Origin of the sequence: Streptomyces triculaminicus (assembly GCF_017349075.1) — a bacterium.
GTDB classification, from domain to species: Bacteria; Actinomycetota; Actinomycetes; order Streptomycetales; family Streptomycetaceae; genus Streptomyces; species Streptomyces triculaminicus.
On the sequence record NZ_JAFMOF010000002.1, the window covers coordinates 1,372,929 to 1,486,879 of the forward strand.

The following is a 113,951-nucleotide window of genomic DNA, read 5'->3' on the forward strand; positions in this document are numbered from 1 at the left end:
CACACAACCGACGAGGTGGAGGACGGCAGGGGCGGGCAGCGGGCCGAAGTCGTCGAGCGCGGTGTTCAGCGGCAGCCCGGGAATGTAGGTGCCGGCGAGCCAGGGTCTGGCGCCGGTGGTGTCGTGGTCGACGACGGGCACGACGTGATAGCCGCGCACCTGCCGTGCGGCGCGGGCCTCCTGCTGGAAGCGCAGACGGTACTCCTCCTCGTCCGCGAGCTCTCTTCGGATCAGCTTGAGCGCCACCGGCTGGTTCCCCCGGGTACGGGAGAGGAACACCGACCCCATGCCCCCCTCGCCGATCCTGGCCAGCAGCTGGTAACCCGCCACCTCTCGCGGGTCTTCCGTTCGCAGTGGCCTCAAGTGGCCCTGCTTCCACGAGATTTCGATGAGAATCCCTCCCCGGTCGTTCTGAGGGGTGCGATGCTAGCGGCGGCACCGCGCCACGGTGGCCGAAAACCGGATGACCGACGGGCTGTGGCACGTCCGGCACGCCTGCCTCGTACAGGCCCGCCCGCCACACGAACCCGTCAACACCTCAACACGTCAACACGCCGACATACCCGCACTCCGACGTGGCGGCACGAAGGGCCGGAGGGCCGATGGAGCACAACCTGCCAGGCGCGGCGGACCTGGCCGACTACCTGGTCGACCTGTCCAACGTGGTACGCGACCGGTCGCTCGGCGCCCCGGGGGTCCGCTCCCTGCACCGGTTCCGGCTCGTCGTACAGGCCTTGGTGCGCCTCACCGGCGATCCCGACGTCCCCGTCTACCCCGTGGCCGACGCGAGCCTGCTCGGCGGGGCCCGCGAGTTCACCGACCCGGGCGACGTGGCGACGCTCCGGCGCTGGGTCGAGGAGGGGCTGGTCGAGGAGGTCGGCGACGCCGACCGGCGCATCCTGGAACTGATGGAGATGACCAGCGCCGCACATACCCGGACCGTCACCGGCGACCTCCTGGTCGGCCACCGCCGCGAACACCCCTGGATCCAGGGGAACACCGACCGGTTCCTCAAGCCGGTGGCGGGACCGTCCGGCTCGGTACGGCTCGTCCCGCTGGACATGGGCGTCCGTACACAGGCGGAGATCTCCCGGAACGACGAGCTCGCGGCGTTCAAGAAGCAGGGTCTGCTGCTCAAGAGCTCACAGCAGCCGATCTCCGCCGTGATCAAACGGTTCTGGCGCTGCCCGGAGCGGCGCTGCTCCCTCTACGATCCCCGCAGCGGCCGCGTGCTGCTGCCCCGCATGCGGGGCGGGGTCCCCACCTGCGAGGTGCACAGCCTGCCTCTGGCCGACGCCGGGCCCCGCCCGGCCATGGCCCAGCTCAAGGCCATGGTGAACGGCGGCTGCGCGGCCCGCTACACCGTGGAGGAGGGCTCGCGCACCGCCGTCGGCCGCAACCCCGAGGGCGGCATCGCCCTGTACGCCCTGCTGTCCCCGCAGGTGGCGGCGCGCGTCAGCCGTGAGCACGTGGTCGTCTCCACCACCGACGGTATCCTCCGGGTCCGGGACGTCAGCACGTACGGCACCCGCATGCGCGCCGCCGACCGCCGTGGCCGCCTGGGCCCCTGGGAGCGGCTGACCCGGGACAAGGACCGGCGCTTCGGTCCCGGCGACGAGGTGGAGCTCGCGCCCGGCGTGGTGCTCACCCGCAGCGGCCGGCGCTTCCCGGCGGAGCTGGCGACGGCCTGGCGGACCGGCCCCAAGGGCCCGTCGGCTCCGCCGGAAGCGTCCATGCCGACGTCGTTTCGCTGAACCCCCGGGCTGAATGCCCAGGCTGAATGCCCGCGCTGAATCCCCGTGCTTGGTCGCTGTCGCGCTGCTCAGCGGCTTCCGGCGGCGAACGGGCCGGCGTCGCCGAAGGCCAGTTCGGCGAAGCGCTCGCCGATGCGGCGGTGGCCGGCGGGGTCCGGGTGGAGCTCGTCGGGCAGGGGCAGCTCGGCGAAGTCGGGCTCGCCGTACAGCGAACGACCGTCGAGGTAGTGCAGGTTGGGGTCGTCGGCCGCTCGTAGCCCGGTGATGCGCGAGAGCTCGTCCCGGATGATGTTGAGCGTCAGCCGGGTGCGGTCCGACGGGTCGCCCGTGGCCCGGAACCGCGGCTTCTGGCCGTCGAATTCCATTGCGGCGGGGCCCGGGGTGTCCTCGTGGATGGGGCAGAAGACGGGGGAGACGACCAGCAGGGGCGCGGTGGGGTGCCCCTCGCGGAGGGTGTCGAGGAACCCGTGCACGGCCGGGGCGAAGGCGCGCAGGCGCATCAGGTCGGTGTTGACCAGGTTGATGCCGATCTTGACGCTGATCAGGTCCGCGGGGGTGTCGCGCATGGCGCGTGCGGTGAACGGGTCGAGCAGGGCGTTGCCGCCGAATCCCAGGTTGATCAGCTCCACACCGCCCCGGAGGGCGGCGAGCGCCGGCCAGGTCGCCGTCGGACGGTCGGCGTTGGAGCCGTGACTGAGGGAGCTGCCGTGGTGCAGCCACACCCTGCGGCCGGAGTCCGGTACGGCCTCGACCGGCGCGTCGGTGCGCAGGGCGACCAGCTCGGTGGTCTCGTTGTGCGGCAGCCAGATCTCGACGTCCTTCGCGTCGGCGGACAGCCCGGTGAAGCGTACGGTGCCGGGCGGGCCGGGACGGGTTTCCATGGACCCGGTGGTCAGGTCGATGACCCGCACGTTGCCGCCGGTCACGCTGGCCCGTCCGCTGGGGCGGCCGTCGACGAGCAGCTCGTACACGCCGTCCAGGGGGGCGGGGGCGCCCTGGTAGAGCCTCTTGGTGGGGAGTACGTCCAGCTCGAGGGCGGTGGCCCGGGTGCGGAAGGCCAGCCGCACGCCGGAGGGCTGGGCCTCCATCATGGCGAGGAACGGGTCGGGGAACTGCTTCCGCGCCCGGGCGGGCAGCCGGTGCGGCAGCAGGCCGTGCGCGGTGCGTTCCACATCGAGGGCGCCACGCAGGATGCGGGGTTCGATCGGCGTCGTGATCCAGTCGGTCGCCGTGCCTGCTCGCTCCGGCTCGGGGACGTCGTCGAGCTGGGTGTTCATGGGCCCACCCTGCCAAGCGGATTCCCGGTTCGCACATGATTTTCCCCGGGCACCCGCTCTCCCCGGCGGCCGGTGGCGCCCCGTCACGCGCGACCGACGTCCGCCGATATGCGCGTGGCAGGTACCGGACGGGGCGATTCGCGGGACACTCTGCACGTCCACGTGTCCATGGCGGTGCGGCCGGAGCCACGCGCGCCGTGTGAGTGGGACGAAGCCATACGACGGGGGTGGTGATGGTGGAGTTACCGGTGGGTGATCCCCGATGGGTCGGCCGCTACCGCATCGTGGGGCGGCTCGGATCCGGGGGCATGGGCTGGGTGTACCTGGCCCGTTCGCCGGGCGGGCGGCTGATGGCGGTGAAGGTGGTACGCCCGGAACTGGCCGCCGACCGGACGTTCCGGAAGCGGTTCGCACGCGAGGTCGAGGCCGCTCGAGCCGTGGGCGGCGCCTTCACCGCATCCGTCGTCGACGCCGACGCCGAGGCCGATCCGCCGTGGCTGGCGACCGTGTACGTGCCCGGCCCCTCCCTCACGGAGGCCGTGCGCGCCGACGGGCCGCTCCCGGAGGAGCAGGTGTGGCAGCTGGGCGCGGGCCTGGTGGAGGCGCTGCAGGCCATCCACGGTGCGCATGTGGTGCACCGGGACCTCAAGCCGTCGAACGTCCTGCTGGCGGAGGACGGCCCCCGGGTCATCGACTTCGGGATCTCGCTGGTCGAGGGCCGGAACGGTCTCACGCTGCCGGGCGTGGTCATGGGCACACCGCCGTTCATGTCGCCGGAGCAGGTGATGGGCGAGCGGGTCGGGCCGCCCAGCGATGTCTTCTCGCTCGGGGGCGTGCTGGTGTTCGCGGCGACCGGCCGGGCGCCCTTCGGCCACGGGGAGGGGCTGTTCTACCGCGTCGCGCACCAGGAGCCGCGCCTGGACGCGGTGCCGGCCGGGCTGCGGAGTCTCGTCGCACGGTGCATGGCGAAGCCGCCGGGGGCCCGGCCCACGACCGAGGCCCTGCTGGAGGAGTTCGCGGCCCGGTCCGCCGAGGTGGCGGAGGAGTGCTGGCCGCCGCCCGGGGTCGCCGAGACCATTCGCGAGCGTGCCGGCGAGGTGGAGGCACGGGGGTCGACCGGTACGCCCGGTGCTTCCGTGCCCTCCCGTTTGTTGTCGCATGCCGAGGCCCTGCTCGATGCCGGGCTGACCGACGGCATGGTCGTCGAGGCGTCGTGGAGGCGGTGAGTCGTGGCGGACGGTGAGACGGCGAATCCGGGATGGGACGAGAGGGAAGTGGGCGCCCACTGGCGCTGGTTGGTGAGCGACTGGGCGACGCACAGCAATTTCCATTCCGTCCCGGACGCCACCTCCATATCGCTGGAATTCGACCTTCCAGAGGTGGGACGTGTGATGACCGTGAGATTCATGGCGACGGCGAGACTTCTCGTCGCCTTTATGACCGATGGCCGGTTCCTGTCGAAGGACCAGTTGGCGCTGGGGGCGGCCGCCGCGAACGCCTGGAACGTCGAACGGCTGATCCCCGTACTGTCCGTCTGGGACGTACGCGGGCCGCACCCCTGTCTCGCCGGATCATGCGTTCTGCCGTTGACCTGCCGGATCGCGGCTTCGGACTTCCATGTGCTCGCCGGCGAATGGGTGGAGGCGGCCGTCCAGATGTTCACCCGGTGCCATCAGGTGTTCAGACTTTAATAAGTATGCGCGGAAACTGTGCATGCCCTGACGGTGGCCGGTAACGGTCCCTAGAATTACCGCACTTCGCCCGGGGCTGAGGGGGTGCCATGGGCCGGTCGCTGCTTGCGATGCTTTTCGTGGGGCTGCTGATGGCGGTGCCGCGTACGAACGCTTCCGCCGCCGACTCCACGTCGTGCACGGATGCCAATCTGACATGCTGGGCCAAGGCGCTCCAGGCGGGAAAGTCCGTCATGGTCAGACTCGAGGGGCCCGTGGATCCGAGCGGCATCTCGAAGGACGGGAAGCCGCCTTCCGACGATGACCTCAAGACGTTCAAGGAGGCCCGCGACCGCGGCGGAAAGCTGATCGTGTGGGTGACCGGACAGGCCCGCACGGGCGCCGGAGGGACACTGCTCCTCGTGCTCACCGCGGACACGGACCGGTTCGTGGGCCCGGACGTCGAACTCACCCGCCTGGACGACACCACCCACACCCTCCTCGAACGGTTCGGCGCCTGCGACCCCCTGTGCAAGAAGAACCGGGAGTCCAAAGAGGGCGTCCAGGGAAGGCAGCTGATCGAGGCGAAACTCGCCCGAGCGATCGACAGCGACATCACCATCGGCACCAAGAACGGTGGCGGGGACAGGGCAGACGGCCCCGGCGTGAGCGCCCCCGCCGCGAGCGGCCCCGGTGGCACGAAGAAGGCCGACGACACGGACGACTCACGGTGGCTCCTCACCGTGACCGGCGGGGGACTCCTGGCGCTGCTGGCGATCCTCGGCGTCCTCATCGTCCGCTCCGGCAAGCGCTGGGAGCCCGCCACCGGACTGCCCGGCACCGGCCCGCCCCGCCCAAGCCCCGCCCCCGCCCGGAGATCCCCCGGGCCGCCCCGCCATGGCCGCCCGGCGCCGCAAACCCGTGTCCGTACCGTCCGGCCCGCCGCGCTCGGCCACCGTCCGCACGGGTCTCCACCCGCAGGGCTATGTGGAGCTCGGGCGCTGCCTGTACCGGGCCACCTGGGCGGATCCTCGTGAGCCGACCCCCGCCCTCGGCGAGGTCGTCGACGTCTTCGAGGCCGACGCACGAACGGGGACCGAACCCGGCGTCCTCCTCGCCTTCCCGCACGACGCGGGACGGTAGGCGACGGCATCCGGACCACGTACACCTCACCTCGCGCCCTTCACCGCCCGTTGTCCCGCCATCCCGCCATCCCGTCAGGAGTTCCGGAGCAGCCATGCGCCACAACCGTGCCCGCAACAGGACCGTGCGGACCGAATACGCCGACATCGAGTTCGAGAACAACGCCCAGCGCCTGCCCCTGGTGCTCTGCCTGGACACCTCCAGTTCCATGTCCGGCCCCCCGATACAGACGCTCAACGAGGCACTGCGCGAATGGGCGAGGGAGCTGCACGACGACGTGAGCCTCAGCCACAGCGTCGACGTCGCCGTCGTCACGTTCGGGCAGCAGGGGGTGAGCACCTGGCAGGGATCGCGGCAGCTGCCCCCGCAGTCACCGGACAGCCCCTTCGTGCCGGCCCACGCCTTCCGGCCCCCGCTGCTCTTCGCGGAGGGCGTCACGCTGATGACCGAGGCCCTGGAGCTGGCCATGTGGATCGTCTCGGCACGCAAGACCGAGCTGAGGCGGTCCGGGCTGCAGTACTACCGCCCCCAGATCTGCCTGGTGACCGACGGCCTGCCCACCGACGGCACCGGACACCCCACCGACAACTGGAAGCGGGTGGTTCCCGTGCTGGCCGCCGAGCAACAGGCGAGGCACTTCCGGCTGTACGCGATCGGCGTGGGCGGTATCACGCCGCGCGGTGAGGAAGTGCTGCAGGCCTTCGCCCCGAAGTTCAACGCCCGGCTGAACGGCTTCCCGTTCCGCCAGCTGCTCCAGATGATGTCGGCCAGTGCCACCGCCGAGCAGAAGGGCGCCGGGGACGAGGTGTTCGAGAAGATATTCAGCCAGTTCAAGACCCAGCGCCCGGCCTGGGAATCCTGACCGGGGCCCGGGCATCGTGGACAGGCAGGACAGGCAGGACAGGCAGGACAGGCAGGACAGGCAGGACAGGCAGGGCTGGTACGACGGGCTGGACCGGCACGACGGACCGGCGCGGCCGGGATGGCGGATCCACGGAATGAGCGTCGAGGGGTACCGCCACCGGCGGGAGAACATCCCCTGCCAGGACGCCTGGCACTCCGCGGTGGTGGGTCCGCCCGACGCCGCCGTGGTCGTGCTGGCGGTCGCGGACGGCGCCGGCAGCCGCCCCCACTCCGGACAGGGCGCCAGATTCGCGGTCCAACTGGCGACCACGCACTTCGGGCAGCGCGCCGAGGCACGGCCGCAGACCGCCCAGGAGGTGCACGAGCTGCTGCTGGACGCCTTCGTGGATGTACGGGAGGAGTTCGTGAGCCGTACGGAGGGAGACCCGGACGACTTCGCGGCCACCCTCACCGTGGTGGTGCTCGCTCCCACCTGGCTGGGCCATCTCAGCGTCGGCGACGGCTTCGTCGTGGTCCGGTCGGGGGCCGAGGGCGGGGAGCGGCACTTCCATCTGCTGCCTCAGCCGGACGCCGTCAGCGAGTACAGCAACGAGACCGTCTTCCTCACCTCGACCGACGCCGAGCACTGGGTCCACACCGAGTGCGTCCGCGACGACGGGATCGACGGCGTGCTGCTCTCCACGGACGGGCTGACGCAGGCCGCGCTGTCCCGGCCGCCCGGACGGCCGCGCGGCGCCAACGCCTCCTTCGCCTCGGCCGTCCTGCGTTCCCTCGACAGCCCCGGACCCGATCCGCACGCGGACGACCGGGCGCTGGCCGAACTGCTCCGCTCCGACCGGCTGACGGCCTTCAACGCCGACGACAAGACGCTGCTGAGGGCGGTGCGGGCATGAGCGGTCGTGTCGTGTTCATCGGCGGCGAGCGCGTCGTGCTCGCCGAGAACCCCCTCAAGAGCGGAGGACAGGCCGCCGTGTTCGAGGTCGAGGGACAGCCCGGATCCGTCGTCAAGATCTACCACGAGCCGCCCGGGCCCGAGCAGGAACGACGGCTGTGCCGCATGCTGACGATGGCGCCGCTGGGCGGCCGGCCCGTGGACTTCACCCAGCAGCCGGAGCTCGCCTGGCCCACCGCGCCGGCGCGCGACCCCGGCGGAGAGTTCGTCGGCTACGCCATGCGCAAGTTCGGCGAACCCGAGCACGTACAGCTCGTGGCCCTGTTCTCCCGCGCCCAGCGGCTGCGCATGTTCCCCGATCGCGCCGACTGGAAGTTCCTGCTCGGGGTGAGCTGGAACCTGGCCTTCATGACGGCCCGGATGCACGACGAGGACCTCGTCATCGGCGACTTCTCCAGCAACAACGTCGTCGTCGACCGGAACGGGTTCATCACCTTCCTCGACTGCGACTCCATCGCCTTCACCGACCCGGTGTCGGGGGAGGCCTTCCCCTGCGAGATGCACACCGCCGACTACTCCGCGCCCGAACGGCAGGCGGGCGGCCCGGCCACCCGCGCGAGCGACGACTTCGCGCTGGCGGTGCTGATCTACCAGATCCTCACGGCGGGCAACCACCCCTTCGGCGGCGTGCTCCACGACAGCGACTCGCAGGCCACGGTCAAGGACAACATCGCCGCCAGCTGCTCCTACGTCGTACGGCCCGAACGCGTGGTCATCCCGCGCGGCGTCATCGACCCGAGCGTCCTGCCGCCCGCGCTGCTCGCCCTCGCCCACCGCGCCTTCGGGCTGGGGGTGACCAACCCGCCGGCCCGGCCCTCCGCGCGGGAATGGCTGGTGGCCCTGACGCAGGAACGGCCGAGCGTACGCACCTGCACGGCCCGCCCGCTCCACAGCTACGGGTCCCACCTGGACGCCTGCCCCTGGTGCGCGCGCCTCGCCGCCACCGGCGTGGACACCTTCGGGGCGACACCCCTTCCGGACGGGACACCCGTTCCGGAGCAGGAGTGGGGGCTGCGAGCGGTGCTGATCGCTGCGGCCGTGATCGTACTGATCCTGGTGGTGGTCGTGCTGACGTACGCCTGAGCCGACGACCGCTAAGCCGACCGCTCGACGAGAAGCATCGCCACGTCGTCCGCCAGGTGGCCGTGGGTGTGCCGGACCAGCTCCTCGTGCAGTTGTTCCAGGTAGTCCTGCGGGGTGTGGGCGCTCACCCTCTCCATGGCCTCGGCCAGCGGGAAGAAGCCGTTGTCCTGGCCTCGGGCCTCGATCACGCCGTCGGTGTACAGCAGCAGACGGTCACCGGCCGCGAACGGGTATCTCTCGGCCGTGTCGGGAAGGCCGGTGACGAGGTCCTCCAGGCCCAGGGGCGGCATCGCGGAGGTGGGCGCCAAGGCCAGGACCTTGCCCTGGCGCAGCACCAGTGGAGGTGGATGCCCCCGGTTGACCACTTCGACGACGGGTCCGTCCGGTACCTGGGCCACCAGGGCGGTGACGAATCCTTCCGTCAGGGATTCATGATCGACCGCACCCGGTACGGCGCACTCCCGTCGCAGCGCGGCCACGCAGTGGTGGATCACTTCCACGAGGTCGTCCTCGTAGTGCACGGCCTCCCGGAACGCGCCCAGCACGGCGGCGGCCGAGCGCACGGCGGGCAGTCCGTTGCCCCGGACGTCCCCCACGATCATGCGGACTCCGTACCGGGTCTGCACGGCCTCGTACAGATCGCCCCCGATCTGCGCGCCCGTCTCGGCCGCGAGGTACATGCTGGCGGCCTGGACCGGCCCCAGGCGCCGGGGTACGGGCCGCAGGATGACGTCCTGCGCGGCGGCGGCGATCCGGCGGATCTGCTCGAGCTCGCTGGACCGGCGCGACTGCACGGCGCTGCTGGTCGTGACGCTGGCGACGGAGACCAGAAAGAGCGCTATCAGGTTGGTATAGACCTGCTGGCCGCCCCAGGCGTGGTTGTGGGTCGCGGTGATGACGCTGACCAGCAGGGCGACGGCCGCCGCCGACAGGGTGCCCTTGGGGCCCATCGTCACCGCGGCCAGCGCGGGCGTCGCCGTGAGGAGCGGGCCCGTGTACAGAAAGTGCGCGGGCGAGAGCTCGATGCCCACCACCAGCAAGGCGATCACGAACGGTATGCACTCTGCCGCTGTGAAGAGGCGCCGGCTGAGGACGCCCGTTCCCGGCCGAGGAGGTGAGCGGAGGGGCCACCGCATGCTTACAGGTTCCCCCGAACAGCCTCGATGTTCCACTCGTCGCTCCCGGACCCCGGGGTGCGTCGGTCACCAGGGCGGTACGGACGTCCTCACCGCTGCCCGGCCCGGGTACGGGCGGCCTCCGCCAGGCGCCGGGTCGCCGCCACGTCGTTGCGGGAATCGGTCGCGCAGTGCACCACCACCCCCGCATCCGCCGGGGCGGCGTCGAGGCCCGTGCCGTCGGCGAGCGCGGGTGCTTCCGGCCGGACGCGGGGTCGGTCGCCCGGCCCCGACAATGAGGCGCCTTTTCGGCTGCGATCACGCCAACTCCATTGGTATAATCGTGAATTACCGCGCGATCACGTTCAGAGACGGCGGCTTGCGGGCGCCCCTTCGGCGATGGTGCGGCAATCGACGCTGCTGTCCGGGGGAATCGCATGCGTTCTCAGACATCCTGTGCCCGATTCGTCTCCAGTTCGATAGTGGGCCTGCTCCTGCTGATGGGTTCGAGCGCCTGTGGATCCGGAGACTCGAAAGCGAGCGGTTCCGCGGACGTGTCACGTTCCTCAGCCGCCAAGGGTTCTGTCGGCACATCAGCTCCCGACGGCACCTCGGGCTCTGTCGGCACGTCCGGCTCCGTGGCCGCAACGGTTTCCGGTGGCGTCCCGGGATTTTCCGGTGCGTCGGGTTCTCGTGGTTCGTCGGGCTCCGGCAGCGCCGCGGACCCCTCGGTGCCCCCACAGGTGGTGGGAGTCTGGTGCGGCGGGCGTAATGACGCCCCCGAAGGGCACTGGACCTACGCCTTCACCAGGGACGGCAGGTTCGCCATGCAGAACGCGCGGATCGGCAGCCTTTCCGGTTATGTCGTCGCCTCGGGGCACGTCATGGAATTCCATTCCACCGGTCTCAAGGCTCCCGTCGCCTCGACGTGGGAGGTGAGGGCGGACCCTGTCGTCGGGGACATGCTGTTCCTCGACGGATTCAGCTACGTCCGTGGCAGCTGCACTTCGTGAACCGCCTTTCCCCGCCCCGTCGCCCGGCGCCGCATCGAGTCCGCCCCGCCGTCCGCGTCAGCCGCCCAGTGTCCTGCGCAGCAGTTCCTTGTCGGGCTTGCCCGCCGAGGTGAGAGGGATGTCGGGCAGGAGGTGGAGGGCCTCGGGTGCGTACATGGGGCCCTTGTGGGTGGTGACGAAGGAGCGGATCTGCTCGAGGCCGGGGGCGTGGCCGTCCCGGGGGACGACGGCGGCGTGGACGTGCTCGCCGGCGTCGGCGTCCCGGGTGCCGAAGACCGCGCACCGGGCGACGGCGGGGTGGGAGAGGAGAAGCTCCTCGAGCTCGGTGGGGTGGACGTGGCCGCCCACCACGATGATCAGGTCCTTGAGGCGGTCGACGACGAAGAGGTAGCCGTCGTCGTCGAGGTAGCCGATGTCCCCGGTGCGCAGCCATCCGTCCCGCAGGACCTCGGCGGTGAGGTCGGGGCGCTTCCAGTAGCCGGGCATGACGCCGGGGGAGCGCACCTGGATCTCGCCTTCCGCGCCGGGCGGCAGGGTCCGGCCGCCGACGTCGCGGATGGCGACCTCGACCCAGGGCAGTGGGCGGCCGGTGGTGACCCGGCCTCCGCGCCCGGTCACCGTGTGCTCGTGCGGGCGTGCTTCGGCGATGGCGGGGACCTCCGTCTGGCCGTACCAGCCGTAGAGGATCGGGCCGAAGACGTCGACGGCCTGGCGCAGGCGGGTGGCGGAGGCGGGGGAGCCGCCGTAGGTGATCCGGGTGAGGCTCGACAAGTCGGTGCCGGCCAGCGCGGGGTGGTCGAGCAGCCGGTGGAGCAGAGGCGGCAGGAGCCACATGTGGGTGATCCGTTCCTGTTCGATCGTCGCGAGGACGTCGCCGGGGTCGAAGCCGTGCCTCAGGACGGCGGAGCCGCCCTGGCACAGGGTCTTGTCGGTGAGGGGGCCGGAGAGCCGGGCGAGCGGTGTGCAGGCGAGGTAGCGGGGCGGGTCGCCCGCGTCGGGGAGCGGGTGGTCCAGGCCCCGGCTGTAGGGGCCATGGGTCGTACGGATCCCCTTGGGGATACCCGTGGTGCCGCCGGTGAACGCGATGGACAGGTCGTCCTCGGGGCGGACCCCGGACGTGAACGAGAGCGCCTCGTGCCGGGAGGAGACCGCCAGGGCGTCCTCGCCGAACGGGCCGGGCCCCAGGCCCAGTACGACGGGAGGCTCGACCAGGGACAGCAGCTCCTTCGCGGCCGCGTGCCGGGTGGAGTCGACGAGCAGCATCGTGGTCTCGACGGTCCGCACGATGCGCGCGAGCACCGCAGGGGCCATCCCCTCGTAGAGGTGGACCACGCGGGCGCCGGCGACGTGGGCCGCGTAGCGTCCGACGAGGGCTTCGGGGGTGTTGCCGGTGAGCAGGGCGACGGTCGCGCCGCGGCCGGCTCCCCGTCCGGCCAGTTCCCTGGCCATCCGGTACGTGCTGTCGCGCAGCTCGCCCGCCGTGACCCGCCGCCCGTCGGCGGCGGTCAGCACGGGCCGGCCGGGGTCGCGCGAGAGCGCGTCGAGGATCGCCGTGGGGTAGCTGACGAAAGGGGCGGAGTGGTCTTGGCTCATGTTCGGCTCTCCTTGGAGGAGTTGGCGGAACGGATCCGGCGCGCCTAGGCGGGGATGTGGGGGCGGGCGCCGATGAGGGTGACGGCTCGGGCGCCGGCGCGGCAGCCGTGGCGCGCGGCCGCGGCCGGGTCGTGTCCTGCCAGGCGGGCCGCGAGGAAGGCCCCGGTGAAGGCGTCGCCCGCGCCGGTGGTGTCCACGGCGGTGGCGGGCTCGGCCGGAACCCTGGCGGTGACCGCGCCGGACGCGGCGACCAGAGCCCCTCGCGGGCCCTGTGTGCAGACCACCAGCGGGAAGTGGCGGCTGAGCTTGGCCGCGGCGTCCGCCGGGTCCGGCAGACCGGTCAGGAGCGCGGCTTCGTCGTGGTTGGGCAGCAGGACGTCCGCCCCCGCCAGGGCCGTGAGGAAACGGTCCACCCCGTAACGGGCGATGAAGCCGGCGGAGGCCGGGTCGACGCTCACCGGCACGGAACGGGCGCGGGCAGCCTCCATCGCCAGCCGGGCGGCCGTGCGGCTCGCGTCGGCGAAGAAGAGGTAGCCGGAGACGTGTAGATGGCCGACGCCGGTGAGGAGGTCGTCACTGCAGTCGGCGGCCGACAGGCGCAGCACCGCTCCGCTGTCGGTGAGGAACGTCCGTTCGCCGTCCGCGCCGACCAGGCAGATGACCGTGCCCGTGGGGGCGTCGGGGTCGGTCACCAGGTGGGGCCGGACGCCGGCCGCGCGCAGGGCGCGGTCGTGCCGGTCCGCCGCGTCCACGCCGACCCGGGCCAGGAGGCGTACGTCCTGGACGCCTGAGTACGCGGCCCAGCAGGCCACGTTGGCGCCGGCGCCGCCCGGGAGGGTGACGATCCGGGCCGCCGTGTCGGTCGCGGGGGCGAGCGGGGTGCGGTGACGGGCGAGGACGTCGGTGACCACGTCGCCGACGACGAGCAGCGCCGTACCGCCGGCGCCGGTCATGAGGCGTACGCCACGGCGATCTCGGCCGCCAGCCGTACGTTGCCCCGCACCGCGGCCACGTTGGCCTCCAGGGAAGCGCCGTCGGTGTGCCGGACGAGGTAGTCCAGGAGGAAGGGCGTGACCGCCTGGCCCGTCACGCCGTCCCGCGCACACGCCTCCAGCGCCTGGGCCAGCACCCGGTCGTGCAGCACCGGGTCCAGTTGCTGCGCCGGGGGCACGGGGTTCGCGACGATCAGAGCCGAGGGCGGACCGTCGAGCGCGTCCTGGGCGCGCAGGACGCCGGCCACCTCCGCCGCCGTCCCGGCCGTCCAGTCGACCGGCTCGCCGGAACCGCTGAGATAGAAGCCGGGGAACTCCGTGGTCCGGAAGCCCAGCACGCCGATGCCGAGCGTCTCCAGACGCTGCAGGGTCGCGGGTACGTCCAGGACCGACTTCACCCCCGCGCAGACCACCGCGATCCGCACCTTCGCCAGCAGGTGCAGGTCCGCCGACTCGTCCTGGCACTGTTCCCACTGACGGTGGACGCCGCCCAGGCCGCCCGTCGCGAAGACGCGGATACCGGCCCGCGCGGCGAGGAGGGCGGTGGCGGACACCGTCGTCGCCCCGCTCGCTTTCGCCGCCACCGCCGGGGCCAGGTCCCGGTGCCCCAGCTTGCGGAAGCCGTCCTCGCCGGCCACGCGCGCCAACCGCGCCGCGTCCAGGCCGACGTGGGGGCGCCCGTCCAGCACCGCGATGGTCGCGGGAACGGCGCCGCCGGCCCGTACGAGGCCCTCCAGCTCCTCCGCCACCCGCAGATTCCGGGGCCGGGGCAGGCCGTGGGCGATGATCGTCGACTCCAGGGCGACCACCGGTCGGCCACGGTCCAGTGCCTGCCGCACCTCGTCCGACACGACCAGCAGCCGATCTTCTGACGCCTCCGACACCACAGGCCCCTCCCATCACGCCCAGCACGACGCCGCTCACCGGATCCCCGATGCCCAGAGCCGTTCCCCGAACCATGACATCGGAAGCCTTCGCACGACGACGAGTGGCCGTGAGGCCGCCGCTTCCCCCCGAAGCGGCGGCCTGTTCGGCGTGGTGGTCCCGACTCCGGGGCGGGCGGTGGCTCGCCCTACCGCACCCGGTACACCTGCCCCGTCTGCGCGCCCTCGATCGAGCGGACGTACGCCGTGGCCACGCGGGACGCCGGAACCGGCTCCATGCCGGCGAAGAACGGCCCGTAGGCGGGCAGGGACTCCTCGGCCACCGTCGGGCTCACCGCGTTGATCCGCCGCGGCGGGAGCTCGATCGCGGCGGCCCGTACGAACGCCTCGACCGCGCCGTTCGCCGCCGACGCGGCCGAGCCGGCGACGATCGGCTCCTCCGTCAGGATGCCGCTGACCAGGGTGAACGAGCCGGTCTCGGCCACGTGACGGGCGCCCTGGCGGACGAGCTCCAGCTGGCTCAGGGCCTTGCCGCGGAACGTCGCCGCGAAGTCGTCCGCTGACAGTTCCGCCAGCGGCCTGAACACGGCGTCGCCCGCGGCGACCGCCACCGCGTCCAGCGGGCCGGCCTGCCCGTACATCCGCGCGACCGCCTCCGGGTCGGTGACGTCGCAGACCAGATCGCCGCCCGAGCGGCCCACCCCGATCACCTCGTGACCCCGCTCCACGAGCGCCCTGTTCACCGCGCCGCCCAGCGTGCCGCCCGCGCCGACCAGAAGAATCCTCACAACACACGTCCAATACCTGGGAAGGAAACCCGGGGGAACCGCCCGGGCAGAACAGACGCTACGGATCGCGCTCCGTCCCCGGAAATGCCGTCCGGGCAGTGACTATGCTTGGCGCGCATGGATGTGGAACTGCGTCACCTCAAGGCCCTGGCCGCGATAGCCGAGGCGGGCACCGTCACCGCCGCGGCGGCCCGGCTGCACATGACGCAACCCGCCCTCTCCCGCACGCTTGCCCAGCTCGAGACGCGCGTCGGGGTACGGCTGGTCGACCGGTCCTCCCGGCATCTCGCCCTCACGCCGGCCGGGACGACCCTCCTCGGGCACGGGCAGGCCATCCTCGCCCACCTCGACGCGGCGCTCGCCGACACCCGGGCCGTCTCCCGCCCCCTCCGCCTCGGTTACACCTGCGCGGTCCTCGGGCAGCAGACCGTGCCGCTGCTGCGCTCCTGGCGCCGCGCGCACCCGCACGCGCCGCTCGAGGTGGTCCGCCAGGACAACCGCACCGCGGGCCTCGCCACCGGCGACACCGATGTGGCGGTGCTCCGTACCGTGCCCGACGACCCACGCATCCGTACCGAGGCCCTCTACACAGAGGACCGCGTCGCCGCCCTGCCCGACGACCACCCGCTCGCGGACCGCGACCGCGTGCGCCTCGCCGACCTCACCGCCGGCCCGGACCTGCCGCTCGCCCTGTGGCCGGACACGGGCACCGCCTCGGTGGACCTGTGGCCCCCGGCTCGGCGCCCCGCCCGGACGGTCGACGTGCGCAACGTGGACGAGTGGCTGAATCTCATCGCCACGGGCGGCGCCTTCGGCGTCGGCGCGGCGGGTACGGCGGAGAGCCACGGCCACCCCGGCGTCCGCTTCGTCCCGGTCGCCGACGCCCCCGCCGCCACGGTCTACCTCGCCCGCCCCGCCCATCCCACGCACCCGCACACGGACGCGTTCCTCGCGGCGGTACGGGACGTGGTCAGCGGCTGACGAAAACCGCCGGCGCCGCCGCGCCCCCGGCTCACGACTGGAAGATCCCGGTGAGGTGGGTGACGACTCCGGTCTTCTCGTCCAGCGTGGCGTAGAAGAGGTTGCCGCCGCACGTGTACGGCTTGGCGGGGGTCGCTCCCGCCGCGCAGGACTTGACGACGTCCGCGAGCGTGGTGATGCCGGCCGACCGCAGTTCCATGCGCTGTGTCGCGCCGTCGTACGTCAGCAGACGCACCGTGACGTTGTCGGCGACGTAGTAGGGGCCGAGCGGCACATCCGTGTCGAAGTAGCCGTCGTTGTCGACCCCGGGGCCACAGTTGAGCTTCGGTTCGGCGGCACCCATCGTGCGCATCGTGCCGTTCTTCTCGCCCGCGTTGGCGATGCTGAGGACGATCCGCTTCGCCGGTTCGAGCAGCTTGTCCTTGTTCTTGCAGAAGTCCGCCGGGGTGTAGACCTTCGCTTCCTTCTCGGGGGTCAGGTCGGGGGTCGGCTCGTGGGCCTCGGGGGTCCGTGGGGCGGCCGGTGCGGCAGGCGTGGCGGGCGTGACGCGCGTGGCGGTCGCCGACGGTGCCGGGGACTTCGAGCGGGGTGCGGAGTCCGAGGAGGAGCATGCCGTCGCCGGCAGGGTGACCAGCGCGAGGAGCGCGCCGAGCGCGGCGGCCCGCCGCCGTGGTCCGATCGACGCCGTTCGTATCGCGTGCCGGAGTTTACGACCGTGCCGGTGCCGGTGCCCGTACATGATGTGCCGCCCCCACTGTGTGATCTTGTCGGGGTGACGCTAGCAAACGGGCCTTCGCGGGCGGGGACTTGACGGGTCGGGGCCCCATGGCCCGGGGCACGAGTGGCCGTTGCGGCACCCTTGCGCCCGAGGCGCGCATGTAGTGCGCTGCTCCCCATGGGGAAGAGGAGTACTGCCGCAATGACCGTCGCCCTCGTGGCGGCGTCCCTGGCGACCGGCGCGCCGGGCCCGAGCGCGCAAGCCGACGTGCCCGGCACCGGCGGTCCGCCGCCGGCCGGATCGCTGCGGACGCTGGGAGTCGATCTCGACAGGGTGACGATCCCGGAGCTGCAGCGTCGCATGGCGGACGGTTCGTTGACCTCGTCGGCGCTGACCACCGCCTACCTGCAGCGCATCGAGGCCGTCAACCCCAGGATCCACGCGGTCCTGCGCACGGACCCGACCGCCCTGCGCCAGGCGGCCGCCAGCGATGCCCGGCATCGGCGCGGCGAGACCCGTGGCCCGCTCGACGGCATCCCCGTACTGCTGAAGGACAACGTCAACACTCGCGACATGCCGACCACCGCCGGGTCGCTGGCGCTGGCCGGACGCCCGCCGGGCGCCGACGCCGCCCTGGTGACCCGGCTGCGGGACGCGGGAGCGGTGATCCTGGGCAAGACCAACCTGTCCGAGTGGGCGAACTTCCGCGCGGCCAAGCCGACATCGGGCTGGTCGGCGGTGGGCGGGCAGACCAACAACCCGTACGTACTGGACCGCAATCCGTGCGGCTCCTCCTCCGGCTCGGCCGCCGCGCTCGCCGCGTCGCTGTCGCAGGTGGCGATCGGCACCGAGACGGACGGCTCGATCGTGTGCCCGGCCGGTATGAACGGAGTGGTCGGGCACAAGCCGAGTCTCGGACTCGTCAGCCAGGCCGGCGTGGTGCCGATCTCCGCCGAGCAGGACACCGCGGGGCCCATGGCGCGCAACGTGACCGACGCCGCGCTCACCCTCGCGGTCCTCAGTGGCGGCCGGGCAACGGGCCCCGGCGGCTCCGTCGGCCCCACGGACCGGCCGGCGAACGCCGACGGCCTGCGCGGCCGGCGGATCGGCCTGTGGCGCCTGCCCTCGCTCGGGCCGCGGGTGGACGCCGTGATGACCCGTACGGCGGAGAAGCTGCGCGCCGCCGGAGCCGAGGTCGTCGAGGTGACGCCACCGCACCAGGAACGACTCGCCGCACTCGAGTTCCCGGCGCTGCTGAGCGAGTTCCACCGGGAGATCGACGCCTATCTCGCCACCCGCGAGGGGCCCCGTGACCTCGCCGCACTCATCGAGTTCAACCGCGCCCACCCGGCGGAGCGGACCTGCTTCGCCGGCCAGGAGCTCTTCGAGCAGGCCCTGGCCGCGCCGCCCACCACGAGCCCGGAGTACCGCGCGATGCGTGCCGAGCTGAAGGACCTGTCCCGGCGTTCCATCGACGAGACCATGGCCGCCCACCACCTGGACGCCATCGCCTCGCCGGCCAACCCGCCCGCCTGGACGACCGACTGCGCGCGGGGCGACAACGACGTGATCCCCTCGTCCACCCCCGCGGCCGTGGCCGGCTACCCGTCGCTGTCCGTCCCCGCCGGATTCGTCGGCGAGCTTCCCGTGGGTCTGCTCCTCATCGGCGGTGACCACCAGGACGCCCGGCTGCTGACGCTGGGGGCCGCCGTGGAGCACCGGCTGGACGCCTGGCGGGCGCCGCGCTACCTGCCGTCGGTGGGGCCGGACATGTGACGGCCCCGGCCACGGTCCGACGCCTCGGTCGTCACGCCACTACGGGCGTGACGACCGGCACGGCGCCGGGAAAGCCGCTTCACGCGGCGGCGAACGGCACCGTGCGCCACGGGCTCTCGGGGTCGACGGCCAGGGCGTGGTGGGCGTCGAGGACGTCGGTGTACCAGGTGCCGAAATGCTCCTCGTCGAAGTGCAGGCACCGTCCGAGCACATAGCCCGCGGAGAACTCCTCCCACGAGCCGTACGCCTCCCGCGCGGCCCCGGACGCGCGCTCGAGGGCGGCGAGCATCTCGGCCTCCGTGGCGTACCGGGCGCCCCGGCCCCAGCGGGCCATCTTGGAGCCACGGCCGATGTCCCAGGCGGCGACCGTACGGACGAAGCCGTCCGGCGGCAGGAGCCCGTCGGCGCGGAACCGCGCCTCGTACCGCAGGACTTCGCCCACCAGCGCGCACAGGTGCTCCACGAACCCGGTGAACTCCGGGTCGTCGACGGCGTCGCCGCTCTCCCGGGCCCGCTCCCGCAGCTCCGACCGGACGAGGTCGCGCCACTCCCGCGGATCCACGCGGCCGCCGCGGACACCGGCGAGCGCGGCACGGGCTCCGAGGACGAAGTCCCAGTACCAGGGGCTCACGTCGCGGGTGAGCAGCCGCTCCTGCATCGTGAGCCAGTCGTCGCGCCCGTGGACGCCCCAGGCGTCGGCGATCCGCTCGACCTCGCCGCGGTAGCCCATGCCGTGCCAGTGCGGGGTGTTCCAGGCGTCGCCGTTCTGGAAGCACAGGTGGGCGCCGCAGGCCAGGCCGTGCAGCAGCGGGCCCGCCGGCGGGGCGCCCGTCCGGCGGGTGACCACGCGGTCACCCAGCCCGTCCGGCTCGAACAGCTCGTGGTGCAGGTCGAGCCAGGTCTCGCGTTCGTCGTCGGTGGTGGAGAAGTACTCCTCGCAGGGCGTGGCGGCGTTGACCGCGAGGATGTCCACGCCGTCGGGCAGGATCCCCGCGAGGGCGCCGAGGGACGCGTACTCGTAGACCAGGTGCGGATGCGGCCGCGGCAGCAGACCCGAGGTGTACACCTGCGCCGCGGTGCGCCCGTCGGGCAGCGGGACGGTGAGCATGGGGTGCTCGTCCTCGCCCGCCTCCTGGGCCTCGTCGAGCCGCACGGGGTAGTACACGCCCTCGACGGCGAGGGTGCGCAGGTAGCCGTACGCGTTGTCGGTGCGGCTCATCCGGTACAGGTACTGCTCCAGGTCGGTGGGCGCCAGCCAGCGGCTGCCGTCCTCCGGCGCCGGGACGACGGGAAAGAACTCGTCGTGGGCCTCGTCGGCGGACGCCGTCTGCATGGGGTTCCTTCCGTGCCACCGCCGTTGTCGTCCCCATGACGACAACAAGATCGTCCAGGTACGGTACCGGGGGTCTTCCGCCACGTCGTCGGGCCCCTCTCCGTCCGGCCCGGACCGGACGGAGAGGGGCCGCTTCCGTCTCCCGGCAGCCCCTGCCCGGGCCCGCGGAGGCAGGGCGCACAATAAGTGATCACGGCGCGCCGATTCCGGCGCGCTCCCCACCCCGCCGCTACGTCCTCGTCGGCATGCCTGATTCAGCTGTTGGAGCTCACCGATGCCCTCGTCCTCGTACCCCGCCCGGTCGCCACGCCGGGGATTCCGGTTCCGCCGCGCCAGACGCTGGTGGATAACGGCGGCCGTCCTCCTCGTCCTGGGCCTCATATCCTGGGCGGTCCTGCAGTACACCGGCGTGCTCTCCGGCAAGGGCGATCCGGTCACCTTCGGTGACGACGCGGCCGGCTCCACCCGTCAGGCCGGTGCCGCGCCGCATCGCAGCGATCCGGTCGACGAGGCGCCGGAGACCCGGATGCCGACGGGGCCGGCCGCCGACCTGAGGGAGGAGAGCAGGCTGGCGGACGGCACGGTCATCGCGAAGACCACGCTGCAGGGCGCGAAGTCGGGTTTCACCGGCAAGGTGTGGGTGTGGGCCCCCAAGCAGTACAAGGAGCCGCAGTACCGCAAGAGCGGGTTCCCGGTGCTGGTCGCGCTGCCGGGCGGCCCGGGGGCCAGCGGGAACTACTGGATCGGGACCAACCTCAAGCTGCAGTCGTCCATCGCGAAGTGGTCCCAGGAGGGCAAGGCCCAGCCGTTCATCGTGGTGATGCCGGTGCTCAACCCGGGCACCGACAAGAAGGAGGACTACCACGACGGCAGTGACATCCCCGGCCGCCCGAAGATGGGCACCTGGCTGGCCGAGGACGTCCCCGACTTCGTGCGCGCCAACTTCCGCACCCTGAAGTCGCGTGACGGGTGGGCGTTCATGGGCTCCTCCAGCGGCGGCTTCGCGGGGCTGAAGACCGTCCTGCAGTACCCGGACAGGTTCAAGGCCGTGATCGCCTCCGGCCCCGACATCGTCCCCGACTCGCCCCACTGGAAGGGCCACGAGGCCGAGCGGCAGGCCAACAACCCGCAGAAGCTCGCCCAGCAGCTCATCGACACCAAGGGCCCCGACGTCTACCTCGCCTTCCAGTACGGCACCGCCGAGCACCCGATTACCATCAACGGCGTCAACGGGTTCATCAAGACGTACGGCGACAAGGGCCCCGTCCACACCCATCTGACCCAGATACCCGGCGGCCTCCACAACGCCGAGACATACGTCCGCGGCATGGGCATGGGCCCCATGGAGTGGATCAGCCAGCACCTGCAGGGCCCCACGCCCCGGCCCTGACCCCCGGAAACCCGCCTGAGGCGGGGGAGACGCCACCCCCGCCCGGCGCGGCCGGCTCAACCGTCTTGACCTCAACCAAACTTCAGGTGTGAGGCTTGGCGCATGGAAAACACCTCCACCGCTGTTCAGGCCCCCTTCCGCTCGCCCGTGGCTCCGTCCGGCCCGCGGCACGCCGACGCCCGACCCCTGTCCGACGCCGCGCTCGACACGATCGCCCAGAAGATCTCCGAGGCGGCGCTGGTCGTCGGCATCGGGGAGTCCACGCGCTTCTCCCGGGAGACCTTCGGCGTGCAGGACCGGCTCCTGCACCGGCTGGTGCACCACCACGGATTCCGGGCGCTGGCCATCCAGGACACCGTCGCCGTCGGCGACGCCCTCGACCGGTACGTGCGCTCCGGCGGCGGTTCGGCCGCGTCCGCCCTCGACGGCGCCTGGCGTCCCTGGCGCACCGTCGAGATGGCCACGACGCTGGAGTGGATCCGGGAGTTCAACCGGGACCACCCGAACGACCCCGTCCGGATCCTCGGAGTGAAGCCCGTGCAGACACGCCTCGAGGACTACGACGCCGTCCTCGACCACGTCCGCCGGTCGGCCCCGGAACTGACGGAGGAGCTGGCCTCCCACCTGGACCCGATCCGGACCGCCCACCACACCGACGAACACGTGCAGCGCCACCAGGGAACCCACCCGGGGCGCCCCTTCGCCGAGCACGCCCGCGACGCGCTCGCGCTGGTCCGGTCACTGCCCGGCCTCGGCCACGACGACGACGTCCTGGCCCGGATGCGGGGGATCGTCGACTACCACGAACGCAGCGTGGCCGGGCGAAACGACTACGCCGGCGACGCCGCGGCATGGGCCGGGGCCATCGGCGACCACCAGCGACGGACCGGCACGCGCGTCGTCTACTGGGACGGCATCGCTCACACCTCCGCGACCGCGACGACCCTGGGCATGGCTGCCGAGAACGGTCCGCGGCCCAGCGTCGGCGGCATGCTGCGCGAGGCCTACGGCGACGCGTACGTCTCCGTGGCCATCGGCTTCCACCACGGCGACCTCGGCGTCACCGTCGTCCCGGAGCCGGGCGCGGACCTGATCGACGCGACGCTCGGACAGGTGGACCTGCCCGCCCACTGGCTGGACCTGCGCCAGGACGACGTCCGCCGCCGCTGGGACGGACCGGCGAAGCTCCGCGTCATCGGCGGTGTCTACGACCCTTCCCGCGACGCCACCGCGCACACGACCGTCGCCTCCCTCGCCGACGCGTTCGACATGCTCATCCACTTCCGCGAGGCGTCCGCGGTGCGATGGCTGCCGTGAGCGGCGGCCCGGCCGTGCGGCCGAACACGACGGGGCGACCGGCCGCCGCCCCCGCGTTGTCAGACCCGCCGTTGTCAGACCCACCCAGCACACTGGCGGGGACAGGACCCCCGAGCATCAGTGAGACCTATGATCACCACCCTCGCCATCGAGAACTACCGCTCCCTCCGCCGCCTGGTCGTGCCGCTGGACAGACTCAACGTGGTCACGGGCGCGAACGGCACCGGCAAGTCCAGCCTCTACCGCGCGCTGCGACTGCTCGCCGAGGCGGCCCGGGGCGGCGCCGTCGCCGCGCTGGCCCGTGAAGGCGGGCTGCCCTCCACCCTGTGGGCGGGACACGAGAAACCGGTCCACGGCACGGGCGGCGGCGAGCCCGCCGGCCTGCGGCTGGGCTTCGCCGGCACCGACTTCGGCTACGCCGTCGACTTCGGGCACCCCATCCCCGACCGCTCGCTCTTCGACCTGGACCCGGAGGTCAAGCGCGAGTGCACATGGACCGGCCCCGTGCTGCGGCCGGCCACGCTGCTCTGCGACCGGTCGGGACCGGCCGTACGCACCCGCACCGCGGACGGCGGCTGGCACCGCACCGTCAACGCCCTCCGCCCCTACGACAGCATGCTCAGCGAACTCGCCGACCCCCAGCTCGCCCCCGACCTGCTGCGGCTGCGCGAACTCATCAGGTCCTGGCGGTTCTACGACCACGTGCGCACCGACGCGCACGCACCCGCCCGCAGCGCACAGGTCGGCACCCGCACTCCCGTGCTCAGCCACGACGGCTCCGACCTGGCGGCCGCTCTGGAGACCATCCGGGAGATCGGCGACGGCCAGGCGCTGGACGACGCCGTGGACGCGGCGTTCCCCGGCAGCCGCGTGGAGACCGACAGCCACGGCGGCCGGTTCGAGCTGAGGCTGCGCCAGCGGGGCCTGCTGCGCCCGCTGGGTGCCGGTGAGCTCTCCGACGGCACCCTGCGCTATCTGCTGTGGGCGGCGGCACTGCTGACCCCCCGCCCGCCCGCGCTCCTGGTCCTCAACGAGCCGGAGGCCAGCCTCCATCCGGACCTGCTGCCCCCGCTCGCCGATCTGATCCTCACCGCGGCCGGGCACACCCAGATCGTGGTGGTCACCCACGCCCCGGAGCTGGCCGCGGAACTCGCCCGGAACTCGGCACGCCACCGGCTCGACCTCAACTCCATCACCCTCGTCAAGGACGCGAGCGCCCAGACGGTGGTGGCGGGCCGCGAAGGACTGCTGGACGAGCCGTTGTGGTACTGGCCCAAGCGGTGAGCCGGGGCGCCGGTTCCTCGCGCCGGCACCACCGCGTCGTTTTTCCGGCGGTCGCCTGTCACATTCGTGCGCCGTGATCCGTCAGGGCAGTGAAAGCGATGTGAAAGCGCGAAAGGAAGACGGCGATGGAAGCACGTTCGATCACTGCTGAGGTACCCATGGCTTCGCGGATGTCCGACCCTCAGGAGGCCGTTCCCGAGCTGGCGGAGGTGTCCGCGGCGCTGTTCAAGGCCACGGGCAACCGCTCGGTGCCGCGGAGCACGATCGGTCTGATCCAGCTGCGCGCCGGCCAGATCGTCGGCAACACCTACCTGACCGTCCTGCACACGGGCTTCCTGCGCAAGGCGGGGGAGTCGGAGGAGCGGATCACCGCGGTGGCGTCCTGGCAGGACGCCCCGTATTTCACCGCCGCCGAGCGTGCCGCGCTGGCTCTGGTGGAGGCCGTCCTCCAGCCGTCCGCGCACGGCGAGCGGGTCTCGGACGAGCTGTACGCCCAGGTGTCCGAGCACTACGACACCAAGGCGCTGGTCACTCTGACCATCGCGATCGGGCAGGTCAACTTCTTCGTCCCCATCGCCCTCATCGTCAAGCCGGTGCCCGGCCGGACGTTCGCCGACCAGTGGGCGTGAGGCCGGCCGGTGAGGACGGCCGGGTGAGGACGGCAGGCTGACGACGGCCCGTCCTGGTCCCCTGCGGAACCAGGACGGGTTCGCCCACGGTCCATACGGGCGCGGGCTCCGGTGAAGGGCCCGAGAGTGCGGGCTGGTTCATGCGCAGACCTCCGTTAACGCAGTTTCATTGCTTTAGCGGACGGTAGGCCGTTAGAGTCCACTAACGCAAACTCTTCGCTTTTGCGTGGCCGGAGAGCGTGCTGCCACGCACGCACACTGAAGGCCCGTACGCCCCCACGCCCGAAAGGACGTCCCGTGGACGCATCCCCGCCCGCACCCGCCGGCCCGCCCGTTCCCGACGAGGTCGCCGCCACGGCCCGCCATATCCGCGCGGTCATCAGCGCCTTGCACGCACTCGACCTGGGGGACACCCCTCCGGCCCCGACCTACGACGCGGCAGGAGGCGACCGATGAAGCCCTGCGAACTGACCCTCGCCGACGCCTCCGAGGCGATCGCCGCCGGCGAACTGTCACCCCTGGAACTGACCGCCTCCGTCCTCGAACGCGCCGACGCGGTCGACGGACACCTCAACGCCTACGCCACGCTCGCCGCGGACGCCGCACTCCACGCCGCCGCGCGGGCGCAGGAGGACATCGCGGCAGGCAGGTACCGCGGGCCGCTGCACGGCATCCCGGTGGCGCTCAAGGACCTCGTCGACGCCGCCGGCCTGCCGACCACGGCCAGTTCCCGCGTCCGCGCGCACCACATGGCCGCCACCGACGCGACGGTCACCGCACGGCTCCGCGAGGCCGGCGCCATCGTGCTGGGCAAGACCCACACGCACGAGTTCGCCTACGGGCTGATCACCCCTCAGACCCGCAACGCCTGGGCCCCGGACCGGGTGGCCGGCGGCTCCAGCGGGGGCTCGGCGGTGGCGGTCGCCTCCGGCGGCGCGACCTTCGCCCTGGGCACCGACACCGGCGGGTCGATCCGCGTCCCGGCGGCGCTCAACGGCGTCGTGGGCCTCAAACCCACCTACGACCTCGTGCCCCGGCACGGCGTCGTCCCGCTGTCGTGGTCCCTGGACCACGTCGGACCGATCACCCGCACCGTCCGCGACGCCCAGCCCGTACTCGCGGCCCTCACCGACTGTCAACAGGGCCCCGGCGCACTGCAGACGACGACGGCGGGCCTGACCGGCATACGCGTCGGCGTCCCCCGCACCTACTACTTCGACCACGTCACGCCCGAGGTGGAGGCGGCGGTACGAACAGCCCTCACCCACCTGCGCGAACTCGGCGCCGACCTCGTCGACGTCGACATCCCGATGACCGAGTACATCCATGCCGTCCACTGGGGACTGATGGTCCCCGAAGCCACCGCGTACCACGAGCCGACGCTGCGCTCGTCCTCCCACCTCTACGGTCCGGACGTGCGCGTCCTGCTGGAAGCCGGGAGGGAGGTGCCGGCCGGCGACTACCTGCGCGCCCAGCGCGCCCGTACGCTCATGCGGGCCTCGTGGGGACGGCTCTTCGACGAGGTCGACGCCATCGCGGCCCCGACCGTGCCCACCACCGCCACCCGCGCCGGGCAGGACAGGATCGAATGGCCCGACGGCACCACGGAAACGGTCTCCGACGCCTACGTCAGGCTCTCCGTACCGGCGAACATCACCGGGATGCCGTCGCTGTCCTTCCCCGTCGGCCTCGACACGGCGGGGCTGCCCATCGGCATGCAGCTCATCGGCCCACCGTCGGCCGAGGCGACACTGCTGCGCATGGGCCGCGCCTACGAGGACGCCCGGGGCGTCCTCCCGCTCCCCGCGGTGCACGCGTCATGATCGCGCTCAACCGCTTTCGGTGGTCGTTCCACGACACGCAATTCCTTTGCGTTAAGGTGGCGGCATGAGCCCCAGACCAGCGGTCCGCCCCGGAGGACGAAGCGCCCGCGTGCAGCGATCGGTGCACGCGGCCGTCCAGGAGCTCCAGGCCGAGCACGGCCGGACCGGCCTCACCGTCCCCCTCATCGCCGCCCGGGCCGGCGTGACCCCCTCCACCGTCTACCGCCGCTGGGGAGACCTCCAGGAACTCCTCGCCGACGTCGCGGTGGAACACCTGCGCCCCGACGAACCACCCGCCGACCTCGGCAGCCTGCGCGAGGACCTGGAGCACTGGGCGGCGGCCTTCCTCGAGGAGATGTCCTCCCCGGCCGGCCGTGCCTACATCCGGGACGCCCTCGCCGGCGACCCCGACGGAAGCAACGCCGGGCAGTGCTCCGCCTACGCCGTCGAACAGGTCGAGACCATCCTCGCGCGCGCCGCACAGCGCGGCGAGCACGTGCCCGGCACCGACGTCGTCATGGACCACGTCGTCGCCCCCATGATGTACCGCGTCCTCTTCCGTCCCGGACTCCTGGACGCCCAGTACGCACGCGACCTCGTCGCCACGGTCTTCTACCGCCTGATGCCCCTGCCGTGACCGGCCTTCGGCACCGGGTCAGAGGTGGACGCTCGGACCGGTGATGGCGGTGGTGCCCCCGCAGGAGTGGAGACCTGAGGGTGCGTCAGGCGGGCGGGAACGAGCGGCGGTAGGCGGTGGGCGTCACTCCGAAGTGCTGGGTGAAGTGGCGGCGCAGATTGGTGCCGGTGCCGAGGCCGCTGAGGTGGCTGATGCGTTCGACGGGCAGGGTGGTGGTTTCCAGCAGGGCCTGGGCGCGGGCGAGGCGCTGGGTCAGGAGCCACTGGAGGGGCGTGGAGCCGGTGACGGCGTTCAGGCGGCGGAAGAACGTGCGTGGGCTCATGTCGGCGCGGGCGGCGAGTTCGTCGACGGTGAGCGGGGTGTCGAGGTGTTCGCGGGCCCACTGCAGGACGGGGGCGAGGCCGTCGTCGTCGGTTTCGGGCACGGACACCTCGACGTACTGGGTCTGGCCGCCGGGGCGGTGGGCGGGGACGACGAGGCGGCGGGCGAGCTGGTTGGCGACGTGCGCGCCGAGGTCCCGGCGGACGATGTGCAGGCACAGGTCGAGGCCGGCGGTGACGCCCGCGCTGGTGAGCACGTCGCCGTCGTCCACGTAGAGGACGGAGTCGTCGACCTGGACGCGCGGGTGACGGCGGGCGAGGTCCCGGGTGTGCATCCAGTGGGCGGTGGCGCGGCGGCCGTCGAGGATCCCGGCGGCGGCGAGCGCGAAGGCGCCGGCGCACAGGGAGACCATGCGGGCGCCGGAGTCGGCGGCTCGGCGCAGGGCCGTGAGGAGTTCCGCGGGCAGTTCCCGTTCGCCGGTGACGCAGGCCTCGGGCACGGAGGGGACGATCACGGTGTCCGCGCCGCGCAGGGCGTCGAGGCCGTGGGCGGTGTGCAGGGTGAGGCCGAAGGGGCCGGGCTGCTTCTCGCCGCCGCCGGCGGAGCACAGGCGCAGGTCGTACCAGGGGTCGGCGAGGTCGCGGTGGGGGATGCCGAAGACGGTGCAGACGACCCCCAGTTCGTACAGGTCCCACATGGGGACGTCGTCGTCGATGACCACCACTGCCACGCTTCCGGCCTTCATGATCGTCAGCGTAGGCGAGGGGTGGCAGGAATTTTTCGTCAGGTGTCACTTCGGCCACTGTCCGGGCGCCCGCCCCGGTGCGAGGGTGGTCGTACGTGATCATCATTCATGACGAAACGGGGAAAAACCCATGAACGTAACCGTTCTCGGCCTGGGCTCGATGGGGACGGCTCTGGCCGGCGCGTTCCTGGACGCGGGCCACACGGCCACCGTCTGGAACCGCTCGGCGGGCAAGGACGAGGCCCTCGTCGCCCGGGGTGCCGAGCGGGCGGCGACCGCCGCCGACGCCGTCGGGGCGAGCCCGCTCGTGGTCGTCTGCCTCTCCGATGACGACGCCGTGCACCACCTCCTCGGCCCGCTCACGGACGAACTGCGCGGGCGCACCCTGGTGAACCTGACCTCCGGCACGCCCGAGCAGGCCCGCGAGAGCGCGGCCTGGGCGGCCTCCCACGGCATCGGCTACCTCGACGGCGCGATCATGTCGACCCCGCCCGGCATCGGAAGCTCCGCGATCATGCTGCTCTACAGCGGCTCGTCGGAGGCCTTCGCCGAGCACCGCGAGGTCCTGGCGTGCCTGGGCGACCCGGTCGACCTCGGCGACGACGCGGGCGTGGCCTCCCTCTACGACACCGCGCTCCTGGGCATGATGTGGGCCACCCTCGCCGGCTGGCTGCAGGGCGTGGCCCTCACCGGCGCCGACGGCGTCGACGCGAGGACCTTCACCCCCGTCGCCCTCCGCTGGACGGCCGCCGTCAACACCTTCATGTCCACCTACGCCCCGCAGATCGACGCCGGCGTCTACCCCGGCGACGACGCGACCCTCGCCGTCCACCTCGGCGCCCTCGAGCACCTCCTCCACGCCAGTGCCGCACGCGGCCTGGACGCCCGGCTGCCCCAGCTGCTCAAGGCCCCCTTCGAAGCGGCGGTCGCGGCCGGGCACGGCGCCGACAGCTACGCCCGCCTGATCGAGGGGGTCCGCGCACCGCACCCCGCGTGATCATCCTCGCGCGGGGTGCGGCCGCCAGGGCGTACGGCCGGGGGAGGCCCGCCTACGCCGCGGGGGCGCGGAGCCGGCGGGGTACGACACCGGACCGGCGTTCCGGTTTCCGGGCGCCGGCCGGCAGCCGGTCGCGCGCTCAGGCGGTGGCGGCGCCGAACCACTTGGGCAGCCGCTCGAGCAGATCCTGCTGGTCGTCACCGACCCACACGATGTGGCCGTCCGGCCGCATCAGCATCGCGGGCACGTCCAGTTCCTCGCTGACGTCGACGACGTGGTCGACCCGGTCCGCCCAGCCCTCCACCGACAGCCGGCCGGTCTGGTCGAGCAGCAGTCCGCGGCCGCCGTGCATCAGCCCGTAGAGGCGACCCTTCTTCAGCTGTATGTCCCGCATCCGCCGGCCGAGCAGTTCGTGGCCCCCGCCGAAGTCGTAGCGGATCCCGGTCGCGGCGATCTTCTCGATCAGGTACCGGTTCACCTCCTCGAAGTCCATCAGCTCCGCCACCAGCCGGCGCACTGCCTGCGGGCCCGGCTCGGTGGACATCAGCTGCATCTGCGCGCGGGTGTTGTGCAGGACGTCGGCGGCCACCGGGTGCCGTTCGGCGTGGTAGCTGTCCAGCAGTCCCTCCGGGGCCCAGCCGGCGACCTCGGCGGCCAGCTTCCAGCCGAGGTTGAACGCGTCCTGGATGCCGAGGTTGAGTCCCTGCCCGCCGGTCGGCGGGTGGATGTGCGCCGCGTCGCCGGCCAGCAGCACCCGGCCGGTCCGGTAGCGCTCGGCCTGCCGGGTGGCGTCGCCGAAGCGGGAGAGCCGGCGCGGCGAGTGCGCGCCGAAGTCGGTGCCGCCGACCGCCTGCAGCTGCTTCTTGAACTCCTCGAGGGTCGGCGGGACCGAGCGGTCCTCGGCCACCCCCTCGGCCGGCACGACGACGCGGTACATCCCGTCCCCGAGGGGCATGGCGCCGAACCGCATCTGGGTCTTGCGGACCTCGGTCATCACGGCGGTCAGCGTCTCCGGGGACGCGGTGAGCGCCATCTCGCCCAGCAGCGTCTCGACCCTGGTGGGCTCACCGGGGAAGCCGACGCCGAGCAGCTTGCGCACCGTGCTGCGGCCGCCGTCGCAGCCCACGAGGTAGCGCGAGCGCAACTGCGTGCCGTCGGCCAGCTCGACGGTCACCCCGTCCTCGTCCTGACTCAGCCCGACCAGTTCGCAGCCGCGCCGGATCTCGGTACCGAGTTCGAGGGCACGCTCGTGGAGCAGGCGGTCGGTGACCGGCTGCGGGATGCCGAGGACGTACGAATGAGCGGTGTCCAGCCGGGCGGGCCACGGCTTGTCGATGCCGGCGAAGAATCCGCCGACCGCGTACTGCTTGCCGTGCGCGAGGAACCGCTCCAGCAGACCGCGCTGGTCCAGCACCTCGACACTGCGCGCGTGCAGGCCGAGCGCGCGGACGAACCCGGCCGGCTCCGCCTCCTTCTCCACCACGAGCACGTGGACACCGTGCAGCCGCAACTCGGCGGCCAGCATCAAGCCGGTCGGTCCACAGCCGGCAACGATCACGTCAATCATGAAAACCACATTTCCGCAGGTCTGGCTTAGGCCGATGATTCTGCGGGACGACCGGGGCCTTGCCGCAAGCCCCCCAGTGCGCTATATCTTGATAGTGGCAAGGAGTGGGTGAACCTCCTTGCCATTGTCGTTTCTCTGCCTTTAGTCGTCCTTTAGTTGTCCTTTAGCCGTCTCTTTGTCGTCCGCTGTGGACGTGGCCGGCCGCTCGGCGGCCTGCGGCCGAAGGCGAGCAGGGGGAGGCGCGAGTTACGGCTCGTAGATCATTCTGTGCATCAATTGTCATCTGAGTGCAGCAAGATGACACCCTGTGATCGATCCTCAGCAGTACCAGGCTCAACAACAGCCATATCCTCCACAGCAGCCGTACGCGCCACAGCAGCCGTACGCTCAGCAACCCCCGTACGCGCAGGCAGCACATCCGTACGCGCAGGCCCAGCCGCATGCGCAGGCACATCCCTACGCCCAGCCGCATCCGTATCCTCAGCAGCACCCCCACGCGCCGCAGCCCCCCGCCGTCCCTCAAGAGGTCGGGGACGAGCGCCGCATGCTCGCCGCCGGGATCGACGCCGCGATCACGGTCTTCGGTGGTTTCGGCCTCGCCATGCGGCTCGCGGACGACAAGACCTCGGGCACCTACTGGACCTACGTCGCCATCTGCTTCTTCGGCGTGTCCTTCGTCCACCACGTGCTGGGAGCCGTGCTGTTCCGGGCCACCGTGGGCAAGTTCCTGCTCTTCACACGCGTGGTGCGCGAGGCCGACGCGGGGCGGCCGCGCTTCTGGCGAGCGGTGCAGCGCTGGCTTCTCGGCCTGACCTGGCTCCCGTTGCAGCCGATCTGGAGCTGGCTCGGCAACGACGGCGAACCCTACGAGGACGGCTGCGGGCTGCGGTACGTACGCAGCAAGGACCTGCGCCGCTAGGGCGTTTCCGGGCAGCGTCAGCCCGCCGCTTCGTCCACCGCCTTGCGCAGGAGCTCCGTGACGGCCGCCGCCGACTCCCGGCCCCGTTCGTCCAGCGGGCCGGCGACCGCCGCGTCGAGGGCCGCCGCGGCGGCCTCGAGCAGCCCGGCGGGGACTTCGACGGTACGCAGCAGTGCCACCAGGGCGGTGGCGACGTTCGCGGGGGAGACGCCGGCGCTCGGGATGAGGGCCTCGAGGCCCCGGCCGAGAGCGCGGTCGCGGGGCGGCTGGGCGGGTGCTGTGGTCACGCGGGCAGTCTGCCGCATCGGTGGGCGAACCCGTTACCGGCGGCCGGCGCCCGCCCGGCCGTAGCTCCCGGTGGCAGCCCCTCCGGCGCACTCCGGGTTGCGGCCTCCGCCCCCGTCTCCTCACGCCGCGTGAGGTTCGAACCCGCCCGCGCGGGATGTACCGGGAACCCCACTCCCACGCGCCCGGGGCATCGGCTTCCGAGGGGTCCGTTCCGAGCCCACTATCAGGGCAAACGCTCGAACGAGAGAGGGAACCCCCGTGAAATCGAGGAACTTCCGCCTTGCCCCGGCGGTGGTGGCGGCCACCGTCGGGATGCTGTTCGCCGGCACGGCGGGGACGGCCGTCGCGGCTCCGTCGGAGGAGACTCCGAACGCGACGAGCAGCCCCGTGGGCGATGAGGCGAAGGCGGACTGGAAGCCGGGCGCCTGGTACGACGACGAGAAGTCCTGCAAGGAGGCCGGAGAGAAGGGCAAGCACGACAACAAGTGGAGTGAGTACCGCTGCAAGCATGAGGAACGGCACCCCGGCCAGTACGACTACCAGTGGCACCTGTACTACCACCGTTGAAGAACGGCTTGTTCCACACCGTGCCCTCCGGGTGATCCCGGAGGGCACGGGCATGTGCGGCGCCCAGGGCATCCCGCCGCACCCGCCGCGTACCGCGCACTGCTCGCCGACTACCTGCGGCTGCTGGGGCCCGACCACATCGAGACCCTGGGCGTCCGCACCGACCTGCGGCGGTGGCGGGGCGAGGGGACGTCGTCGTGAGGTGAGGCCGTCACCGCAGGGCGTGGCCGGTCGTCACGTCCACGTGATCCGGGATCTCTTCGTGGCGGTCGCCGACGGTCGGCGTTCCGGCCGGCTCGAAGAGCAGGATCGCGGCGCCGGACGGCGCGGACGGCTTGTGCTCGATGCCCCGGGGGACGGTGAAGGCGCTGCCTTGGGGGAGCACGACCGTACGCTCCCCGCCCTCTTCGCGCAGGGAGATACGGAGCTCACCGTCGAGCACCAGGAAGAACTCGTCGGTGTCGTCGTGGACGTGCCAGAGGTGTTCGCCCCGGACCTTGGTGACGCGGACGTCGTAGTCGTTCACCCGTGCGAGGATGCGCGGGCTCCACAGGGCGTCGAAGGAGGCCAGGGCCTCGGTCAGGGCTATGGGTTCGTTGCTCGTGCTGTTCATGCCGTTCGTGCTGTTCATGCAGCTCATCGTCGTGCGTTCCGTACGCCGTGCGTGAGTGCTAGGAATCGCACATGACGCAAAGATCCTCGCACGTGGAGCGTGCCGTCGGCCCGCATCGAGTCGTCGTGATCGTCGACGAGAACTCGAACCCCTTCGAGCTCGGCTGCGCGACCGAGATATTCGGTCTGCGCAGGCCCGAGATCGGGCGCGACCTCTACGACTTCCGGCTCTGTTCGCCGGACCCGAGCACCCTGATGCGGGACGGGTTCTTCACCCTCACCGGAATCGCCGGTCTGGAGGCCGCCGACGCGGCGGACACGCTGATCGTCCCTAACCGGCCCGACGTCGAGGTCCCCCGCCGGGCCGCGGTGCTCGAGGCCGTGCGACGGGCGCACGCGCGCGGCGCGCGCCTGGTCGGCTTCTGCAGTGGCGCCTTCACCCTGGCCGAAGCAGGGGTGCTCGACGGGCGTCGGGCCACGGCGCACTGGCAGTGGGCGGACGCGTTCCGGGCCCGCTTCCCCTCGGTCCGGCTCGAACCCGACGTGCTGTTCGTCGACGACGGCGACATCCTCACCGCCGCCGGCAGCGCGGCCGCGCTCGACCTGGGCCTGCATGTCGTCCGCCGCGACCACGGGGCCGAGGTCGCCAACTCGGTGAGCCGGCGGCTGGTCTTCGCGGCGCACCGGGACGGCGGACAGCGGCAGTTCGTCGAACGGCCCGTGCCCGACCTGCCGGACGAGTCCCTGGCCCCCGTCCTGGCCTGGGCCCAGGAACGACTGGACGCCCCGCTGACGGTGTCCGACCTCGCGGCCCGCGCGGCGGTCAGTTCCGCGACCCTGCACCGCCGGTTCCGGGCGCAGCTGGGTACGACGCCCTGGGCCTGGCTCACAGGCGAACGGCTCACACTCGCCCGCCGGTTGATCGAGCGGGGCGAGTCCCGTCTCGAGGTGGTCGCGCGACACAGCGGCCTGGGCACGGCCGCCACCCTGCGCGCGCTGATGCGGCGCGAGACGGGCCTCACCCCGTCGGCGTACCGGCGCCGGTTCGGGACGTAGCGCACGGAGGGTGCCCCGACGTGACGGCGAGGTCCTGCTGCCTCCGGGTGTCCGCCATCCGGAGCAGGCGGGGGCCGCGGACCGTCCCGTTGGGGCGACCCGGGATGCGGGCCTTGCCGATCGACGTTCCGATGGTGGGGTGGAGGAAGCAGGGAAAGAAGAGGCGAGGCAGCCGGCGCAGTCCGAATTGCGGTTGGCCGCCACGTTCACGGGCGGCGTGAGCCTGGCCGTGTGGATGGGAGGTATCGCGCGGGAGATGAATCTCCTGGCGGCGGCCGGCTGGTCCGACCAGAGGACCGATACCGTCCGGGGCCGCCAGGTGGAGAAGTACCAGCGTCTGCTCGAGCTGCTGCGGCTGAACGTCAGCATCGACGTGCTGTCGGGAACCAGCGCGGGCGGCATCAACGCGGCGTTCCTGGGCATGGCGAACGCCCGTCGCCTCGACCTGGGCCGGCTGCGCGATCTCTGGCTCGACGAGGGGTCGCTCGGCAAGCTGCTGCGCGACCCCTCCGTACGCAATCCACCGTCCCTGCTGCTCGGTGACGAAGTCCTGCTCAACGGACTCCGTTCGGCGCTGGAAACCCTCGCCAGTGGCGATCCGGTCGTCAAGCCCGAGGAGGGCGACCCGACGCATGTGTTCATCACCACCACCCTGCTCTCCGGCCTCGAGAGCACCTTCAAGGACGACTACGGGACCGCTGTCCGGGACACGACCCACCAGGGCCTGTACACCTTCACGGCCGACCAGCTGAAGTACGACACCGCGCTGCCCGCGCTCGCACTGGCGGCGCGCAGCAGCGCCTCCTTCCCCGGCGCCTTCGAACCGGCGTACGTGCCGATCGGCGCATCGGGTGACGCCAAGCACCCCGACATGGCCGGCTTCATGACGCAGGGCGTCCGCACGCAGTTCTGCGCGGACGGAGGACTGCTGGCCAACCGGCCGCTGGGGCCGGCCCTGCGGGCCATCTTCGACCGGCGGGCGGACAAGGAAGTACGCAGAGTACTGGCCTACGTCGTGCCCTCCGCCGGCGTCGGTGACCCCCCGACGGCCCCGGCAGAGCCCCGGCAGCAGGACCTCCCGGGCCTTGGGGCCGCCCTGCTGGCCGATGTGAACGCCCTCCGGTCCCAGACCATCACCGCCGAGCTGCGCGCCCTCGCCGACCACAACGAACGGGCCCGCGGCCGACGGAGCCTCGAGAGCCGCCTGGCTCTCCTCGCCGGCGAGGGAGGCGACCTGGCCTGGGACGGTCTGTACGCCGAGTACCGTGCCGTACGGGCCCGGACCCTGGCACACGACGCCGCCGACGAGACGCTGCGCGGGCTGATCGCCGACGGCCGCCGCAGCGAGTCCGACGGCCGCCCGGTCGGCTTCGGCGGCGACCTGGAGATCCTCACGGCCGCGGCCGCCGAGACACTGACCGCGATGATGCCCGACAGCCTGGGGGGCTCCGCCTCCGCTTCCGCCTCCGCCGATGTCTTCGAGCAGCTCGCGGCCTTCGGCCGGCTGCCTCTGGACGGGGCGAAGGCCACCGTGGTGCGGCTGCTCCGGGCGGGATTCGCCAGGTGGGTGCCGGACGCCCGTAGCGCATTGAACGCCCTCCTCGACGCCGCTCACTCCGCGGTGCCTCGGCGAGCGGAGGAGAGCCCGTGGACGGGGCTCGAGGCGGGGCTGCCCGGCACGGGCCCTCTGCCGCCCGGCGCGATCGCCGAACTGGCGGCGTCCGACGCATGGCGGGACGCCGTGCGCGGGCGTCTGACCGCGGAGGCCACAGGGGACCTGGGCGCCGGCTGGCGTGAGCTCGCCGATGTCGTCCTGGAGGCCCGCCCGCTGCTCTCGGACCTGCTGAGCGGGGGTGACAGGACGTCGGCGGACGCTCGGTCCGTTCTGGAGTACCTGACCGGCACGACGACCGGCACGACGACCGCCGCCGGGCCGGACGCGGCGTCGGTGGCCCGGCGGCTGTTCGAGCTGCAGGCCGCCCAGCAGGTGATGTTCCCGGACGAGCCGGCCGCCTTGCAGGCGGTGGAACTCGTCCAGATGAGCGCCGACACCAGGACCGACCTCGACGCGCGCAGCCTGGCCGGTGAGAAGCTCACCGGCCTTCAGCTCAACCACTTCGGCGCGTTCTACAAGAGGTCATGGCGCGCCAACGACTGGATGTGGGGCCGCCTGGACGGCGCCGGCTGGCTCGTCCACGTCATGCTGTCCCCGCGTCACCTGAAGCGGCTCGTAGTGGAAGACCGCCGGGGACCAGGGGATATCAGGGCCGCACTGGAGAAGATCGCCGGCTCCGCGCCACCCCCGGGCGTGTTCGATCCGATCCCCGGCAAGGCCTCACGACCCGAACTGGCCTTTCTCGGGGATCCCGACCCCGACGCGCCGGACCTGCCCACCAGCCTCCCCATCACCTCGCAATGGGTCGCGAGCGGGCTCCAGAGCCTCATCGCGGCGGAGGAACTGCCCTGCGTCGCCGAGCAGGCCGAACACGACAGGCGGGACGGACACGCCGACACTGCCGCCGGCTTCCTCGCCGCGTACAGGACGGCGACCCAAGGCCGGACGGGCCAGGCGCCCGTTCCGCCGGAAGGCGTCCGCGCGCTGCTCGGTGCCTGCCGCGTCTCACAGGAGACATTCGCCGGCGAACGCGGCAGCAAGGCGTTGACCCGCACGATCGTGCAGAGCGCCGCCGTGGCCGCCAACGCCGTCGAAGCGGGGACCTCCCGCCTGAGGTCGTTCCGGCCGGTGTTCGGCACCATCGGCAGATCCCTGCGGCTCGCGCACCGCGTGGTGCGGTCCACGTCGTTCGGCAGCCGGCCGTGGCTCGCGGGCCTGTTGCTCGTGGTGACGGGCGTCGTCGCTCTCACCAGCACCATCGATCCGATCCGCTTCCTCGGCGCGGCGGCGGTGGCAGGAGGCCTCGTCGTCCTGGCGATCGCCACCCGCGCCCTCACGATCGTCCTCTCCGCCCTGGCCATCCTCGCGGTGATCGGACTGGTGCTGGCCGCCGCCATCCCAGGCCTCAACGAACACGTCTTCCCCTGGCTCGGCGACACCGCCGTCCCCTACCTGGGCGTCCACCCCTGGCTGTGGGCGGCGCTCGTCCTCTTCGTGCTCCTGCCACCTTTGTGGATGGCCGGCGACCTGCTCCGCACAGTGCGGCGCCGCTAGCGCGGGCGGAGGCCGGCGGGACGCGTCGGCGGTGCTGGTCGACTCAGCGCACCCTGACGAGGCAGAGGGTGTTGCCCTTCGCGCTGTACTCCGCGTAGGCGATGTACGGGATCTCCGGGCCGTCCGCTGCGCAGTTCTCGCCCGGGCCGGTGAGTTCCTGCGACACCCGGTACTGGTCGGGGGAGGAACCGCAGACGACCGCTTCCAGGTCCTGCCGGGGCCACTCGGCGTTGTTGCGGACGCAGTCGCCGACGGACAGGTGGACCGGCTTCGCGTCCCCGACCAGCAGGCCGATCAGGATCAGCAGCGGCACCGCCAGGACGACGAGGGCGACGGGGAGGGTGACCAGCAGGGTCGCCGGGCGCAGGAGCACCCGTTTGCCCGGGTCCAGTGGCGGCCGCCAGCCCCCGGCGGGAGGGCCGAGGCGGCGGAACGTGCCTCGCGGGCCCAGCACGTTGGCGAGCACGGTGAACGGGGTGATCACCATGGAGAGCGGGCCCCACCACCCCTGCCAGAGGGTGTCGGCGGTCATCCTGCGGTGCAGCGCCGTTCCGCACGGGCGGCAGAACGTCCCCGATCGCTTCAGGAAGCGCATGAGGACGACCATTCCCTGGTGCCCGCGCACGGTGGCGTGGACGGCCGGCATGCCGCCGCATATCTCGCACTGCGGCGGCCCGCCGAGGGGCGACTGCCCGTAGGAGGGCTGCCCGTATGACGGCTGCCCGTATGACGGCTGTCCGTACGAGGGTTGGCCGTACGAGGGTTGGCCGTAAGCCGGCTGACCGTAGGGCTGGCTGGCGTACGGGTGCGGCGGCCCCGGCGGGTTGACCACGGAAGAATCCCTCGACGATCGGCAATGTGCACGTGCACCCTAACCCCAGTGGCAGGCCCCTATGCGGCGCACCGCTTCGCGGATGAGGTCGGTGCCGGCGCACACGGTCAGGCGCACGTAGCCCTCGCCCCCGGGGCCGAATCCGCTGCCCGGGATCGACAGCACGCGGGCGTCCTGCAGGAGGCGCTTGGAGAACGCCTCGCTGTCGTGGCCCGCCGGGCAGCGTACGAGGCAGGAGAAGGTGGCCCGGGGTCGCAGCACCCTCAGGCCTGCTTGTTCGAGCCCGTCGCAGAGCAGCCGCATGCGCTCGCGGTAGACGGAGCGGAGGTGGGCGGGGTAGCCCGTGGTGTCGTTGAGCGCGGTGACGGCGGCGTGCTGGACCGCGCCGAACGTGCCGGAGTCGGTATGGGCCTTGACGGTGCGCAGCGCGTCCACGACCGCCGCGTTGCCGACGGCGAAGCCCACCCGCCAGCCGGGCATGTTGTACGCCTTGGACAGCGAGTGGAACTCGATGCCGCACTCCATCGCGCCCGGCGCCTGGAGGAAGGACGGCGGGGGCGCGCAGTCGTAGTAGATGTCGCTGTACGCGGCGTCGGAGGCGACCACGATGTCGTGGCGGAGCGCGAAATCCGCCAGACGCGCGTAGAACTCCTCGGTGGCGAGGGCCGCCGTGGGGTTGTTGGGGTAGCAGACCCAGAACAGCTTGGCCCGCCGTGCCGCGTCCGCGGGTATCGCGGACAGGTCGGGCAGGAAGCCGTTCTCCTCCCGCAGGGGCACGCGGACCACCTCCGCTCCGCACCACCGCGCCCAGGTGGCGTACACCGGATAGGCCGGGTCCGGGACCAGCACCACGTCGCCCGCCTCCGCGTACGCCATGGTGAGGTGTGCCATCGCCTCCTTGCTGCCGAGCGTGACCACGACGCCGGTGGCGGGATCGACGCGCAGCCCGAACCGGCGGCCCAGGTGCCGGGCGGCGGCCTCGCGCAGGGCCGGGGTGCCGGCGGAGGGCGGGTAGCGGTGGGTGCCCGGGTCGCGGACGGCCTGGCGCATGGCCCGCACGATGTGCGGCGGGGCGGGCAGGTCGCAGTCGCCCACCCCGAGCGGGATGGGCGCCACGCCGTCCTGTCCGGCGAGGGCCCGGGCCCGGTCGACGAGGGAGAACAGGTGGTTCTCCGTCTGCTCCAGACGTTCCGCGCGACCGGTCACACGGGCCTCCTCCGACGAAGCCGACGTTCACTGCCGGAATCGTGCCCTGGAGCGGGGGAGCGGCGCGAGAGGGCGTCTGCGGCCCGCCCGTGCAGGCCGCGGGTGCGCGCCTCGTGTGGTGCGTACGGTCACGGGCGCCGCAGCCGGTTCACCGCCGGCCGGGGGCCGCCGCGCCGCGCGTGCCGCTGCGGGCGGTGGTCCTCCGGCCGGGCCCTGACCAGGTCCTCGAAGAGGTCGCGCGCCCGTACGAGCGCCTCGCGCAGTTCCTCGGTCGGGACCTCCCGGGAGCGGCCGCCCACCGAGGCGGTGCGGAGCTCGCGCAGGCCGTGGACGCTCCGGGGGGCGTGGACCGACAGCGCGTCGGCCATGTCGTCCCAGGTGGTCGAGGGGAAGCCGCGGTCGCGGGCGAGTTCGCCGACGAGGAGTTCCGCGTCGGCGACGGACCGCGCCGGGGCGTCCACGAACCGCTCCTGGATGCCGGTCCACCGTGCGACGTACTGTTCCCGGGCCGCCGCCGGAAGCGGCGAGACCCGCAGGTGTTCGTAGCGTCCCAGCCGCTCGGACAGTTCCCGTTCGGCCGCCTTGCGTTCGCCGCCGTGCCGGGCGAGGGCGGCGTCGTACTCGGGCCCGAAGCGCCGCCGCAGAGTGCCGCCGCCGGTACGCGCGCCGTGTCCGACGGCCCAGACGGCCACGGAGACACCGAGGAAGATGACGGCCGTCGTGACGGCTACGGCGATCAGTGCGTGGGTTGACATGGAGTCCCCTTCCGTACGTCTTCCGTACGTTTCATCCGGCCCCGACGCCGATGTCGTCGAGAAGCCGACGTGGTGCCGTGCCGTGCTCAGGCGGCCTGCCTGCCCTCGCCCGGGACGGGGGTCGGCTCGTACGAGGGCTGATCGGGCACGACGCGCAGCGGCCGGCCGGGCAGCCCCTGGCGCGGCTGCTCGGCGGAACCGCTCTTCAACAGGCACTCCTCGTACCGCCCGAGGGCGAGCACCAGGCACAGGAGCAGAGGAGGCATGAGCAGGGCGACGGCGACCACGGGGGCTCCTTCCGGCACAGCCGAGAGTCGGAGGCGTGACAGTGACCGGCTTGCCCCTGGGGCCCGGCACAAACGCGCCGGCACAAACGCGAAGGAGCCGCCGCGTCCGGGACACCCGGGTCACGCCCTGGGAACCGGCCCGGCGGCGGCGACCGCCTCGCGAACCGCCGTCAGGGACGGCGGTGCACGCCGCCGGCCCGTGCCAGCAGCCCCTCGAGCCCGGCGGCGGAGCTCAGCCCCGTGGCCGCCGACTTCACGCGGTCGCTGAGCGCGTAGGGCACCAGGGAGTCGAGCCTTCCGCCCACCCGCGCGTCCGTCCCCAGCACATAACGGGCCCTGGGGCGCGGGGTGGCCAGGACGCGGTGGATGGCCCGGGCCACCCGCTCCGGCCCGGGATAGCGGGACGAGTCCCGCAGCGACCGGGAGGCCACCCGGTAGCAGTCGGCGTACCGGGAGGAGACCGAGGCGCGCCGCTCGAAGGCGTCCGCGGCGTTCTCCAGCATGGGGCTGGCGTGGAAGCCCGGTTCGACCAGCACGACCCGTACGCCCCAAGGCGCAGCCTCCATGCGCAGGGCGTGGCTGAGCGCGCTCAGCCCGGCCTTGCTGGTGCTGTACCAGCCCGCGAACGGCATGACCGCCCGGGCGGCGACCGAGGAGACGTTGACGATACGGCCGTCGCCGCGATGGCGCATGGCGGGCAGCACCAGCCGGGCGATACGGGCCGGCGCGTGGAGGTTGACCTCCATCAGCCGGCGCGCCTGGTCCTCGTCCACGTCCTCGATCGCCCCCGGCAGCGCCGTGCCCGCGTTGTTCACCACCGCCCATGGGCCTCCTCCGGTCAGCCCGGCGATCTCGGCGAAGACGTCGGCGCACCGCGCGCCGTCGGTGACGTCGAGGACCATGGTCCTCAGCCGCGTACCCTCCTCCTCCGCCCGGGCGCGCAGCTTGTCGGCCTTCTCCTCGCTGCGGACGGTCGCGAACACCTCGTACCCGGCGCCCGCCAACTGCAGGGCGGTAGCCTGTCCGATCCCACTGCTCGCCCCCGTCACCACGACACTGCGCGACATCTCTGCTCTCCCGTCGGTGTTCCGGGCTCTCCCTGTGCTCTCACTGTGGGATACGGGCCGTCCGTGAGCGGGCGTCACCACACCGTCGGGACGTCATCGCGCGGAAAACCGTCCAAACGCACCAAGGCGGAGGGCGCCGGAGGTCAGTGCGTCGTTTCGGCCGCGAGCCGGACGGGCAGCGTGTCCGTGCTGTTGCCGACGAAGCTCGGGTGCGGGGGAAGTCCGTCGGCGGGCACGGCGAGGGCGAGGCCCGGATAGCGCTCGAACAAGGCCCTCAGCGCGATCGTCGCCTCCATCCGGGCGAGCGGGGCGCCGAGACAGTAGTGCGGGCCGTGTCCGAAGGAGAGGTGACGCGGCTCGGGGCGCCGGGTCACGTCGAAGCGCGCGGCGGACGGGCCGTACGCGCGCTCGTCCCGGCCGGCGGCGGTGTACGAGGCGAGGACGGCCGTGCCGCGCTCGATGAGCGTGCCGTCGACGGTCAGGTCCTTGGTGGGGTAACGGAAGGGGAAGAAGGCGACGGGGCTGTCGTAGCGGAGCGTCTCCTCCACGACGTCGTCCCAGCCGGCCCGCCCGGCCCGGACGAGCTCGAGCTGGTCCGGGTGGCCGCACAGGGCGCGTACGGCGTTCGTGATCAGGTTGAGCGTCGTCTCGTGGCCCGCCACGATCAACAGCAGCAGGGTGCCGAGGAGTTCGCCCTCGCTGAGGCGGTCCCCGTCCTCCTCCTGGGCGGCGATCAACGCGCTGGTGAGGTCGTCGCCGGGCGCGGCACGGCGCTGGGCGACGACGCGCTGGAGGACAGTGGCCATGTCGCGGTTGGCGTGCCGCGTCTCCTGCGGGGTGGCGCTGGTGCGCACGATCGTCTGCGAGAGGCGGTGCAGGTCGTCCCGCATGCCGGGTGCCACGCCGAGCAGTTCGCAGATGACGCCCATCGGCAGTGGGTAGGCGAAGTGCCGGCGCAGGTCGACCACGCCCGTGGCGTCGGCCCGCTCGCCGAGCCGGTCCAGCAGCGCGGCGGTGAGCTCCTCGACGCGGGGGCGCAGCGCCTCGATCCTGCGCGCGGTGAACGCCCTGGTCACCAGGGTGCGCAGCCGGCGGTGGTCGTCGCCGTCGGCGGTCGTCATGCCCTCGACGGTGGCGAAGGTCGTCAGCGGCCATCCGTCCGGTATCGCGCCCTGGGCGAGCGCGGTGAAGTGGCGGGCGTTCTTGGCCACGTCGGGGTGGGCGAGGACTTCCTTCAGCTCCTGGTAGCGCGTGACGGCGACGGCCCCCACGCCACCGGGCAGCGCTACGGGAACGGCCGCGCCGGCGTCCCGTAATCGTCCGGCCTCCGCGTGCGCGCCGGCGCCGGTGGGGTCGAGGGGGTGCGGTGGACGCGGTGACGGTGTGCGGTCGCTCATGACGACGCTCCTCGAGGGGCCGTGGTGGGAAGGGGCGCGCACGCCCACGCTGACTCGACCTGTCCTGTGCATGCCGTACCGATGGTGGCACGGCCCCCGGGCATGCGCCCGGGTCGGCCGGGAAGCCGTGGGGAACGCCGGCCGGGCCGCGGGGCTCGAGGCCGTCGGGACAGGAGGGGCGCACATGACGACAGTCGGGGAACGTTCCGGCGCACAGGGCACGGTGACGACGACGGTTCCGGCGCGGCTGGACCGGTTGCCGTGGTCGCGGTGGCACTGGACCGTGGTGATCGGTCTCGGCACCGTGTGGATACTCGACGGTCTCGAGGTGACCGTCGTGGGGAACATCGCCGGGCGGCTGCCGGAGAAGGGCAGCGGGCTGGACATCACCGGCGCCGAGGTCACCGGCCTGGCCGCGGCCCTGTACGTGGCGGGTGCGTGTGCCGGCGCGCTGTTCTTCGGCCGGCTCACCGACCGCTTCGGCCGCAAGAAGCTGTTCCTGCTCACTCTCGTGCTGTATCTCGGCGCGACCGCGCTGACCGGCCTGTCCTTCCACTCCTGGTGGTTCTTCACCTTCCGCTTCCTGACCGGCTGCGGGATCGGCGGTGAGTACGCGGCCATCAACTCGGCCATCGACGAGCTGATCCCGGCCGCCTACCGGGGGCGGGTCGACCTCATCATCAACGGCAGCTTCTGGATCGGCGCCATGGGGGGTTCGCTGCTGTCCGTCGCCATGCTCGACACCGGCCTGTTCCCGGCGAACCTCGGCTGGCGGCTGATCTTCGGCCTGGGCGTCGTCCTGGGCCTGGTGATCCTGCTCGTCCGCCGCCACGTCCCCGAATCGCCGCGCTGGCTGATCATCCACGGCCGCGGCGACGAGGCCGAGGAACTCGTCGACGCGATCGAGAAGAGGACCGCCGCCGAGACGGGCCGTCCGTGCGAGCCCGTCGACCGCAGCATCACCATCCGTCAGCGCGAGAGCATCGGCTTCCTCACCATCGCCCGGACCGTCTTCCGCGACTACCCCCGCAGGTCCGCGCTCGGGCTCGCCCTCTTCATCGGCCAGGCGTTCCTCTACAACGCGATCACCTTCGGGTTCGGCGCGATCCTCACCGGCTTCTTCTCCGTACCGTCCGGCCGCACCGGCTACTACTTCGCCGTCATCGCCTTCGGCAACTTCCTCGGACCCCTGCTCCTCGGACGCCTCTTCGACACCGTCGGCAGGCGGCCGATGATCACCGGCACGTATGTGCTGAGCGGGCTGCTGCTGTTCGCGACCGCCTGGCTGTTCGGGCGGGGAGTGCTGACGGCCGGCACGCTGACCGCCTGCTGGTGCGCGGTGCTGTTCTTCGCGTCGGCCGGGGCGAGCAGCGCCTACCTCACGGTCAGCGAGGTCTTCCCGATGGAGACCAGGGCGCTGGCCATCGCCTTCTTCTACGCCGTCGGCACCGCCGCGGGCGGCATCACCGGCCCGCTGCTCTTCTCCGGACTGACCAGTTCCGGGGTGGTGGGGGACACCGTGCTCGCCTTCCGGATCGGCGCGGCGCTCATGACGGCGGCGGGCGTCATGGCCGGCTTCCTCGCCCTGCCGGCCGAACGCCGCTCGCTCGAGGACATCGCCAAGCCGCTCACCGCCGCCGACGACTGAGCCGCGAACGGGGCCCGGGCCGTGACCGGCCGCCGTCACCGGCGGCCGGTCATCGGACGGGTCAGGCCTCGACGACGCCGGACTTGGCGATGACGATCTTGGCCTTGGTGGCGCCGGTGCGGGAGCCGAGGCCCTCGATCTTCTTGACGAGGTCCATGCCCTCGACGACCTCGCCGAAGACGACGTGCTTGCCGTCCAGCCAGTCGGTGACGATGGTGGTGATGAAGAACTGCGAGCCGTTGGTGTTGGCGCCCGCGTTGGCCATGGAGAGCAGGCCGGGCTTGGTGTGCTTCAGCTTGAAGTTCTCGTCGGCGAACTTCTCGCCGTAGATGCTCTTGCCGCCGGTGCCGTCACCGCGGGTGAAGTCACCGCCCTGCAGCATGAAGTCGGGGATGACACGGTGGAAGCCGGAGCCCTCGTAGCCGAAGCCGTGCTGGCCGGTGGCGAGCTCGCGGAAGTTCTTGGCGGTCTTGGGGACCACGTCGTCGAACAGCTTGAAGACGATGCGGCCGGCCGGCTCGTCGTTGATGGTGATGTCGAAGAACACGTTGCTCATGAGGATAAGTTGACATGCCCTGCCCCTTTGGACGCAAACCAGCTCCGTGTTCCTGGATTTTTCACCGCATGTGCCAATATTGATCCATTTAGTCGTGAATGCGGCGCACGGCAGTGACGGAGAAGAGGCGGCACATGCGAAGCGAGGACGACGGCACCCCCAGCGGAACGCTCTGCCTGGTCACCGGCGCGAGCGGATACATCGGGGGCCGCCTGGTGCCGGAGCTCCTGGACGCCGGACACCGCGTCCGCTGCCTGGCGCGGTCCCCCGAGAAGCTGCGCGACCACCCGTGGGCCGACCGCGTCGAGGTGGTGCGGGGGGACGTGACGGACGCGCAGTCGCTGGGCGAGGCGCTGCGGGGCGTCGACGTGGCGTACTACCTCGTCCACGCGCTCGGCACCGGCGCGTCGTTCGAGGACACCGACCGGCGGGCCGCCCGGCTCTTCGGCGAGCAGGCCCGCGCCGCGGCCGTCGGCCGCCTCGTCTACCTCGGCGGCCTCACCCCGGCCGGCGTCGACGAGCGCCGCCTGTCGCCCCACCTGCGCTCACGCACCGAGGTCGGCCGGATCCTGCTCGGCTCGGGAGTGCCCACCGCCGTCCTGCGCGCCGCCGTCATCATCGGTTCCGGCTCCGCCTCCTACGAGATCCTGCGCTACCTCACCGAACGCCTGCCGCTCATGGTCACCCCCAGCTGGGTGGGCACCCGCATCCAGCCGGTCGCCGTGCGGGACGCCCTGCGCTACCTCGTCGGCAGCGCCCAGCTGCCGCCCGACGTCAACCGCGCCTTCGACATCGGCGGCCCCGACGTCCTCACCTACCGCGACATGATGCAGGCCTACGCCGCCGTCGCCGGCCTGCCGCGTCGGCTCATCCTGCCCGTCCCCGTGCTGACGCCGGGCCTGTCCGGCCTCTGGATCGGCCTGGTCACCCCCGTTCCCGGCGGCATCGCCCGCCCCCTCGCCGAATCGCTGCGTCACGAAGTGGTCTGCCGCGAACACGACATCGCGCGGTACGTTCCCGACCCGCCGGCCGGCCTCATCGGCGTCGAGGAGGCCCTCCGGCTCGCCCAGCAGCGCGTGAGGGACGCCCAGGTGGCCACGCGCTGGTCGTCCGCCGCCGTGCCGGGCGCGCCCAGCGACTCGCTGCCCACCGACCCCGACTGGGCCGGGGGCAGCCTCTACACCGACTGCCGGGAGGCGGCGGTGGACGCCCCGCCCGAGCGGCTGTGGCGGGTGATCGAAGGAATCGGCGGCGAGCACGGCTGGTACTCCTTCCCCCTCGCCTGGGCGGCCCGCGGCTGGCTGGACCGCCTGGCCGGGGGCGTCGGCCTGCGCCGCGGCCGTCGTGACGCGCACCGGCTGAGGGTGGGGGACTCGCTGGACTTCTGGCGGGTGGAGGAGATCGAACCGGGCCGGCTGCTGCGGCTGCGCGCCGAGATGCGGCTGCCGGGCCTGGCCTGGCTGGAGATGTCCGTCGACCGCGACCCCGACGGCCGTACCCGCTACCGGCAGCGCGCCCTCTTCCATCCCCGCGGCCTGCTCGGTCACGCCTACTGGTGGAGCGTCTCGCCCTTCCACGCCGTGGTCTTCGGCGGCATGGCGAAGAACATCACCCAGGCCGCCACGGCGGCCCGGTCGGCCTGACCACGGACGGCTCCGGCCGACTGCGGACGCCCTCCTCGGCTGACCCGCGCCGCCCCCGCCCCCGGCCTCGGGCGGGGGGACCGCTCAGGCCGCCGGCCAGGCGTGTTCGAAGTCCAGGTCGCGCGCCCATTCGGGGTGGTCGACGAGGGGGTTGCGGTCGCCCTGGATCTCGGCGATGGCGGCGTTGCGGTGGTGTTCGTACTCGCCGACGGCTTCCGACTCGTGCCAGGTCAGCAGCATCTCCAGCCGCTCGCGCCGCAGCTCGCCCGGGGCGTCCCCGATGAGGCCGGGATAGCGCAGGAGGAAGTAGAAGGTCGCCCTGGCCACGGGCCCCTTGCCGGCCGAGGGCTCGAACCCCTGGCTCTCGCGGCGGCCGCAGGAGGTCCGGATGGCCTCCTGGAGATCGGCGAAGTCGAAGTAGGGGAAGTTGCCGCGGAAGCTGTTGCAGGTCGTGCCGCAGGCGAACAGATGGTGGAGGTCCCCGCGCATGGGCTCACGCTTGGCGAACCACGACTGCGGCACGACGTGCTCGCAGTTGAAGAGCACGGCGTCCTCCAGGGCGTCCATCTCGGCGGCGACCGCGTCCGGCCCGAGCGCGGCCTCACGCACGAGAAGCTCCCGCCAGCGCTCGAAGCGGGCGGCCTCGGCCTCGGCGTCGGCCCGGATGAACTCCTCCGGACTGAAGCTCTCGCCGGAGTAGATGCCGCGCAGCTCGAGGTCGGGGTGCAGGTCCACCCACGGGTACAGCAGCATGATCGGCTTGTAGGCGGGGCGCCGCTCGTGGGTCCGTTCCAGGAGGTCGGTCAGCGCTTGCCGCAGCGGGGCGCCGGTGACGCCCGGGAGGGAGGCGTAGTACTCCTGCCGCGCGGCCTGGTCGGCCTCGGCCTCGTAGTAGGGGCGGTCGCGGCCGGCCTCGAGGTTGACCAGGGCGGCCTGGAGTTCCCTTTCGGGGTACGGAACGCGGCCGTCCGTCGGCGGTCCGTACGCCGGCCCGCCGTACGCCGGCGGGAGGGGTGGCGACGGCGCACCGCGATCGCCGTCGGGCGCCGGACCGGCCCACGACGGAGGGCCGGCGCCCGCGATGCCGACCGCGATCCGCAGGGGCACCGTCAGGTGGACGACGTCGCCGGATTCGCTCCGGCCGGATATCTCCGGTGCCGGTGCCGGTGCCGGTGCCGGTCCCGCACCGGCCGGCGACGGCGGACCTACGGGCCCGGGGAGGCCGGTGGGCGTCTCGAGCAGCTGCGCGCGCAGTTCCGGGGCCGAGCCCGACACGGCGGCCTCGCGCACGGCCCGCAGGATCCGGCTGATCCGTACGCCCTCGTTGGCCTTCCAGGCCAGCCGCTCCTCGCCCTGCTCCGGGGTCCACACGCTGCCGTCCACCGCGAGGTAGCGCCCGTCGGCGCCCTTCGCGGGCACGCCGGCGTGATGCAGGGCGACGACCTCCCACTGGTCGTTGAAGACCGGCGCTCCCGAGGACCCCTGCCTGGTGTCGGCTCCGTACTGGACGAAGTCGTCGAGCAGGTCGACCACCTCGTTCTCGCGCAGCGCGAGTTGTTTCGGCTCCCCTCCCGGGTGCTGGACGATGTTCACCAGTTCTCCGAGGATCACCTTGCCCTGGGCCTCGCTCAGCCCGAGCCGGCCGAAGGCGCCGAGCGGTTCACCGTGGCGGCTCCGGGCGGCCACGGCGACCAGCGTGAAGTCCAGATGGCGGTCGGTGACGAAGAACCGGGCGGGCTCGAGACCGAACTCCACCGGCTCCAGCGGCCGCCCGTCGGGCCCGGCCTGGTAGTTGAAACGGACGAGGCCGCGCTCGGCCTGCTCGGGATCGCGGAGCACATGGTTGTTGGTCAGCAGCAACGACTCGGACACCAGGAAGCCCGTGCCGTAGTGCGCCCCACGGCCCCCGACGAACACCCGCCCGACGGATCGCGCGGCCAGGGAGCCGGCCTCGAGGAAGCCGACGTCGACCAGGTCGTTGCGCCCCATCAGGCGCTCGAGCGCGAGCACGTCCGCGCCGAAGCTGTCCGGCGCCAGGCCCGCCAGGCTCCGTCCCGTGGTGGCCTCGCGCGGCGTCCGCTCCAGCGCGGTGGCCAGCGGCCAGCTCGCCCCCAGGCGCGCCAGCCGTTTGGTCACCCGGTCGGGTGCGTCCGCATGCAGCACTCCGCGGTCGTCGAGTGCCTTCCGGATGGCCTGGCGCTCACGCGTCCGTGCCTCGTAGCGCTCGGTCGCCCGCTCCGTCTGCCGCAGGAACTCCGTCCGGGGGAGGTACTCGATCGTCGCCATGCGCTGTCTCCTCGCTCGGCAGAGACAGAACCGCTCATTACCTCCCAGTCTGGGCACGCGCCGGCCGGATCCTCCTCTTGGGCGTCACCCACATGGCCCAATCCGGGCCCGGGTCGGCGCCCGGCCTTCGTAGCGTCGCTACTTCCACCGGGCGTCGGAGCCGGAGAAGAACTTGAGGATGGTCAGGACCGCGACCAGCTGCATCAGGATGTAGGCGACCTGCGCGGAGAAGCCGCGGATCTGGTAGATGGACAGCAGCAGCCCGACACGGTTGGGCCAGAAGCGCCGCTCCGAGCGGAAGGTGTCGGCGTCCATCGCGAGGCTGGTCAGGGTGAGGACCAGCAGCATCAGGGAAATGCCGACGGCGACGTTGCCGATCTCCTGGTCGGTGATGAGATTGCCGACGAGGCCCAGGCCGATCAGGAGGGTGTAGGCGAGGGTCAGGCTCAGGGCGCGGGCCGGGCCGCGGCGGCCCGGCAGCAGGCGCCACAACGCCCCCAGCACCAGGCCCGCGCCGGACCAGACCAGCTCCCAGTAGACGAACATGAACAGCATCTCCGGGGCGCCGAACATGTACAGGCCCCGGCGCATCCACTCGCCCTGGGGCGAGTAGGCCATCCAGACCATCACGATGCTGCCGGGAACGCCGAAGGCGGCCGCCAGGAGGGCGGCCCGGCGCGCGTTGTCCCACCACTTGGCGTGCGGCCCCCAGCTGAGGGCCACGTCGACGACGTTGACCTGGAGGGGAAGCCAGGACCGTGGCGCGCCGCCGGCCCCGGGTGCCGGGCGCCGGCGGTGCAGCCGGTTCATTTCCTTCTCCACCTCGTGCCGTTTGAGAGCGCTCTCAGCTCCCGCCTGGTCCATGGCGCGCAGGCTGGTGGTCAGTTCGCGGTAGCGGCGGGCGCGGGTGATCAGGTCGTTGCGCTCGGCCTCGGTGATGGTTTCGCACAGTTGCTGAGGAGACCCGCTGCAGCCCTCGAGGTGCTGGGTGAGGACGGCCCGTCGCTTCCCGACGGCCAGCAGGCCGTAGAGGGCGGCGATGTCGAGCACCAGCCAGAAGGCGGAGAGCGCCTGGCTGCCGGCGTAGGAGCCCTGGCGCCAGGCGACCACCACGGCGAAGAACACGGCCAGCAGGAGGCGGTCCAGGGGGGTGGGGCTCGCGTACGGCACGGTGGGGGCGAGGTCTCTGGCCCGTAGCAGCGCGACGATCGCGAGACCGGTCAGCACCCAGGTGTGGGTGTAGTACCAGGTGGGGATCTGGGCGGCGAACGAGGCCATGTCGCGCGCCAGGGAGGCCACGTGCTGGGTGTGGTACGCGGCGATGTCGCGGTTGGCCAGCCAGCTGACCCGCTCCCATTTCCGCTCGATGGCCCACTCTCCCCAACCCAGGAGAAGGAGGGCGAGCACGGCGAGTGCGGGGCCGAGGCGGCGCAGCCGCCAGGGAGTGGCCGTGGAGCGGAGCAGTCCGCCCTGGCGGGCGAGCGTCCAGGCCCACAGGGCGGTGCCCGCCAGCCACAGCCACTGCACGGCCCAGACCTCCGCCACCAGCGCGGTGAAGCCCGCGTCGGCCGGGCGGGTCGGCGTGGCCAGTGGCGCGGGGAGCCCGAACAGGGACGGCTCCGCGGCCACCAGGGCCGCAGCCGCCGCGACGAGGGTGGCGGCCACCAGCACGGTTCTCCTGGGCCGGGCGGAGACGACCAGCAGCCAGCCCGCCAGGACACCGATGAGCACGGGCCAGCGCATGCTGTAGTCCAGCCAGGCCGGCGGCTTGTCGGCAAGGAGATCGGCGGTGTTGAGAACCGCCCTGTAGAACAGCAGGATCATCACGCCGAGGACGGCCTTCAGCGCGCCCCACCACCACAGGGCGGCGCTGCTGCTCTTCTCCAGTTCGGTGAGCTCGGGGCCGGCCGGCTGGCGCCGGGCGCGCAGGGCGGCCAGGATCACGACGATCGACGTGCCCACCCACCAGGTGGTCATGCCGGCGGCGTTGGCGACCAGCCATGGCTGGCTGCTGGCGCTGGTCGCCGCCCAGGCGCGCTGCCAGGGAGGGATGACCTGCACGGTCACCCTCGGGCCCGCCGCCCCGGTCCGCCCGAGCCCGGACCACGTCAGGTGCCCTTGGTCCGCCCCCGAGGGCCTCGGGGTCACCTGGGAGGCGTCGAGCCCTCCCAGGTCGATCCGGACGCGGTCCCAGTGGGCGCCTCTCAGGGCCGGCGGCGGGGAGAGGGACAGACCCCACTGCTCGGTGTGGATGTCCATCGTCCAGGGGCCGGCGTTGAACCGTCCGCCGTTGTTGAACCGGAACTGCGTCTCGTACTGGACCTCGACCCAGGACGCCTGGGCACTGACCCGTGGGCTGTGCTCGCGCCACTCCTCGGGCCGGCTCATGGTGTCCGGGGCCCGCAGCAGGCAGCGCATCGCCCGCCGGTGGGGCTCGGAACTCTCGCTCAGCAGCAGGTCGCTGGCGTACAGCCAGGCGGTCGGCACCCGGACCGTCATCAGCCCCCAGGCCTCGGCGACGGAGCGGGCGTGGTTCTCGAGCCGTAGATCGACGTCGGTATGGGCCTCGGTGAGCTGCGCGGTGTGGCAGTCGTCGGCGACCCCGGGCCCGGCGGCGTTCGCCGGGGTGGGGGACACGCCCCACCATGCCGCCAGGCCCAGGAACAGGAGCGCGGCCCAGCGGCGCCACGCCCCCGGGCCGCCGTCCCGCCCCGCCCGCGCGCCGCCCGTCACGGGGGCGTACGGCGGCCGGGGCGTACCCCGGCCGGGCCGGGGTGGCAGGGCCCCCGGCGCACCCTCACGACGTCGCGCTCTTGCTTCCCGGACATCCGCTGACGGGAGTGCACTGCAGAATCACCTGGCACACGTGGCCCTCGGCCTCGTCGCCGTTCCCGCCGGTCTTCGCGAACCGCCATTGGGAGGGCTGGGTGTGGCCGGTGGTCGCGGCCTTCTCGACCTCGATGCGGAGCGTACGGGCCTCGATGTCGTGCGTCTCGACCAGGATCTCGTCGGAGGCGACGGGGAAGTGGTCGTGCAACAGGCACAGGCCGAACCGGTCGAGGTTGCCGTGCTTCTCCAGTACGGCCACGAGGTCACGGACGAACGCGCTGTCCTGAGGGCCCAGGCCCTCGGCTTCCTCGAAACGGGGAAGCGCCCGGTCGGAAGTGATCGTCTGCTGTCCCATGCGTGCTCCTCTGCGTGCCCCCTGGTGGCATGAACGACTGGCATTAGCAGAGTAAATATGCGGACACATGCCCGCAACGCGAGTGGATCACGAGGGTGAGACGAGCCCCTCCCCGATCCGCGCGAGGTCCTCGGCGCTCACGACGATGCCGAAGTCCTCCTCCAGCACCCGCCCGAGCTCGGCCGGCCCGATCTTCCGCTCGGTGGACGAGCCGTCGGGGCCGAAGGTGGTCCAGGTCGTCATGTCGAGCCGGTGGTGGTGCGTGGCGCTGAACCGCTGGGCGAACAGGCGCGCCGAGAACGGGGACCGCGGGTGGGTGGCGACGAAGTGGCTGCCCACCACGAAGTCGATCGTGTACTGGGGGTTCAGCGTGAAGGTGTGCCGGTGCCGCCAGCCGTCCGCGCCGTACTGGTACAGCCACCAGTCGTCGATGCCGAACGGTCCCTCGCGCCGCTCCAGCCGGAACCTCCAGCCGTCGAAGTCGGCCTCGGCGCCGTCCGCGAGCTCGACCGGCTCCAGCGGCCCGCAGCCGAACCCGACGTCGCACAGCCACAGCCGCTCGTCGTCGGCGGCGGTCACGGCCAGCAGCGCGTGCGTGGCGGGCAGGATCTTCTCCTCGCCGAGCGTCACCCGCCCGTTCATCGCGGTGAACTCGAAGCCCAGCCGCTGCAGGACCGCGGCGAACAGAACGACGTGCTCGAAGCAGTAGCCGCCGCGGCGCCCGCGCACCAGCTTGTCCTGGACGGACGGGATGTCCAGCAGGATGGGGATGTCGAGGACGGCGTTGATGTTCTCGAACGGTATCGAGGTGACATGCGCGCGGTGCAGCGCGCGCAGCACCTCCAGCGTCGGCGCCCGCTCTCCCCGGTACCCGATGCGGTCCAGGTAGGCGTCGAGATCCAACAGGTCGCCGTTCCAGTCGTGCGTACGGCCCGTGTGCATGGTGTTTCCCCCGCTTGTCGATCGTTTCACCACGACCGTAGGCGACGGGCCGTACACGCACCTCTGCCCCGAGTCGGTACTCGCCTCGGCCCTTGGACCTAGGCTCGCAGGTCACAGCGGTGGGGCGGCCGGGCCACGACCGACCGTGAGGCGTACGACCGGGCTACGGACGCCGGCGGGGCTTGCCGCGCTTGGCGCCCTTGGGGCCGCCGCCGGAACCGCCGCGCGCGCCCTTGCCGCCGCCCGCCTTGCCGGCTCCCTTGCCGGCCGTCCTGCCCGCCGCGGACTTGTCTCCCGCGGGCTTGCGGTCGGGGCGCTTGCTCTTCGGCTGCGCGGGGGCCTGGGCGGAGGAACGGCCCCGGGTGCTGTTGACGGTCCGCCCGCGGACGATCCCGATGAAGTCCTCCACCAGGTCGGTGGTCTTCTCCTCGGGCCAGGACAGGGCGACGCTCGACTGCGGAGTGTCCGTGATCGGCCGGTACGTGAGGTCCTTGCGGTGGTGCAGGCGGGCGAGCGACTGCGGCACGACGAGCAGGCCCACCCCCGCCGCCACCAGCTCGATGGCGTCCGCCGTCGTGGCGGGGCGCTCGATGGCGGGCCGGCCCGGCGGGTGCTCCCAGTCGAGGGTGTCGTCGAGCGGGTGGAAGACGACGTCGTCGGCCAGATCCGCCGCGGACACCTCCTCGACCGCCATGAAGAGGTGATCCTTCGGGATCACGACCACGGTCGTCTCGGTGTAGAGGGGGATCGCGCTGAGAACCGTCCGGTCCACCGGCAGCCGTACGAGACCCGCGTCGGCACCGCCGTCGCGCAGCAGGTCACCCGCCGCGGCGGCCGGCACCGAGACGAGGTCCAGCGGGATGTCGGGCAGCCGCTCGTTCCAGATCCGCACCCACTTCGTGGGCATCACTCCCGGGACGTAGGCGAGCCGGAACGAAGGGTGTGTTTCCGAGCCTGTCACCCGCCCAGATTACCGGTCGTGGTCAGAGGTAGCGCACATGCTCGAATACCCTTGACCCCATGACGTCGCACAAGACCACCCAGACGATGAAGCCCGCGACCGCGGCGAAGAAGCTGGGTGTGTACCTCCAAGCCACCCCCGCCGAGTTCCAGGAGGGGGTCCTCTCGCGCGACGAGCTCAACGCGCTGCAGGCCGATCCGCCCGAGTGGCTGCAGGAGCTGCGACGCAACGGCCCCCACCCCCGGCCCGTGGTCGCGGCGAAGCTGGGGGTCTCCATCGCCGGCCTCGCCCGCGGCGGTGTCACGGACGCCCTCACCACGGAGCAGATCGACGCGCTGAAGCAGGAGATGCCCGAGTGGCTGCGCCGGGAGCGCGCCACCCAGGCCGAGGTCCGCAAGGAAGCGGCGCGCATCAAGGAGAAGAAGGACGCGGAGCAGGCCGACCAGGCCTCCTGAAGCCGGTCGAACACGCCGGGTCACCGGCCGGCGCGCCCGGCCGGCGGCCCGTAGCCGGCGCCTAGGCGTCCCGGCTGGGGTACGGCTTCACCCTCGTCACGTTGTCGCTTCCCGTGCACGCCTCCAGCTCGCGGTAGGCGACGCAGACAGGACGCGCTTACGGGCACGCCGGTGAGCGGCAGCGGGGGAGCGGGGCGGTTCCGCCGCCCCCGCCCGGGCTTCGACGATCCGTTCCCGGGCCCGTAGCCACTCGGCCTCCTGCTGGCCGCTTCCGCACGCCCGCACGAAGGCGGTCAGCACGTCCGGACGCGGCATGGTCCTCCCGCTGAGGACGTCGGCGAGAGTGCTGCGCGGCAGCACGTCACCACGCTCCGCCGCCCGCTCCTCCAACTGCCGGTACGTCAGCCCCGAGCGTCTCTTGAGATGCCGCATGGCGGCGACGAACCCCTCGGCATCGGCAGCATGGTGAGGCTCCGGCTCCGCTGGCTCTCCCATGGCCACATCGTCACCCCGCCGGATCCCCGCCACCATCCCCCTACGTGCTCACAGAAGCCCGGCGCCGGCCCGGAACGGCCCGCTCATCCCTCGCACGTCACGCCAGGCCATCCGGTGACCGGCGCTCACAGGCGGCCCGGGCGCTGAATCGCACCACGGCACGCCCCTGTGCGCGCCTCCTGTTTTCGGCCAGTCCGCGCGCACACTTCAAGCTCCGGTGAGGGCGCCGCCGGAGCACGACAGTGGCGGAACATCCCGCTCCCAGCGCCCGACTCTCGCGAAAGCGCTTTCACCCGCCCAGCGCGCCCCCAGCCCGCGAGGACCTCCCCTCGTGCCGACGCACAAGGCCCTCCGGGTCGTGGAGCCCGCGTGGCGAACTCCTTCGGTCACACACCCCCGGTTCGCCCGCCCGCCCTCAGCGGGGACGGGCCGAGAGGAGAACCCGTCATGCACGCGATCCCCCTGCGCCGTGGCCTGGCCTGGCTGGCCGCCGTGTCGCTCATGTCCCTCGGCGTGGTCAGCCTGACGGCCACCAGCGCCGACGGCGGCAGCATCCACGGCGGCGACGGCGCCGACGAACTGACCGTCACCACCTGCAACGCCAGCACGGTCGCCGGCGAGGACGGCAACGACACCATCGACGTCACCGACGCCAACGCCTGCGTGGTCTCCGGCGGGGCCGGCAACGACAACATCCACGAAGGCGCCGAAGCCACCGGCACCGTGGACGGCGGCCCGGGCAACGACATGTGCCAGGAGGACATCCCCTTCCTCGGCACCGAGAGCAACTGCGAAAGCTGATCCCTCCGTCCAGGGCCCGGTGGCTTCTTCTCCGTCTCACGGCGGGGCGGGCCACCGGGCCCCTTTGCCTACCGTCCGCCGGGCCCCTCGACGGCGGTGCTCCGGTAGGCGAACCGAGGGAGGAAGGCCTGGGTGACCGGGCCGACCGCGGCCGCGTACAGCACCGTTCCGACGCCCACCGTCCCCCCGAGCAGCCAGCCGATGGTGAGCACGGTGATCTCGATCAGCGTACGGACGAACCGGATGGAGCGGCCGGTACCGGCGGCCGCACCCGTCATCAGCCCGTCGCGGGGCCCGGGGCCGAGGCGGGCGCCGATGTAGACGGCGCCGGCCAGCCCGTTGAGGAGGACACCGCCGACGAGGAGGCCCACCCGCGCGGGCAGGTCCAGGTGCGCGGGAACGAGCGCAAGCCCGAGATCCGACGAGCACGACAGGACGACGACGTTGGCGACGGTGCCGAACCGGGGCCGTTGCCGGAGCGGAATCCAGAGCAGGAGCACCGCGGCACCGAAGGCGGCGTTGACCGTGCCGAAGCTCAGGGACGTGTACCGCGTCACCCCCTCGTACAGCACGCTCCAGGGACTGACGCCCAGCGCGGCCCGGATCATGACCGCGAGGCTGAACCCGTAGAGGGCGAGACCGGCGAACAACTGGGGTACGCGCCGGAGCGGATGCTCGCCGAGGGGGAGGTAGGAGAGGGGCGGCGGGGACGGGCGCCCCACGGGCGGGGACGTAGGCCGTCTCCCCGGGAAGTGCCGCCGCCGGCGCTCGTCATCAACTGTGATCTTCTGCTGCATTCCGACCCGTCTCTGTGCGCTGATCCGCCCTCACGGGCCAATGGCGGCGAGTCTGTACAGTGATTGGCCTGGAAAACATGGCCAATCTCGGGAAAGTGGTGGGAATGGACGCGGTGGACCCGCTGCGGCGCGGGGACAGGACCGGCCGCTCCGACCGGACGCTGGGGAGCCGGCAACTGGCCGCCATGCTGCCCGACCCGACGGGCATGAGGCCGGCCTTCCGCCACCTGGCCCGCCAGATCGGCGATCTGATCCTCGACGGACGCATCGCACTGCACGTACGCCTCCCCGCCGAGCGGGAACTGGCGGCCGCCCTGAACACCAGCAGGGCCACCGTCACCGCCGTGTACGACCTGCTGCGCGAGAACGGCTACGCCTACAGCCGCCAGGGCTCCGGCACCTGGACGGCCATGCCGGAAGGCCGCACACCCCGTCGCATCGCGCGGTTCCTCGAAACCCCCGACGCCGCCATCGACCTGGCCAGGGCCGCCCCCGGCCTGCCGGAGCACGTACTCGCCGACGCGCTCGTCCACATCGCCCCCCACCTGGCCCGGCACGCGGACACCCCCGGCTATCACCCCTACGGCCTCCCGGACCTGCGGGCCGCCATCGCCGAACGCTTCACCCGGCGGGGCCTGGCCACCGTGCCCGAACAGATCCTGGTGACCGCCGGCGCCCAGCACGCGCTCACGCTGACCGTGGGACTGCTGTGCGGACCGGGTGACCGGGTCATGGCCGAGAACCCCTCGTACCCCAACGCCCTGGAGGCGCTGCGCCGCGCCCGGCTCCGCCCCGTGTCCGTCCCGGTGACCGACACCGGCTGGGACATCGAGGTCGTCGAGTCGACGCTGAGCCAGGTCGTCCCCCAACTGGCCTACCTGATACCCGACTTCCACAACCCGACCGGCTGCCTCATGCCCGGCCACGACCGCGAGCGCGTCCTGCGCGCCGCCGAACGCACCGGCACCTGGCTGGTCATCGACGAGACGCTGACCGACCTCGCCCTCGACGTGCCCGCCCCGCAGCCCTTCGCCTCCCACGCCGGGCCCGGCGGCAACGGCCAGATCGTCACGATCGGCTCGATGAGCAAGACCCACTGGGCCGGCCTGCGCATCGGCTGGCTGCGTGCCCCTTCGCAGGTGGTGACCGAGCTCGCCGGCCAGCGCATGGCCAACGACATGGGCGGCTCGGTGGTCGACCAGCTGCTGGCCCTGCACCTGCTGACCCGGGCCGAGGAGCTGCTGCCCACCCGCCTGGAACAGCTGCGCACGCGGCGGGCCGCCCTGAGCGAAGCCCTGGCCGAGCACATGCCGCGGTGGACCTGGCGCACGCCGGCCGGCGGGCTGTCCCTGTGGGTCGACCTCGGCGAACCCATCGCCTCGCCGCTGGCCGAGCAGGCGCGGGAGTGCGGGGTGCGCATCGAGGGCGGCGGCTACTTCGGCGCCTACCCCGGCATCTTCGAACAGCGCATGCGCATCCCCTACACCGCCACCCCCGACGCCCTGCGCGAGGCCGTGCAGCGCATGGCCGCCGCGCTCGCCGACGGCCTGCCGCCCGCACCCGCCGCCCGGCGACCGCGCTGGATCGCCTGAGAGCGACCTGTCGCCGCACCCCGGCCATAGGGGCCGTTGGGTGTGGGGGAGGGGCGGGTCCGCGGTCTCGCGCAGCTGCCGGAGAATGGTCGTCATGAACGACAAGGCCCTGGCCACCGCCGCCATCGAACGCGTCGCCGGACACCGGCGCCGGTTCGACGCCCGTTTCGAGGCGTACTTCGACGCGCTGGCGGACGACCTCGGCGCTCCACCGTTCAGCCGCTTCACCCCCCGCTGCCTGGAACTCCTGCGGGACCTCTCCCTGCGGGGCGGGAAGCGGCTGCGGGTCGCGCTGATGTACGAGGCGGCCCGGCTGGTGACGACGGAGGACGTCCCCGGGCTGGAGGAAGCCGCGCTGAGCCTCGAACTGCTCCAGACGCACGGGCTCGTCCACGACGACATCATCGACGACGCGCCCGTGCGGCGCGGCGGGGCGTCGACGTACTACGCCTACCTCCAGGAGTTCCCGGACCGTGACCGGACGGCCCTCGGCCTCGCCGTGCTGGCCGGGGACCTCGCCGCCTTCCTGTCCCTGCGGGTGCTGCTGGAGGCGAAGGCCCCCGCCGAGCTGCGGCAGGCTCTGCTCGAGGTGCAGACACGGGCCGCGACGGACACGGTCGTCGGTCAGGTCGTCGACCTGGAACGCGACTTCGAACCCCTGCCCGGCGAGGATCTGCTGCACACGGTCACCGAATACAAGAGCACGCGGTACTCGATCCTCGCGCCCCTGCGCCTGGGGCTGCTGGCCGCCGGCGAGGACCTGGCCCGCCACGACGAGCCGTTGCGCCGGTACGCGATACCGGTCGGCGTTCTCGGGCAGATGCGCGACGACTACCTCGACCTCTTCGGCGACGAGAGCGTCGTCGGCAAGCCGTCGGGCTCCGACATCCGCGCCGGCCGCCGCAGCTACGCCGTGAGCGCGGTCCTGGCCGCGACCACCGGGCCGGAACGGGCCGTGGTGGAGCGCGCCCTGGGCGACCCCGACTGCGCGCCGGAGACCGTCGACCGGATCCGGGACATCGCCCGCCGGCGGGGCGTCGAGGACAGGCTGCGCTCGGCCATGCGCCACCACGCCGAAGCGGCCTCGGCCGCGGCGGCCGAATGGCGGCCGTTCTGGCGCGAGGAGGCCGTGGCCTTCTTCGAACACCTGCCCCTGTGGGGCATGGAACGGACGCTCTGACCGGCGCGCCCCGACGGCCCGACGGATATTCTCCGCAAGCCGGAAAATCCCCTCCGAGGATCAGGGGATCACGGGTCCAGGGTGCGGTTTTTCCGTTTTCGCATCCCCGCAGGGAGTGTGAAAAGGGCGACCACCGGTCTCGGTAGTCGCCCCTGCGGCGTCGTGCGCGGGCCCCTGAGTTCAGGGCCCTGTGGTCAGGGCCCTGCGTTCCGAGGGCCCCGCGGGATTGCCCAGGCCCTTACGCGATGCCGTCCGTGGCCGGCTTGCCCGCCTTGGCGCGGCGCTTGCGGCCCTGCTGCGGAACGGCCTGCGCCTCGCGCGCGACGGCGATGAAGGGCGCGAGCGCCTCGAAGTACTTCTCCAGGGATTCCTTGCCGAGATCGACTTCCCGCCGCTCGTGGGTCAGGCAGGGACGGGTGGCGATCTGCTGGCTGCCGTCCTCGAGCTCCTCCCCGGTCTCGTACTCCTCGGTGCTCATTACCGGCACCAGAATCTCGACGGTGAACACACCGTCGGTGACTTCGGGATTCAGGTCATCATGGCGCATTTTCCGCCAATACGTTGTGATTTCCTGCTCGCCCAGTGGAACGAGAACCGGCTCTACGCCCGGCTCGTCCTTTACCGATTCGTCAACCTGCTCAAACTTGACAGCCATTGGACGTATTCCTTTCGTGATGGCGAGTCAAACGATATAAGAAACACGCCTGTTGAGCCAATTCGCACAACGACACGACTCAATGGGGTGACGAGCATTCGCGAGAGGCCCCGGAGGGCCCCGGGCGCGGCGCGCGGAGCCGGTGCCGGGGGCCCTGCGGAACGGATGAACCGATGAACCGGAAGGCCGCCACACCCTTCCGCTCACGGGTCAGTCGCGGGGGCCGAGCACCCGCCCGTCCTCGGTCACGGTGACGGCCCCCGCCGGGCAGGAGTCGGCGGCGTCGAGCAGCGCCTCATCCGGAGCGGTCTCCTCGGACAGCGGGCGGGACCGTTCGCCGTCGAGCGCGAACGCCGAGGGAGCCAGGGCCGTACAGATTCCCGAGCCCATGCACCGCGAACGGTCCACCGCCACACGCCAGGCCACGCTCACCACCCCACCGGCATCGAACGCGGCCCGCGGACCAGCATCTCGGTCTTCCACACGATGTCACCGGCCACATGGATGCCCGGCATCCGCAGCACCAGCGCCCGGAGCGCCTCCTGGAGCTCCAGCCGGGCCAGCGGCGCCCCCAGGCAGTGGTGGACGCCGTGCCCGAAGCCCACGTGCTGGTTGCCCTCCCGCCCGAGGTCGAGCGTGTCGGGCGCGGGAAAACGCAGGGCGTCGCGGTTGGCGGCCCCCACGGACACCAGGACCGGCTCGCCCGAGCGCACCAGGGTGCCGCCCACCTCGACGTCCTGCGTGGCGTAGCGGGCCATGCTCGCCGCCATGCCCAACGGCACGAAGCGCAGCAGTTCCTCGACCGCGCCGGGGATCAGGTCCGGACGGTCGTGGAGCCGCGCGACCTCGCCGGGGTGGTCGAGGAGGATGTGCACGAAGTTGGGGACCTGCGTGGCCGTGGTCTCGTGGCCGGCGACCAGGACCGCCACGCACAGGTCGATCAGCTCCCGCTCGGACAGCCGGTCGTCCTTGTCACGGGCCCCGATCAGGTCCGTCATCAGGTCGTCGGCGGGCCGGGCCCGGTGGTCGGCGATCAGCTCCGCCATGTACGCGCGCAGCTCCTCGCGGCTGGCGTCCGACTCCTCGGCGGTGAGGGAGCTGGTGGACAGCGCGTCGTCGCTCCACTTGCGGAAGAGCGGCCGGTCGGCCTCGGGCACTCCGAGCAGACGGCAGATCACGGCGACGGGGATCGGCAGGGCGTAGGCCTCGACGAGGTCGGCCGGCGGTCCCGCCGCCACCATGTCGTCCAGCAGGCTCTCGGCCAGGGCGCGCACCTCCGGCCGCAGCCGCTCCACGCGCGGCACGGTGAACGCCTTGGTCACCAGGGTGCGCAGCCGGGTGTGGTCGGGCGGGTCCATGGAGAGGATGCCGCCGTCGGCCCGCCCGGGCGACTGGCGGGGCTCGTCGTGACCTGCGGCGTCGGCGCGGCTGAACCGCCGGTCGCCCAGGACCAGCTTCGCGTCCGCGTAGCGGGTGACGAGCCAGGCCGGTTCGCCGTAGGGCAGCCTCACGCGCGTCAGCCCCTCGCTGCGGCGCGCCGCGTCGTACTTCCCGGACAGGGCCAGTCCGGCGGCTTCGTTGAAGGGATAGTCGGTGGGCTCGCTGGGGGAGGTGGACATCCGGACCTCTGCTCCCTTCGCCGGGGCGGCGGGAACCCGCGCCCTGAGCGGTCGAGTGATGTAAGCAGCTGCTTACATCGACCGTAGGACCGGGTAGGAAGGACGTCAACGGGGCCTGTCCACACGGAGATCGGCCACCTTGACACGATGGGCCGGTCCGGTGAGGAGTAAGGGATGACCACAGAGAAGCCGGTACGCCGGCGGGACGCCGAGGCGACCCGCCGGTCCCTGATCGACGCGGCGGCCGAGCTGTTCGCCGAACGCGGCTACGACCGGACGACCGTCCGCGCGATAGCGGCCCGCGCGGGCGTCAACCAGACCCTGCTCTTCCGCTACTTCGGCTCGAAGACCGCCCTCTTCGGCGAGGTCGTGGCGCGCAACGGCCACAAACAGCTGCGGGACACCCCGGCCGAGCGGCTGCTGGAGACCGCCCTGCGGGGATTGCTCGAACCCGCCGGCGGAGCGTCGGCCGACCGTACCCTCGAGGTCTTCCTGCGCTCCGTCGGCGGCGACGACGAGGCGGCACGGACGAACCGGCGCCTGACCGAGGAGTACTCCCAGGTGCTGGCCGGCCTCACCCGCGCCGACGACGCCGATCTGCGCGCCGCCCTCGTCGTCGCCTGGCTGCTCGGCATCGGTCTCACCCGCGTCGTGGTGCGCCAGGAACCACTGGCCGGCGCGGACCCGGAGGACGTGTGCCGGCTGATGCTGGACGCGGCCCGCACCCTCCTGGAGCGCCTGCCGTGACGTCAGCCCTCGCGGGTGACGACCAGGCCGGCGTTGTGACCGCCGAAGCCGAAGGAGTTGACCAGCCCGGCCGACCAGTTCCCGGCGCGGCTCCCGCCACGGACCACGTCCAGGTCGATTCCCGGACCGGGCCGGTCGAGGTTGCGGATCGGCGGCAGCATCCCGTCCCGCAGGGTGAGCAGCGCGGCCACGGCCGCCACGGCGCCGGAGGCCCCCAGCATGTGGCCCGTCATCGACTTCGTCGCCGTGACCGCCGCGTGCCCGCCCACGGCCTGCGCGATCGCCTGGGCCTCGGCGAGGTCCCCCGGCTCGGTGGACGTGGCGTGCGCGTGGACGTTGTCGATGTCACCGGGCTCGAGGCCGGCGTCACGCAGCGCCGTCCGGATGGCGTGCACCTGGCCGTCCGCGTCCGAGGCCGTGATGTGGTGCGCGCTGGAGGAGACGGCGGCCCCGGCCAGCCGCCCGTACGCCCGCGCCGACCGGGCCCGGGCGAACCCTGCACGCTCGAGCACCACCACCCCGGCGCCCTCGGCCATGACGAAGCCGCTGCGCCCGGCGTCGAAGGGACGGGAGACCGCCCGCGGGTCGCCCTCGTCCGTGGAGAGGGCCTTCATCTGCGCGAACGCGGCGATACAGAACGGATGCAGGGACGCCTCGACGCCGCCCGCCACCACCACGTCGGCCCGTCCGGCCCGGATGAGGTCCAGGCCCATGGCGATGGCCTCCGCCCCCGAGGCGCAGGCGCTCACCGGGGTCCTCGCGCCACCCCGCGCACCGAGTTCCATGCTGACCCACGCGGCCGGGCCGTTGGGCATCAGCATCGGCACGGCGTACGGGGAGAGCCGGCGCGCCCCCGACCGCTCGTAGACGTCGTCCTGACCCAGCGTGGTGAGGATGCCGCCGGTCCCCGTACCGATGACGACGGCGAGCCGCTCCGGCTCCACCTCGGGCCGTCCCGCGTCCTGCCACGCCTCCCGCGAACCGATCATGGCCAGCTGCTCGCACCGGTCCCACTTACGGGCCTCCACGCGCCCCAGCAGCGACAACGGATCGACAGGAACCGTCCCCGCCACACGTACCGGCAGATCCGCCGGCCACTCCTCCCCGAGCCGCCCCACCCCGGACTCCCCGGCGAGCATCCCCTCCCACATCGCCTCGACCCCGGCGCCCAGCGGCGTGATCGCCCCCAGGCCGGTCACGAGCACCTCGCGGTCGTCGCCCATCCTCATTCTCCGCCCCTCCATGCCTGCTGCGTCAGTAGAAAGCCAACAAGTCCCGCGGTGACCCGCGGACCTGATCCGTACGGCATGAAGGTGACACTGCCAGCATGTTGGGGGCGGTCCTGTTCTGCCCAGCCCACCGAATCGGCGGCCGGAATCTGTAAGATCAATACAATTGATCTTGTGACTACGATGAGCGTCTCCCCCCTTGGTGGGCGAGACCTCGGAGGGATGGTGACAGCGTGAGAACCCGACACCTGGTCCTCGGTCTCTACGCCGACGAGGCCGCCCTGGAATGGGCCCGCAGCGTCATACGGTCCGCCGCGGCATCGCACCGCGCACGGGTGGTGCGATGGGAGGAACGCGGATTCCCGGAGCGGGACGCGTCGGTGGAAGACCTGTACGACCACCTGGCGGAACAGTGGTCATACGAGCACCCGGGCCAGGAACCGACGGGACACCGCCCGGTGGAGCTACGCCTGGGCCTCGCATGTTCCCTGCGACAGTGGCGATCGCTGCGCAAGACGGTGCCCCGCGAGCTGTGCCCGGAGGGCAGCGGGCCCCATATCTGCCGAGTGCCGTGGTCCCTCGGGTGATGTACGGGGGCGAACGCACGGTGCCGGAGTACGGTCGACATGTCCTGGGGCCCGGCTGGGCTCTCGAGCCGGGCCCCGATTCGTGCCTCCGCAGGGACATGGTTACGGGCGCGCTTCCCTCCTTGATGGCGACGTTTCGGCAGGTCAGGGGCCGCTGCCGTTGAACGACGAGCGGAAGGAGTCGAGGGTGGCGGCCATGCGGTCGACCTGGCCCCTGGTGAACATGACCATGCCCTTGTCGTCCGTGTAGTCCATGTAGTTGACGAACATGTCGCCGTCCGGCCCGTTCATGCATGTCACCGAGGGGAAGGTCGGGGTGCCGAAGTTGGGGCCGCCGGCGTTCGGGGTGTCGGCTACGAGGTCGCTGCCGCTGCAGCCGCCGTCGTCGTCGCCCCAGATGTGCCGCAGGTTGAGCCAGTGGCCCACCTCGTGGGTCGCGGTGCGCCCGAGGTTGAAGGGGGCCGCCGCGGTACCGGTCGTGCCGAAGAAACGGTGACCGATGACCACTCCGTCCGTTTCGGCGGGGCCGCCGGGGAACTGGGCGTAGCCGAGGATCTCGTTCGTCGGGTCCTGGGGGTCGAAGATCTGTGGGCAGACCCAGATGTTGAGGTACTTGTCGGCCGGCCAGGCGTCGTGGCCGCCGGTGGACGCGGATTTCACGTCGTCGGTCTGGGTGTTGAACTTCTTGGTCTGGGTCTGCGTGCGTGTAATGCCGTCGGTGGGCTGCCCGTCGGGGTCCTTCGTGGCGAGCTCGAACTCGACGCGGCTGTCGGCCACGCGCGGTTTCCATACCGGCGGCACCTGGCCGATGTCCGTGTTCTGCGCCCGGTAGTCCTTGTTCAGTACGTCGATCTGGCTGGTGATCTGGGCGTCACTGATGTTCTGCGAGGCGGTGTTGAAGACCACGTGTACGACGACCGGTATCCGCGTCGGGCCTTCGCGGTCGGTGGTCGCGGCGCCGGTCTCGTAGGCGAAGGCCATGTTCTCGATCTCGACGCGGGCCCTGGCGTATTCGGGGTTCTCGGCCATCAGCCGGTGGTGAACCGGCATCGTGCCGCAGCCCCGGCGTGTCGGAGTACTCACACTGCACCTCCGGGTTCGGCCGCGCGAAGCGGCTGTGACCGGTGAGGGAATTGATGCCGGTGAAGATCGGCATGCTGTGTGAAAGGCATGAGAAAGCCTTTCACTAAAAGGCTAATGCGCGTTGCGAACCGGGGCAAAAGATGCATGCGCATCGGAAGGCCCGGGCGTCGGCCGGGCCGGCCGTCACGGCTCCGAGCGGTGCGGAGCCCCGTACCCGCGGCGCTGCCGCAGCGCCATGTCCCGGTCCGTCCGCCGCCGCTGCCCGGCGTAGAACAGGGCCCCACCGGTCAGGGCGAAGAGGCCGCCCGTGCAGGCCGGGCCGACGGGGTCGAGGGTGCGGTCACCGGTGGCCTCCACCCATGGGTCGAGGCCGCCGAGCGGGTCGTTGAACAGGATCACATGTTGTTCCGGTTTGAACTGACCGTGGCAGTTCTGCTGCTCGGACACGTCCTGGGCCCGGCCCGTCGTGTCGACCACACGGCAGACGTCGAGCTTCGTCCCCTTGGCGTTGACCCGCTGCCCGGTGTCGGCGACCAGGGCGTCGACCCGCTCGCCGAACGTCTTGACGTAGGTTTCGTACAAGGTGGGTCCGCCGAAGAGCGCCAGCGCCAGCGTCGCGAAGGACGCCAGGGTCGCGGCGCCCGCCCGGTTCCACATGCCGCCCGCCACGATCGCCGCGGCCGCGGTCGCGCCCAGGGCGATGACGACCCCCGCCCACAGCCCGTAGGGGTACTGGGCGAGGAACCCGGCCGCCGTGGAGACCACCGGAATCAGCACGGCCCACAGGAGGGAGTTCAGCGTCCTGCGCGGCGCGGAGGCCGCGGCTTCGAGCGTGGCTTCGGCCGTGTTCCCGGATGCTCCGGGTATCCCGGACACTCCCACGCGGAATCTCCCTGCATCGGCTGACGTGCGGTTTCCGGTGCACACCCTAAAGCGTTTGGTGCGTCGTCACTTACAGACGGGCCGTCGCCACCCGCCTCGTACCATGCCGGCCCGGAGCGAGTGCCGGCCCCGAAGCCGCCCGCCGCGGGCCGTGGCCGCCGAACTATTCTTTGGCGCATGCCCGACGAGTCCCCCCTCCTCAAAAGCCTGCGCGCCGCCGTCGACGCCGCCCCCGACGACGTGCCCCTGCGGCTGCACTTCGCCGAACTCCTGCTCGGACAGGGGCGGCAACAGGAGGCCATCACCCAGCTCGCCGCGGCCCTGCAGCGCGAGCCGGGCAACGCCGAGGCGCAGGCCCTGATGGGGCGCGCCGTCGCACCCGCCGTCACGCCCCCGGCCACGCTCCCGCAACCTTCCGCGCCTCAGGACCCGGCGCAGGACTCCACCCCGGCACCCGCCCCGGCCTCCGCTCCGTCCCCCGCCCCCGGCGGCTCCGGCAGGTACGACTGGCAGCGCGCCGAGGACGAGCTGTCGGCCGTCGTCCCGCCCCGCTTCGTACGGTCGGTCACGGAAGAGACCACCGAAGCCCGGACGGAGCAGAGCACACAGAGCCCGCAGAGCCCAGCCGGCCCCTCGGGCCCGCAGAGCCCGCTCCCCGCCCAGGACCGCCCCACCGGTCCGTACGACGACGACACGTCCTCCCCCTGGGACGTCGAGAGCGGCACCCTCGCCCTGGCCGACGTCGGCGGCATGCACGAGGTCAAGGAGCGCCTGGAGGCCGCGTTCCTCGCCCCCATGCGCAATCCCGAGCTGCGCAGGCTGTACGGCAAGAGCCTGGGCGGCGGGCTGCTGATGTACGGGCCGCCCGGCTGTGGCAAGACGTACATCGCCCGCGCCGTGGCGGGCGAACTCGGCGCCCGCTTCATGTCCGTCAGCATCAGCGACGTCCTCGACATGTGGATGGGCAACTCCGAACGCAACCTCCGCCAGCTCTTCGAGACGGCCCGCCGCAACGCACCCTGCGTGCTGTTCCTCGACGAGCTCGACGCGCTGGGCGCCAAGCGCAGCCAGATACGGCACACCGGCATGCGCACGACCGTCAACCAGCTCCTCACCGAGCTCGACGGCGTGAGCGGTTCGGCCGACGACGGCGTCTTCGTCCTCGCCGCCACCAACCACCCCTGGGACGTGGACACCGCCCTGCGCCGCCCCGGCCGCCTGGACCGGATGCTGCTCGTGCTGCCGCCCGACCAGCCCGCGCGCGAGGCGATCCTGCGCCACCACCTCAAGGACCGCCCGGTCGCCGGCATCGACCTGGCCAAACTGGCCAAGCGGACCGACGGCTTCTCCGGCGCGGACCTCAAGCACCTGTGCGAGTCGGCCGCCGAGCGCGCGCTGATGGACTCCGTACGGACCGGCGAGGCCCGGATGATCGGCATGGCCGACTTCACGGCCGTGCTCGGCCAGGTGCGGCCCTCCACGGGCCCGTGGTTCGCCTCGGCCCGCAACGTCGCCCAGTTCGCCAACGAGGGCGGGGCGTACGACGAACTGCTGGTCTACCTCAAGAAGCGGAAGATGCTGTGAGCACGAACACGGGCACGGGCACCGGCACCGGCACGGAGCTGAAGGAACGCGCCGACGCCCTCATGGGCATCGGGCGGTACGAGCAGGCCGGAGAGCTCCTGGCCCGGTACCTGGTGGACGCGCCCGGGGACGCCTGGGCGTGGTCGCACCTCGCCCACTGCCGCTTCCGCGCCGGCGACCACGAGGGCGCCCTGAAGGCGGCGGACGAAGGCATCGCCGCCGACCCCGAGTGCTGGTACCCGTGGGAGCGGCGGGCCTTCCTGCTGCCGTTCCTCATGCGCGTCGACGAGGCGCTCGAGGCGGCCCGGGAGGCCGTCCGGGTCGGCCCCGAGGAGCCGTCCGCGCACAGCGTGCTCGCCAGATGCCTGCTCTTCACCGGCGACCATCAAGGCTGCTACGAGGCGCACCGCAAGGTGGTCGAGCTCAACCCCGAGAGCGCCACGGCGCACTTCAACCTCGCCCACCCCGCGGAGCTGATCGGCCGGCTCGACGTCCGGGAGCAGGCGCTCCGCAACGCCCTGCGCCTGGACCCGGACCACGCCGACGCGCGCGCCCAGCTCGCGGAGCTGCTGCGCGACGCGCAGCAGATGAAGCTGCCGGAACTGGCCGGTGAGTACAGCGCCGCGCTGGGCTCCGATCCGGACTCCCGTTACATCGAGCACCGGCTCAACCTGGTCGTTCTCGGTCTGTTGCGCCGCACCCGCTGGTTCGCCCTGGTCTGCCTCACCATCGCCGCCCTGACATCACGGGCCTTCCCGACGGGCGACGATCCCAGGGAGCTGCCCGTGCCGCTCGACACGCGGTTGTGGTCCCTGGTGCTGATGAGCGTCACCTGGGTCCTGGGGGCCTGGTTCTTCGCGTACCGCAAGCTTCCGCAGGGCGCGCGGAACACCGTGTGGTCGCTGCTGCGGCGCTACTGGCCCTCGCGGCTGCCCGTCGCGCAGGCGCTGTGGGGCACGCTGTGCGCGGTCGTGCTGGTGCTCGTCCCGTGGACGGACCGGGGGTACGAGCAGACGATCGCCCTCGTGGGCGCGGTACCGGTGGTGCTCGCGATGTGGTTCGGGAACTCCTGGCGACGGGTGGAGAAGGAACGCCGCGAGAAGCAGGACGGGAAGCAGAACGAGAAGAAGTAGGCCTCCCGCGCCCTCGTCAGGACAGGTGCGGGGGCCTCAGCCCCCGGGGCGGCAGGTCGCCGACGGGCAGGCCGTCCCGGGTGGCCGCCTTCGCCGTCGCCCCGACGGCCTCGCGGGCCGACCCCGCCGCGTGGCCGCCGACCCGCTGGACGGCGGTGGTCGTCTTCTTCACCGCCGTACCACCCGTCCGGCCCACCGCGGGTACGGTCTTCTTGACCGCCCTGCTCCCGGCCTCACCGGTCAGCCCGGTCGCCTTCCGGGCGGCTCCGTCCACCGCCGAGCCCAGGCTGCCGGGATCGACGGCGCGCAGTCCGCCGAGGTCGAGAACCGTCGGCAGGTCCGCCGCGTACGCGGCGGCACCCTGCCCGCCGGCACCCGCACCCAGGGCCGCGGCCGCCAGGGCGGCTGTCGCGAGGACTCGTCGCATTCGTCGCATCAGGACTCCTTCGAAGAACGTCGGCGTGAGGGGCTCTCGCGACAAGAACGAGCCGGGGAAGCCTCCGGACACGTCGGCCGTCGTGATGCCCCTCCGCGCTCCGGCGATGCGAGTGACGCCGTCTCGCTCAGCCCCTATCCGCGCGGCGCCCGAGCGGCAGGAGGTACTGGAGAGGCTGGTCCAGGTCCTCCAGGCCGAAGAGTTCGTGGGCCAGGTCGTCGTGGAAGCCGCCCAGCGGGGTTCCGGCCAGGCCCAGGGCCGTGGCCGTGAGGAGGAGGGTCTGGGCCAGGTGGCCGGTCTCCAGGAGGGCCAGGCGCAGGGCGCGCAGGCCGTAGCGCCGCCGCAGCAGGCCCAGGTCGATGTACAGGCCCAGCACGACCGGCGCCCGGTCGACGCCGATCCAGTCGGGGTCCTCCGCCGGGCGGGAGAAGTACGTCGAGAGCGACTTGATCTCCGCGACGGGTGGCACCGGGCCGACGGGGCGCAGGGTCCGGCGTTCGGGCACGCAGTCGTAGGTGCCCGCCGGAAGGCCGGCCACGTCCAGGGCGAGCAGGCGCACGCGGGCCGTGTAGAGCGCGCCCGCGCTCGGGTACGGGCGGTGGACCAGGGACCGGGCCGAGCCGTCCGCGAGGCGCTGCTCGGAGCGGCTGCTCTCGGACAGCGCGTTCCACAGGAGCGTGCCGAGCGAGCCGGCGTCCAGCGGTCCGTCGAGCGGACCGCGTACGGACGCCCGGTCGGCCAGCACGGTGTGCAATGACACGTCCGGCAGGCGGTCCGCCGGAAGGGGAACCTCCGGCGGACTCTCCCCAGCAGAGGCAGCCGCAGCGGCAGCAGCCGGCGCCGGCAACGGCCGCAGCGCCGTGTCCTCGTTGCGCCCGATCTGGAACTTGCTGCGCTCCAGATACCGCAGGTCGGGCGCGCTGTGCCCGTCGGGGAAGAACGACGGCGGCTCGCCCGCGTCCAGCAGCGTCCGGGCGGCGAGCCGGCACACCGCGCGTTCCTCGTCCGGGGTGATGCCGAGCCGGTTGAAGAGCATGTGGAGCTGCGACGCCCAGACCCACTCCACCTCCGCCCCCGCCCCCGCCGCCGCGTCCGCCTCGCCCCGCAGCACCTCGTCGGCGTCCCGTACCCGGCGCACCCACTCCACCAACCAGGGCGCCCCCGCGTCCTCCTCCAGCCCCTCCCGCAGGGTCCGCGCCCGCCGGTCCAGCGCCGCGTGCTGCGTGCCGTACACGGAGTTGACGCGCATGTGCACCGCCGCGCCCGGCAGCAGCGGCACCTCGGTCACCCAGCGCCGGCCCGTCGCCTGCCGCCGCAGCCACCGCGCCGCCGCGAGCCGGTCCATGCCGAGCGCGTACGCCGTGGCATGGGCCAGGTCCGCGGCGAGCGTGAGGCGTCCCGCGCCGGCGGGCATCCGGCGGAGGTCGCGCAGCGCCTCCACCGCCACCCGCGAGGAGACGGCGAAGAGCCGCTCGGCCGTCGGCAGGGCGCGCGGCCCGCCGTAGCGGCGGGTCTCCGGGACGTACGCCACCGCACGGACCTCGCCGTGGTGCGACGGCCACGAACCCGCCACCGCCGGCCGCTCCTTCGCCGCCCGGGCCAGGGCCTCCGGCAGTTCGGCCGCGGCCGCCGCGCCCAGCCCGGCGACCCGTATCCGCAGGTGCGGGCCGTCCTCCCCGTACCGGATGAAGAACCAGCGCGCCGCTTCCCCGGACGCCACCAGCCCGTCGAGGAGCGGAGCCACGTCCTCGGTCAGGAAGCCGTCGGTGTCCTCGGTGCCGGAGTGCAGGAAGAGGTGGAAGCTGTGCCAGGTGTCGGTCGTCGTCACGTGCGGCCCTTGTTCGTCGGATGGGGTCGGCGGGGAAGCCAGCCGTCAGGGGAAGGGATGCGGGTGGATCGCCAGGTCCGCGTAGCGCAGCGGCCGGTCGGTGCGGCCCATCCGGTACGGGACGTCGAGCAGCCGGGGCAGGCCCCTGGTGCGGTGGTTGACGTGGCCGAAGGTCATCGGCAGCGACCCGGGAACGACGACCTTCGCGCAATGCAGGCCGAGCCGGTCGCGTACACCCGGCTCGGTCTGGTCGACGGCGATCACCTCGAGCCCCTCGTCCGCCAGGCGGCCCACGGTCGCCTCGAGCAGGGCGGCGAGGTCGGCCACGGGCTCCGGCGCCCCGGGCCACGCCTCGACGACCGTGCGACGCGGCGTGTCGGCGAACAGGAACTCCACCCGGCCGGCCGCCTCGGGAAGGGTGCTCAGGCCCACATGGTCATCGAGGGTCAGGACGAGCTCCGGCCGGTCCAGCATCGGGCGGAGCCGCTCGGGATCGTGCGGGCGGCCGTCGGCGAAGGCGCGGTGCGCGGACTCCAGGACGTTGGTGACGACCTCGGCGACCGCCGAACGGATCGCCGTGCGCGGGTCGTGGTGGGCCCCGGCCGCCAGGAACATCCGGGGCGCCCGCGGGTGGGAGCCCTCGTAGCGGCAGACGGCCACGACCGCCGGGATGCCGAAGTCGTTCGTCGCGTCGAGGAGGACGAGCCGGTAGCCGGCCGTGGCCGCCCGGTCGGCGAGCAGGGCCGTGTCGAGGTCCTCGGGCGGCGGTACGACGCGGGGGAGCGGTGTGGCCGCGTACCACGCCATCAGGAACGCGTCCCGTTCCGCGATCTCGAACAGGCCGTAGAGCGCGGCCTCTTCGAGGCTGTTGCCGAGCCCGCAGCCGTTGGAGGACTCGTACACCACGCGCGGCCGGTCCTGGCCCGGCACGTCCCAGTACGCCGCGTGCTCGGGCACGGCGATCGCCCGGCCCCGGGTCAGCGACCAGCCGTGCACCCAGTCCAGTTCCAGGTCGGGGGTGTACGGGACGGACCGCGACGCCGGATGGCCGTGGTAGGCGGGGTCGGGCAGGCCGAGCCGCTCCGGGTCCACCGCCCGGTCGGGCCCCAGCGCGGCGAAGGACGCGCGCAGCGCGGTGCGCCGGCCGGCGGGGCGCATGCCCGCGTACCGTTCGACGCTCTCGAAGAGCGCCACCCGCTCGCTGTCGGCGAAGTCGCCGGCGCGGCCGTATCCGCCGTCGTCCAGCGGCCGTCCGTCGGTCACGAGCGCCGTCGTCAGGCAGAAGGCGGAGTCCTCCGACCGGAACAGCCCGCGCACCGGGCCGAACCGCTCGTCGTGCAGGGCCGCGCGCAGATCCGCGTTGCCGGTACGGGCGTTGGCGCCGCGCAGCCGCGTCGGGTCGGGCAACGGGCGGGGGCCGGACGGCAGGGCCGCGACCGCCTCCGCGGAGTCCGGCGGCAGGGGCCGGCACACCGCACAGCCGCCGACCGGGCGGATGTGATGGGTGGACCAGGTGGCGCGTGCGGTGTGCACGACGTACACCGTGGCCGTCTCCGCCGGAGCGGATCCGGCCGTCTCGGTCCGGGCGGCTTCCAGGAGATCCATCGCGAGGGCGCCGATCGCCTCGCCCAGCGCGGGGGAGAGCACCCCGGCCAGCGCGAGCGCCGGGCTCTGCCACGGCACGCGGCCGCCGGTCGTGGCCAGGCGCTGGTACTCCGCACACGACAGACAGGCGGCCGCGCCCGCCCGCAGCACGGGCCCGACCACGGCCAGCGCCCCGTCGAAGCGCACCGGAACCAGATCCACCGGGTGCGCGAGCGCATGGCGGCTCAGCCGCTCGGCGAGCTCCAGCGTCCATCGCGTCAGCAGGACGACGGCCGGGCCCGCCGTGGCCGCCGACGCGGACTCGGCGTCGAGCACGGGCACGGGCAGGGAGCCGAGGAGAGGGGGTACGGCCGGTGTCATCGTTCGCCCTCCTCGGCGGTCAGTACGGTGAAGCCGAACGCGCGCAGCAGTGCGACGAGTTCATGGTGCTGCGTCGCCGTCTCGTCGGCGCGCAGTCCGGTCGGCCCGGTCAGCCGGTGCAGGGCGGTGTGCAGCGTGGGCTCGCGCCGGGCCACGTCCGCCAGCCAGCCGGTGGTCCAGCCGTTGTCCTCCCAGGCGGCCGCGCGCGCGTCCACGGTGGCCAGGGCGGCCGCGGAGCCGTCCGACCCGCAGGGATACCGGACGGTCAGCTCCTCGCCCGCCGCGCTGAGGGCGGCGACGGCCGAGAGCGCGGCGAACGCGGCGGCGTCCCCGGGGGTCGCCTCGACGGCCCGCCCGAGGACCTGTCCGAAGTCCTGCCCGACGTCCTGCCCGGCGTTGTGGACGACGGCGTGGTACACGTCCTCGTCCGGACGCACCCGGAACACCTCCAGGCGGGCGCGGACTCCCTGGCGTACGGTCAGGGCCGTCCACCAGTGGCGGGCCTGCGGGTGGCCGAACCAGAGTGCCGAGGGCAGCGGGGTGTCGCCCGGGGCGGGCGCGGTCGTACGGGCGGCGGCACGGCGCAGCGCCCGGCCCCAGGCCTGCGACGGGGTCGCCCCCACCGCCCGGCACGCCCCGCCCAGCCGGACCTCGGCCGCCCGGCAGAACGCGTCGAGCCGTGCCAGGTCCAGGCGCGGCGCACCGGCGAGCACGGTGCCGTCCGGCAGGTCGCAGGCGGCGAGCGGTACGGGCAACTGCCGCAGGTCTCCCGGCAGCGGCGCGGGGAGCACCCCGGTCCGCTCGTCGCCCAGCGCCGACACCCGCCCCAGCGCCTCGGTCAGGGTGCGAGCGGGATCGAGGGTCACCCGGCGGTCCGCGTCGAGCCGGTCGGGCCCGAGCCACGTGCGGTAGTCGGCCCGCAGCGGTCGTACGCCCGCCACCAGCACGGCGGGCAGCCCGGGCAGCAGCCGCTGGTCGTCCCCCTCGCTCGCGGGGTCCGGCAGCCCGCCGACCGCGCACAGCAGCCGGTGGGCCGCGGACCCGGCGAGCAGCGAGGCGAAGACGCCTGAGGACGATGACTGCGCGCCGGATGACAGCCGCGCGGCCAGCGCCGCCGCGTCGGCCCGGACCTGCTCCGGGCTGCCCGGGGCCGTGACGTATCCGGCGTCGCCGCACACTCCGGCGGCGACCGCCCACCGCTCGTCCTCCCCGGCGCACAGGAGGACCGCGCCGGCGGGCAAGGCCCTCCCGGCGGCGTACGAGACGGAGGCGCCGCCCTGTGACAGCGCCCGTCCCGCCGCCTCGGCCAGCGGGCCGCCGGGGGCGCCGGCCAGGACCTGGACCCACGCCGCCGCGATCGCCGACGCCGCCTCGACGGGCCGCTCGGCCGTCGCCGCCACCCAGTCCGGGGTGGGATCGGCGGGTGCCTCCACGATCAGGTCGTGCGCGCGCAGCTGTGCGATCAGCGTGTCCAGTGCCTTCCGCACGGAGGATCCGGCCTCCGCCTGCCGCAGCAGCTCGGTGGACTCGCCCGTGCGCAGCGGCTCTTCGAGCAGCCGCCACAGGGAGGGCAGCGCGGTGCTGCCCTCCAGGGTGACGCTGCCGCGCCTGCCTCGCAGGTGAAGCCCGTTGCGCAGGAGCGTCACGGCGAATCCGGGGCGCAGCCGCCAGGCGGTCACCGGCCCGGGCTGGGGCACGGACTCGGGCACGGACCCGGGCTCGGGGGCGTCCGGCGTCATGATCTTCCCTCCACCGCGTCGATGACCGCGCCCACCTGGGCCCGCCAGTCGCAGCCGGTCAGGGGCGGGACCGTGCGGACGACCAGGGAGGCGGCGAGATAGCGTTCCAGTGGCCGGATGTCGCAGATCGCGAAGAGCCGGTACAGGGCGTTGGTGCACGCGCGGTACACCAGGTAGTCGGGGCGGTTCCACATCGTGCCCCGCGGGTCGGAGCGGCGCAGGAGCCGGTGGAACTCGCTGTACCGGGTGCGGATGTCCTGGTTCCAGCGTTCCATCGCGTCCGCGTCCCCGGTGGCGGCCGCCCGCTCGCGGTACTCGAGCGGGAGGCCGTGCAGATCGGCCCCGGCGTCGTAGCGGCTCTGCGCGAGCCGCCAGGCGCCGGCCGACCACTCGGCCCACTCCCGTTCCCAACCGTGCGAACCGCCGTCGGCGATCCGGCCGACGAGGCCGGTCACCGCCTCGCCCGCGCTGTCCCACCGGCGTGCGAAGCCCTCGCGCAGCCGCCCGTCCGGGTCGTCGTGGACCAGGAAGTCCTCGAGATGCGAGACGTACGAGTAGTGGCCGCCCGCGAGTCCTCCGGGGTGGGCGGAGGCGTGCGCGGCGAGCGAGGCCACGGCGAGCTGCATCCGCGCCTGGGCGCTGTCGTCGTGCGCGCCGAGGAACCCGGCACCCGCCCCCAGCGCGCTCAGACCCGCGCGCAGCAGGTCGTCGCGCAGGGCCATGCCGTCGGCGCCGAGAAGGCCGAGCGGCGAGGAGAGGTCGGCCGGTTCGATCCGTACCGTGTTGTCCGCCACGATCGGGCCGTAGGGCGGGGCGATGAGCTCCGCGCGCCCGGCCTCGGCGGCCCGGTCGAGCAACTCGGCCTCGGTGAGGTCGCCGACGGAGGGGTGCGCACCGATCCAGTCGCGCAGCACGCGGGCGGCGTCCTCGGCGGCCGGCTCGACCCGTTCCGCCGGGCCGTGGAGACGGAGCCGCAGGTGGGGACCGTGCAGCCAGTGCCGTTCGACATGGGCGGCCAGGCCTTGCGCCGCGCACGACGCGGCGAGCGGCAGCAGGGCCTCGCGCAGCAGCGGCGCCTTGACCGGCTGGTGGTAGTACGCGACCACGTCGCGGACGACGGCGTCGTGGGGGTCGGCTCCGGGCACGGCGGGTTCCTCGGCTCTCCGGTTGCGGGTCATCGGGGCCGTCCGGCCCGGTAGGTCTCCACGACGAGCTCCACCGCCCGGGCCGGCGCGGCGAGCCCGCCGGGCGCGGGCAGCGCCTCCTCGAACACCACGCCGTCGGGGTGGCGGGCCAGCCACTTGGCCAGACAGCGCAGGTGGAGTGCGTTGCCGAGGTCCACGAACTGCGGCTTGGGACGGCGCAGGTGGGTCAGGAAGTCCTCGGCCGCATGCCCGGTCGGGGCGGTGGCGACGGGATGCAGGAAGAGCTGTTCGGGCAGGTCGAGCAGCGCGCGCCAGCGGGCCGTGGCCTCCGCCGGTACTCCCTGGGCGGCGGCCAGTTCCGTACGCAGCGCGTCGGCGACGCCGGGCGGCAGCAGCCAGCGGCGGCGTCGCAGGACGACATGGCGGTGGCGGAGCCTGGGCGTACGCACCACCCGGCCGCCCGGGGCCGGGAGGGTGTACCGGGGCACCAGCGAGCCGAAGTCGACGACTCCGTGGGGCTGGTCGCCGAGGGCGGCGCCGATCCGGCGCGGCAGCATGATGGGCGCGAGGAAGCCCGGGTACAGCACGTCGAGCGCTTCGCCGGTGGACCGCAGCCGCAACCGCACCTGGTCGGTGGCCTCGTCGTGGACGAGTTCCACGTCGGGTTCGCCGATCGACGCGGTGTGGCGGTCGGGTCCGAGCTCGTCCGGGACGAGCAGCGGGTGGAGATTGGCGTTGAACCCGCCGACCGGGCGGATCTGCGCGGCCCGCGCGTCCGCGCCCAGGCCGCGGCGGATCTGCCGGGCCACCTCGTCGGCGGCCCGCGGCTCGAGGGTGTCCAGGAACCTGCTGGTGAACCGGCCCCAGCCGCTGTAGACGCGGTTCACGCACAGCATGCCGCCGGCCGGGTCGCGCTGGAGGAAGAAGGAGTAGGAGAGCGGGCGTTCCAGGGCCCAGCGCGGCAGCCGCTCGCCCAGGCCCTTGACGAGGTCCGGGGGCAGGACGACGTCGTCGGCGCCGGTCGGTTCGTGGGGGGCGACCGCTTCCGGAACGGCGTCTTCCCGGACGGCGCCTTCTCGGAGGGCGTCGGCGAGCTCCCGGCGAAGAGCCGCCTGCTCCGCGGCGCCGGTGGGGAAGCCGGCCCGGTCCGCGGGGGCCAGGGCCGCGAGCCGGCCGGCCTTCTCCCATGCCTCGGCGATGTCGTCGCCGAACTCCCACGGGTGGCGGCAGCGGCCCCCGCTGCCGTACCGCTCGACGAAGCGGTCGCGCACGACACGGCGCATGAGATGGCCGAGGTCGAAGAGTTCGGCCAGCGCGGTGACCTCGCCGAGCGCCTCGTGGTCGGCGCCGTCCAGGAAGCCGTCGAGCCGCAGCGGGCGTGGTGCGACGACGTCCTCGGACAGGACGTTGAGCGGGGCGGCGCCGGCCGGGACCGCGCGGCCGGCGTCGGCGAGCAGGGTGGACCAGCGCCATGAGAGGTCGGCGAGGAGGGCGGGGCGCTCGTCGGCGGGGGCGGATGCGAAGCCGGCCGTCAGGCGGGCGATCTCGTCGAGGCGCCCGGCCAGTGCCCGGTCGTGTCCACCGCCGACCTCCTGCTCCTGGTCGTCGGTGTGACGCTCGCCGTGCGCTCCGCCGAGCGTGCGCAACCAATCGGCGAGCCGGCCCAGCGGGTCGTCCTCCTGCGGCCGGACCGGATCGACGGGTACGAGCAGACCCGCCTGGACGAGGCGGTCGAGGAAGGCCCGGGCCGCCGCGCGGCCGTCGTCCGTGCCGGGCAGGGCGGCGGCGAGAGCGTCCGTCAGCTCGTCGAGTCCGACCGGACTCTCGGCCCGCTCGGTCACCAGCCGCAGGGGGCCGCTCGCGGCAAGCTCCGCCTCGTCCTCGTCGACGACGAGGTAGCGGCCTCCGGCGAAGGCGGCCCGGCCGCGCGAGTACGCCGCCCGGCCGTCGGCGATCCGTGCGGTGCTGGTGATGCGGTGGGGGAGTCCGGCGCGGCGGTGCGGAGCGTCGAGGAGGGCGGCGGTCAGCGCGGCCGTCAGGGTGCGGTTGACCTTGACCGTCGACGTCAACGGGCCGTCGAGGAGGTCGGCTTCACCCCATGACGGTACGTGCCGGTGCGCGGTGGAGGGCTGCCGTAGCGGGCCCCAGCCGACCGCCGTGAACCACGACAGCGGGCTGGTCTTGGTGCTGGCCCGCAGGGCGTAGCGCAGCACGTTGGGTTCTTCCTTGCGCGCTCTGCGGTCGTCCGCGCCGGTGCCGGCGCGGTGCACGGCCCGGAGCAGGTCGGTGCTGGTGAGCGCGACGGCCCGGGCGAGGGCGGGCTCCCGGCACAGGGCGGCGAGCGCGCTGCGTTCGGCTTCGAGGGCCCGGCCGGCGGCGTGGTCGAGCTCGGCGAGGAGCGCGTCGCGGCGGTCCCTCAGGGCGAGCCAGGTCGCGAGCCGGGGTACGCGCCGGGGAAGGTCGCCGAGGCGCTCGAGTACCGCGGGGCGTGGCGCGCGGCCGTTGTGCAGGGCGCGGCGCAGGGGGAGGACGACGTCCCGGTGGAAGGCGTCCGGGTGGCCGTCCCGGGCGGCGTACAGGTCGTCGCAGAGCGGGCCGGTGAGCTCCAGCAGCTCGCCGTCCAGCGTGGTCAGACGGGCGAGTGACGCGCGGAAGTCCGCCGCGGCCGGGCTCTGCGCCGGGTACGCGAGGACGGTCGCGCGCGTGAGCGCGTGCGGTGCGGACCGCACGAGGTGGCCGACGGGTTCGGCGCCCGCGGAGTACGGCATTCGGGTCGCCGTCCCTTTCGTAAGGCCTGTACCTGCCGCGGGCCGTCCCGTGGTGCGGTGGGCGCGGCCCGCGGCGGGCGTCATGGAATCGAGTGCCTCCGGGTACGCGTCACAGGACGCGTTCCCGGACTACTGCGGGAGGTGCGGCAACTGCGGGGTCGCGCACGACGACGAACCGCAGGAACAGGAGCTGCCGCCGTTGGAGGCGCCGCCCTCGGGGAGCGCGATCGTGTCGCGCATCGAGGTGACGGTGAGCTCACCGAGGTCGAGGTCCTCGAGCTCGAAGCCGAGGGCGCCCGTGGTGTCGGACATGGGGTTCTCCCTTGCCGGTCTGCTGACGGACGAGTGAGGGACGGACGGCGTCCGGTGGACGCCGTCCGTGGTGTGACCGAGGTCAGCCCAGGTCGGGCATACCGGTCTCGAGCTGCGGGTGTGCGCAGGACGAGGAGGCCTGGCAGGAGCAGGAACCCCACGACGCGCCGCCCTCGGGAAGCGCGGCGGTGTCGCGCATCGAGGTGACGGTGAGCTCGCTGAGGTCCAGCTCCAGGTCCTGGAGGGCGAAGTCGGTGTTACGGGCCAGGTCGGACATGCTTATCCCCTTGATGTGGAGGCGAAGGCCGAAAAGTGCACTGAATGGATGTGCTGAATGGAACCTGGCGGTCCGCCGAGAGTGCGTCACATGGCCCGAAGTCATGCCAGTGATGCCCGGTGACCGAAAGTGATCACAACGTTGCGGGCATGACTATAGGGCTGTCACCAGGCGGATTGTGTTGGATCATTTCGTGATTGGCCGGAACATTGCGTTGGCTTATTTGCGATGGGTACGCAAATCCGGCTGCCCGTACGGGAGTTGGCTCTGAAGAGCCTTGCGGGGCCGTCCCCGGCGGCCGGGCGCCGGCCGGGCCCTTCCGCGAGCCGGCCGGGGCGCAAGGCCGTGACGCACGTCCTGCCGGCCGCGCGTTGGTGCCGCCCCCCGAAGCGGCACCAACGCGTCCCCCGTGGTGTGCGCTACCGATCCTGTCCGAGCGGACCGGGGGCGTCGTTGGCTTCCAGCGCATGCTTCTTGGCGTGGAACGCACTGTCGGCCCCTGATGCCCCTGCACTTTGCTAACTGTCTTGAATCAGCATTGGCGACATCCGGGAGCAGGGATGCATTCAATAGTCATCGACACCGTCGAGTTCCCCGTGAACGAACGGCCCGAGGCGTGGGCCGAGACCATGGCGCTGGCGCAGGTGACCCAGCGCGTCAAGTTCCTCGAGACGGCGACCTTCGGGGCCCGGATAGAAATGATGCCGCTGGGCGTCGGGCAGGTGTCCGAGCTCTCCTACGCATCGGTGATCGCACAGCGGACACCCAGGCTCATCAGGCAGTCCGACCCGGAGATGTACCACGTCGCCGTCGTCACGGCCGGAGAGATAGGCATCGAGCAGTACCGGCAGAGTTGCCTGCTCAAGCGCGGCGACATGGGCTTCTTCGACAGCTCCCGGTCATTCGACACGTTCGCCGGCGACACCCCGGGGAAAACGCTCCTCTTCCAGTTCCCCAAAAAGCTCCTGCGGCTTCCGCACGAACGGTTCACCCGCCTGTGCGGGCTCTCCTTGCCGTGGACCGAGGGCGTCGGCCGTCTTTTCGGTCAGTACCTGGTGGGAATGGCGGAGGAATACGTCCATTGCACACCGCAGGACGTCACCCGCCTGGGCGGCACCGCGCTCGACCTGCTGTCGGCCGTGCTGGCGCACCACTTCGAGCGCGACGCCGCCCTCCCCGACATGTCCGCCGCGCCCGGCGAGGCCGGCCGGAACGTAATGTTCCTGCGGATCAGCGCCTTCATCGTCGAGCATCTGCGGGATCCCGCCCTGGGCCCCGAGGCCATCGCCTCGGCCCACCGCATCTCCCTGCGCTATCTGCACCGCATCTTCCAGGAGAACGGCACGACGCCCCGGGCCTTCATCAGGCAGCAACGGCTGGACCGCTGCCGCGGGGACCTGGCCAACCCCGCCCTCGCGCACCTCACCATCCACACCATCGCAGCTCGCTGGGGCTATCCCCAGCCCGACGGCTTCTCCCGCGCCTTCCGTACCGCCACGGGAATGTCCCCCAGCGAATACCGCGCCGCCATGCGCGGTGCCGCTTCTCCCGACGCCGCCCGCCCCGGCGACGACGCGCCGGACCCCGGCGCGCACCCCGCCACGGGCTGACGCCCGGTCACGGGGACGCCGGGGCCCCGCCCGACTCGTCGTCCTGCGCCGGGCCTGCGACGCCGGGCCTCAGTCGAGGGCGACGAGGGTCTCCGCCGCCAGCTCGTGGAGGAAGGCGGGGCACACCCACGCGTCCAGGGGCTCGTCCTCGTGATCCTCCTCGTCCTCCGAGTCCCAGCCGTAGTCCTCGGAGATCTCGGCCCGGCCGCCCGGGCTGCGCAGGAGGTAGCCGACCCGGCTCGTGTGGTCCGGATCGTCGGTGGAGGGATGCTCGCCGGGAGCGTGGGCGCACGGGTCGTCGTCGCCCAGCAACGCGACGGCGGCCTCGACCCCCTTGATCATCGCGTCCGGTACCGAGCGGTCCGTGATCCGCTCCGACGCCGCGTACCAGCAGGTCGCGTTCATGGTCACGAGGTAGCCGGCCAGCACCCCGCGGGTGGGGCGGGCGGGCAGGCTGCCGGCCTCGTCGATCAGGTCCTCGGCCGGATCGCCGTAGGGGTAGTCGTTCACGATGCCCGAGAACGTGCTGATGGCGCTGCGGTGGCCCTCCGGCGCTCCCACGGGGACGCGGCGGACGGTGAACGGGGCGATCACGTCCACCGCGAGCCGGGCCCACCCCGCGACGTTGCGGGGGCACAGTATCCGCTCGGCGTCGACGTCACCGTCGCCCGCCGCGAGCTCGCCGGTCAGCAGCCCGGTGTCGCCCTGCCAGATCTCGTCCTCCAGCGCGCGCATATCGGCCTCGTACGGGTGGTCGTCGTGCGGGCACGGCCGGTCCCCCAGCTCCTGCACCGCGGCGCGCAGGGCGTCGAGGGCGGTGCGCTCGGCCTCCCGCCCGGGACGCCAGGCGAGGTAGCCCGACATGGCCACCAGCCCGGCGACCCACACATGCGCCCGCTCGCCGCCCGGATCGGCGGCGAGCCTGCGGGCGCAGTCCAGGACGAGCGGGTCCGCTTCGTCCGCCGGGGAGGTGTCGCTGACGCGCCGCCAGGCTTCGGCGAGGCGGTCGGGGGTCGGTTCGGTCGTATTGATCATGACCTACAGGACACGGCCGGCCCCGGCGCGGTTCCCGGCGGCGGGCACGGCGCCCGGGCGGGCCTCATTCCCCCTGGCGGGGCCAGACCTGGTCCAGCACGGCCTGGGTCGCCCGGCTCGTGCGGGCCCGGTCGGCCGGCGACAGCCAGGCCACCTCGGCGATCTCGGCCCGGGGGGCCGGGGTGCCGCGGTAGTCGGCCGTGTAGCAGGTCATACGGACCTGCGTGCCGGCCGACGCCCCGTGGGCGGGGGCCTGGACGGTGAACGCCGGGGTGATCGTCTCGGGGAGGAGGTCGACGCCGAGCTCCTCCCGGATCTCCCGGATCAGGGCCTGGTGGGCGCTTTCCCCCGGCTCGGGCTTGCCGCCCGGCAGGTAGTAGGCGTCCTTGCCCCGTGAACGCGCGGCGAGGACCCGGCCGTTCTCCAGCCGGATCCACGCGACCTTCTCGATCACCGCAGGCCGATGTCGGTGCCGAAGTACCGGTCGCCGAAGTCGCCGATGCCGGGAATCATGTACGCGTTCTCGTTGAGCCGTTCCTCGATGGAGGAGGTCACGATGCGCACCTTCGGGAAGCGCCGGCAGACGGCGTCGATGCCCTCGGGAACGGTGATCAGGTTGACGAAGACGATGTTCTCCTCGGCGACGCCCTTGTCGAGGAGGAGGCGGATCGTGGCGACCGCCGTGCCGCCGGTGGCGAGCATCGGCTCCATCAGGAGGACGTGTCCCTCGGTGATGTCGGCCGGGAGCGAGGTGTAGTAGAGGTGGGGCTGCTTGGTCTCCTTGTCCCGCTGCATGAGGATCTTGCCGATGCGGACGTCCGGGAGGACGGCGCGCAGCTCGCCCTCCATGCTCTCGCCGGCCCGCACCACGGACACGCCGCAGACGGGGGAGGCCGGGCGCAGGCCCTCGTACGTCGCCCCGACGGGGGTGGTGACGTCGTGCCGCTCGTACGGCAGGAGGTCGAGTCCCGCTTTGATCAGCATGCGGATGACGAGGTCGGAGGCGTGGAGGAACGCGTCGCGGCGTGCCCCGCGGTCCCGCATGACGGTGTGCAGGGCCCGCAGCCGCGGGGTCTGGGGCAGCAGGTGGACACTGCTGCCGAGGTAGGCGTCGATGTCGAAGGACGACGCGTCGAAGGACGGCTGGTCGGTCGACGGCTCGTCGGTGGACGGCTGGTCGGTCGACGGCTCGTCGGTGGACGGCTGTGCGATGGTCGGCATGGAGGCCGGTCTCCCAAGGCTCGAGGGGTCTGCGCGAAGAGTCACTCGGTGGGCGGTTCTTCGAAGGACGGCGGCAGGGCGGGCGTGGCCGTGAACTGCGCGGCCGCGTGGCGGTAGACGGACCTGCCCGAGGTCCGCTCCCACAGCAGCCGCATGACGTACACGAGCTTGGAGTTGTGCTCCTCCTCCTCTTCGAAGGAACGGGCGACCGTCAGCCGCCAGTCGGCGGCCCAGACGTCGCGGTCGCCCGCGTCGACCGCCTCGCCGAACGCGGAGTGCAGGGCCTTGAGCTTGCTCTCCCCGGGGAAGTCCGCGAGGGCGAAGACCACGCCGAGCATGCCGGTCCAGAAGCAGGTGACGGCGTACCGCCGCAGGTCCTCGGGCAGCCGGTCGGCGATCTGCTCCATCGCGTGCAGCGACGTGAGCAGATGCAGCAGGACGAAGTCGCCCGGCCGGGAGAGGTACAGCAGGGTCACCGCGTAGTACAGCTGCTCCCAGCTGGTGGCCACGGGCTGCCCGGCGATCCATGCCGGGATGTCGTCGATCAGCGGGTGCCCTTCGGCGAGCATCCTGGCGTTGCGGTACTGAAGCCCCGACCGGGCGAGTTCGGGGTGGATGCCGGCGGGCAGCTCCCCGTCGGGGACGGTGCCGATCTCCCGCGCCCAGTCGCGCAGCGCGTCGCGGTCGTCGTCCCAGGCGCCCGCGACGCGGAACAGGGAGTCCAGGGGCGAGGCGTCCGCCGGGCCGTCGGCGGGCGCGGAGACCCGCTCGGGGTGGCAGGAGACGTACGAGAACACCATGTACGCCAGTCCCTCGATGGTCATCCACCGGTTGCCCGCGTCCAGCGCCCACCCCAGGTGGATGGTGGCGTGGGTGAAGGCTCCGACCCAGCCGGGCAGCAGCGTCGGGACGTAGCGCCGCAGCACTTCGTCCATGCCCAGCTCGCGTTCCTGGCGGTCGAAGAACTCGCAGAGGGCGGTGAAGTCGGTGCGCCGGCCGAGGTAGTCCTTCCAGTTGTCCTCCGTGACCAGCGACCTGGCCGGCCTGGCGGGCTCCAGGCCGTAGCCGTAGGTGGTCAGGGTCGCGTAGCCGTCGTAGTAGGCCTTGATGCGCTCCGGGGCCGCTCCGAGACGGGCCAGGGCGACCACGGCGTGCTTGACGTGGTTGCTGAGGTGGCCGTTGAACTCGATGTGGTGGCTCCGGTCGTCCAGCAACTGCTCGACGAGGGGCGAGTGGTGCACGTTCGAGGTCGCTTTCGAGGTCACTTCCGGGTTCACTTCCGGTCTTCCTTCCGGCCACGGGTCTGCGACAGGTAGATGCCGAGGAGCACGACCGCGACCCCCAGGCACCGCAGCCCGGTGGGGGACTCGCCCCCGGCCTGCCAGTCGGTGAGGACGGCCGCGATCATCTGGCCGCTGATCACCAGCAGCGCGGCCTGCATCGCCCCGAGCCGGGGGAACACATAGCTGTTGACCGCCACGAACAGGGCGCCGAAGAAGCCGCCCAGGTACGCGGCCCAGGGGACGGAGGCCCCCCATTCCCACTGGCCGAGCACGACCAGGGCCACGCTGAGGAAGACGAATCCCACGACGTGGTTCCACAGGGACGCCTTGAAGGGGCCGATCGCGGAGCTGAGCCGGCCGTTGAGGGCGCGGCTGGTGCCGATCACGGCGCCGTTGAGGAACGCGAGAAACACATAGAGGAGCACGGTCACGACCCGCCGAAGATGATGAGGGCACTGCCAGCGAGCACGCACAGCGCCACGAGGCCGTCCATGGGCACGATCCGCCGCTTCGGGCTGTCGAAGAGCCCGAAGTGGTCGGAGACGAGCCCGAAGACGATCTGGCCCACGAGCATCATCGCGATCGTGCCCGACAGCGAGAGGCTTCCGTTCACCGTGACGGCGGCCAGAATGACGGTGCAGGCGCCGGGGATGCCGCCGAGGTAGACCCAGCGGGGCACCTGTACCGGCGCGCTCTTCTCCTCCCCGTCCGCGCGCCGCCGCCGGGACAGCCGGGCACCGGTCAGCAGGACGAGGAGGAGCGCCACCACCGCGCCCAGGCCGTGCGCCGTCCAGGAGGCGAAGGTGGGTGTGGTGTGCTCGGCCAGCAGGCTGTTGTAGTGGATCATGAGGGCGAGCAGGGCACCGGCCGCGATGCCCAGGACCCAGTCGGTGGAACGTCCGAACACGGTCGCCGCCCTAGTCGCGCACGGAGGCGGTGGTGATGCGGTCGAGGACGTCGTCGAAGGTGTCGACCAGCCAGGTCGGCTCCGCCGAACGCAGCTCCTCCACGCCGTGCACGCCGTAGGTCACACCGATCGACCGCATGCCGCAGGCCCGGGCCATCAGCAGGTCGTGGGTGGTGTCCCCGACCATCACGGCACGCTCGCCGTCCATGCCCAGTTCGCGCAGGATCACCTGCCCCGACTCGGGGTGCGGCTTGGGGTGGGCGACCTGGTCGGCGCCCACCACCATGCGGAAGTGGTGCTTGAGACCCGCCGAGGTGAGCAGCGCGTCGGCGCTCGCGGAGAACTTGCTGGTGGCCACGGCCAGGATCACGCCGTCGTCCTCCAGGGCGGCGAGGCCCTGCGCCACGCCGGGGAAGAGGAGGTCCGCCGCCTTCGGCAGGACGATCTCGCGGAAGGCGGACAGGTACTGCCGTACGCCCTCGGCGACGCGCGGGTCGTCGTCCGCGACGCCCATGAGCGAACCGAAGGCCCGCTCCAGCGGAAGGCCGATGGTGGCCCGTATCTCCTCGGGGCGGGGGGCCTCGAGGCCCATGGTGGCGAAGGCCGCGGTGAACGTCTCGACGATTCCGCGCGGTGTGTCGACGAGCGTGCCGTCGAGGTCGAAGACCGCCAGGGTGCTCATCGGGCACCGCCCGCAGTGTTCGCGGAGCCCTCGGAGCCCTCGGCGCGCAGAGCGGCGTGGGCCACGGCCAGCCGGCCGGCCAGTTCCGCCGTGCTGATGAGGACGGACATGTTGGCCTGGGCCGAGCGGCCGTCGGTGACCTTGTCGACGGCGCGCATCAGGTACTTGGTGATGGCGTTGCCCCGCACCCCCTCGCGCTCGGCGGCGACGATCGCGTCGGCGATCGCGGCGTCGACCTCGGCGCTGTCGATCGCGTCCTCCTCGCCGATCGGCGTGGCCACCAGGAAGGAGCCGTTGCCGCCGAGGGCCCAGTGGGCCTCGACGGCGCGGGCGATCACGGCCTCGTCGTCCAGGCGGTGGGGGCTGCGGATGCCGCTGGTGCGGCAGTAGAAGGCGGGGAACTCGTCGAACCGGTACGTGACCAGGGGCACGCAGTGGGTCTCGAGGAACTCCATGGTCAGACCGAGGTCCAGGATGCTCTTCGCACCCGCGCAGACCACGGCCACCTTGGAGCGCGTGAACTGGACGAGGTCCGAGGAGACGTCCATGGTGGTCTCGGCGCCGCGGTGCACCCCGCCGATGCCGGCGGAGGCGAAGAACGGGATGCCCGCGAGCTCCGCCGCCACGAGGGAGGAGGCCACGGTGGTGGCGCCCATGCCGCCCCGCGCCAGGACGACGGGCAGGTCCCGGCTGCTGACCTTGGGGATGCCGGGCGTCGAGGCGAAGCGCTCGATGTCCGCGTCGGTCATGCCGATGAGGATCCGCCCGTCCTCCACGCCGATCGTGGCCGGAACGGCGCCGCCCGCCCGGACGGCAGCCTCCACCTTCCGTGCGGTGGCGGCGTTGTCCGGGTAGGGGAGGCCGTGGGTGATGACGTTGGACTCCAGTGCCACCACCGGTGCACCGGAGCGGACCGCCTCCGCGACCTCTTCGCTGTACACGAGGGGAATGTCGCCGGGCTGAGGGCGGCGCGTGGTCATGCGTGTTCCGATCTTTGTTGTGGTTCTTCGGAGCTGTCGGTAAGAGCCGTCAGCAGGAGCTGTCAGTAGTTGGGCGTTTTACGGAGCAGTTCCCTGCGCCCCACCAGCTCGGGTCGGTAGACGTCGTCGTCCCAGGCGCTCTGCTCGACCGGCTCGAGCGCGATGGACACGACTCCCTCGTCGCATCCGAAGGCCGACTGCACGGCCTTGGTCACCGCGGCGACCAGCTCGGACTCGCGTTCCTCGCTGAGCGCGACGGGGAAGTGCTTGATGTTCACGTGGGGCAAGATCAGCTCCTTGTTCCGGTTCTCGCCTCGGGCCTCGTCACCGTCCCGCAGCCCGTGCCGGATCGCCCGCAGCAGTTCGTCGATGTCCGGGTCGCGCAGCAGGCTGTAGTGGTCGGCCTCGAGCGTGACCACCGTGGGGGCCTGTGCGGAGAAGCCGTCGCTGTTCTCGATGAACGAGTAGTCGTCGCCCCGCGCCTTGAAGATGGTGACGGGGGCCTTGATCCGGCGCTCCCGCAGTTCGCGGAAGGTGTAGGTGAACTCGTAGGTCCGCCGGACGATACGGACGATCCTCTTCACGAGTTCGGTGTCGAGGCCGCTGTAGGCGGTGCCGATGAAAGCGGCGAAGCTCTCGTCGTCGGTGGCCTGGCGCAGGCACGCGTCCAGCAGCGGACCGCTGATCGTGCCGGTGAAGACGGAGAAGAGGATCGTCACGAACGCCGGGTTGCGGTAGTCCGGCTCGTCGCCGTGCACCGCCGCGTCGTCGGCCCTGACCTTGGGCGACCCGGGGGCGATGAGGAAGAGGTTCTCCACCGTCTCGCCGGCCCGCTCGAGCCGGTGCGCCGTCTCGAAGGCCACCCGCGCGCCGAAGGAGTAGCCCCACAGGGTGTACGGGCCGGTGGGCTGGACCTGCTTGATGGCCCTGATGTCCTCCTCGGCCATCTCCGCGATGGTGTCGTAGGGCACCTCGCCCTCGTTGATGCCGTGCGCCTGGACGCCGTAGAAGGGGCGGTCGGCATCCAGTCGGCCCGCGAGCAGCCGCAGGTTCATGGGGTAGCCGCCGAGCCCGGGCCAGCAGAAGACGGGACGTCCCGAGCCGGCGTCGTGCAGCCGGACCAGTCGTGAGTCCGCGTCGTCCCGGCCCCCCGCGCCGAGGTCGTCGACGCGTCGCGCCAGCTGCTCGACGGTCGGGGACTCGAAGAGGGCCTGCAGCGGCAGCGCGCTCGAGAAGGACTTGTTGATCCGGTTGATGAGGGAGACCGCGATGAGCGAGTTGCCACCGGAGGCGAAGAAGTCGTCGCGGATCGAGACGGCGTCCCGCCGCATCAGCTTCTTCCACATGTCCCCGATCCGCTTCTCGGTCCGGGACCTCGGCGGGACGAAGGGACGGTCGGCGAAGTCCACGTCGGTGCGGTCGGAGGCGCGCAGGGCGTTGACGTCGATCTTCCCGTTGGCGGTGAGCGGCAGCCGGTCCAGGACGACGACCTTGTTCGGCACCATGTAGTCGGGAAGGAAGTTGACCAGGTCCTCCTTGATCATTTCTTCCGGTCCCTGCATATGGACGATGTCCTCCTTCATCCCCTTGCTGCGGACCTGCGCGGAGCTCACCCGGCCGCCGAGGAAGAAGTAGGAAGGACCGACGCGGTCGCCGCGCTCCCGCAGGACGGCGCCGATGCGCTTGGCCGCCGGCAGGTCGTGGCCGGTCTCGGAGCTGTAGCCGGACGCCATGAACCCGAGGTCCAGGTCGTTCATCTGCAGCCGCTGGAGGGCCCGGCCGAGGTCGGCGTAGGCGAGCCAGCCGCGCTCGGGCCGGCTCAGCACCGTGATGCCGAACTGCGACCGGTCGTAGACGCGCTGGTTGATGGCGATGACGTCCTTTTTTCGGACGACGTCGTCCGATATTCGCTCCAGGTCGCCGCCGGTGTACCGGTACTGACCGGCTGCCAGGTCCGCGACCTTCCCCGGGTGGGCCTGGACGCACACGTCGAGCGGCTCCTCCGCCAGACGCCGGTCGAAGGCGACGATCTCCGCCGTGCCCAGGTAGTAGTCCTCGTCGGCGCACTCCAGGTCCCCGCGCACGGCGGGACGCAGCTCCAGCTCGCCGATGCCCAGCCCGTACCCGGGCAGGATCTCGTCGAAGAGACCCACCATGTGACCGGTCTCGATGGCCAGGACTTCCTGGATGTTGTTCTTGTAGACCGGCTCGATCGCGCCTTTCCTGCCCATGAAGTGGGCCCGGATCCGGGGCGCGCCGCCCGCGTCCGGCAGTTCCCGGATCAGTACCAGGCTGTGCCGCGCGGGGTGGTAGTAGTACTGCCCGGTGCGCAGCCCGGCGATTCCGCTGAGCTCCAGGTACAGCTGCGTCGCGTAGAGCGAGCCGGGCGAGGCGTATCCGTACTTCGGCAGGAGCCGCTCGGTGCTCCGGAACTGCCCGAAGTACCGCAGAATCGCACCGAGCTCGGCGATGTCCAGATCCCCCGGCGCCCGCGAGGACGTGCCGCGCGCCGTGCGCCCGAGCAGGCGGAGGATGTCCTCCCGGGAGACGTCGCCGCCCTCGTAGAACCGGTAGGTCTTGCGCGCGAAGACACGCCGCCGCTGCTCCGGCGTCGCCTCCGCACCGGGAAGAGCGACCACGTCCTTGCCGGCCAGCTCCGCGTCCCCCCGGGCGCCGGCGTCCGACAGCTGGGCGCGGACCTGGAGCTTGCTCGCCTTCGACTGATGGTGGGCACCGTGGTTGCCCTGGTCCATCAGCGCCGCTTCCTTCGGGCTCAGCTCGACGCACGCGATGAGGTTCTGGAAGCCGGTGCGCGGATCGTCCTTGACGAGTACGGCCGCGTTCTTGACCCAGTCGTGGGCCTCGATCGCCAGCTTGATCTCGTCCAGCTCCACCCGGAAGCCGCGCAGTTTGATCTGGCTGTCGGCCCGGCCGGCGAACTGGACCGTGCCGTCGTCGTTCCAGGAGGCCAGGTCGCCCGTACGGTAGAGTCTGTCCTCGCCCACGAACGAGCCGTCGACGAATCGTTCCGCCGTCATCTCCGGCCGGTCGAGGTAGCCCCGCGCCAGCTGGACGCCGCCGATGTACAGCTCGCCGATCTCCCCGACGCCGACCGGGGACAGCGACGCGTCCAGAATGTGGTAGCTGGTGCCGGTGGCGGGCGAGCCGATGGAGACCGCCCCCGGCCCCTCGCCGATCCGTTCGGGGTCGACGGTGAACGCGGACGCGTTGATGGTGCACTCGGTCGGCCCGTAGAGATTGACCAGGTCACAGCCCGGCAGGGTGTTCAGCACCTGCGTCGCGAGGTTCCGCGACAGGGCCTCGCCGCCGCTGAAAATCTGGTGCAGGGACGCGCAGCGGTCGAATTCCTCGGTCTCCACCAGCGCCTGGAGCAGGGTCGGCACGCATTGCAGCGTGGTGACGCCGTGCTCGGTGATCGTCTCGATCAGCCCTTCGGGATCCCGGTACACGCCGGGACTTCCCATCACCACGCTGCTGCCGCAGGCCGGGGCGAGGATTTCCCACTGCGCGGCGTCGAAACTCATCGGGGTCTTCTGCAGAACGACCTTGTCCGGGCCCAGTCCGTACGCGGTCCGCAGCCAGCGCATCTGATGGACGACGCTGCGGTGCTCGATCATCACACCCTTGGGTTTTCCGGTGCTTCCCGAGGTGTAGATGACATAGGCCAGATCATCGGGGCGAGGCCCCCTTCCGGGGCCGGCCGGAACGAATTCCGCGGAGGCTTGCGCGTCTTGTGCTCGCGCCTCTTCCGCATCCCGAAGTGTGAAGATTCTTGTGCCCGACGGAGCCAGCTCCGCCAGTTTTCCTCTCAGGTGCTCCTGGGAGAAGATGATGCCGACTCCGGCATCCTCGATCATGTAGCGCAGTCGCTCTTCCGGATACTCCGGCGACAGCGGAAGGTAGGCCCCGCCGGAACAGAGGATTCCCCAGGCGCCCACCATGAGATCGAGCGAGGGCTCGACGAAGAGACCCACGCGGTCGTCCCGTGCGACGCCCAGTCGCCGCAGGTGGGCGGCCAGGCCCTCGCCCGCTTCGAGCAGCTCGCGATGGCTCAGACGATCGCGGCCGTACGAGACCGCGGTGCCGTCGGGGTTGTTCCGCGCCTGCTCCCGGAGCAGGTCGGGCAGCGATGCGTGGTCGGGCGCGGCGTGCGACGTCCCATCGGTGCCGTCCGTGATTAATGCAGACATTTATCCCCCCGGTTACCCATGAGATTCCATGGCCGGTCCGCTTCGGGCCGGTCCGGAATCATTCGCTGACTCAAGGGCATTGCCGCGCATAGCGGCATGGACCCCCTCGACTCCTGCACCCCCTGTGCAAGATCAAGAACGTGATCAGGACAGTAGGTGCTGGCCATGAACGGGTCAACGGTGGCCGGGAGGATGACCTGAAAGTTAGCGCGCTGTTTAAGTGACGGACGGACGGATCCCCGCGCCGGAGCCGGTACGGCGTTCGGGTGTACCTCGAGAAACAGCCCCTGACCACGAGTTTTGATGAGGGGAGACGTGCGCTGTGGTTACCGTCACTCCCTTGTGACGCAAGCCTGTTGAGAGCTCGGTGTCCCTGATTCCGGATACATCGACCATCCGGGAGGCCTGAAGAGGTAGTGTTTTCGCCATGTTTCAGTGACCAAATCAGGTGGATGTTTTTCAGCCATGTGCGGGTCGCCGGGTCGCCGGGTCGCCGGATCCCGCTCGCGTGCCCCGCACGTGCGGATGCGAGAGTGGGAAGGGCCATCCCTCCACCTGGCGAAGGAGTTCGCACCACATGGCCGTCATCCACCGCACCACCCTCCAGCCGACCAAGCTCGAGCTGCTCACCTCCTGGCTTCCCTCCCGCCCGTGGTACCGCGGCGCGGGCGAACCCCGCCTGGCCAAGGCCGGCGGCTTCCGGCTGGACGATCCGCGGGGCGAGGTCGGGATCGAGTTCATGGTGGTCACCGAGGCCTCCGCCGCCCGCCCGGCCACCTATCTGGTTCCGCTCACCTACCGCGGTGCCGCGCTGGACGGGGCGGACCACGCGCTCATCGGGACGATGCAGCACGGAGTGCTGGGGCGGCGCTGGGTCTACGACGGCTGCCAGGACCCGGTGCTGGTGGCCCAGTTGTTCGCCCTGACGGAGGGCCGGGTCCAGGCCCAGGACCAGAACACCAGCGACACTCCCGACCGGGACGTCACCCGCTCCTTCACCGGTGACGCCCTGACCCCGGCGGATGCCGTCGCCCCCGTCACCGACGGCCGAACGTGGACCGAGCTGCCCGCCCGGCACGGCGCGACCCTCCGCCTGCACCGCGTTCTGAGCCCCGGCCAGGATGGCGAGGCCCTCCTCCCCGAGGACGCGACGGGCCACGTCGCGGGCTCGTGGGACCTGCCGGACGGCACCCGCGCCCGGGGCCTGTTCGCGGCTGTGCACGCAGTGAGCTGAGCGGGGGCCGTCACCGCCCGGCACCCGCTTTTCAGTCCTCGGCCGGCGTCCCCACGCCCACGTCCAGCCGCATGTCACGTCGCATGACCCACAGGTGGTCCCACAACACCGTGATGCCGTCCCGTATCGCCTGGATGGTGTCATCCGGCCCGGGGGTGCCGCCGTCCATGCGCTTGAGCGTCCCGTAGATCAGGCCCGCCGCCTTGCTCGCCTTGTCCGCCGCCGCCATCACCGTGTCCGAAAGGACCATCTGCGCGTCGGCGTGACGTGCGCGGTGATCGCGGCGAGCCTGATCGAGCTCCGACCGCATCTCGTCCGAGACGTTGCCCGCCTCCAGGGCGTAGCTGAAGTTGGACAGCACGGTCAGGTAGTCGAGGGCGGCGGCGTTGAGGGAGGCGTAGCACGCGCGGCGCGCCTCCAACCGCGCCTGCAGCAAGGCCTGTTCCCGTTCCTCGGCGCGCTGCCGGTTGGTCTGTTCCAGCTCCCGCAGCCTGATGAGGTTCGCGCTGCGCTGAGTGAGCAGCGCGGACAGGAGGGTGCCGGCGATGCCCACCACCGCCACGACGATCTCGCTGCCCGGGACGCTCATGCCGCCTCCCCCGGTCCGGTGGGCGATCCGGCCCACACCCGTCCGATGCTCCCGCCGCCGATTCTTCCCCTTCGCCCGTCCGCACGGAGGGCTCTCGGCGAACCGGGCCGCGGTTGGGCCGCCCGGGTGAACCGCCGTCCTGTCACGTCCGGGATGACGCACGGCGGGGCACGAGGGCCCTTGACTGAAAGCGGTGACGACCGGAGACCTCGAGGGAGACGACGTGACGGTGCGGGTGGAGTGCTCGGCACGGTGGACGCGGAGCGCGGCGGGCATGGCACTGACGGCCGTCCTGATCGCGGCCACGTCCGGCTGCTCGGACGAGGCCGGGAAACCGTCCGGCGAGGGGTCCAAGATCGCGTCTGCGGCCTCGTCCGCCGCCGCCTCCCTCGCCTCGCAGGGCGCGGCGGCACTGGCATCGGCCACCGCGGAGGCCCAGCGGAAACTCGACGAGGTGCACAACGGCGTCAACGCCAAGGACGAGGTCACGCTCGGCACCCCGTCGACGGGCGGCGACGGCCGGGCCACCGTCGAGGCGACCGCGCACAACACCGCCGACTCGGCCAAGTCCTTCGCCGTCCTGGTCCAGTTCAAGGACACGGACGGCAATCTCCTCGACGTGGCCGTGGTGACCGTCCCCGACGTCGCCCCGGGCCAGGACGGCAAGGCCACCGCCACCGGCACCCACAAGGTGTCGGGCGGCCTCCGCGCCGAGATCGGCACGGCCCTGCGCTACTGACCACACCGCGCGCCGGCCCGTCGCTCGCCGAGATTCGTGTCCGGCTGCGCGCCCGATGCTCCCTTGCCCGGGGTGACCCGGCCGCGGCGCGGCTTGATGGGGGGCGAGCTATCGCGAGAGTCGTGCCGGTCTGCACAATGTCGGCGTGGCCGATGACGATCCTTACGCGGGGCGGGAAGACGATCCCTATGAGTGGCTGGAAGATGTCACGGGCGAAGACGCGCTCGCCTGGGTGCGGGAGCGCAACGCGGAAACCGCCGCGCGACTGACCGGCGTCCCCGGGTTCCCGGGCCTGACGGCGCGGCTGCGGGAGGTCATGGACGACACCTCGCGGATTCCCTACGCCGGCCGCCGGGGCCCCCACCTCTACAACTTCTGGCAGGACGCCGACTCCGTACGGGGCCGGTGGCGCCGTACGACGCTGAAGGAGTACCGCGAGGAGCGGCCGGCGTGGGAGGTCCTGCTCGACCTCGACGCCCTGGCCGAGGCCGAGGGGGAGCCGTGGGTGTGGGACGGGTGCCTGCTGCTCCGGCCGGACTTCCGCCGTGCCCTGGTCAAGCTCTCGCGCGACGGCGCGGACGCCGTCGTGGTGCGCGAGTTCGACCTGGACACCAAGGCCTTCGTCGACGACGGCTTCCACGTGCCCGAGGCGAAGACGCAGATCGGCTGGATCGACCGCGATCACGTCTTCGTGGGTACGGACTTCGGCCCGGGGTCGATGACGACGTCGGGGTATCCGCGCACGTTCCGGCGCTGGCGGCGCGGGGTTCCGCTGGCCGACGCGGAGCCGGTGTACGAGGTGTCGGAGCGGGATCTGTGCGCCGCGGCCTGGCACGATCCGACCGAGGGGTTCGAACGCGACTTCGTGGCCCGGTACGCGGACTTCTGGCACCACGAGATGTTCCTGCTCACCGACCACGGCGTTCCCGTGAAGATCGACGTGCCGGACGACGCGGGCAAGGACGTCCACCGCGCATGGCTGCTGGTGACGCCCGAGTCGCCCTGGCTCGAGTACCCGGCGGGATCCCTGCTCGCCTTCCCCTTCGACTCCTTCATGGCCGGCGACCGGACCGCGACCGTCCTGTTCACACCGGACGCGCACACCTCGCTCGTCGGGCACACCTGGACGCGTAACCACCTGATCGTCGAAACCCTCACGGACGTGGCCACCCGCGTACGCGTGTGCACCCCGGGCCCCGACGGCGACTGGTCCCACGAGCCGCTGACGGACGTCCCGCCCCTGACCGCCGTGACGATCACCGACACCGATCCCGACACGGGCGACGAGTACTTCCTGGACGTCGCCGGCCACCTGCGGCCCTCCACCCTCTACCGCGGCGAGATCGGGCGGGACAGGGAAGAGGTCAAGCGGGCCCCCGCGTGGTTCGACACCGCCGGAATGACCGTGCGCCAGCACTTCGCGACGTCACGGGACGGCACCCGCGTCCCCTACTTCGTCGTCGGCCCGGACGCGCCCGAAGGCCCCACACTGCTCACCGGATACGGCGGCTTCCAGACCTCCCTGACCCCCTACTACAGCGGCGTCACCGGGCGGGCCTGGCTCGCCCAGGGTGGCACCTACGTCGTCGCCAACATCCGGGGCGGCGGAGAGTACGGGCCGCGCTGGCACCGCAGCGCCCTCAAGGCCGGCCGGGAGCGGTCCTTCCAGGACTTCGCCGCCGTCGCCCGCGACCTCGTCGACCGGGGCATCACCGTCCCCTCGAGGCTGGGCGTCACCGGGGGCAGCAACGGCGGACTGCTGATGGGCGCCATGCTCACCCGCTACCCCCACCTCTTCGGAGCAGTCGTCGCCCAGGTGCCGATACTCGACCTCCTGCGCTTCCACCGGCTGCTCGCCGGAGCCAGCTGGATCGCCGAGTACGGAGACCCCGACGACCCCGAGGACCGGGCGCACCTGGCACGCCTCTCGCCGTACCACAACCTCCGCGCGGACCACCTCTACCCGCCGGTCCTGCTCCTGACGTCCACCCGGGACGACCGGGTCCACCCCGCCCACGCACGCAAAACGGCCGCGCGCCTGCGGGACATGGGCCACCGGGTGCTCTTCCACGAGAGCCCCGGAGGCGGCCACAGCGGTGCCTCCGACCATGAACAGGCCGCGTTCAACGAGGCCCTGATGTACACGTTCCTCTGGCAGGAGCTGGCGGCCGACTCTCACTGATCTGACCCGAGAACGCCGAGCGCGGGCCTGTCTCTTTGAGCTGGCGCTGCCCATCCGTCGGCCATGGCCACAGGAGTCGCCGGGATCAAGGCCGTCCATGACGCCTTCTACGCCGTTTGCCGCTGACCGGCGGACCGCGGCTCTGCAGGAGCGTGCCCGGGCAGGTCGCGTTGTCAGTGGCGGGTGCCAGAATGCGGCCATGACTGAAACTGTGAAGGGCCCCGCCAGCTACTTTCCGTCGATCGAGAAGAAGTACGGCCGGTCGATAGCCGAGTGGAAGGACCTCATTCGTACTTCACCGCTGACCAAGCACATGGAGCTGGTCGGCTGGCTCAAGACCGAACATGGCCTGGGCCACGGCCACGCCAATGCCCTTGTCGCCCACACCCTCGCGGAGGCCGGCGGTAAGTAGAACTTCTGGAAGCCGGATCTGCGTTCAGCTGCGGGCCCGGATCGGAGGAGGCGCCGAGCCCGATGCCCAGTTGCCGCATGACGGTGAAAACGACCATGCCGAGGACGGGGAAGCGCCACGGCGAGAACCGATCCGGCGGCGAGACCGAGGGCGATCGCCTGTCTCAGCCCTCGCCGTCCATGGTCAGCAGCACCCGCCCGAAGGGCCTGTCCTCCATCAGGTGGCGTTGCGCCTCGGCCGCCTGCGACAGCGGGAACTCCCTTGCGACGACGGGCTCGAACCGCTTCTCGGCCAGCCAGTCGAGCAGGGTCAGCCGTGCGGCGCGTACCGCCGCGTCCGGGAACATGTCGAACTTGTAGCCGTGCATGCGGGCGGTCTTCCAGATCAGGTCGGTCACGTCGACCGTGCCGCGGGTGCCTCCGGAGTAGCCGACGGCGATGTAGTCGCCGCCGTGTGCCAGGGCGGCGAGCGCGTCGCCGAGCAGTGGGCCGGCGACGCCGTCAAGGACGACGTCGACGCCCCTGCCGTCGGTGAGCCGCGCCACGCCGTCGCGCAGGGACTCCCGCGACAGGTCGATGACATGGGCGAATCCGGCCGCCCTGGCCTGCTCGGCCTTCTCGGTGCGGCCGGCTGTGGAGATCACCATCGAGGCGCCCAGCCGCGCGGCGACGTGTGCGGCACCCATCCCGACCGCGCCGCCGACACCCGGTGCGAGGATGCTCCGGCCGGGCCGGAAGCCGACCAGTTCGGTGAGCGCGAGATAGGCGGTGGAGTATCCGGCTCCGGCGAGCATCGCGGCCATCTGCCGGTCGCCGACCTCGTCGGGCAGCGGGGTGAGCGCCTCGGGGTACTCCACGACGTACTCCCGCCAGGTGCCGTCCGTGCTCAGACCGCGTCCCTGTCCGTGGATCGCCACGCGGGTGCCCTCGGGCAAGCCGCTCGTTCCCGCGTCGGCCACCACGCCGACGGCGGCTCCGCCCGGAATGATGGGCAGCGGCTTGCGCAGGGACGGTGACATGCGGCCCGCGCGCACGGTGTCGTCCAGCGGGCTGACCGTGCCGACGGTCACCCGTACCAGCGCCTGGCCGGGTGCCGGTTCGGGAACCTCCATCTCGACCAGGCGGAGCCTGTCGTACCCTCCGTGCTCTCGGTACTGGATCGCGCGCACCGGGTTCCCCCTCCATTCGAGATAACCATTCTTGTTACAGCAAAGGGTGTGGCAAGTGACGAGGTGGCGCGTGGCGCGCATTCGCGGGCTACGCCGACAGCGTCTCGCGCAGCACGTCGGCGATCGTCGTCCCGCCCAAGGCGTTCCGCGCCGCTTCCTCGACCTCGCCGTAGGCCTGCCGAAGCGCGGGCTGAATGCCCGCCCCTACGGGGCACTTGGGGTTCGGCTCGCTGCGGTGCAGACCGAACAGCGGCTCGTCCTCGACCGCCCGGTAGACGTCCAGCAAGGTGATCGACTCAGGCTCGCGCGCCAGCCGCCAGCCGGCTCCGGCGCCGTGGCGGACCTCGACCAACCCGGCCGCGCGCAGCGCGCCGAGGCTGCGCCGGATGACGACCGGGTTGGTGTTCACGCTGTCGGCTGCCTGCTCCGACGTGACCAGGTCCCTGCCTCGCCCGTGCACCAGCGCCATCCATGCCAGTACGTGGACGGCGACGGTGAGCCTGCTGTTCGCGGCCATGACACCCCCTTGAAAGAACAATCTCAGTTACAGCTGGAGATCGTCAAGGACGAAGTCACTTCCTCACCACGGAACGCCGCGGTAGGCGGGGCTCACGCCTGCCGCTCGAAGACGACCACGCAGCCGTCCGGAGCGGTCACCGTGAACCGGTCGGCGGCGACCTCGATCGCGTAGCTGACGAGTTCGTCGCTGGAGGTGCTCATCACCAGCGTCGTCTCGTCCGGCATCCGGGCCGTGCCCACGTCCCACACCGGCAACCCCTGGTCGGGGTCGCGCCTCCCGAGGTAGCGGGAACCAGGGCCGATGGTGAGCTCGGCCGGGTACGTGCGGGCGCACTCGGAGCGCGAGACGCGGCGCCAGCGGCCCATGATGAGCCGAGGCTCGGATGCCCCCAGGTCCGTCATGGTCAGGCCGATCGTCAGTGATGGTCGAGTGCACCGGCGCGGGGTCCGCCCGCCGGACAACCGGCACGTCCGTCCCGCCGGACAGGTGGCCCGCTCGCCCCTGCCCGGTGCCCGCACCCTCCCATGTTGCCGCGCTTCCTCACCCGGCGCAGGCTGAGACGGGCGGGGATCCCCGGCGCAACCCGCCCGCGTACCGGGGTGCGACGGTCGGTCGGGGAGATTGCGGGGGTCGGTAAAGGCGGGGGATGCCCATCCCGCGTACCGGACCATCCCGTACAGCGGGCCATCCCGTGCATCGGATCCAGGAGGGCACCATGTGTGACCGGGAACCGCAGCCTTACGTCGACCCCCACTTGCTGCCGAACAGTGCCGACGTCGCGCCGGCCGGAGCGCCCGTCGCCGCGCCGATCACGGTCGAGAACGAGCTGCCGGGCCCTCCGGGCGCACACGGCGTGAACGCCGACGATCCCGCCACGCCCCCGCTCCCTCCGATCCCACCCCTCCTGCCCTGCCGCCTGGACTTCCGCGACGGCTGCTACCAGGTGACGATCCGCCCGAGCCTCGCCTCCCTCCAGAGCACCGTCGGCACCCTGCGCGTCGACCGTGCGGCGCCGTCCGCCGGGCCCGACGGGGTGATCGTCAGCGGTGACCTGTACCGGCAGCCGCCTACCGTGGCGAACCCTCTCGCGGGCGGCCCGGGAGCGGCCTCGCCCCCCGGCGCCGTACTCGACCAGGACAGCCCGGTGATCCCCGGCGCAGCCGGCGAGTCCGCCGCCGCGGCGGCCAGCCGAGGGGATTCGCCGTTCCCCCTCCTGCGACAGGTCCCGGTCTTCCCCCGCGACCGGTACCGCTCCTACCTCAGGGGCACGCGCCTGGTGGTGCCGCCGGTCACCGTGCCGGGGCGGCCGTGCACGGTCACCGTCGACGTGGACGAGTTCGACTACACCCAGCCGTCGGCGGGTTCCTTCCAGGGCTCCTTCCCGGACTCGCCCAGCCGGTCCCTGACGTTCGTCCTCCAGCAGGTGCCGGGCACCTTCCCCACGCCGATCCCCTCGGGGCCGAGGTTCGAGGGCCGCGTCCTCGAGGGCGGCACCGACCGGGGATCCGTCACCCTGACCTGGGTCTCGGATTTCCTGCGCCGTGCCGTGCTCGAGATCGACACCCTCAGGGGAGCCGTCGCCCCCCAGCCGGTCCCCGACGCGGCCGGCACCGGTACGGAGTTCTTCGACACCCTCTACGCGACGGCCGGCTGGCAACTGACCATCGACCGCGTCGAGGACCAGGTGGACATTCCGGCGCCTGCCGGTGTCAACCCCAACGTCTGCTGGACGCCCGCCAACCTGCACGCGCTCATGACGAGCGTACGCAAGACCGGCACCGACCTGGACGCCGAATGGCGCACCCACCTCGTCGTCGTCCCGGCGACCATGGGCTGCTCGCGCGGCGTCATGTACGACCAGATCGGCGTGCCGCGCGAGGGGGCCGCCAGTTTCAGCGACGACGGCTACCCCAGCTCCGACTCCTCGAACTTCGGGGCCGCGGAGAACCAGCAGCAGCGCAACACACCGCGCGCCTACCTGCGCTCGGCCATGCATGAGGTGACCCACGCGTTCAACCAGATCCACCAGGAGTCCGAGACCGCGGCGGACAACTCGATCATGACCACCACACCGAGCGTGGCCGACGTCCTGGGCGGACCCGCCACCGGCGCACCCGGGGTGTTCCCCGACCAGATCAACCTCGGCTTCAACACCACCGTGCGCAACCACCTGGCGCACATGCCCGACCCGGTGATACGCCCCGGCGGCTGGCCGTTCGCCAGCTGGTTCCCTTCCGGCGCCCCGCAGGCATCCGACCGCAACCTCTTCTACCCGAACGAGCTGCGGTTCGAGGTCAAGGCCGAGACCGACCACGCCCCGCTGGGCGCACCCGTCACCGTCTCCTGGAAGCTGACCAACACCTCCGGCGCCGCCTTGATGGTCCCCAACGACCTCCGCATGGAGGCGCTGTTCACCACCATGTCGAGCTTCGACGAGAGTGGGGAGGACAGGCCGGTCCGCCCGTTCGTCATCAGTTGTGAGGGCGCGAAGCTGGCCCCGCTGGAGCCCGGCGCCTCCCTGTCCGCCGACTACCGCGTCTTCTGGAGCTCCGACGGATTCCCGCTCGAACGACCGGGCCGGCACACCGTGACGGTGACGGTCGCGTGGTCGGCCGGCGGCCTGCCGGTCGCGGTGACCGGCACCTGCGACGTCTGGGTGGACCGTCCCACGACCTCCGCCGAGAACCGCGACGCCGCCCTGGTCATGCACCCGGAGGTCGGCAAGTGGGTCGTGCTCGGCGGCGGCGCCTACCACCTCGAGGAGGCCGTCGACCGGCTGCGCAGGCTGGACAGCGGCGACAGCCGGAGCGCGGCCCTGGACGCGGGCGAGCGCTCCCGGGTCGCGGACTCCTTCAGCGCGCTGGATCTGATGCCGGGCGGCGACGGCTGAGCCGGGCGGCCCGGGGGGGTGCCCCTATGGGTTTCGTCAACCTGTGGGGGCGGGCTTGGGGTCGTAGAAGGTGCCGTCGCGGAGCATGGCGAAGAGCACGTCGGCTCGTCGTCGGGCGAGGCAGAGGAGGGCTTGGGTGTGGTGTTTTCCCTGGGCGATCTTCTTGTCGTAGTAGGCCCGGGAGACGGGGTCGGCCAAAGCGGCGAACGCGGAGAGGAAGAAAGCTCGTTTGAGCTGCTTGTTTCCTCTCCGCGACGGTTGTTCGCCGCGGATCGAGGACCCGGAACTTCGGGTTGCCGGGGCGAGGCCCGCGTAGGCGGCGAGGTGGGCGGCGGAGGGGAAGCTGCTGGCGTCGCCGACGTCGATGAGGATCCTTGCTCCGGTCCTGACGCCGATCCCCGGCATGGACGTCAGGACCTTGGAAAGAGGGTGGGCCTCCAGCAGTTCCTCGATCCGTCCGGCCAGCAGTTTCCGCTGGTCAAGGACGGCGGTCAGAGAAGTGGCCAGGCTCGGGACGATCAGCGCGGCCGCGTCCGTGCCGGGAACGACCACGGTCTGCTCGTCCAGGGCGGTGAAGATGTCGTCGACCAGCCGTTCGGCCATCCTGGGTGCCTTCGGCCGGAGCAGGTTCACCAGCTGGCGACGGCCGGCCTTGCGGATCTGTGCCGGAGACCCGAAGCGTTCCAGCAGGGCCAGGACCGCCGGGTGCTGGACGCGCGGGCCGAGGACCCGTTCCAGGTGCGGGTGGATCTGGGTCAGCAGTCCCCGCAGCCGGTTGGAGACGCGGGTGGCTTCGCCGGCGAGGTCGTCGTCGAAGCCGGCAATCATCTCCAGCTCGGCGACCGTTTCGTCGGCTGGTTCGATCTCCCGCAGGGTGTGCGGCATCGAGCGGGCAGCGTCGGCGATGACGAACGCATCGCGGGCATCGGTCTTGGCCTCTCCGGGATAGAGGTCGGCGATTCGCCGCATCGTCAGGCCCGGCAGATAGGCGACTTCGCAGCCCATGTCGCGGGCCACCGCGAGCGGCAGAGCACCGATCGAGGCGGGCTGATCGACGACCACGAGCACGGTGCCGTGCTTGGTCTTGAGCTTGCCGAAGACCTCGCGGAGCTTCGGTTCGCTGTTGGGCAGGCGCTTGTCGAAGGCTTTCTTCCCGGCCGGGGTGACGGCGGTGGCGTGGTGTTCGCCCTTGCCGACGTCCAGGCCGAGGAAGGCACCGATGTCACTGACGTCGATCACGTGTGTCCTTCGGTCGTCCTCGCCCGGCTGTCCCACGGCACCGATCGCCACATCCACATTACGAAGAGCCTCCCGACCTGCGGAGAAGCCGGTGGTCATGCCCCTAATCAGCGGTCTGTCGATGCCTCCGGAGCCGGTGACACCACCCCCCAGGCCATACGTTCGACAGGGGGAGAAAGTCATGCCAACTCCGGAGGCCGGGCGCCCCATTGCGGGGCCACCAAAGAAGGTAATGGGGGGCTACTCCTGGCGCCGCCTCAACTCCCGTCGCCGTACAAGGCGTCGCCCATGGGCGATCCCTCGCCGATGACATGGGCCCGGATGGACTCCAGGTAGTCGTCACGAACGACGCGGCCGTCGCCGTCGCTGTCCAGCGCGTCGAAGGCCGCGTCGGCGTTGCCGGCCGGGTTGCCCAGTGCCTCGCGCAGGGCAGTGAACTCCGACCGGTCCAGCGCGCCGTCCTCGTCGGCGTCGGCGAGGTCGAACAGCGCCGCGAGCGTGCCCCTGCAGACGCTCTCGAACGCCTCGGCGCCCGCCCATGCCGCGTACTCCTCGAAGGTCACACTTCCGTCGCCGTCCGCGTCCATCGACGCCCAGGCACGCTCCCCGGACGCCCGGGCGGTGACGACCAGGGGGTCGTCGGCCTTGCGTCCCGTCGCCAGAGCGACCCGCTCGGTCCGGGAGAGGTAGTCCTGCTGGGAAATGACCCCGTCGCCGTCCGCGTCCAGCATGACGAAGACACGGCCCTTGGCGGTCGAGTGGTTCACCGGAGTTCTCTCCTGCTCTGACATCGGGGGAGGGGGAAACGCGGGCTGTCCCTACCCGGAACTTCCGGTTCCATGCGGCTACGACCACGGCGCCGCACGCTGAGCGCTGCGTCGCCCGTGGCGGGAGGGGGTGCCAGCGCCGCCTGCGACGGCGCGCGGGGCGATGCCCGCGCGGCCGGGGCGCTGCGGGAGCCGGGACGGCGAGGGCGTTCAGGGATGAACGGGGGGTAGTGAGGAGCCGGTAGTGGCCGGTAGTGGTTCGGGACTCCTTGGAGGTCGTATGTTCGGCAGGCGCGGTGCGGCGGTGGCGTTGAGTGCCCTGGTCCTGGTGGGCTCGTCGTGGACGGCGGCCCCGGCCGCCGGGGCCCACGAGGGCAAAAGAGGAACCATCACCTGCGTGGGGAGGAGCGACAGCACCTACGACCCGCCCCTGACCCTCCAGCCCGAGGTGGCCCACGTCCATACGGACGCACGGTACCTGTGCAACCTCGCCACCGGGGTGAACCTGCCGGCCACCGGCTCGCTGGACGCGGTGTCGCCGGGTTCCTCCTGCGTCACGGTGGCCAGCACCCGTGCGGCCGAAACGCTCGAGTACGCCGACGGCCGCACGTCGTCGATCGTCTACGACCGGGTGAGGACCTCCCGGGTCGCCGGCGTCCTCCTCGTCGAGCTGTCGGGCCGGGTCGCCGGAGGACGCGGCGCGGGGCAGGCCGCGCGGCGCGTCGTGTCCGCGCTCCCCGACCAGCCGCCCACGGAATGCCTCACCTCGGGCTTGCGGGGAAGCACCGGGCAGGCTCAGCTGGAAATCCGCGCCTGACCCCTGACCTTTCGGCCAGGTGGCTCAGCCGGCTCCGACGAGCAGGGGGCCGAGCTGGGATTCCAGCCAGACCGGGAGTTCCAGCAGCCGGACGCCCTCCTGCTCGTTCGGGTCCGTCCGGGCGACCACGCACACCATGTCCTCCGTGCCGCTGTTCACCGGCATGTGCGGGGTGTCGGCGGGGATGTGGATGTAGTCGCCCGCGTGCAGGACCACATGCTCGGCCAGGCCCTCGCCGTGCCACACCTCGACCGTCCCGGACTGGACGAAGATGGCCGATTCGTGGCCCTCGTGCAGGTGAGGACGGCCGCGGGTGCCGGCGGGCATCACGAGACGGTGGAGGCACAGCCGCTCCGCCCCCGCCGACTGGGCGCTGATGCCCGCACCGAACGTGCCGCCCTGGATCCCCTCGTACTCTCCGGTACGGACGACCGTGCACTGCTTTTGATCTCTCATGCGCGCAGTACAACAGCCGTCACGCCACGTTCGATCACTTCGAGCCAGCGTCGTGGTCGGGGAGGGCACGACGCGAGCACGCGAACAGCCGGCCGGGCGCGATGCCCGGCCGGCCGTGTGCGGAGGGAGAGCGGGCGGGCTAGGCCGGATCGAGGGCCTTGGCGCCCGACAGGATGGGGACGAGCGTGAAGTTCCCGGCAAGGAGAGCAGGGCGACGACCGCCGCCCCCGGGGCTCAGCAGAGCACACCGCGGGGCCCGGCAACCGAGTTGCGGACCCTGATCCACCCCAAGGCATGCACCGCGGCGGCCGCGCGCTATCCGTAGTCCCTCGCCCTCGCGACACCGGGATCATGCAGGGCAGGCGTCGATCACGGCGACCGCCGTGGGCAGGCGGTGGACGGCCCGGACGGTGAACCCCGCCTTGCCGAGCAGGTCGCCGAACGCGCGGCCGGAGCGTTCCTCGCCGCCGAGCACGGTCATCATGTAGAGGTCCATGAGCGCGGCGAAGCGCGCGTCCTGCCCCGTGCCGTCGTCCTCGGCGAGCCGCTCGACGACCACGAGGCGGGCATGGGCGGGCATGGCCCGCCGGCAGACGCGCAGCAGCTCGACGCAGTGTTCGTCGTCCCAGTCGTGCAGGATCTGGCGGAGCACGTAGAGGTCGCCGCCGGACGGTACGGAGGAGAAGAAGTCCCCGGCGACCGTCGAGCAGCGATCGCCCAGGCCCATGCGGGCCATACGGGCCCGCGCGGTCGCGACGACCTCGGGGCTGTCCAGCAGGACGCCCTCGGCGCGGGGATGGGCCTGGAGCAGGCGGGCGAGCAGCGCGCCGTCGCCGCCGCCGACGTCCACGATCCGGCGATGTCCGGAGAGGTCGACGGCCTCCAGCAGCTGGCCGGTCTCGAGCTCCTGGTCGTGGGTCTGCGACCGGTCGAACAGCTCACGGAGCCGGCCGTCGCGGCCGAGATGGTGGAAGAAGTTCGCTCCCAGCAGCTCGTCGAACGCCGTCCTGCCCGTACGCACCGTGCCGGCCATGCCCGCCCAGGCGGCACTGATCTCGCCCGCCGCCAGCAGGGCGGTGGGAAGCGCCGATCCCGGTACACCGGTGCGCAGCGTGGCTCCGAGCGGGGTGAGCTCGTACGAGCCGTCGGCGCGGGCGGAGTAGACCTCGAACGCCGCCAGGCCGCGCATGAGCTGGGACAACCGCCGGGGGTCGGCGCCGGTACGCGCGGCGAGCTCGGCGACCGCCAGCGGGCCGTCGGCGAGCAGGTCGGAGAGACCGAGCTCGGCGGCCGTGCACACGGCGCGGGACAGCAACTGGCCGAAGATCATCTGCCGCATCACCACGGCCGCCGGCTGCTCACCCTCCACGTTCACTCCTGTCTCCTTCCATGGCGTTCGCGGGCGCTCCGGTACAGCTCGTGGACGAGCGGGTCCGTCCGTGGCTGCCGGGCGTGTGAGGCGAATCGTGCCGCGTACGTCCGGAACCATCGCTGTTCGACATGCAGGAACAGCGCGTCGTGCGGCGCCATGTGCCGGATGGCGTAGAGGGCGCGCGGCGACCGGGAGACGGGGAAGGACGGGTTGCGTACGGAGGGTTCGGCGCAGGCCGGATGGAACTGGCCGATCATCAGGCCCGCACCGACGGCCAGGTCCTTGAGGGTGCCGTAGCTTTCGTCGATCCGCCGCCAGCCCTCCTCGGTGGCGTCCGGCAGGACGACCAGCAGGCTGTGCAGCGAGATGCCCGACTTCTTCGGCGGTGCCGTCGTCCGCTGGAACACGCGCAGTTCGCAGGAGACCAGGCGCCGTAGCTCGTCGACGTCGCACGCGTCGACGCCGTAGTGGAAGCTGAAGCGGACCGCGTCGGCGTTGAGCGCCCCGGGAACGAACGGGCAGACGGGCCCGGCCCGGCCGATGTGCTCCGAGGGTTCGCCCACGTCGTCGCGCAGCCAACCGAGCACGGCCGACAGGTCGCGATCGAGGCGGCCGTCCCGCGGCGGCTCGGGGGCCACGGTGATGTCGAGCGTCATCGAGGCTTCGCCCGGTAGACGACGGGAAGCTCGACGGGCCCCCGGAAATGCATGCCCGGCCGCCAGTTCAGCTCCTCCGGCGGTACGGCCAGTCGCAACTCGGCGTAGCGATCCAACAGGCGGCCGATCGCGATCTCGCCCTCCAGCCTGGCCAGGGCCGATCCGATGCAGGTGTGGATTCCGTGGCCGAACGCGAGGTGCTTGACGCCGGATCGGCTGATGTCGAAGCGTTCGGCGTCGGGCACCTGCTCCGGGTCGTGCCCGGCCGATCCCAGGCCGAGGAAGACGACGCCGCCCGCCGGGATGGCCACGCCCTCCACCTCGATGTCCTCGACGGCGAAGCGCATGCTCGCGTTCATGGCCGGGCCGTCGTAGCGCAGGACCTCCTCGATCGCCGCCGGCAGCCGCTCCGGCTCCTTGCGCAGGAGGTCGAGCTGGTCCGGATTCCGGAGGAGGTGGTAGACCGTGGCGCCGATGAGGCTGATGGTCGTCTCCTGGCCGCCGAGGAGCAGCAGGAACACCATGGCGACCAGTTCGTCGTCGGAGAGGCCTTCGTCGTTGTCACGGGTGACGATGAGGTCGGAGAGCAGGTCCTCGCCCGGCGCGACGCGCTTGTCCGCGATGAGGCCCTGGGTGTAGGACTTCAGCGCCTCGGTGGCCGTCTCGAACTCCTCGCTGCCGGTGGACTGTTCGTCGGAGCCGAGGACGGACCACTTGCGGAACGTCTCCCAGTCGCGCATCGGCACGCCGAGCAGCTCGTAGATGATCGTGATCGGCAGCGCCCCCAACGTGTCGACCAGGTCCGTCTCGCCGGCCGTGCCCATCCGGTCCAGGACCTCGTCGGTGACCTGTGTGATGCGAGGGCGCAGCGACTGGACGCGGCGGGCGGTGAACACCTTCGCGACCAGCCGCCGCAGACGGGTGTGCGCGGGAGGGTCGCTGGCCAGCATGTTCCGGGTGAGCACATCGCGCAGTTGCGGGCTGGGCAGCGCCTCCTCCGGCAGGAACCGCTCCAGGTTCTTGGCCAGCCGAGGATCGGCGAGCCACTTCCGCACGTCGTCATGCCGGGTGATCAGCCACGCGGGCATGCCCTGCGGTAGCGTGAAGCGGTGCACCGGACTGTGCTCGCGCAGCCAGGCGTACGTCGGATAGGGATCGCGGGTGAACTCGGGGCCGAACAACTCCGGCGGCTCATGAACCGACATGCCGGTCTCCTTCACTGGGCGCACGGCCGCTGACGATCGTGTAGAGGCCCGCCCAGATGACGTTCGTACGGACGTCCACGAGGTGTTCGTGCGCCAGCCGGGCGATCTCCGCGGCGCGCCCCAGGTCCGACCCCACCAGCGGGGCCCTGAAACGCGCATAGAGGTTGACGGCCGGGTGGTACCAGCGGCCGTGCGCCGGAATACCGTCGGCTATCACCATGCTCCCGCCGGGCCGTAGATAGCGGAGCGTGCGGTGGAAGACCTCCGCCGGCCGCGCGGCGCTGAGACTGAGCGCGAACACGACGGCATCGACCGCGACGCCCGGATCGAACCCGGTCATGTCCGCGCGGTACAGCTCGACGTTCTTCCAGCCCTCCCCGGCCACGCGCCGCCGCGCCCGGTCGAGCATGGGTCCGGTCGTGTCGATTCCGATGACCTTCCCCTGCGGGCCGACGCGCTCGCGGAGCATCGCCAGCATCAGACCCGTCCCGCACCCGATGTCGACGACGGTCGCCCCGGGGCGAACCGGAACGGCCTGCGCGACCATCTGGTGGATCTTCGGACCGGCGCCGAAGGAGAAGACCGGAAAAGCCTTGTCGTAAATGGACGCGGCGTGCCTGTAGCGGGGATGCATGTCCCGGGACGTTAATCCGGCCCGCCCACCGGAGGCATCTCCTCACGTGCGGCGGGTCGGGTGGGTCCGGTGAACGAGGCACTCGGTGCCCGGACAAGCCGGCCGTGCCCAGGGACCTCACCCGGCGCACGGGAGGTGGATGTGGAGGTGGCGAACGCGGCAGCTCGTACGCACCGTCGAGCGCCGGATCGAGGAGGGAAGAGGAGGTAAAAGGGCGCACATGCGAAGATGCCGCCCTCCGGGTCCGTGCCGAGAATTGGCTGGAGTTCGTGAGGCCCCGCACCGGCCGGAGAAGAAAGGTCCTCCTGTGGAGAGCGTGCTACGACTGGTGGCGAAACGACAAGCGGATCTCGATCGGCATCCTCTGTACGCATGGATGAACTCCGACGAAACGCCGATGCCGGATTCCCTGTTGATCCTGCCGGCCATGGCCACGTTCTCGATGGGATTCCGGGACGTGAACAAGTGGGTGTTCCGATATCCGGAGGCCGCCGACGACCTGGAACGCGGCATCAACGTCCACACCTTCGAGGACCAGACCCACTCCCGGCTGTTCCTCGAGGACTGGAAGCGGCTCGGCCTGGACGGGCGCCTGGGCTGGCAGGCCTCCGACACCCTGTGGTGGCTGTTCCTTTCCGAGGCCAACGAGGTGGCCCGCGGCCACGGCGTCTACTTCCTGTCGATGGCGACCGCCGACGCCAAGGACCCCCTGCTGCGCTTCGCCCAGTCGGAGATGATGGAGGCACTCGGGTCGGTCTTCTTCCGGCACGCCTCCAAGATCGCGATTCGGTTCACCGAGCAGACCGGAATCGAGCTTCCCTATGTGGGCCCCTTTCACCTGGCCCTCGAATCGGGCCATATGGACTGCGAAGAGCTCTTCACCAGGCAGCGGCTCGACGAGCGGAACCGGGCGCGCGCCTTCGAACTGGCCGACGCGATATACGACATCTTCTCCGCCCAGCTCGACATGTGGCTGCTCTACGCGAAGGAACACATCACGACGGGAAACCCACCGCGCCCTCCCGTTCGCCCGCCGGTCACCCGGGTCGCGAACAACATTCCGGTTCTGCGGCCCCGCACCGACGGACCCGTCCATTCCAGCCAGGCATCCCTCGAGAAACTCCTGGGGGAACGCCGGAAGCGCAGCGAGAAGCATCCCTTCTACTTATGGCTCAGGAACCGAAGCGACCGGATCTCCGCTCTCCAGGCCCTCCAGCGCTTCATCCCCATGTGGGCGATGGACGTCATGGGTTACCGCGACCTCAACCGCTACGCCCTGCGCTACGCCGAACCGGCCGGCGACCTCCACCGCACGGTCAACGCCTGGGTCGACGACCTCACCACCCACAACAGCCTCTACCTCGAGGACTGGAAGCAGCTCGGACTCGACGAGATCCTCGGGTGGAACAGCAGCCGGACCCTGGAGTTCTGCTACCTGGACCCGCAGACCGACGTGCACCGGCGCAACATCGTCCGGTTCACCGAGCTCGCCGTCGGCCACGACGATCCGCTGCTGCGGTTGTGGCTCATGCACGCCCTGGAGACCAGCGGGGAGCCGTTCTTCCGGCAGACCAAGGCGCTGGCCGACGAGGTGGAGGCCAGTACGGACGTACGCCTGGACTACCTCGGCGACCGCCACGAGATCGCCCACCGGCCGTCGGCTTCGCCCGTAGGACTCGCGGCCGGCTTCAAGGACCGGCCCATGGACCCGGCCGGGCGCGAGGTGGCCGCCGAGATGATCGAGACCGTCTTCGACGCCGCGGACGAGCAGCTCGACATCTCCCTCGACGTCGCCTTGTCGAATAAGTTCGACATCCCGTGACCGGCCTGGCCGGCCTGACCGAATCAGCAGACCTGGCCGCCCCGGCCGACGTGACCGGAAGGATCGAGGCACCGTGAAAGACCTCCTGGCGTACGTCGAGCAGCGCGTCGCGGCCCTCGACGGCCACCCGCTGTTCTCCTGGCTGGCCTCGGACGAGACGCCGCTGAAGGAACGCCTGATGATCCTGCCCAGCGTGGCCACCGTGGCGCTGGGCTTCCGGGACGTGAACAAGTGGGTCCTGCGCTACCCGCACGCCGCCGACGACCTGGAGCGTGGCATCAACGTCCACACCTTCGAGGACCAGACCCACTCCCGGCTGTTCCTCGAGGACTGGAGGCGGCTCGGGCTCGACCGCCGCCTGGGATGGGACGCGTCCGACACCCTGTGGTGGCTGTTCCAGGCCGAGACCAGCGAGGTGATCCGCGGCCACTGCATGTACTTCCTGTCGATCGCGGCCGCCGACCGCGGCGACCCGCTGCTGCGCTTCGCACACGCCCAGGTCGGCGAGCTGTGCGCACGGGACCTGTTCTTCACCCACATCTCCGCCGTCGCCTCGAGGCTGGCGGACCGGACGGGCCTGACCATGCGCTATTTCGGCGCGCACCACATCGAGGCGGAGGGGGAGGGGGCGGAAGAGGTCTTCGAGTCGCTGGTGCTGGACGACGGGCGCCGACGCCGGGCCCGTGAGCTGGCCGACGTCATGGTCGGCGTCTTCGGCGAGATCCTCGACGCGATCCACGCCTACGCGCTGCAGCACGTCGCGACGGGCCTACCCCCGCACCCTCCCGCCGCCCCCGGCCGGCCGAACCGACCGGCGGCGTCACGCCCACCACCGGGCCGGTCCACCCCACCCAGAAACCCTTGCACCACCTGTTGCACGAACGCAGGGCCCGGCACGCCGCGCACCCGTTCCACACATGGCTCGGCCACCGAGGCGGCAGGATCTCCGCACTGCAGGCCCTCCAGCGGTTCCTGCCCATGTGGGCGATCGACGTCATGGGCTACCGCGATCTCAACCGCTACGCCATCGGCTACGCCGAGCCCACCACCCCACCGGAGCGCGCCGTCAACGCCTGGGCCGACGAACTCACCGCCCGCAACGCGCTCTTCCTCAACGACTGGAAACAGCTCAGCCTCGACGAGCTGCTCGGCTGGAACGCCGGCGACACCCTCGAGTTCTACTACCTCAGCCGGACCATGGACATCCACCGCCACCACCGGGTCACGACCACGCAGCTCGCCACCACCCATGCCGACCCGATGCTGCGCCTCTGGCTGACCGGCGCCATGGCGGCGGCCGCCGACGTACTCCTGGACAGCACCCGGCCCCTGGCGGTGGAGGCCGAGGCCGCCACCGGCCTGCGCCTCGACTACCTCGCCGGGCGCCGACAGGTCGCCGCGCCCCATTTCACCCATGACCCGGTCACGCCCGATCAGCGCGACATGGCCGCCGAGATCATCGAAACCGTCTTCGACTTCATGGACCGCCAGCTCGACCTGTCGCTCGACGTCGCGCTGTCGAACGACTTCCGTATTCCGTAGGGACCGTAGGCACCAGGGGCGTGAATTGCGGGATTCCCGAGCGCGTGGTGTCGGCCGAGGAATTCGGGCCGACGTTAGGGTTGCGCGCGACGAGGAGGTTCCATGGGCAGGAAGACACGACGCGTGACGCTCGCCCTCGGCTCGCTCACCCTTGTGTGCCTGGCCCTCACCTCCGCATGTTCCGGCGACGACGAAGGACCAGAACCGGCGCCCACGTCTTCGTCGCCTTCTCCGTCGCCCTCGGAAACCGGGCCCACGCCCGTGCCCCCGCCCCCGCCTCCTCCCACGGCCACCGGCCCCATCGATGGCACGAGCGTGTTGCCTCCGCCGCCGACGGGCACGCCGCCCTCTCCAGGGCCGACGTCTCTCAACACCTGAGCGGTCCCCATGGAGGACCGGCAGCCCACACCCGGTGAGAAATCGTCGAACCGGTTCACCGAGGCAAGCCCGACGACGGTTGCGAAAACGCTGATCGCACAGGCTTCTTTCGTCGCGGCGCTCCTGTTCTACCTGGGAGCGCTCTACGCCAGTCAGTACTACGGCTATTTCCACCTGTCCCTGTTCGCCCTCGGGCTGGGATTCACCGATCTCGTGATGCGCAGCACGGTGGTCCTGAGGACTCCGGTCATGGTGGTCTTCATCATCGCGCTGATCGTCGCCGGCCTTCCGCGCATGTCGACGGGGTCACGGTTGCCCCACCGCGTCGCCCGGTCCTTGTCCGCCGCGGGCGACACGCTGGCGCGCTTCCATCTGGTGATCGTGGCGGCCGGGCTGATCCTGCTGCTCAATTTTCGACGGGTCGGGCCCTATATCTGGGTCATTCCTCTCGTGATCGCGATCGGCCTCCTGATGGGCCAGACCCGCGACGCGCAGGGCAACCGCCCGCAAGGCCTGCGCCGCAGGACGCTGCCCGCTCTGGCCGCGGGGCTCTGCCTGTTCTGGTCCCTCAGCCTCGTCACCGTGCAACTCGGTGTGCGCGACGCCGAGCGGGACGCCCGCCGGATCACGGAAAGGACGGGCGTGCTCATCCTCAGCGGCAAGCGCCTGAGCCTGCCTTCGCCGACGAGGGAAGAGGACCTCGGAGCCGGGCTGCGCCATCGCTACCGCTACAGCAACCTCCGGCTCGTAGTGGAAGGCCGGGACGGCTATTACGTCGTACCCGTCCACTGGGACCACACCACCGACCCGGTCTACGTGATTCCGCACAGCGAGGACGCCTGGGTCGGACTGGCGCCGGGCGTTCGGCCGGCGTAGCGGAACGACGTTTATCGCAGCGCCGCGGTGACCGCGATCGTCGTGTAGTGCATCGTGAAGTCGCCGCCCATCGCGTCGATCGCGGCCCCGACGCCCGCCTGTACCTCCGCCATCCGGTCCGGCGAGAGCCGGGTGAGGGGACCGAAGGTGGGCAGCTGGTCCAGCCACGCCTCCTTGGTGTAGGTCCAGTCCCACTCGAACCGCCACTGCTCGGGGCCGGTGAACGCGCCCACCGTACGGATCCCGTCGGCGGCCTTGGTGGACAGCGCCTGGAACCCGTCCATGGGCCGCTTCATCGCCTGAAGAGCGAACGGCGAGCCGGGCGCCACCCGCTGATACGCCGTGGAGAAGGCCTCCGCCACGTCGTCCGAAAGGTGGAACGCGTTCCAGAAGGCGGCCAGCAGGCCACCGGGTCGCAGGACCCGCGCGGCCTTGGCCGCGCCCGCGAGCGGGTCTATCCAGTGCCAGGCCTGGGCTGCGACGATCGCGTCGAATCGCCGGCCGGCCGGATCCCAGGCTTCGAACGTGGCGACGTCGACCTCGAGCCCGTGCCGCCGCGCAATGTCGGCCATCCGTGCGTCGGGCTCGATTCCCAGCACCCGGCAGCCGGCCGCCTGGAACTGCCGGGCGGCTATGCCCGTACCGCAGCCGACGTCGAGGACGTCGAGGATGCCGGGGCCGGTTTCGCGGCAGGCGGCGATGATGCGGTCGACCATGGCTTCGGGGTAGCGGGGGCGGGCCCGGTCGTAGCGTTCGGCGTCCGAGCCGAAGGACTCTGCCGTCCGGCGGTCTCGATGGAGCTCGTTCTCGGAAGGGCCCGATGGCCCAGACGGTACAGTGGGCATGTGCCCACTATGGTGGGCGCATGCCCACTCGTCAACGGACGGGACCGACAAGGAAGATGGGACGCACGACGTGCCTACAGGGGTGGCCCTGCGCGATGCGCGCGAGCAACTGTTCGATGCCGCCGAGCGCGTCCTGCTCCGGGAGGGGCCGAGCGCGCTGACCAGCCGGGCGGTCACCACGGAGGCGGGCTGCGCCAAGGGGGTCCTGCACCGGCACTTCGCCGACTTCGACGCCTTCCTCGCGGACCTCGTACGGGACCGCATCGCCCGGCTCGACGACCAGGCCGCCGCCTTGCGCGACTCCGCCGGCACCGGCACCGTCGCCGACAACCTCACCGACGTGCTGACG

At 72.0% G+C, this 113,951-nt stretch carries 107 protein-coding genes (2 of these 107 cut by a window edge); 44 read left to right on the forward strand and 63 right to left on the reverse strand.

Going from position 1 to position 113,951, the window contains the following annotated elements; genetic code table 11:
• Positions 1-330, reverse strand: partial view of a serine/threonine-protein kinase gene (locus tag J1792_RS16345; protein WP_207247567.1) — the beginning only. Its footprint begins 1,464 nt before the window's first position; only the first 330 of its 1,794 coding nucleotides appear in the window; its start codon is at positions 328-330; its stop codon lies off the left edge, out of view.
• A 272-nt stretch (positions 331-602) separates the two neighbouring features.
• Between J1792_RS16345 and J1792_RS16350 the strand changes: the two genes are divergently transcribed.
• The gene (locus tag J1792_RS16350) at positions 603-1,754 is read left to right on the forward strand and encodes an FHA domain-containing protein (protein WP_207247568.1); all 1,152 of its coding nucleotides are present in this window, start codon (positions 603-605) and stop codon (positions 1,752-1,754) included.
• A 68-nt stretch (positions 1,755-1,822) separates the two neighbouring features.
• On the opposite strand, the gene J1792_RS16355 is transcribed toward J1792_RS16350, so the two are convergent.
• Positions 1,823-3,031 (reverse strand): GDSL-type esterase/lipase family protein, encoded by a 1,209-nt coding sequence (locus tag J1792_RS16355; protein WP_207247569.1) that lies wholly within the window; start codon positions 3,029-3,031, stop codon positions 1,823-1,825.
• 248 nt (positions 3,032-3,279) lie between these two features.
• Between J1792_RS16355 and J1792_RS16360 the strand changes: the two genes are divergently transcribed.
• From J1792_RS16360 to J1792_RS16385, 6 genes are all read left to right on the forward strand, one after another.
• Positions 3,280-4,257 carry a serine/threonine-protein kinase gene (locus tag J1792_RS16360; RefSeq protein ID WP_307843008.1) on the forward strand — a complete coding sequence of 326 codons (978 nt, stop codon included), beginning with the start codon at positions 3,280-3,282 and terminating at the stop codon, positions 4,255-4,257.
• A gap of 3 nt (positions 4,258-4,260) precedes the next feature.
• Positions 4,261-4,722, forward strand: coding sequence for a hypothetical protein (locus J1792_RS16365; RefSeq protein WP_242645935.1), 462 nt, complete (start codon positions 4,261-4,263; stop codon positions 4,720-4,722).
• Positions 4,723-4,811: 89 nt separating this feature from the next.
• Positions 4,812-5,738, forward strand: a complete 927-nt coding sequence (locus J1792_RS16370) for a hypothetical protein (protein ID WP_207247570.1) — start codon at positions 4,812-4,814, stop codon at positions 5,736-5,738.
• Positions 5,739-5,938: 200 nt separating this feature from the next.
• Positions 5,939-6,706 carry a vWA domain-containing protein gene (locus J1792_RS16375; RefSeq protein ID WP_086573021.1) on the forward strand — a complete coding sequence of 256 codons (768 nt, stop codon included), beginning with the start codon at positions 5,939-5,941 and terminating at the stop codon, positions 6,704-6,706.
• Positions 6,707-6,842: 136 nt separating this feature from the next.
• Complete coding sequence (locus tag J1792_RS16380; RefSeq protein ID WP_086573024.1) at positions 6,843-7,601, forward strand: PP2C family serine/threonine-protein phosphatase; 759 nt, start codon at positions 6,843-6,845, stop codon at positions 7,599-7,601.
• Positions 7,598-8,743 carry a hypothetical protein gene (locus tag J1792_RS16385; protein WP_086573020.1) on the forward strand — a complete coding sequence of 382 codons (1,146 nt, stop codon included), beginning with the start codon at positions 7,598-7,600 and terminating at the stop codon, positions 8,741-8,743. The genes J1792_RS16380 and J1792_RS16385 overlap by 4 nt, the downstream gene beginning before the upstream one ends.
• An 11-nt stretch (positions 8,744-8,754) precedes the next feature.
• Here the strand turns inward: J1792_RS16385 and J1792_RS16390 are convergent, their stop codons facing one another.
• Both J1792_RS16390 and J1792_RS16395 read right to left on the reverse strand, forming a co-directional pair.
• Entirely contained in the window at positions 8,755-9,792 is a 1,038-nt protein-coding gene (locus J1792_RS16390) for a PP2C family protein-serine/threonine phosphatase (protein ID WP_307843009.1), read from the reverse strand.
• A 176-nt stretch (positions 9,793-9,968) separates the two neighbouring features.
• Positions 9,969-10,154, reverse strand: a complete 186-nt coding sequence (locus J1792_RS16395) for a hypothetical protein (RefSeq protein ID WP_086573017.1) — start codon at positions 10,152-10,154, stop codon at positions 9,969-9,971.
• Between the two features lie 342 nt (positions 10,155-10,496).
• Between J1792_RS16395 and J1792_RS16400 the strand changes: the two genes are divergently transcribed.
• On the forward strand, positions 10,497-10,871 hold the full coding sequence (locus tag J1792_RS16400; RefSeq protein WP_143587778.1) for a hypothetical protein: 375 nt from the start codon (positions 10,497-10,499) through the stop codon (positions 10,869-10,871).
• 57 nt (positions 10,872-10,928) lie between these two features.
• Here J1792_RS16400 and J1792_RS16405 read toward each other — a convergent pair whose 3' ends face one another.
• The 4 genes from J1792_RS16405 to J1792_RS16420 form a co-directional block, all read right to left on the reverse strand.
• Positions 10,929-12,464, reverse strand: a complete 1,536-nt coding sequence (locus J1792_RS16405) for an AMP-binding protein (protein ID WP_207247571.1) — start codon at positions 12,462-12,464, stop codon at positions 10,929-10,931.
• A gap of 44 nt (positions 12,465-12,508) precedes the next feature.
• Complete coding sequence (locus J1792_RS16410; RefSeq protein WP_207247572.1) at positions 12,509-13,417, reverse strand: carbohydrate kinase family protein; 909 nt, start codon at positions 13,415-13,417, stop codon at positions 12,509-12,511.
• On the reverse strand, positions 13,414-14,316 hold the full coding sequence (locus tag J1792_RS16415) for a pseudouridine-5'-phosphate glycosidase (protein ID WP_086573023.1): 903 nt from the start codon (positions 14,314-14,316) through the stop codon (positions 13,414-13,416). The genes J1792_RS16410 and J1792_RS16415 overlap by 4 nt, the downstream gene beginning before the upstream one ends.
• Positions 14,317-14,528: 212 nt before the next feature.
• A complete protein-coding gene (locus tag J1792_RS16420; RefSeq protein WP_086573010.1) occupies positions 14,529-15,128 on the reverse strand; it encodes a short chain dehydrogenase in 600 nt (199 codons plus the stop codon).
• Between the two features lie 117 nt (positions 15,129-15,245).
• Here J1792_RS16420 and J1792_RS16425 point away from each other — a divergent pair, with 117 nt between their 5' ends.
• A complete protein-coding gene (locus tag J1792_RS16425; protein ID WP_207247573.1) occupies positions 15,246-16,109 on the forward strand; it encodes a LysR family transcriptional regulator in 864 nt (287 codons plus the stop codon).
• Positions 16,110-16,140: 31 nt separating this feature from the next.
• On the opposite strand, the gene J1792_RS16430 is transcribed toward J1792_RS16425, so the two are convergent.
• Positions 16,141-16,848: a hypothetical protein gene (locus J1792_RS16430; RefSeq protein WP_207247574.1), complete on the reverse strand. Its 708-nt coding sequence runs from the start codon at positions 16,846-16,848 to the stop codon at positions 16,141-16,143.
• A 156-nt stretch (positions 16,849-17,004) separates the two neighbouring features.
• On the opposite strand from J1792_RS16430, the gene J1792_RS16435 reads away from it, so the two are divergent.
• On the forward strand, positions 17,005-18,603 hold the full coding sequence (locus J1792_RS16435; RefSeq protein WP_086566248.1) for an amidase: 1,599 nt from the start codon (positions 17,005-17,007) through the stop codon (positions 18,601-18,603).
• Positions 18,604-18,682: 79 nt separating this feature from the next.
• On the opposite strand, the gene J1792_RS16440 is transcribed toward J1792_RS16435, so the two are convergent.
• Complete coding sequence (locus J1792_RS16440; protein ID WP_086566249.1) at positions 18,683-19,936, reverse strand: DUF1266 domain-containing protein; 1,254 nt, start codon at positions 19,934-19,936, stop codon at positions 18,683-18,685.
• A 274-nt stretch (positions 19,937-20,210) separates the two neighbouring features.
• Here J1792_RS16440 and J1792_RS16445 point away from each other — a divergent pair, with 274 nt between their 5' ends.
• The 7 genes from J1792_RS16445 to J1792_RS16475 all read left to right on the forward strand — a co-directional run bounded on the left by J1792_RS16445 (position 20,211) and on the right by J1792_RS16475 (position 27,016).
• On the forward strand, positions 20,211-21,326 hold the full coding sequence (locus tag J1792_RS16445) for an alpha/beta hydrolase (RefSeq protein WP_207247575.1): 1,116 nt from the start codon (positions 20,211-20,213) through the stop codon (positions 21,324-21,326).
• 102 nt (positions 21,327-21,428) lie between these two features.
• On the forward strand, positions 21,429-22,643 hold the full coding sequence (locus tag J1792_RS16450) for an erythromycin esterase family protein (RefSeq protein ID WP_207247576.1): 1,215 nt from the start codon (positions 21,429-21,431) through the stop codon (positions 22,641-22,643).
• Between the two features lie 129 nt (positions 22,644-22,772).
• Positions 22,773-23,927: an AAA family ATPase gene (locus J1792_RS16455; protein WP_086566252.1), complete on the forward strand. Its 1,155-nt coding sequence runs from the start codon at positions 22,773-22,775 to the stop codon at positions 23,925-23,927.
• Positions 23,928-24,052: 125 nt separating this feature from the next.
• On the forward strand, positions 24,053-24,556 hold the full coding sequence (locus J1792_RS16460; RefSeq protein WP_107430964.1) for a carboxymuconolactone decarboxylase family protein: 504 nt from the start codon (positions 24,053-24,055) through the stop codon (positions 24,554-24,556).
• A 297-nt stretch (positions 24,557-24,853) separates the two neighbouring features.
• Positions 24,854-25,012: a hypothetical protein gene (locus J1792_RS16465; protein ID WP_179198729.1), complete on the forward strand. Its 159-nt coding sequence runs from the start codon at positions 24,854-24,856 to the stop codon at positions 25,010-25,012.
• Positions 25,009-26,379: an amidase gene (locus J1792_RS16470; RefSeq protein ID WP_086566253.1), complete on the forward strand. Its 1,371-nt coding sequence runs from the start codon at positions 25,009-25,011 to the stop codon at positions 26,377-26,379. Before J1792_RS16465 ends, J1792_RS16470 begins: the two co-directional genes overlap by 4 nt.
• A 64-nt stretch (positions 26,380-26,443) precedes the next feature.
• Entirely contained in the window at positions 26,444-27,016 is a 573-nt protein-coding gene (locus J1792_RS16475; RefSeq protein ID WP_086566254.1) for a TetR/AcrR family transcriptional regulator, read from the forward strand.
• A gap of 85 nt (positions 27,017-27,101) precedes the next feature.
• Here J1792_RS16475 and J1792_RS16480 read toward each other — a convergent pair whose 3' ends face one another.
• On the reverse strand, positions 27,102-28,067 hold the full coding sequence (locus J1792_RS16480) for a GlxA family transcriptional regulator (RefSeq protein WP_425444487.1): 966 nt from the start codon (positions 28,065-28,067) through the stop codon (positions 27,102-27,104).
• A 145-nt stretch (positions 28,068-28,212) separates the two neighbouring features.
• Between J1792_RS16480 and J1792_RS16485 the strand changes: the two genes are divergently transcribed.
• Entirely contained in the window at positions 28,213-29,079 is an 867-nt protein-coding gene (locus J1792_RS16485; RefSeq protein WP_086566256.1) for an NAD(P)-dependent oxidoreductase, read from the forward strand.
• A gap of 139 nt (positions 29,080-29,218) precedes the next feature.
• Here the strand turns inward: J1792_RS16485 and rox are convergent, their stop codons facing one another.
• Entirely contained in the window at positions 29,219-30,646 is a 1,428-nt protein-coding gene (rox, locus tag J1792_RS16490) for a rifampin monooxygenase (RefSeq protein WP_207247577.1), read from the reverse strand.
• 544 nt (positions 30,647-31,190) lie between these two features.
• Here rox and J1792_RS16495 point away from each other — a divergent pair.
• Positions 31,191-31,565, forward strand: a complete 375-nt coding sequence (locus J1792_RS16495) for an RDD family protein (protein WP_179198730.1) — start codon at positions 31,191-31,193, stop codon at positions 31,563-31,565.
• A gap of 17 nt (positions 31,566-31,582) precedes the next feature.
• Here the strand turns inward: J1792_RS16495 and J1792_RS16500 are convergent, their stop codons facing one another.
• Positions 31,583-31,852 carry a hypothetical protein gene (locus J1792_RS16500; protein ID WP_207247578.1) on the reverse strand — a complete coding sequence of 90 codons (270 nt, stop codon included), beginning with the start codon at positions 31,850-31,852 and terminating at the stop codon, positions 31,583-31,585.
• Between the two features lie 259 nt (positions 31,853-32,111).
• Here J1792_RS16500 and J1792_RS16505 point away from each other — a divergent pair, with 259 nt between their 5' ends.
• Together J1792_RS16505 and J1792_RS16510 are read left to right on the forward strand one after the other, a co-directional pair.
• A complete protein-coding gene (locus J1792_RS16505) occupies positions 32,112-32,420 on the forward strand; it encodes a hypothetical protein (RefSeq protein WP_207247579.1) in 309 nt (102 codons plus the stop codon).
• Positions 32,421-32,474: 54 nt separating this feature from the next.
• Positions 32,475-32,621, forward strand: coding sequence for a hypothetical protein (locus tag J1792_RS16510; RefSeq protein WP_179198731.1), 147 nt, complete (start codon positions 32,475-32,477; stop codon positions 32,619-32,621).
• A gap of 10 nt (positions 32,622-32,631) precedes the next feature.
• On the opposite strand, the gene J1792_RS16515 is transcribed toward J1792_RS16510, so the two are convergent.
• Positions 32,632-33,051 carry a cupin domain-containing protein gene (locus J1792_RS16515; RefSeq protein ID WP_242645936.1) on the reverse strand — a complete coding sequence of 140 codons (420 nt, stop codon included), beginning with the start codon at positions 33,049-33,051 and terminating at the stop codon, positions 32,632-32,634.
• A 53-nt stretch (positions 33,052-33,104) separates the two neighbouring features.
• Here J1792_RS16515 and J1792_RS16520 point away from each other — a divergent pair, with 53 nt between their 5' ends.
• Positions 33,105-34,088: a helix-turn-helix domain-containing protein gene (locus J1792_RS16520; protein WP_086566261.1), complete on the forward strand. Its 984-nt coding sequence runs from the start codon at positions 33,105-33,107 to the stop codon at positions 34,086-34,088.
• A 139-nt stretch (positions 34,089-34,227) separates the two neighbouring features.
• Positions 34,228-37,257 carry a patatin-like protein gene (locus J1792_RS16525; RefSeq protein ID WP_307843011.1) on the forward strand — a complete coding sequence of 1,010 codons (3,030 nt, stop codon included), beginning with the start codon at positions 34,228-34,230 and terminating at the stop codon, positions 37,255-37,257.
• Between the two features lie 43 nt (positions 37,258-37,300).
• On the opposite strand, the gene J1792_RS16530 is transcribed toward J1792_RS16525, so the two are convergent.
• The 6 genes from J1792_RS16530 to J1792_RS16555 form a co-directional block, all read right to left on the reverse strand.
• Positions 37,301-38,089 carry an LppU/SCO3897 family protein gene (locus tag J1792_RS16530; protein ID WP_086566263.1) on the reverse strand — a complete coding sequence of 263 codons (789 nt, stop codon included), beginning with the start codon at positions 38,087-38,089 and terminating at the stop codon, positions 37,301-37,303.
• 39 nt (positions 38,090-38,128) lie between these two features.
• The gene (locus J1792_RS16535; RefSeq protein ID WP_086566264.1) at positions 38,129-39,295 is read right to left on the reverse strand and encodes an aminotransferase class I/II-fold pyridoxal phosphate-dependent enzyme; all 1,167 of its coding nucleotides are present in this window, start codon (positions 39,293-39,295) and stop codon (positions 38,129-38,131) included.
• Between the two features lie 128 nt (positions 39,296-39,423).
• Positions 39,424-40,050 (reverse strand): hypothetical protein, encoded by a 627-nt coding sequence (locus J1792_RS16540; protein WP_086566265.1) that lies wholly within the window; start codon positions 40,048-40,050, stop codon positions 39,424-39,426.
• An 86-nt stretch (positions 40,051-40,136) separates the two neighbouring features.
• Positions 40,137-40,337 carry a hypothetical protein gene (locus J1792_RS16545; RefSeq protein ID WP_086566266.1) on the reverse strand — a complete coding sequence of 67 codons (201 nt, stop codon included), beginning with the start codon at positions 40,335-40,337 and terminating at the stop codon, positions 40,137-40,139.
• Positions 40,338-40,507: 170 nt separating this feature from the next.
• Positions 40,508-41,404, reverse strand: coding sequence for an SDR family oxidoreductase (locus tag J1792_RS16550; RefSeq protein WP_086566267.1), 897 nt, complete (start codon positions 41,402-41,404; stop codon positions 40,508-40,510).
• Between the two features lie 143 nt (positions 41,405-41,547).
• Positions 41,548-42,801 (reverse strand): cytochrome P450 family protein, encoded by a 1,254-nt coding sequence (locus tag J1792_RS16555; RefSeq protein WP_242645938.1) that lies wholly within the window; start codon positions 42,799-42,801, stop codon positions 41,548-41,550.
• Between the two features lie 184 nt (positions 42,802-42,985).
• Here J1792_RS16555 and J1792_RS16560 point away from each other — a divergent pair, with 184 nt between their 5' ends.
• Positions 42,986-44,449: an MFS transporter gene (locus tag J1792_RS16560; protein ID WP_207247581.1), complete on the forward strand. Its 1,464-nt coding sequence runs from the start codon at positions 42,986-42,988 to the stop codon at positions 44,447-44,449.
• 61 nt (positions 44,450-44,510) lie between these two features.
• On the opposite strand, the gene J1792_RS16565 is transcribed toward J1792_RS16560, so the two are convergent.
• Positions 44,511-45,005: a peptidylprolyl isomerase gene (locus tag J1792_RS16565; RefSeq protein WP_086566270.1), complete on the reverse strand. Its 495-nt coding sequence runs from the start codon at positions 45,003-45,005 to the stop codon at positions 44,511-44,513.
• Between the two features lie 134 nt (positions 45,006-45,139).
• Between J1792_RS16565 and J1792_RS16570 the strand changes: the two genes are divergently transcribed.
• Entirely contained in the window at positions 45,140-46,648 is a 1,509-nt protein-coding gene (locus tag J1792_RS16570; protein WP_086566271.1) for an SDR family oxidoreductase, read from the forward strand.
• Positions 46,649-46,732: 84 nt separating this feature from the next.
• Here the strand turns inward: J1792_RS16570 and J1792_RS16575 are convergent, their stop codons facing one another.
• The 5 genes from J1792_RS16575 to J1792_RS16595 form a co-directional block, all read right to left on the reverse strand.
• Positions 46,733-48,934, reverse strand: a complete 2,202-nt coding sequence (locus J1792_RS16575) for an endonuclease (protein WP_207247582.1) — start codon at positions 48,932-48,934, stop codon at positions 46,733-46,735.
• Positions 48,935-49,072: 138 nt separating this feature from the next.
• Positions 49,073-51,667, reverse strand: coding sequence for a DUF6185 family protein (locus J1792_RS16580; protein ID WP_207247583.1), 2,595 nt, complete (start codon positions 51,665-51,667; stop codon positions 49,073-49,075).
• A 64-nt stretch (positions 51,668-51,731) separates the two neighbouring features.
• Positions 51,732-52,118 (reverse strand): hypothetical protein, encoded by a 387-nt coding sequence (locus J1792_RS16585; protein WP_207247584.1) that lies wholly within the window; start codon positions 52,116-52,118, stop codon positions 51,732-51,734.
• A gap of 87 nt (positions 52,119-52,205) precedes the next feature.
• Positions 52,206-53,060 carry an arylamine N-acetyltransferase family protein gene (locus tag J1792_RS16590; RefSeq protein WP_086566274.1) on the reverse strand — a complete coding sequence of 285 codons (855 nt, stop codon included), beginning with the start codon at positions 53,058-53,060 and terminating at the stop codon, positions 52,206-52,208.
• A 163-nt stretch (positions 53,061-53,223) separates the two neighbouring features.
• Positions 53,224-54,021 carry a LysR family substrate-binding domain-containing protein gene (locus J1792_RS16595; RefSeq protein WP_086566275.1) on the reverse strand — a complete coding sequence of 266 codons (798 nt, stop codon included), beginning with the start codon at positions 54,019-54,021 and terminating at the stop codon, positions 53,224-53,226.
• A gap of 59 nt (positions 54,022-54,080) precedes the next feature.
• Between J1792_RS16595 and J1792_RS16600 the strand changes: the two genes are divergently transcribed.
• Entirely contained in the window at positions 54,081-54,476 is a 396-nt protein-coding gene (locus tag J1792_RS16600) for a DUF5997 family protein (protein WP_086566276.1), read from the forward strand.
• A 96-nt stretch (positions 54,477-54,572) separates the two neighbouring features.
• Here J1792_RS16600 and J1792_RS16605 read toward each other — a convergent pair whose 3' ends face one another.
• Positions 54,573-54,971: a helix-turn-helix domain-containing protein gene (locus J1792_RS16605; RefSeq protein WP_207247585.1), complete on the reverse strand. Its 399-nt coding sequence runs from the start codon at positions 54,969-54,971 to the stop codon at positions 54,573-54,575.
• 447 nt (positions 54,972-55,418) lie between these two features.
• Between J1792_RS16605 and J1792_RS16610 the strand changes: the two genes are divergently transcribed.
• Positions 55,419-55,772 (forward strand): hypothetical protein, encoded by a 354-nt coding sequence (locus J1792_RS16610; RefSeq protein ID WP_207247586.1) that lies wholly within the window; start codon positions 55,419-55,421, stop codon positions 55,770-55,772.
• A 68-nt stretch (positions 55,773-55,840) separates the two neighbouring features.
• Here J1792_RS16610 and yczE read toward each other — a convergent pair whose 3' ends face one another.
• Positions 55,841-56,494, reverse strand: a complete 654-nt coding sequence (yczE, locus tag J1792_RS16615) for a membrane protein YczE (RefSeq protein WP_307843012.1) — start codon at positions 56,492-56,494, stop codon at positions 55,841-55,843.
• Between the two features lie 152 nt (positions 56,495-56,646).
• On the opposite strand from yczE, the gene yczR reads away from it, so the two are divergent.
• Entirely contained in the window at positions 56,647-58,161 is a 1,515-nt protein-coding gene (gene yczR / locus J1792_RS16620) for a MocR-like transcription factor YczR (RefSeq protein ID WP_307843013.1), read from the forward strand.
• A 94-nt stretch (positions 58,162-58,255) separates the two neighbouring features.
• Positions 58,256-59,341, forward strand: a complete 1,086-nt coding sequence (locus tag J1792_RS16625; protein ID WP_086574173.1) for a polyprenyl synthetase family protein — start codon at positions 58,256-58,258, stop codon at positions 59,339-59,341.
• Positions 59,342-59,579: 238 nt separating this feature from the next.
• Here the strand turns inward: J1792_RS16625 and J1792_RS16630 are convergent, their stop codons facing one another.
• From J1792_RS16630 to J1792_RS16640, 3 genes are all read right to left on the reverse strand, one after another.
• Entirely contained in the window at positions 59,580-59,996 is a 417-nt protein-coding gene (locus tag J1792_RS16630; protein ID WP_086574165.1) for a hypothetical protein, read from the reverse strand.
• 210 nt (positions 59,997-60,206) lie between these two features.
• Complete coding sequence (locus J1792_RS16635) at positions 60,207-60,422, reverse strand: ferredoxin (RefSeq protein WP_207247587.1); 216 nt, start codon at positions 60,420-60,422, stop codon at positions 60,207-60,209.
• A 2-nt stretch (positions 60,423-60,424) separates the two neighbouring features.
• Positions 60,425-61,615: a cytochrome P450 gene (locus J1792_RS16640; protein WP_086574161.1), complete on the reverse strand. Its 1,191-nt coding sequence runs from the start codon at positions 61,613-61,615 to the stop codon at positions 60,425-60,427.
• A gap of 174 nt (positions 61,616-61,789) precedes the next feature.
• Between J1792_RS16640 and J1792_RS16645 the strand changes: the two genes are divergently transcribed.
• Complete coding sequence (locus J1792_RS16645) at positions 61,790-62,362, forward strand: TetR/AcrR family transcriptional regulator (protein WP_086574158.1); 573 nt, start codon at positions 61,790-61,792, stop codon at positions 62,360-62,362.
• A gap of 2 nt (positions 62,363-62,364) precedes the next feature.
• Here J1792_RS16645 and J1792_RS16650 read toward each other — a convergent pair whose 3' ends face one another.
• Entirely contained in the window at positions 62,365-63,591 is a 1,227-nt protein-coding gene (locus J1792_RS16650) for a beta-ketoacyl-[acyl-carrier-protein] synthase family protein (protein ID WP_207247588.1), read from the reverse strand.
• A gap of 233 nt (positions 63,592-63,824) precedes the next feature.
• Here J1792_RS16650 and J1792_RS35070 point away from each other — a divergent pair, with 233 nt between their 5' ends.
• Positions 63,825-64,178, forward strand: a complete 354-nt coding sequence (locus tag J1792_RS35070; protein WP_086575343.1) for a hypothetical protein — start codon at positions 63,825-63,827, stop codon at positions 64,176-64,178.
• A 144-nt stretch (positions 64,179-64,322) separates the two neighbouring features.
• Here the strand turns inward: J1792_RS35070 and J1792_RS16660 are convergent, their stop codons facing one another.
• Both J1792_RS16660 and J1792_RS16665 read right to left on the reverse strand, forming a co-directional pair.
• Positions 64,323-65,207, reverse strand: coding sequence for a zinc metalloprotease (locus J1792_RS16660; RefSeq protein WP_242645940.1), 885 nt, complete (start codon positions 65,205-65,207; stop codon positions 64,323-64,325).
• 237 nt (positions 65,208-65,444) lie between these two features.
• The gene (locus J1792_RS16665; protein WP_143587918.1) at positions 65,445-66,143 is read right to left on the reverse strand and encodes a hypothetical protein; all 699 of its coding nucleotides are present in this window, start codon (positions 66,141-66,143) and stop codon (positions 65,445-65,447) included.
• A gap of 177 nt (positions 66,144-66,320) precedes the next feature.
• Here J1792_RS16665 and J1792_RS16670 point away from each other — a divergent pair, with 177 nt between their 5' ends.
• A complete protein-coding gene (locus J1792_RS16670) occupies positions 66,321-67,727 on the forward strand; it encodes an ATP-binding protein (RefSeq protein ID WP_207247589.1) in 1,407 nt (468 codons plus the stop codon).
• On the forward strand, positions 67,724-68,860 hold the full coding sequence (locus tag J1792_RS16675) for a tetratricopeptide repeat protein (RefSeq protein WP_086573085.1): 1,137 nt from the start codon (positions 67,724-67,726) through the stop codon (positions 68,858-68,860). The genes J1792_RS16670 and J1792_RS16675 overlap by 4 nt, the downstream gene beginning before the upstream one ends.
• A 16-nt stretch (positions 68,861-68,876) precedes the next feature.
• On the opposite strand, the gene J1792_RS16680 is transcribed toward J1792_RS16675, so the two are convergent.
• From J1792_RS16680 to J1792_RS16715, 8 genes are all read right to left on the reverse strand, one after another.
• A complete protein-coding gene (locus tag J1792_RS16680; protein WP_207247590.1) occupies positions 68,877-69,296 on the reverse strand; it encodes an ATP-binding protein in 420 nt (139 codons plus the stop codon).
• Positions 69,297-69,423: 127 nt separating this feature from the next.
• Positions 69,424-71,124, reverse strand: a complete 1,701-nt coding sequence (locus J1792_RS16685) for a thiopeptide-type bacteriocin biosynthesis protein (protein WP_207247591.1) — start codon at positions 71,122-71,124, stop codon at positions 69,424-69,426.
• A 45-nt stretch (positions 71,125-71,169) separates the two neighbouring features.
• The gene (locus J1792_RS16690) at positions 71,170-73,089 is read right to left on the reverse strand and encodes a TOMM precursor leader peptide-binding protein (protein WP_086573081.1); all 1,920 of its coding nucleotides are present in this window, start codon (positions 73,087-73,089) and stop codon (positions 71,170-71,172) included.
• Positions 73,086-74,828, reverse strand: coding sequence for a hypothetical protein (locus J1792_RS16695; protein ID WP_086573079.1), 1,743 nt, complete (start codon positions 74,826-74,828; stop codon positions 73,086-73,088). The genes J1792_RS16690 and J1792_RS16695 overlap by 4 nt, the downstream gene beginning before the upstream one ends.
• Entirely contained in the window at positions 74,825-75,973 is a 1,149-nt protein-coding gene (locus J1792_RS16700) for a lantibiotic dehydratase C-terminal domain-containing protein (protein ID WP_207247592.1), read from the reverse strand. The genes J1792_RS16695 and J1792_RS16700 overlap by 4 nt, the downstream gene beginning before the upstream one ends.
• A 29-nt stretch (positions 75,974-76,002) precedes the next feature.
• Positions 76,003-78,741, reverse strand: a complete 2,739-nt coding sequence (locus J1792_RS16705) for a lantibiotic dehydratase (protein WP_207247593.1) — start codon at positions 78,739-78,741, stop codon at positions 76,003-76,005.
• 129 nt (positions 78,742-78,870) lie between these two features.
• Positions 78,871-79,053, reverse strand: a complete 183-nt coding sequence (locus tag J1792_RS16710) for a thiazolylpeptide-type bacteriocin (RefSeq protein WP_086573075.1) — start codon at positions 79,051-79,053, stop codon at positions 78,871-78,873.
• An 82-nt stretch (positions 79,054-79,135) separates the two neighbouring features.
• A complete protein-coding gene (locus tag J1792_RS16715; RefSeq protein ID WP_086573073.1) occupies positions 79,136-79,330 on the reverse strand; it encodes a thiazolylpeptide-type bacteriocin in 195 nt (64 codons plus the stop codon).
• A 560-nt stretch (positions 79,331-79,890) separates the two neighbouring features.
• Here J1792_RS16715 and J1792_RS16720 point away from each other — a divergent pair.
• On the forward strand, positions 79,891-80,940 hold the full coding sequence (locus tag J1792_RS16720; protein WP_086573072.1) for a helix-turn-helix domain-containing protein: 1,050 nt from the start codon (positions 79,891-79,893) through the stop codon (positions 80,938-80,940).
• Positions 80,941-81,009: 69 nt separating this feature from the next.
• Here the strand turns inward: J1792_RS16720 and J1792_RS16725 are convergent, their stop codons facing one another.
• From J1792_RS16725 to J1792_RS16765, 9 genes are all read right to left on the reverse strand, one after another.
• Entirely contained in the window at positions 81,010-81,975 is a 966-nt protein-coding gene (locus J1792_RS16725; RefSeq protein ID WP_207247594.1) for a hypothetical protein, read from the reverse strand.
• Between the two features lie 64 nt (positions 81,976-82,039).
• Entirely contained in the window at positions 82,040-82,429 is a 390-nt protein-coding gene (locus J1792_RS16730; protein WP_086573068.1) for an NUDIX hydrolase, read from the reverse strand.
• Positions 82,426-83,196 (reverse strand): uracil phosphoribosyltransferase, encoded by a 771-nt coding sequence (gene upp / locus J1792_RS16735; protein ID WP_086573067.1) that lies wholly within the window; start codon positions 83,194-83,196, stop codon positions 82,426-82,428. The genes J1792_RS16730 and upp overlap by 4 nt, the downstream gene beginning before the upstream one ends.
• 41 nt (positions 83,197-83,237) lie before the next feature.
• Positions 83,238-84,473 (reverse strand): questin oxidase family protein, encoded by a 1,236-nt coding sequence (locus tag J1792_RS16740; protein WP_242705145.1) that lies wholly within the window; start codon positions 84,471-84,473, stop codon positions 83,238-83,240.
• The gene (locus tag J1792_RS16745) at positions 84,470-84,910 is read right to left on the reverse strand and encodes a DMT family transporter (RefSeq protein WP_207247595.1); all 441 of its coding nucleotides are present in this window, start codon (positions 84,908-84,910) and stop codon (positions 84,470-84,472) included. Before J1792_RS16745 ends, J1792_RS16740 begins: the two co-directional genes overlap by 4 nt.
• Positions 84,907-85,386: a DMT family transporter gene (locus J1792_RS16750; RefSeq protein WP_242705146.1), complete on the reverse strand. Its 480-nt coding sequence runs from the start codon at positions 85,384-85,386 to the stop codon at positions 84,907-84,909. Before J1792_RS16750 ends, J1792_RS16745 begins: the two co-directional genes overlap by 4 nt.
• Positions 85,387-85,396: 10 nt before the next feature.
• Positions 85,397-86,068 (reverse strand): HAD family hydrolase, encoded by a 672-nt coding sequence (locus J1792_RS16755; RefSeq protein ID WP_086573064.1) that lies wholly within the window; start codon positions 86,066-86,068, stop codon positions 85,397-85,399.
• Positions 86,065-87,048 (reverse strand): pseudouridine-5'-phosphate glycosidase, encoded by a 984-nt coding sequence (locus tag J1792_RS16760; protein ID WP_086573062.1) that lies wholly within the window; start codon positions 87,046-87,048, stop codon positions 86,065-86,067. Before J1792_RS16760 ends, J1792_RS16755 begins: the two co-directional genes overlap by 4 nt.
• Positions 87,049-87,110: 62 nt before the next feature.
• Positions 87,111-91,259: an amino acid adenylation domain-containing protein gene (locus tag J1792_RS16765; protein ID WP_207247596.1), complete on the reverse strand. Its 4,149-nt coding sequence runs from the start codon at positions 91,257-91,259 to the stop codon at positions 87,111-87,113.
• 577 nt (positions 91,260-91,836) lie between these two features.
• Between J1792_RS16765 and J1792_RS16770 the strand changes: the two genes are divergently transcribed.
• Positions 91,837-92,493 (forward strand): maltokinase N-terminal cap-like domain-containing protein, encoded by a 657-nt coding sequence (locus tag J1792_RS16770; protein WP_086573059.1) that lies wholly within the window; start codon positions 91,837-91,839, stop codon positions 92,491-92,493.
• A 31-nt stretch (positions 92,494-92,524) separates the two neighbouring features.
• Here J1792_RS16770 and J1792_RS16775 read toward each other — a convergent pair whose 3' ends face one another.
• Positions 92,525-93,082 carry a hypothetical protein gene (locus J1792_RS16775; RefSeq protein WP_086573091.1) on the reverse strand — a complete coding sequence of 186 codons (558 nt, stop codon included), beginning with the start codon at positions 93,080-93,082 and terminating at the stop codon, positions 92,525-92,527.
• 193 nt (positions 93,083-93,275) lie between these two features.
• On the opposite strand from J1792_RS16775, the gene J1792_RS16780 reads away from it, so the two are divergent.
• The 3 genes from J1792_RS16780 (at position 93,276) to J1792_RS16790 (ending at position 96,415) form a co-directional block, all read left to right on the forward strand.
• Entirely contained in the window at positions 93,276-93,821 is a 546-nt protein-coding gene (locus J1792_RS16780; protein ID WP_242705147.1) for an FxLYD domain-containing protein, read from the forward strand.
• Between the two features lie 145 nt (positions 93,822-93,966).
• Positions 93,967-96,003 (forward strand): prolyl oligopeptidase family serine peptidase, encoded by a 2,037-nt coding sequence (locus J1792_RS16785; protein ID WP_086573057.1) that lies wholly within the window; start codon positions 93,967-93,969, stop codon positions 96,001-96,003.
• A 199-nt stretch (positions 96,004-96,202) separates the two neighbouring features.
• A complete protein-coding gene (locus J1792_RS16790) occupies positions 96,203-96,415 on the forward strand; it encodes a DUF4287 domain-containing protein (protein WP_207247597.1) in 213 nt (70 codons plus the stop codon).
• Positions 96,416-96,578: 163 nt separating this feature from the next.
• Here the strand turns inward: J1792_RS16790 and J1792_RS35385 are convergent, their stop codons facing one another.
• The 3 genes from J1792_RS35385 to J1792_RS16805 form a co-directional block, all read right to left on the reverse strand.
• Entirely contained in the window at positions 96,579-97,583 is a 1,005-nt protein-coding gene (locus J1792_RS35385; RefSeq protein WP_207247598.1) for a quinone oxidoreductase family protein, read from the reverse strand.
• Positions 97,584-97,671: 88 nt separating this feature from the next.
• The gene (locus J1792_RS16800; RefSeq protein ID WP_086573054.1) at positions 97,672-98,100 is read right to left on the reverse strand and encodes an Rrf2 family transcriptional regulator; all 429 of its coding nucleotides are present in this window, start codon (positions 98,098-98,100) and stop codon (positions 97,672-97,674) included.
• Positions 98,101-98,192: 92 nt separating this feature from the next.
• Positions 98,193-98,504 (reverse strand): hypothetical protein, encoded by a 312-nt coding sequence (locus tag J1792_RS16805; RefSeq protein WP_086573053.1) that lies wholly within the window; start codon positions 98,502-98,504, stop codon positions 98,193-98,195.
• A gap of 314 nt (positions 98,505-98,818) precedes the next feature.
• On the opposite strand from J1792_RS16805, the gene J1792_RS16810 reads away from it, so the two are divergent.
• Positions 98,819-100,993, forward strand: coding sequence for a hypothetical protein (locus tag J1792_RS16810; protein ID WP_207247599.1), 2,175 nt, complete (start codon positions 98,819-98,821; stop codon positions 100,991-100,993).
• 36 nt (positions 100,994-101,029) lie between these two features.
• Here J1792_RS16810 and J1792_RS16815 read toward each other — a convergent pair whose 3' ends face one another.
• Both J1792_RS16815 and J1792_RS16820 read right to left on the reverse strand, forming a co-directional pair.
• The gene (locus J1792_RS16815) at positions 101,030-102,232 is read right to left on the reverse strand and encodes an IS110 family RNA-guided transposase (protein WP_207247600.1); all 1,203 of its coding nucleotides are present in this window, start codon (positions 102,230-102,232) and stop codon (positions 101,030-101,032) included.
• Between the two features lie 257 nt (positions 102,233-102,489).
• On the reverse strand, positions 102,490-102,999 hold the full coding sequence (locus J1792_RS16820) for an EF-hand domain-containing protein (protein WP_086571273.1): 510 nt from the start codon (positions 102,997-102,999) through the stop codon (positions 102,490-102,492).
• A 280-nt stretch (positions 103,000-103,279) separates the two neighbouring features.
• On the opposite strand from J1792_RS16820, the gene J1792_RS16825 reads away from it, so the two are divergent.
• On the forward strand, positions 103,280-103,816 hold the full coding sequence (locus tag J1792_RS16825) for a hypothetical protein (protein WP_086571275.1): 537 nt from the start codon (positions 103,280-103,282) through the stop codon (positions 103,814-103,816).
• Positions 103,817-103,840: 24 nt separating this feature from the next.
• Here J1792_RS16825 and J1792_RS16830 read toward each other — a convergent pair whose 3' ends face one another.
• The 5 genes from J1792_RS16830 to J1792_RS16850 form a co-directional block, all read right to left on the reverse strand.
• Entirely contained in the window at positions 103,841-104,272 is a 432-nt protein-coding gene (locus J1792_RS16830) for a cupin domain-containing protein (RefSeq protein WP_207247601.1), read from the reverse strand.
• A 349-nt stretch (positions 104,273-104,621) separates the two neighbouring features.
• Complete coding sequence (locus tag J1792_RS16835) at positions 104,622-105,647, reverse strand: methyltransferase (protein WP_086571279.1); 1,026 nt, start codon at positions 105,645-105,647, stop codon at positions 104,622-104,624.
• Entirely contained in the window at positions 105,644-106,300 is a 657-nt protein-coding gene (locus J1792_RS16840) for a DUF6875 domain-containing protein (RefSeq protein WP_086571281.1), read from the reverse strand. Before J1792_RS16840 ends, J1792_RS16835 begins: the two co-directional genes overlap by 4 nt.
• A complete protein-coding gene (locus J1792_RS16845; RefSeq protein ID WP_207247602.1) occupies positions 106,297-107,505 on the reverse strand; it encodes a cytochrome P450 family protein in 1,209 nt (402 codons plus the stop codon). Before J1792_RS16845 ends, J1792_RS16840 begins: the two co-directional genes overlap by 4 nt.
• Positions 107,492-108,139, reverse strand: coding sequence for a class I SAM-dependent methyltransferase (locus J1792_RS16850; protein WP_086571284.1), 648 nt, complete (start codon positions 108,137-108,139; stop codon positions 107,492-107,494). Before J1792_RS16850 ends, J1792_RS16845 begins: the two co-directional genes overlap by 14 nt.
• A 376-nt stretch (positions 108,140-108,515) precedes the next feature.
• Between J1792_RS16850 and J1792_RS16855 the strand changes: the two genes are divergently transcribed.
• From J1792_RS16855 to J1792_RS16865, 3 genes are all read left to right on the forward strand, one after another.
• A complete protein-coding gene (locus J1792_RS16855; protein WP_207247603.1) occupies positions 108,516-109,961 on the forward strand; it encodes a hypothetical protein in 1,446 nt (481 codons plus the stop codon).
• 861 nt (positions 109,962-110,822) lie between these two features.
• Positions 110,823-111,503, forward strand: a complete 681-nt coding sequence (locus J1792_RS16860; protein WP_143587954.1) for a hypothetical protein — start codon at positions 110,823-110,825, stop codon at positions 111,501-111,503.
• Between the two features lie 387 nt (positions 111,504-111,890).
• The gene (locus tag J1792_RS16865; RefSeq protein WP_086571776.1) at positions 111,891-112,757 is read left to right on the forward strand and encodes a hypothetical protein; all 867 of its coding nucleotides are present in this window, start codon (positions 111,891-111,893) and stop codon (positions 112,755-112,757) included.
• A gap of 11 nt (positions 112,758-112,768) precedes the next feature.
• Here the strand turns inward: J1792_RS16865 and J1792_RS16870 are convergent, their stop codons facing one another.
• The gene (locus tag J1792_RS16870; RefSeq protein WP_207247604.1) at positions 112,769-113,602 is read right to left on the reverse strand and encodes a class I SAM-dependent methyltransferase; all 834 of its coding nucleotides are present in this window, start codon (positions 113,600-113,602) and stop codon (positions 112,769-112,771) included.
• Positions 113,603-113,672: 70 nt separating this feature from the next.
• Between J1792_RS16870 and J1792_RS16875 the strand changes: the two genes are divergently transcribed.
• Positions 113,673-113,951 carry the 5' end (the start) of a TetR/AcrR family transcriptional regulator gene (locus tag J1792_RS16875; RefSeq protein ID WP_086571780.1) on the forward strand. 309 nt of this gene lie beyond the right edge of the window, so 279 of the gene's 588 nt are visible here — the first part of the coding sequence; its start codon is at positions 113,673-113,675; the stop codon falls past the right edge of the window.

Coding starts and splice junctions, on each gene's coding strand:
- J1792_RS16720 (WP_086573072.1), top strand. CDS start 79,891: ATGCATTCAATAGTCATCGACACCGTCGAGTTCCCCGTGAACGAACGG.
- J1792_RS16790 (WP_207247597.1), top strand. CDS start 96,203: ATGACTGAAACTGTGAAGGGCCCCGCCAGCTACTTTCCGTCGATCGAG.
- J1792_RS16855 (WP_207247603.1), top strand. CDS start 108,516: ATGAACTCCGACGAAACGCCGATGCCGGATTCCCTGTTGATCCTGCCG.
- J1792_RS16385 (WP_086573020.1), top strand. CDS start 7,598: ATGAGCGGTCGTGTCGTGTTCATCGGCGGCGAGCGCGTCGTGCTCGCC.
- J1792_RS16600 (WP_086566276.1), top strand. CDS start 54,081: ATGACGTCGCACAAGACCACCCAGACGATGAAGCCCGCGACCGCGGCG.
- J1792_RS16765 (WP_207247596.1), bottom strand. CDS start 91,259: ATGTCTGCATTAATCACGGACGGCACCGATGGGACGTCGCACGCCGCG.
- J1792_RS16555 (WP_242645938.1), bottom strand. CDS start 42,801: ATGAGCGACCGCACACCGTCACCGCGTCCACCGCACCCCCTCGACCCC.
- J1792_RS16405 (WP_207247571.1), bottom strand. CDS start 12,464: ATGAGCCAAGACCACTCCGCCCCTTTCGTCAGCTACCCCACGGCGATC.
- J1792_RS16460 (WP_107430964.1), top strand. CDS start 24,053: ATGGAAGCACGTTCGATCACTGCTGAGGTACCCATGGCTTCGCGGATG.
- upp (WP_086573067.1), bottom strand. CDS start 83,196: ATGCCGACCATCGCACAGCCGTCCACCGACGAGCCGTCGACCGACCAG.
- J1792_RS16430 (WP_207247574.1), bottom strand. CDS start 16,848: ATGTACGGGCACCGGCACCGGCACGGTCGTAAACTCCGGCACGCGATA.
- J1792_RS16450 (WP_207247576.1), top strand. CDS start 21,429: ATGGAAAACACCTCCACCGCTGTTCAGGCCCCCTTCCGCTCGCCCGTG.
- J1792_RS16630 (WP_086574165.1), bottom strand. CDS start 59,996: ATGGCTGTCAAGTTTGAGCAGGTTGACGAATCGGTAAAGGACGAGCCG.
- J1792_RS16680 (WP_207247590.1), bottom strand. CDS start 69,296: ATGCGACGAATGCGACGAGTCCTCGCGACAGCCGCCCTGGCGGCCGCG.
- J1792_RS16590 (WP_086566274.1), bottom strand. CDS start 53,060: ATGCACACGGGCCGTACGCACGACTGGAACGGCGACCTGTTGGATCTC.
- J1792_RS16845 (WP_207247602.1), bottom strand. CDS start 107,505: ATGTCGGTTCATGAGCCGCCGGAGTTGTTCGGCCCCGAGTTCACCCGC.
- J1792_RS16425 (WP_207247573.1), top strand. CDS start 15,246: ATGGATGTGGAACTGCGTCACCTCAAGGCCCTGGCCGCGATAGCCGAG.
- J1792_RS16375 (WP_086573021.1), top strand. CDS start 5,939: ATGCGCCACAACCGTGCCCGCAACAGGACCGTGCGGACCGAATACGCC.
- J1792_RS16695 (WP_086573079.1), bottom strand. CDS start 74,828: ATGACGCCGGACGCCCCCGAGCCCGGGTCCGTGCCCGAGTCCGTGCCC.
- J1792_RS16515 (WP_242645936.1), bottom strand. CDS start 33,051: ATGAACAGCACGAACGGCATGAACAGCACGAGCAACGAACCCATAGCC.
- J1792_RS16850 (WP_086571284.1), bottom strand. CDS start 108,139: ATGCATCCCCGCTACAGGCACGCCGCGTCCATTTACGACAAGGCTTTT.
- J1792_RS16805 (WP_086573053.1), bottom strand. CDS start 98,504: ATGACGGACCTGGGGGCATCCGAGCCTCGGCTCATCATGGGCCGCTGG.
- J1792_RS16645 (WP_086574158.1), top strand. CDS start 61,790: ATGACCACAGAGAAGCCGGTACGCCGGCGGGACGCCGAGGCGACCCGC.
- J1792_RS16565 (WP_086566270.1), bottom strand. CDS start 45,005: ATGAGCAACGTGTTCTTCGACATCACCATCAACGACGAGCCGGCCGGC.
- J1792_RS16560 (WP_207247581.1), top strand. CDS start 42,986: ATGACGACAGTCGGGGAACGTTCCGGCGCACAGGGCACGGTGACGACG.
- J1792_RS16550 (WP_086566267.1), bottom strand. CDS start 41,404: ATGTCGCGCAGTGTCGTGGTGACGGGGGCGAGCAGTGGGATCGGACAG.
- J1792_RS16810 (WP_207247599.1), top strand. CDS start 98,819: ATGTGTGACCGGGAACCGCAGCCTTACGTCGACCCCCACTTGCTGCCG.
- J1792_RS16640 (WP_086574161.1), bottom strand. CDS start 61,615: ATGTCCACCTCCCCCAGCGAGCCCACCGACTATCCCTTCAACGAAGCC.
- J1792_RS16725 (WP_207247594.1), bottom strand. CDS start 81,975: ATGATCAATACGACCGAACCGACCCCCGACCGCCTCGCCGAAGCCTGG.
- J1792_RS16865 (WP_086571776.1), top strand. CDS start 111,891: ATGGAGGACCGGCAGCCCACACCCGGTGAGAAATCGTCGAACCGGTTC.
- J1792_RS16370 (WP_207247570.1), top strand. CDS start 4,812: ATGGGCCGGTCGCTGCTTGCGATGCTTTTCGTGGGGCTGCTGATGGCG.
- J1792_RS16830 (WP_207247601.1), bottom strand. CDS start 104,272: ATGAGAGATCAAAAGCAGTGCACGGTCGTCCGTACCGGAGAGTACGAG.
- rox (WP_207247577.1), bottom strand. CDS start 30,646: ATGATTGACGTGATCGTTGCCGGCTGTGGACCGACCGGCTTGATGCTG.
- J1792_RS16755 (WP_086573064.1), bottom strand. CDS start 86,068: ATGAGCACCCTGGCGGTCTTCGACCTCGACGGCACGCTCGTCGACACA.
- J1792_RS16690 (WP_086573081.1), bottom strand. CDS start 73,089: ATGACACCGGCCGTACCCCCTCTCCTCGGCTCCCTGCCCGTGCCCGTG.
- J1792_RS16485 (WP_086566256.1), top strand. CDS start 28,213: ATGAACGTAACCGTTCTCGGCCTGGGCTCGATGGGGACGGCTCTGGCC.
- J1792_RS16575 (WP_207247582.1), bottom strand. CDS start 48,934: ATGGCGACGATCGAGTACCTCCCCCGGACGGAGTTCCTGCGGCAGACG.
- J1792_RS16800 (WP_086573054.1), bottom strand. CDS start 98,100: ATGGCCGCGAACAGCAGGCTCACCGTCGCCGTCCACGTACTGGCATGG.
- J1792_RS16710 (WP_086573075.1), bottom strand. CDS start 79,053: ATGTCCGACACCACGGGCGCCCTCGGCTTCGAGCTCGAGGACCTCGAC.
- J1792_RS16475 (WP_086566254.1), top strand. CDS start 26,444: ATGAGCCCCAGACCAGCGGTCCGCCCCGGAGGACGAAGCGCCCGCGTG.
- J1792_RS16540 (WP_086566265.1), bottom strand. CDS start 40,050: ATGTCAACCCACGCACTGATCGCCGTAGCCGTCACGACGGCCGTCATC.
- J1792_RS16670 (WP_207247589.1), top strand. CDS start 66,321: ATGCCCGACGAGTCCCCCCTCCTCAAAAGCCTGCGCGCCGCCGTCGAC.
- J1792_RS16495 (WP_179198730.1), top strand. CDS start 31,191: ATGCTCGCCGCCGGGATCGACGCCGCGATCACGGTCTTCGGTGGTTTC.
- J1792_RS16770 (WP_086573059.1), top strand. CDS start 91,837: ATGGCCGTCATCCACCGCACCACCCTCCAGCCGACCAAGCTCGAGCTG.
- J1792_RS16435 (WP_086566248.1), top strand. CDS start 17,005: ATGGGGAAGAGGAGTACTGCCGCAATGACCGTCGCCCTCGTGGCGGCG.
- J1792_RS16760 (WP_086573062.1), bottom strand. CDS start 87,048: ATGACCACGCGCCGCCCTCAGCCCGGCGACATTCCCCTCGTGTACAGC.
- J1792_RS16445 (WP_207247575.1), top strand. CDS start 20,211: ATGCCCTCGTCCTCGTACCCCGCCCGGTCGCCACGCCGGGGATTCCGG.
- J1792_RS16470 (WP_086566253.1), top strand. CDS start 25,009: ATGAAGCCCTGCGAACTGACCCTCGCCGACGCCTCCGAGGCGATCGCC.
- J1792_RS16775 (WP_086573091.1), bottom strand. CDS start 93,082: ATGAGCGTCCCGGGCAGCGAGATCGTCGTGGCGGTGGTGGGCATCGCC.
- J1792_RS16660 (WP_242645940.1), bottom strand. CDS start 65,207: ATGGCCGAGAACCCCGAATACGCCAGGGCCCGCGTCGAGATCGAGAAC.
- J1792_RS16715 (WP_086573073.1), bottom strand. CDS start 79,330: ATGTCCGACCTGGCCCGTAACACCGACTTCGCCCTCCAGGACCTGGAG.
- J1792_RS16355 (WP_207247569.1), bottom strand. CDS start 3,031: ATGAACACCCAGCTCGACGACGTCCCCGAGCCGGAGCGAGCAGGCACG.
- J1792_RS16840 (WP_086571281.1), bottom strand. CDS start 106,300: ATGACGCTCGACATCACCGTGGCCCCCGAGCCGCCGCGGGACGGCCGC.
- J1792_RS16350 (WP_207247568.1), top strand. CDS start 603: ATGGAGCACAACCTGCCAGGCGCGGCGGACCTGGCCGACTACCTGGTC.
- J1792_RS16440 (WP_086566249.1), bottom strand. CDS start 19,936: ATGCAGACGGCGTCCGCCGACGAGGCCCACGACGAGTTCTTTCCCGTC.
- J1792_RS16520 (WP_086566261.1), top strand. CDS start 33,105: ATGACGCAAAGATCCTCGCACGTGGAGCGTGCCGTCGGCCCGCATCGA.
- J1792_RS16380 (WP_086573024.1), top strand. CDS start 6,843: ATGAGCGTCGAGGGGTACCGCCACCGGCGGGAGAACATCCCCTGCCAG.
- J1792_RS16625 (WP_086574173.1), top strand. CDS start 58,256: ATGAACGACAAGGCCCTGGCCACCGCCGCCATCGAACGCGTCGCCGGA.
- J1792_RS16455 (WP_086566252.1), top strand. CDS start 22,773: ATGATCACCACCCTCGCCATCGAGAACTACCGCTCCCTCCGCCGCCTG.
- J1792_RS16650 (WP_207247588.1), bottom strand. CDS start 63,591: ATGAGGATGGGCGACGACCGCGAGGTGCTCGTGACCGGCCTGGGGGCG.
- J1792_RS16825 (WP_086571275.1), top strand. CDS start 103,280: ATGTTCGGCAGGCGCGGTGCGGCGGTGGCGTTGAGTGCCCTGGTCCTG.
- J1792_RS16870 (WP_207247604.1), bottom strand. CDS start 113,602: ATGCCCACTGTACCGTCTGGGCCATCGGGCCCTTCCGAGAACGAGCTC.
- J1792_RS16410 (WP_207247572.1), bottom strand. CDS start 13,417: ATGACCGGCGCCGGCGGTACGGCGCTGCTCGTCGTCGGCGACGTGGTC.
- J1792_RS16705 (WP_207247593.1), bottom strand. CDS start 78,741: ATGCCGTACTCCGCGGGCGCCGAACCCGTCGGCCACCTCGTGCGGTCC.
- J1792_RS16585 (WP_207247584.1), bottom strand. CDS start 52,118: ATGGGACAGCAGACGATCACTTCCGACCGGGCGCTTCCCCGTTTCGAG.
- J1792_RS16610 (WP_207247586.1), top strand. CDS start 55,419: ATGCACGCGATCCCCCTGCGCCGTGGCCTGGCCTGGCTGGCCGCCGTG.
- J1792_RS16570 (WP_086566271.1), top strand. CDS start 45,140: ATGCGAAGCGAGGACGACGGCACCCCCAGCGGAACGCTCTGCCTGGTC.
- yczR (WP_307843013.1), top strand. CDS start 56,647: ATGGCCAATCTCGGGAAAGTGGTGGGAATGGACGCGGTGGACCCGCTG.
- J1792_RS16605 (WP_207247585.1), bottom strand. CDS start 54,971: ATGGGAGAGCCAGCGGAGCCGGAGCCTCACCATGCTGCCGATGCCGAG.